General features: G+C 68.5%; 116 protein-coding genes and 2 tRNA genes (2 of these 118 running past the window's edge). 63 read left to right on the top strand and 55 right to left on the bottom strand.

All coding sequences use genetic code 11. The features are described 5' to 3' along the window. Nucleotides 1-49: the start of a fasciclin domain-containing protein gene (locus tag OH146_RS09995; protein ID WP_265159998.1), read on the bottom strand. It extends 602 nt beyond the left edge of the window; only the first 49 of its 651 coding nucleotides appear in the window; it begins with the start codon at nt 47-49; the stop codon falls past the left edge of the window. A 161-nt stretch (nt 50-210) separates the two neighbouring features. On the opposite strand from OH146_RS09995, the gene OH146_RS10000 reads away from it, so the two are divergent. The 4 genes from OH146_RS10000 to OH146_RS10015 all read left to right on the top strand — a co-directional run bounded on the left by OH146_RS10000 (nt 211) and on the right by OH146_RS10015 (nt 4,492). Further along, on the top strand, nt 211-1,899 hold the full coding sequence (locus tag OH146_RS10000) for a cytochrome c biogenesis protein DipZ (protein ID WP_265160000.1): 1,689 nt from the start codon (nt 211-213) through the stop codon (nt 1,897-1,899). Between the two features lie 117 nt (nt 1,900-2,016). Beyond that, nucleotides 2,017-2,646 (top strand): DNA-directed RNA polymerase subunit beta, encoded by a 630-nt coding sequence (locus OH146_RS10005; RefSeq protein WP_265160002.1) that lies wholly within the window; start codon nt 2,017-2,019, stop codon nt 2,644-2,646. A 386-nt stretch (nt 2,647-3,032) separates the two neighbouring features. Further along, a complete protein-coding gene (gene sigK / locus OH146_RS10010) occupies nt 3,033-3,626 on the top strand; it encodes an ECF RNA polymerase sigma factor SigK (protein ID WP_372508480.1) in 594 nt (197 codons plus the stop codon). Continuing rightward, complete coding sequence (locus tag OH146_RS10015) at nt 3,623-4,492, top strand: anti-sigma factor (RefSeq protein ID WP_265160007.1); 870 nt, start codon at nt 3,623-3,625, stop codon at nt 4,490-4,492. Before sigK ends, OH146_RS10015 begins: the two co-directional genes overlap by 4 nt. Before the next feature lie 107 nt (nt 4,493-4,599). On the opposite strand, the gene pstB is transcribed toward OH146_RS10015, so the two are convergent. From pstB to OH146_RS10075, 12 genes are all read right to left on the bottom strand, one after another. Next, nucleotides 4,600-5,379 (bottom strand): phosphate ABC transporter ATP-binding protein PstB, encoded by a 780-nt coding sequence (gene pstB / locus OH146_RS10020; protein WP_265160010.1) that lies wholly within the window; start codon nt 5,377-5,379, stop codon nt 4,600-4,602. 8 nt (nt 5,380-5,387) lie between these two features. Beyond that, nucleotides 5,388-6,473, bottom strand: coding sequence for a phosphate ABC transporter permease PstA (pstA, locus tag OH146_RS10025; protein ID WP_265160013.1), 1,086 nt, complete (start codon nt 6,471-6,473; stop codon nt 5,388-5,390). Then, nucleotides 6,473-7,420, bottom strand: a complete 948-nt coding sequence (gene pstC, locus OH146_RS10030) for a phosphate ABC transporter permease subunit PstC (protein WP_265160016.1) — start codon at nt 7,418-7,420, stop codon at nt 6,473-6,475. Before pstC ends, pstA begins: the two co-directional genes overlap by 1 nt. Nucleotides 7,421-7,556: 136 nt before the next feature. Then, nucleotides 7,557-8,660 carry a phosphate ABC transporter substrate-binding protein PstS gene (gene pstS, locus OH146_RS10035; RefSeq protein WP_265160018.1) on the bottom strand — a complete coding sequence of 368 codons (1,104 nt, stop codon included), beginning with the start codon at nt 8,658-8,660 and terminating at the stop codon, nt 7,557-7,559. A gap of 174 nt (nt 8,661-8,834) precedes the next feature. Continuing rightward, nucleotides 8,835-9,881 carry a phosphate ABC transporter substrate-binding protein PstS gene (locus OH146_RS10040; protein ID WP_265160020.1) on the bottom strand — a complete coding sequence of 349 codons (1,047 nt, stop codon included), beginning with the start codon at nt 9,879-9,881 and terminating at the stop codon, nt 8,835-8,837. A gap of 78 nt (nt 9,882-9,959) precedes the next feature. Continuing rightward, a complete protein-coding gene (locus OH146_RS10045; RefSeq protein WP_265160022.1) occupies nt 9,960-10,916 on the bottom strand; it encodes an NUDIX hydrolase in 957 nt (318 codons plus the stop codon). Further along, nucleotides 10,913-13,090, bottom strand: coding sequence for an RNA degradosome polyphosphate kinase (locus tag OH146_RS10050; RefSeq protein WP_265160025.1), 2,178 nt, complete (start codon nt 13,088-13,090; stop codon nt 10,913-10,915). The genes OH146_RS10045 and OH146_RS10050 overlap by 4 nt, the downstream gene beginning before the upstream one ends. A 38-nt stretch (nt 13,091-13,128) precedes the next feature. Further along, nucleotides 13,129-14,877 (bottom strand): glycoside hydrolase family 3 protein, encoded by a 1,749-nt coding sequence (locus tag OH146_RS10055; RefSeq protein WP_265160027.1) that lies wholly within the window; start codon nt 14,875-14,877, stop codon nt 13,129-13,131. Further along, a complete protein-coding gene (locus OH146_RS10060; RefSeq protein ID WP_265160029.1) occupies nt 14,874-15,791 on the bottom strand; it encodes an ATP-binding cassette domain-containing protein in 918 nt (305 codons plus the stop codon). The genes OH146_RS10055 and OH146_RS10060 overlap by 4 nt, the downstream gene beginning before the upstream one ends. Beyond that, nucleotides 15,788-17,578, bottom strand: coding sequence for a dipeptide/oligopeptide/nickel ABC transporter permease/ATP-binding protein (locus OH146_RS10065; protein WP_265160031.1), 1,791 nt, complete (start codon nt 17,576-17,578; stop codon nt 15,788-15,790). The genes OH146_RS10060 and OH146_RS10065 overlap by 4 nt, the downstream gene beginning before the upstream one ends. Then, complete coding sequence (locus tag OH146_RS10070; RefSeq protein WP_265160032.1) at nt 17,575-18,516, bottom strand: ABC transporter permease; 942 nt, start codon at nt 18,514-18,516, stop codon at nt 17,575-17,577. The genes OH146_RS10065 and OH146_RS10070 overlap by 4 nt, the downstream gene beginning before the upstream one ends. 82 nt (nt 18,517-18,598) lie before the next feature. Further along, entirely contained in the window at nt 18,599-20,131 is a 1,533-nt protein-coding gene (locus OH146_RS10075) for an ABC transporter substrate-binding protein (RefSeq protein WP_265160034.1), read from the bottom strand. A 133-nt stretch (nt 20,132-20,264) separates the two neighbouring features. On the opposite strand from OH146_RS10075, the gene OH146_RS13980 reads away from it, so the two are divergent. Beyond that, entirely contained in the window at nt 20,265-20,858 is a 594-nt protein-coding gene (locus OH146_RS13980; RefSeq protein WP_265160037.1) for a TetR/AcrR family transcriptional regulator, read from the top strand. A gap of 7 nt (nt 20,859-20,865) precedes the next feature. On the opposite strand, the gene mshD is transcribed toward OH146_RS13980, so the two are convergent. Together mshD and OH146_RS10090 are read right to left on the bottom strand one after the other, a co-directional pair. Then, the gene (gene mshD, locus OH146_RS10085; RefSeq protein WP_265160040.1) at nt 20,866-21,693 is read right to left on the bottom strand and encodes a mycothiol synthase; all 828 of its coding nucleotides are present in this window, start codon (nt 21,691-21,693) and stop codon (nt 20,866-20,868) included. After that, nucleotides 21,686-22,357, bottom strand: a complete 672-nt coding sequence (locus OH146_RS10090; protein ID WP_265160042.1) for a winged helix-turn-helix transcriptional regulator — start codon at nt 22,355-22,357, stop codon at nt 21,686-21,688. Before OH146_RS10090 ends, mshD begins: the two co-directional genes overlap by 8 nt. 104 nt (nt 22,358-22,461) lie before the next feature. Between OH146_RS10090 and OH146_RS10095 the strand changes: the two genes are divergently transcribed. The 5 genes from OH146_RS10095 (at nt 22,462) to OH146_RS10115 (ending at nt 26,527) form a co-directional block, all read left to right on the top strand. Next, nucleotides 22,462-22,761, top strand: coding sequence for a hypothetical protein (locus OH146_RS10095; RefSeq protein WP_265160045.1), 300 nt, complete (start codon nt 22,462-22,464; stop codon nt 22,759-22,761). Nucleotides 22,762-22,921: 160 nt separating this feature from the next. Next, the gene (locus OH146_RS10100; RefSeq protein WP_265160047.1) at nt 22,922-23,527 is read left to right on the top strand and encodes a heme-binding beta-barrel domain-containing protein; all 606 of its coding nucleotides are present in this window, start codon (nt 22,922-22,924) and stop codon (nt 23,525-23,527) included. Next, entirely contained in the window at nt 23,517-24,647 is a 1,131-nt protein-coding gene (gene ygfZ, locus OH146_RS10105; RefSeq protein ID WP_265160050.1) for a CAF17-like 4Fe-4S cluster assembly/insertion protein YgfZ, read from the top strand. The genes OH146_RS10100 and ygfZ overlap by 11 nt, the downstream gene beginning before the upstream one ends. 5 nt (nt 24,648-24,652) lie before the next feature. After that, a complete protein-coding gene (locus tag OH146_RS10110) occupies nt 24,653-25,753 on the top strand; it encodes an FUSC family protein (protein WP_265160052.1) in 1,101 nt (366 codons plus the stop codon). A 27-nt stretch (nt 25,754-25,780) separates the two neighbouring features. Further along, a complete protein-coding gene (locus OH146_RS10115; RefSeq protein ID WP_265160054.1) occupies nt 25,781-26,527 on the top strand; it encodes a phosphoglyceromutase in 747 nt (248 codons plus the stop codon). A gap of 91 nt (nt 26,528-26,618) precedes the next feature. Here OH146_RS10115 and phoU read toward each other — a convergent pair whose 3' ends face one another. Further along, the gene (phoU, locus tag OH146_RS10120) at nt 26,619-27,272 is read right to left on the bottom strand and encodes a phosphate signaling complex protein PhoU (protein WP_265160057.1); all 654 of its coding nucleotides are present in this window, start codon (nt 27,270-27,272) and stop codon (nt 26,619-26,621) included. Between the two features lie 175 nt (nt 27,273-27,447). On the opposite strand from phoU, the gene OH146_RS10125 reads away from it, so the two are divergent. Beyond that, entirely contained in the window at nt 27,448-28,665 is a 1,218-nt protein-coding gene (locus OH146_RS10125; protein ID WP_265160060.1) for a sensor histidine kinase, read from the top strand. Next, a complete protein-coding gene (locus tag OH146_RS10130; RefSeq protein ID WP_265160063.1) occupies nt 28,662-29,354 on the top strand; it encodes a response regulator transcription factor in 693 nt (230 codons plus the stop codon). The genes OH146_RS10125 and OH146_RS10130 overlap by 4 nt, the downstream gene beginning before the upstream one ends. 57 nt (nt 29,355-29,411) lie before the next feature. On the opposite strand, the gene OH146_RS10135 is transcribed toward OH146_RS10130, so the two are convergent. After that, nucleotides 29,412-29,873 carry a hypothetical protein gene (locus OH146_RS10135; RefSeq protein WP_265160066.1) on the bottom strand — a complete coding sequence of 154 codons (462 nt, stop codon included), beginning with the start codon at nt 29,871-29,873 and terminating at the stop codon, nt 29,412-29,414. Nucleotides 29,874-30,039: 166 nt separating this feature from the next. On the opposite strand from OH146_RS10135, the gene OH146_RS10140 reads away from it, so the two are divergent. From OH146_RS10140 to rlmB, 4 genes are all read left to right on the top strand, one after another. Next, nucleotides 30,040-30,522 carry a CarD family transcriptional regulator gene (locus OH146_RS10140; RefSeq protein ID WP_265160068.1) on the top strand — a complete coding sequence of 161 codons (483 nt, stop codon included), beginning with the start codon at nt 30,040-30,042 and terminating at the stop codon, nt 30,520-30,522. Nucleotides 30,523-30,605: 83 nt separating this feature from the next. Further along, nucleotides 30,606-31,781 carry a 2-C-methyl-D-erythritol 4-phosphate cytidylyltransferase gene (gene ispD, locus OH146_RS10145; RefSeq protein ID WP_265160070.1) on the top strand — a complete coding sequence of 392 codons (1,176 nt, stop codon included), beginning with the start codon at nt 30,606-30,608 and terminating at the stop codon, nt 31,779-31,781. Nucleotides 31,782-31,828: 47 nt separating this feature from the next. Then, nucleotides 31,829-33,262, top strand: coding sequence for a cysteine--tRNA ligase (gene cysS / locus OH146_RS10150; protein ID WP_265160072.1), 1,434 nt, complete (start codon nt 31,829-31,831; stop codon nt 33,260-33,262). A gap of 8 nt (nt 33,263-33,270) precedes the next feature. Then, complete coding sequence (rlmB, locus tag OH146_RS10155) at nt 33,271-34,278, top strand: 23S rRNA (guanosine(2251)-2'-O)-methyltransferase RlmB (RefSeq protein WP_265160074.1); 1,008 nt, start codon at nt 33,271-33,273, stop codon at nt 34,276-34,278. A gap of 18 nt (nt 34,279-34,296) precedes the next feature. Here the strand turns inward: rlmB and OH146_RS10160 are convergent, their stop codons facing one another. After that, nucleotides 34,297-35,601: a DUF4032 domain-containing protein gene (locus tag OH146_RS10160; protein ID WP_265160076.1), complete on the bottom strand. Its 1,305-nt coding sequence runs from the start codon at nt 35,599-35,601 to the stop codon at nt 34,297-34,299. Between the two features lie 111 nt (nt 35,602-35,712). Further along, nucleotides 35,713-36,807: an ABC transporter ATP-binding protein gene (locus OH146_RS10165; RefSeq protein ID WP_265160078.1), complete on the bottom strand. Its 1,095-nt coding sequence runs from the start codon at nt 36,805-36,807 to the stop codon at nt 35,713-35,715. Between the two features lie 275 nt (nt 36,808-37,082). On the opposite strand from OH146_RS10165, the gene OH146_RS10170 reads away from it, so the two are divergent. Then, nucleotides 37,083-38,015, top strand: a complete 933-nt coding sequence (locus OH146_RS10170; RefSeq protein WP_265160080.1) for a DsbA family protein — start codon at nt 37,083-37,085, stop codon at nt 38,013-38,015. A 120-nt stretch (nt 38,016-38,135) separates the two neighbouring features. Here OH146_RS10170 and OH146_RS10175 read toward each other — a convergent pair. Further along, a tRNA-Thr gene (locus tag OH146_RS10175) sits at nt 38,136-38,212 on the bottom strand. Between the two features lie 51 nt (nt 38,213-38,263). After that, entirely contained in the window at nt 38,264-38,668 is a 405-nt protein-coding gene (gene msrB, locus OH146_RS10180; protein WP_265160082.1) for a peptide-methionine (R)-S-oxide reductase MsrB, read from the bottom strand. A 159-nt stretch (nt 38,669-38,827) separates the two neighbouring features. Between msrB and OH146_RS10185 the strand changes: the two genes are divergently transcribed. Both OH146_RS10185 and OH146_RS10190 read left to right on the top strand, forming a co-directional pair. Continuing rightward, nucleotides 38,828-39,751, top strand: a complete 924-nt coding sequence (locus tag OH146_RS10185) for an HtaA domain-containing protein (RefSeq protein WP_265160084.1) — start codon at nt 38,828-38,830, stop codon at nt 39,749-39,751. A 149-nt stretch (nt 39,752-39,900) separates the two neighbouring features. Further along, nucleotides 39,901-40,884 (top strand): DUF2332 domain-containing protein, encoded by a 984-nt coding sequence (locus OH146_RS10190; protein ID WP_265160086.1) that lies wholly within the window; start codon nt 39,901-39,903, stop codon nt 40,882-40,884. Here OH146_RS10190 and OH146_RS10195 read toward each other — a convergent pair. Then, a complete protein-coding gene (locus OH146_RS10195; protein WP_265160088.1) occupies nt 40,839-41,972 on the bottom strand; it encodes a heme/hemin ABC transporter substrate-binding protein in 1,134 nt (377 codons plus the stop codon). The two genes, OH146_RS10190 and OH146_RS10195, sit on opposite strands and share 46 nt — an antisense overlap. A 119-nt stretch (nt 41,973-42,091) precedes the next feature. Between OH146_RS10195 and OH146_RS10200 the strand changes: the two genes are divergently transcribed. The 5 genes from OH146_RS10200 to groL all read left to right on the top strand — a co-directional run bounded on the left by OH146_RS10200 (nt 42,092) and on the right by groL (nt 46,386). After that, complete coding sequence (locus OH146_RS10200; RefSeq protein ID WP_265160091.1) at nt 42,092-42,400, top strand: DUF3263 domain-containing protein; 309 nt, start codon at nt 42,092-42,094, stop codon at nt 42,398-42,400. A 37-nt stretch (nt 42,401-42,437) separates the two neighbouring features. After that, nucleotides 42,438-43,010, top strand: a complete 573-nt coding sequence (locus OH146_RS10205; RefSeq protein ID WP_265160094.1) for a LytR C-terminal domain-containing protein — start codon at nt 42,438-42,440, stop codon at nt 43,008-43,010. A 275-nt stretch (nt 43,011-43,285) separates the two neighbouring features. After that, nucleotides 43,286-43,489, top strand: a complete 204-nt coding sequence (locus tag OH146_RS10210; RefSeq protein WP_265160096.1) for a cold-shock protein — start codon at nt 43,286-43,288, stop codon at nt 43,487-43,489. 112 nt (nt 43,490-43,601) lie between these two features. Beyond that, nucleotides 43,602-44,609 (top strand): DUF3048 domain-containing protein, encoded by a 1,008-nt coding sequence (locus tag OH146_RS10215; RefSeq protein WP_265160099.1) that lies wholly within the window; start codon nt 43,602-43,604, stop codon nt 44,607-44,609. Between the two features lie 142 nt (nt 44,610-44,751). Further along, nucleotides 44,752-46,386 carry a chaperonin GroEL gene (gene groL, locus OH146_RS10220; RefSeq protein WP_265160101.1) on the top strand — a complete coding sequence of 545 codons (1,635 nt, stop codon included), beginning with the start codon at nt 44,752-44,754 and terminating at the stop codon, nt 46,384-46,386. Between the two features lie 67 nt (nt 46,387-46,453). On the opposite strand, the gene OH146_RS10225 is transcribed toward groL, so the two are convergent. Then, nucleotides 46,454-46,744 (bottom strand): WXG100 family type VII secretion target, encoded by a 291-nt coding sequence (locus OH146_RS10225; protein ID WP_265160103.1) that lies wholly within the window; start codon nt 46,742-46,744, stop codon nt 46,454-46,456. Nucleotides 46,745-47,061: 317 nt separating this feature from the next. Here OH146_RS10225 and OH146_RS10230 point away from each other — a divergent pair, with 317 nt between their 5' ends. After that, nucleotides 47,062-47,586, top strand: coding sequence for an OB-like fold-containing membrane protein (locus tag OH146_RS10230; protein WP_265160104.1), 525 nt, complete (start codon nt 47,062-47,064; stop codon nt 47,584-47,586). Between the two features lie 231 nt (nt 47,587-47,817). Next, a complete protein-coding gene (locus OH146_RS10235; RefSeq protein WP_265160107.1) occupies nt 47,818-48,348 on the top strand; it encodes a hypothetical protein in 531 nt (176 codons plus the stop codon). Between the two features lie 60 nt (nt 48,349-48,408). Here the strand turns inward: OH146_RS10235 and OH146_RS10240 are convergent, their stop codons facing one another. Both OH146_RS10240 and OH146_RS10245 read right to left on the bottom strand, forming a co-directional pair. After that, nucleotides 48,409-50,127, bottom strand: coding sequence for a sensor histidine kinase (locus OH146_RS10240; protein WP_265160749.1), 1,719 nt, complete (start codon nt 50,125-50,127; stop codon nt 48,409-48,411). Between the two features lie 76 nt (nt 50,128-50,203). Next, complete coding sequence (locus OH146_RS10245; protein WP_265160110.1) at nt 50,204-50,896, bottom strand: response regulator transcription factor; 693 nt, start codon at nt 50,894-50,896, stop codon at nt 50,204-50,206. A 76-nt stretch (nt 50,897-50,972) separates the two neighbouring features. On the opposite strand from OH146_RS10245, the gene folP reads away from it, so the two are divergent. Next, nucleotides 50,973-51,875, top strand: coding sequence for a dihydropteroate synthase (gene folP / locus OH146_RS10250; RefSeq protein WP_265160112.1), 903 nt, complete (start codon nt 50,973-50,975; stop codon nt 51,873-51,875). Next, on the top strand, nt 51,868-52,617 hold the full coding sequence (locus OH146_RS10255; protein WP_265160115.1) for a pyrimidine reductase family protein: 750 nt from the start codon (nt 51,868-51,870) through the stop codon (nt 52,615-52,617). Before folP ends, OH146_RS10255 begins: the two co-directional genes overlap by 8 nt. 4 nt (nt 52,618-52,621) lie before the next feature. Here the strand turns inward: OH146_RS10255 and OH146_RS10260 are convergent, their stop codons facing one another. The 3 genes from OH146_RS10260 to OH146_RS10270 all read right to left on the bottom strand — a co-directional run bounded on the left by OH146_RS10260 (nt 52,622) and on the right by OH146_RS10270 (nt 56,779). Beyond that, on the bottom strand, nt 52,622-54,274 hold the full coding sequence (locus OH146_RS10260) for a DNA repair helicase XPB (RefSeq protein ID WP_265160117.1): 1,653 nt from the start codon (nt 54,272-54,274) through the stop codon (nt 52,622-52,624). Between the two features lie 284 nt (nt 54,275-54,558). Then, nucleotides 54,559-56,460 (bottom strand): helicase-associated domain-containing protein, encoded by a 1,902-nt coding sequence (locus tag OH146_RS10265; protein ID WP_265160120.1) that lies wholly within the window; start codon nt 56,458-56,460, stop codon nt 54,559-54,561. Nucleotides 56,461-56,515: 55 nt separating this feature from the next. Then, nucleotides 56,516-56,779: a hypothetical protein gene (locus tag OH146_RS10270; protein WP_265160122.1), complete on the bottom strand. Its 264-nt coding sequence runs from the start codon at nt 56,777-56,779 to the stop codon at nt 56,516-56,518. 83 nt (nt 56,780-56,862) lie between these two features. Here OH146_RS10270 and OH146_RS10275 point away from each other — a divergent pair, with 83 nt between their 5' ends. Further along, a complete protein-coding gene (locus OH146_RS10275; protein ID WP_265160124.1) occupies nt 56,863-57,243 on the top strand; it encodes a cold-shock protein in 381 nt (126 codons plus the stop codon). Then, on the top strand, nt 57,236-57,817 hold the full coding sequence (locus OH146_RS10280; RefSeq protein WP_265160126.1) for a DUF3027 domain-containing protein: 582 nt from the start codon (nt 57,236-57,238) through the stop codon (nt 57,815-57,817). Before OH146_RS10275 ends, OH146_RS10280 begins: the two co-directional genes overlap by 8 nt. 44 nt (nt 57,818-57,861) lie before the next feature. On the opposite strand, the gene OH146_RS10285 is transcribed toward OH146_RS10280, so the two are convergent. Both OH146_RS10285 and serC read right to left on the bottom strand, forming a co-directional pair. After that, on the bottom strand, nt 57,862-58,098 hold the full coding sequence (locus OH146_RS10285; protein WP_265160128.1) for a DUF2530 domain-containing protein: 237 nt from the start codon (nt 58,096-58,098) through the stop codon (nt 57,862-57,864). A 7-nt stretch (nt 58,099-58,105) separates the two neighbouring features. Beyond that, entirely contained in the window at nt 58,106-59,224 is a 1,119-nt protein-coding gene (gene serC, locus OH146_RS10290) for a phosphoserine transaminase (RefSeq protein ID WP_265160131.1), read from the bottom strand. A 101-nt stretch (nt 59,225-59,325) separates the two neighbouring features. Between serC and OH146_RS10295 the strand changes: the two genes are divergently transcribed. Further along, entirely contained in the window at nt 59,326-60,021 is a 696-nt protein-coding gene (locus tag OH146_RS10295) for an iron-dependent transcriptional repressor DtxR (protein WP_265160132.1), read from the top strand. Nucleotides 60,022-60,385: 364 nt separating this feature from the next. Then, on the top strand, nt 60,386-60,883 hold the full coding sequence (locus tag OH146_RS10300; RefSeq protein ID WP_265160135.1) for an HNH endonuclease: 498 nt from the start codon (nt 60,386-60,388) through the stop codon (nt 60,881-60,883). A gap of 34 nt (nt 60,884-60,917) precedes the next feature. Here the strand turns inward: OH146_RS10300 and OH146_RS10305 are convergent, their stop codons facing one another. Then, a complete protein-coding gene (locus tag OH146_RS10305; protein ID WP_265160138.1) occupies nt 60,918-61,574 on the bottom strand; it encodes a winged helix-turn-helix transcriptional regulator in 657 nt (218 codons plus the stop codon). Nucleotides 61,575-61,634: 60 nt separating this feature from the next. On the opposite strand from OH146_RS10305, the gene OH146_RS10310 reads away from it, so the two are divergent. Beyond that, nucleotides 61,635-62,429 carry an alpha/beta fold hydrolase gene (locus OH146_RS10310; RefSeq protein ID WP_265160140.1) on the top strand — a complete coding sequence of 265 codons (795 nt, stop codon included), beginning with the start codon at nt 61,635-61,637 and terminating at the stop codon, nt 62,427-62,429. A gap of 21 nt (nt 62,430-62,450) precedes the next feature. Here the strand turns inward: OH146_RS10310 and OH146_RS10315 are convergent, their stop codons facing one another. Further along, nucleotides 62,451-62,963, bottom strand: a complete 513-nt coding sequence (locus OH146_RS10315; RefSeq protein ID WP_265160143.1) for a mycothiol transferase — start codon at nt 62,961-62,963, stop codon at nt 62,451-62,453. A 199-nt stretch (nt 62,964-63,162) separates the two neighbouring features. On the opposite strand from OH146_RS10315, the gene OH146_RS10320 reads away from it, so the two are divergent. The 3 genes from OH146_RS10320 (at nt 63,163) to OH146_RS10330 (ending at nt 64,749) form a co-directional block, all read left to right on the top strand. Further along, a complete protein-coding gene (locus tag OH146_RS10320) occupies nt 63,163-64,296 on the top strand; it encodes a glycerate kinase (RefSeq protein ID WP_265160146.1) in 1,134 nt (377 codons plus the stop codon). Further along, a tRNA-Arg gene (locus OH146_RS10325) sits at nt 64,287-64,358 on the top strand. The genes OH146_RS10320 and OH146_RS10325 overlap by 10 nt, the downstream gene beginning before the upstream one ends. Before the next feature lie 187 nt (nt 64,359-64,545). Beyond that, on the top strand, nt 64,546-64,749 hold the full coding sequence (locus OH146_RS10330) for a hypothetical protein (RefSeq protein ID WP_265160148.1): 204 nt from the start codon (nt 64,546-64,548) through the stop codon (nt 64,747-64,749). A gap of 771 nt (nt 64,750-65,520) precedes the next feature. Here the strand turns inward: OH146_RS10330 and OH146_RS10335 are convergent. Next, a complete protein-coding gene (locus OH146_RS10335; RefSeq protein ID WP_265160150.1) occupies nt 65,521-65,751 on the bottom strand; it encodes a DUF1232 domain-containing protein in 231 nt (76 codons plus the stop codon). Nucleotides 65,752-65,804: 53 nt separating this feature from the next. On the opposite strand from OH146_RS10335, the gene OH146_RS10340 reads away from it, so the two are divergent. The 5 genes from OH146_RS10340 to OH146_RS10360 all read left to right on the top strand — a co-directional run bounded on the left by OH146_RS10340 (nt 65,805) and on the right by OH146_RS10360 (nt 68,938). Next, on the top strand, nt 65,805-66,266 hold the full coding sequence (locus OH146_RS10340) for an XRE family transcriptional regulator (RefSeq protein ID WP_265160153.1): 462 nt from the start codon (nt 65,805-65,807) through the stop codon (nt 66,264-66,266). Further along, the gene (locus tag OH146_RS13985; RefSeq protein ID WP_265160156.1) at nt 66,263-66,598 is read left to right on the top strand and encodes a HepT-like ribonuclease domain-containing protein; all 336 of its coding nucleotides are present in this window, start codon (nt 66,263-66,265) and stop codon (nt 66,596-66,598) included. Before OH146_RS10340 ends, OH146_RS13985 begins: the two co-directional genes overlap by 4 nt. Before the next feature lie 79 nt (nt 66,599-66,677). Beyond that, nucleotides 66,678-66,914, top strand: a complete 237-nt coding sequence (locus OH146_RS10350) for a hypothetical protein (RefSeq protein WP_265160158.1) — start codon at nt 66,678-66,680, stop codon at nt 66,912-66,914. A 5-nt stretch (nt 66,915-66,919) separates the two neighbouring features. Then, a complete protein-coding gene (locus OH146_RS10355) occupies nt 66,920-68,050 on the top strand; it encodes an FAD-dependent oxidoreductase (protein WP_265160160.1) in 1,131 nt (376 codons plus the stop codon). Nucleotides 68,051-68,089: 39 nt separating this feature from the next. Further along, nucleotides 68,090-68,938, top strand: a complete 849-nt coding sequence (locus tag OH146_RS10360; protein ID WP_265160162.1) for a hypothetical protein — start codon at nt 68,090-68,092, stop codon at nt 68,936-68,938. A 68-nt stretch (nt 68,939-69,006) separates the two neighbouring features. On the opposite strand, the gene OH146_RS10365 is transcribed toward OH146_RS10360, so the two are convergent. Further along, on the bottom strand, nt 69,007-69,663 hold the full coding sequence (locus OH146_RS10365; RefSeq protein WP_265160164.1) for an Ltp family lipoprotein: 657 nt from the start codon (nt 69,661-69,663) through the stop codon (nt 69,007-69,009). A 422-nt stretch (nt 69,664-70,085) separates the two neighbouring features. Here OH146_RS10365 and OH146_RS10370 point away from each other — a divergent pair, with 422 nt between their 5' ends. From OH146_RS10370 to OH146_RS10380, 3 genes are all read left to right on the top strand, one after another. Continuing rightward, nucleotides 70,086-70,874, top strand: a complete 789-nt coding sequence (locus OH146_RS10370; RefSeq protein WP_265160167.1) for a cytochrome c oxidase assembly protein — start codon at nt 70,086-70,088, stop codon at nt 70,872-70,874. Continuing rightward, entirely contained in the window at nt 70,871-71,317 is a 447-nt protein-coding gene (locus tag OH146_RS10375; protein WP_265160170.1) for a DUF2243 domain-containing protein, read from the top strand. Before OH146_RS10370 ends, OH146_RS10375 begins: the two co-directional genes overlap by 4 nt. A 187-nt stretch (nt 71,318-71,504) precedes the next feature. Beyond that, complete coding sequence (locus tag OH146_RS10380; protein WP_265160172.1) at nt 71,505-72,335, top strand: PDDEXK family nuclease; 831 nt, start codon at nt 71,505-71,507, stop codon at nt 72,333-72,335. A 34-nt stretch (nt 72,336-72,369) separates the two neighbouring features. Here OH146_RS10380 and OH146_RS10385 read toward each other — a convergent pair whose 3' ends face one another. Further along, a complete protein-coding gene (locus OH146_RS10385) occupies nt 72,370-72,792 on the bottom strand; it encodes a VOC family protein (RefSeq protein ID WP_265160174.1) in 423 nt (140 codons plus the stop codon). 97 nt (nt 72,793-72,889) lie between these two features. On the opposite strand from OH146_RS10385, the gene OH146_RS10390 reads away from it, so the two are divergent. The 5 genes from OH146_RS10390 (at nt 72,890) to OH146_RS10415 (ending at nt 79,753) form a co-directional block, all read left to right on the top strand. After that, nucleotides 72,890-74,158 carry a helix-turn-helix transcriptional regulator gene (locus tag OH146_RS10390; RefSeq protein WP_308214954.1) on the top strand — a complete coding sequence of 423 codons (1,269 nt, stop codon included), beginning with the start codon at nt 72,890-72,892 and terminating at the stop codon, nt 74,156-74,158. A 23-nt stretch (nt 74,159-74,181) separates the two neighbouring features. Then, nucleotides 74,182-74,694: a GNAT family N-acetyltransferase gene (locus OH146_RS10395; RefSeq protein ID WP_265160176.1), complete on the top strand. Its 513-nt coding sequence runs from the start codon at nt 74,182-74,184 to the stop codon at nt 74,692-74,694. A gap of 43 nt (nt 74,695-74,737) precedes the next feature. Further along, the gene (locus OH146_RS13990; protein WP_308214955.1) at nt 74,738-76,918 is read left to right on the top strand and encodes an SDR family NAD(P)-dependent oxidoreductase; all 2,181 of its coding nucleotides are present in this window, start codon (nt 74,738-74,740) and stop codon (nt 76,916-76,918) included. Continuing rightward, a complete protein-coding gene (locus OH146_RS10410) occupies nt 76,915-77,847 on the top strand; it encodes a Ppx/GppA phosphatase family protein (protein ID WP_265160178.1) in 933 nt (310 codons plus the stop codon). The genes OH146_RS13990 and OH146_RS10410 overlap by 4 nt, the downstream gene beginning before the upstream one ends. Nucleotides 77,848-77,974: 127 nt before the next feature. Beyond that, the gene (locus OH146_RS10415; RefSeq protein WP_265160181.1) at nt 77,975-79,753 is read left to right on the top strand and encodes an acyl-CoA dehydrogenase family protein; all 1,779 of its coding nucleotides are present in this window, start codon (nt 77,975-77,977) and stop codon (nt 79,751-79,753) included. A 101-nt stretch (nt 79,754-79,854) separates the two neighbouring features. On the opposite strand, the gene OH146_RS10420 is transcribed toward OH146_RS10415, so the two are convergent. After that, nucleotides 79,855-81,726, bottom strand: coding sequence for a putative bifunctional diguanylate cyclase/phosphodiesterase (locus OH146_RS10420; protein WP_265160182.1), 1,872 nt, complete (start codon nt 81,724-81,726; stop codon nt 79,855-79,857). 129 nt (nt 81,727-81,855) lie between these two features. On the opposite strand from OH146_RS10420, the gene OH146_RS10425 reads away from it, so the two are divergent. Together OH146_RS10425 and OH146_RS10430 are read left to right on the top strand one after the other, a co-directional pair. Next, nucleotides 81,856-83,133 carry an APC family permease gene (locus OH146_RS10425; RefSeq protein ID WP_265160185.1) on the top strand — a complete coding sequence of 426 codons (1,278 nt, stop codon included), beginning with the start codon at nt 81,856-81,858 and terminating at the stop codon, nt 83,131-83,133. A gap of 57 nt (nt 83,134-83,190) precedes the next feature. Next, complete coding sequence (locus OH146_RS10430) at nt 83,191-83,391, top strand: multidrug transporter (protein WP_265160188.1); 201 nt, start codon at nt 83,191-83,193, stop codon at nt 83,389-83,391. 24 nt (nt 83,392-83,415) lie between these two features. Here the strand turns inward: OH146_RS10430 and OH146_RS10435 are convergent, their stop codons facing one another. Further along, nucleotides 83,416-83,982: a GNAT family N-acetyltransferase gene (locus OH146_RS10435; protein ID WP_265160191.1), complete on the bottom strand. Its 567-nt coding sequence runs from the start codon at nt 83,980-83,982 to the stop codon at nt 83,416-83,418. A gap of 200 nt (nt 83,983-84,182) precedes the next feature. On the opposite strand from OH146_RS10435, the gene OH146_RS10440 reads away from it, so the two are divergent. After that, the gene (locus OH146_RS10440) at nt 84,183-84,470 is read left to right on the top strand and encodes an iron-sulfur cluster assembly accessory protein (protein WP_265160193.1); all 288 of its coding nucleotides are present in this window, start codon (nt 84,183-84,185) and stop codon (nt 84,468-84,470) included. Between the two features lie 3 nt (nt 84,471-84,473). Here OH146_RS10440 and OH146_RS10445 read toward each other — a convergent pair whose 3' ends face one another. The 6 genes from OH146_RS10445 to OH146_RS10470 all read right to left on the bottom strand — a co-directional run bounded on the left by OH146_RS10445 (nt 84,474) and on the right by OH146_RS10470 (nt 90,405). Next, nucleotides 84,474-84,875: an acyl-CoA thioesterase gene (locus tag OH146_RS10445; RefSeq protein ID WP_265160195.1), complete on the bottom strand. Its 402-nt coding sequence runs from the start codon at nt 84,873-84,875 to the stop codon at nt 84,474-84,476. Nucleotides 84,876-84,896: 21 nt separating this feature from the next. Then, on the bottom strand, nt 84,897-86,936 hold the full coding sequence (locus tag OH146_RS10450) for an NADPH-dependent 2,4-dienoyl-CoA reductase (protein ID WP_265160197.1): 2,040 nt from the start codon (nt 86,934-86,936) through the stop codon (nt 84,897-84,899). A 204-nt stretch (nt 86,937-87,140) separates the two neighbouring features. After that, the gene (locus OH146_RS10455) at nt 87,141-88,331 is read right to left on the bottom strand and encodes a 4-hydroxybenzoate 3-monooxygenase (RefSeq protein ID WP_265160199.1); all 1,191 of its coding nucleotides are present in this window, start codon (nt 88,329-88,331) and stop codon (nt 87,141-87,143) included. 110 nt (nt 88,332-88,441) lie between these two features. Next, nucleotides 88,442-89,209, bottom strand: a complete 768-nt coding sequence (locus OH146_RS10460; RefSeq protein ID WP_265160202.1) for an IclR family transcriptional regulator — start codon at nt 89,207-89,209, stop codon at nt 88,442-88,444. Nucleotides 89,210-89,221: 12 nt separating this feature from the next. Further along, nucleotides 89,222-89,878, bottom strand: a complete 657-nt coding sequence (locus OH146_RS10465; RefSeq protein WP_265160204.1) for a hypothetical protein — start codon at nt 89,876-89,878, stop codon at nt 89,222-89,224. Nucleotides 89,879-89,973: 95 nt separating this feature from the next. Next, a complete protein-coding gene (locus OH146_RS10470; RefSeq protein ID WP_265160208.1) occupies nt 89,974-90,405 on the bottom strand; it encodes a DUF2510 domain-containing protein in 432 nt (143 codons plus the stop codon). A gap of 159 nt (nt 90,406-90,564) precedes the next feature. Between OH146_RS10470 and OH146_RS10475 the strand changes: the two genes are divergently transcribed. Continuing rightward, a complete protein-coding gene (locus OH146_RS10475) occupies nt 90,565-90,786 on the top strand; it encodes a hypothetical protein (RefSeq protein ID WP_265160210.1) in 222 nt (73 codons plus the stop codon). A gap of 81 nt (nt 90,787-90,867) precedes the next feature. Then, complete coding sequence (locus OH146_RS10480; protein ID WP_265160213.1) at nt 90,868-92,637, top strand: stealth family protein; 1,770 nt, start codon at nt 90,868-90,870, stop codon at nt 92,635-92,637. Here the strand turns inward: OH146_RS10480 and OH146_RS10485 are convergent. Continuing rightward, nucleotides 92,634-93,578 carry a phosphodiesterase gene (locus OH146_RS10485; RefSeq protein ID WP_265160215.1) on the bottom strand — a complete coding sequence of 315 codons (945 nt, stop codon included), beginning with the start codon at nt 93,576-93,578 and terminating at the stop codon, nt 92,634-92,636. The two genes, OH146_RS10480 and OH146_RS10485, sit on opposite strands and share 4 nt — an antisense overlap. 206 nt (nt 93,579-93,784) lie before the next feature. Between OH146_RS10485 and OH146_RS10490 the strand changes: the two genes are divergently transcribed. The 3 genes from OH146_RS10490 to OH146_RS10500 all read left to right on the top strand — a co-directional run bounded on the left by OH146_RS10490 (nt 93,785) and on the right by OH146_RS10500 (nt 97,106). Beyond that, complete coding sequence (locus OH146_RS10490) at nt 93,785-94,315, top strand: hypothetical protein (RefSeq protein WP_265160218.1); 531 nt, start codon at nt 93,785-93,787, stop codon at nt 94,313-94,315. Nucleotides 94,316-94,386: 71 nt separating this feature from the next. Further along, nucleotides 94,387-96,150 (top strand): DUF2207 family protein, encoded by a 1,764-nt coding sequence (locus tag OH146_RS10495; RefSeq protein WP_265160221.1) that lies wholly within the window; start codon nt 94,387-94,389, stop codon nt 96,148-96,150. Between the two features lie 26 nt (nt 96,151-96,176). Continuing rightward, complete coding sequence (locus OH146_RS10500; protein WP_265160224.1) at nt 96,177-97,106, top strand: J domain-containing protein; 930 nt, start codon at nt 96,177-96,179, stop codon at nt 97,104-97,106. A 1-nt stretch (nt 97,107) separates the two neighbouring features. Here the strand turns inward: OH146_RS10500 and OH146_RS10505 are convergent, their stop codons facing one another. Continuing rightward, nucleotides 97,108-97,536, bottom strand: a complete 429-nt coding sequence (locus OH146_RS10505) for a MarR family winged helix-turn-helix transcriptional regulator (protein ID WP_265160226.1) — start codon at nt 97,534-97,536, stop codon at nt 97,108-97,110. Between the two features lie 95 nt (nt 97,537-97,631). Further along, a complete protein-coding gene (locus tag OH146_RS10510) occupies nt 97,632-98,015 on the bottom strand; it encodes a MarR family winged helix-turn-helix transcriptional regulator (RefSeq protein WP_265160228.1) in 384 nt (127 codons plus the stop codon). 223 nt (nt 98,016-98,238) lie between these two features. Here OH146_RS10510 and OH146_RS10515 point away from each other — a divergent pair, with 223 nt between their 5' ends. From OH146_RS10515 to OH146_RS10530, 4 genes are all read left to right on the top strand, one after another. Beyond that, entirely contained in the window at nt 98,239-98,568 is a 330-nt protein-coding gene (locus OH146_RS10515) for a hypothetical protein (RefSeq protein ID WP_265160231.1), read from the top strand. Beyond that, nucleotides 98,568-99,377, top strand: coding sequence for a nitroreductase family protein (locus OH146_RS10520; RefSeq protein WP_265160234.1), 810 nt, complete (start codon nt 98,568-98,570; stop codon nt 99,375-99,377). The genes OH146_RS10515 and OH146_RS10520 overlap by 1 nt, the downstream gene beginning before the upstream one ends. 36 nt (nt 99,378-99,413) lie before the next feature. Beyond that, nucleotides 99,414-100,106: an endonuclease/exonuclease/phosphatase family protein gene (locus OH146_RS10525; protein WP_265160235.1), complete on the top strand. Its 693-nt coding sequence runs from the start codon at nt 99,414-99,416 to the stop codon at nt 100,104-100,106. A 289-nt stretch (nt 100,107-100,395) separates the two neighbouring features. Next, complete coding sequence (locus OH146_RS10530) at nt 100,396-101,115, top strand: DUF4433 domain-containing protein (protein ID WP_265160237.1); 720 nt, start codon at nt 100,396-100,398, stop codon at nt 101,113-101,115. Between the two features lie 187 nt (nt 101,116-101,302). Here OH146_RS10530 and OH146_RS10535 read toward each other — a convergent pair whose 3' ends face one another. The 3 genes from OH146_RS10535 to OH146_RS10545 all read right to left on the bottom strand — a co-directional run bounded on the left by OH146_RS10535 (nt 101,303) and on the right by OH146_RS10545 (nt 105,690). Further along, nucleotides 101,303-102,241 (bottom strand): 3-methyladenine DNA glycosylase, encoded by a 939-nt coding sequence (locus tag OH146_RS10535; protein WP_372508492.1) that lies wholly within the window; start codon nt 102,239-102,241, stop codon nt 101,303-101,305. Between the two features lie 93 nt (nt 102,242-102,334). Beyond that, nucleotides 102,335-104,524 (bottom strand): S9 family peptidase, encoded by a 2,190-nt coding sequence (locus OH146_RS10540; RefSeq protein ID WP_265160757.1) that lies wholly within the window; start codon nt 104,522-104,524, stop codon nt 102,335-102,337. Nucleotides 104,525-104,676: 152 nt separating this feature from the next. Beyond that, nucleotides 104,677-105,690: a glutathione S-transferase family protein gene (locus OH146_RS10545; RefSeq protein WP_265160239.1), complete on the bottom strand. Its 1,014-nt coding sequence runs from the start codon at nt 105,688-105,690 to the stop codon at nt 104,677-104,679. An 85-nt stretch (nt 105,691-105,775) separates the two neighbouring features. On the opposite strand from OH146_RS10545, the gene OH146_RS10550 reads away from it, so the two are divergent. Continuing rightward, complete coding sequence (locus OH146_RS10550) at nt 105,776-106,363, top strand: nitroreductase family protein (protein ID WP_265160242.1); 588 nt, start codon at nt 105,776-105,778, stop codon at nt 106,361-106,363. Between the two features lie 71 nt (nt 106,364-106,434). Here OH146_RS10550 and OH146_RS10555 read toward each other — a convergent pair whose 3' ends face one another. Next, nucleotides 106,435-106,698, bottom strand: a complete 264-nt coding sequence (locus OH146_RS10555; protein WP_265160244.1) for a mycoredoxin — start codon at nt 106,696-106,698, stop codon at nt 106,435-106,437. A 68-nt stretch (nt 106,699-106,766) separates the two neighbouring features. Here OH146_RS10555 and OH146_RS10560 point away from each other — a divergent pair, with 68 nt between their 5' ends. Beyond that, entirely contained in the window at nt 106,767-107,114 is a 348-nt protein-coding gene (locus OH146_RS10560) for a VOC family protein (RefSeq protein ID WP_265160246.1), read from the top strand. A gap of 93 nt (nt 107,115-107,207) precedes the next feature. On the opposite strand, the gene OH146_RS10565 is transcribed toward OH146_RS10560, so the two are convergent. The 5 genes from OH146_RS10565 to OH146_RS10585 all read right to left on the bottom strand — a co-directional run. Beyond that, on the bottom strand, nt 107,208-107,567 hold the full coding sequence (locus OH146_RS10565; protein ID WP_265160248.1) for a hypothetical protein: 360 nt from the start codon (nt 107,565-107,567) through the stop codon (nt 107,208-107,210). A gap of 36 nt (nt 107,568-107,603) precedes the next feature. Then, complete coding sequence (locus tag OH146_RS10570) at nt 107,604-108,011, bottom strand: roadblock/LC7 domain-containing protein (protein WP_265160251.1); 408 nt, start codon at nt 108,009-108,011, stop codon at nt 107,604-107,606. Next, the gene (locus OH146_RS10575) at nt 108,008-108,568 is read right to left on the bottom strand and encodes a GTP-binding protein (protein ID WP_265160254.1); all 561 of its coding nucleotides are present in this window, start codon (nt 108,566-108,568) and stop codon (nt 108,008-108,010) included. The genes OH146_RS10570 and OH146_RS10575 overlap by 4 nt, the downstream gene beginning before the upstream one ends. A 1-nt stretch (nt 108,569) precedes the next feature. Next, on the bottom strand, nt 108,570-109,451 hold the full coding sequence (locus tag OH146_RS10580) for a DUF2510 domain-containing protein (protein ID WP_265160257.1): 882 nt from the start codon (nt 109,449-109,451) through the stop codon (nt 108,570-108,572). Nucleotides 109,452-109,554: 103 nt separating this feature from the next. Then, nucleotides 109,555-109,858: the 3' end of a histidine phosphatase family protein gene (locus OH146_RS10585; RefSeq protein WP_265160259.1), read on the bottom strand. The gene runs 371 nt beyond the window's last position; only the last 304 of its 675 coding nucleotides appear in the window; the start codon falls outside the window, past its right edge; the stop codon is at nt 109,555-109,557.

A 109,858-nucleotide genomic window follows, 5' to 3' on the forward strand; every position in this document is an offset into this window, starting at 1 on the left:
CGACGGCCGCGATCGCGAGGCCCGCCATAGTGCGGTTCTTGGTGCGCATGATCTCTCCTTCATTGGGGATGCCCGGTCACTGCGGCGGGCGTGTACTCGGGGTTCGGCGCGGCTCGCGAGTCGGATTGGTCGAGATTCCGGACCAATCCCGATCGCCCCTCCGCGCCGAAGGAGGGGCAGGCGATCGTCGCCGCCCTAGGAGGACTTCGGATGCTCTCACTCGCCCTGATCGGATTCGTCGGCGGCCTCATCACGGGCATCTCGCCGTGCATCCTCCCGGTGCTGCCGGTCATCTTCCTGAGCGGCGGCGTGCAGGGCGCGGACGGCGCGAACCGCCGCGCCTCCCGCTGGCGCCCCTACCTGGTGATCGGCGGCCTCGTCACGAGCTTCGCGACCTTCACCCTGCTCGGCTCGCTCCTGCTTTCGCTGCTGGGCCTGCCGCAGGACCTCCTCCGCTGGGCCGGTCTTGTGGTCCTGGTGCTGATCGGCATCGGGCTCATCGTGCCCAGGTTCGAGGCGATCCTCGAGAAGCCCTTCTCCTGGATCCCCAAGAAGGATGTCGGCACCGAGCGCGGCGGCTTCGTGCTGGGCCTTGCGCTGGGTGCCGTCTACGTGCCGTGTGCCGGCCCGGTGCTCGCGGCCATCACGGTCGCCGGCTCGACGGGGGAGATCGGCCTCGACACGGTCGTGCTCACGGCGACCTTCGCGGTCGGCGCCGCCCTGCCGCTGCTCTTCTTCGCGCTCGCGGGCCGTGGGGTCGCGCAGCGGGTCAAGTCCTTCCGCAGGCACCAGCGCGGCATCCGCATCACGGGCGGCGTCGTCATGATCGCCCTCGCGATCGGACTCGTCTTCAACGTGCCACAGACGCTGCAGCGCATCATCCCCGACTACACGAGCGCGTTGCAGGATGCTGTCGATACGAGTGAGGCGGGTCAGGCCCTCAACCTCGGCGGGCTCGTGAACGAGCAGAACAAAGACCTCGACAAGTGCACGAACGGCGCCGAGGAGCTGGAGAGCTGCGGCACCGCTCCCGACATTCGCGGCATCCAGGAGTGGATCAACAGCGACCCCATCGCCCTCCAAGACCTGCGCGGCCAGGTTGTGCTGATCGACTTCTGGGCCTACTCGTGCATCAACTGCCAGCGCAGCATTCCCCACACGGTCGCCTGGTACGAGGCGTACCGCGACGCCGGCTTCGAGGTCATCGGTGTGCACTCGCCCGAGTACGCCTTCGAGAAGGAGCCGCGCAACGTGCACGCCGGGGTTGAGAACTTCGGCATCGACTACCCCGTCGCGCTCGACAACTCCCTCTCCACCTGGACCAATTACCGCAACCGCTACTGGCCCGCCCACTACCTCATCGACGCCGAGGGCACGGTGCGGCACATCACCTTCGGCGAGGGTGGCTACGCCACGACCGAGAAGCACATCCGCGAGCTGCTGCGCCAGGCGGACCCGGATGTCACGCTCCCGAGCCCCACGGATGTCACCGACGAGACCCCCACCGAGAAGACCACCCCCGAGACGTACCTGAGCCCCAACAAGGCGGTCAACTTCGGCGGGGAGGAGCGCTACTCGGCGCAGACGACGACGTTCCGGTACCCAGACTCGCAGGCGCGGGACACCTTCGCGCTCGAAGGGGACTGGATGCTCGACACACAGGCCATCGAGCCGGTGGGGAGTGGCAGCATCCGCCTGGAGTACACGGCCAGCGAGGTGCGGATGGTGCTGGCAGGGGACGGCGCGGTCACGCTCACGGTCGATGGCGAGCAGCGCGAGTTCGAGGTGAGCGGCACACCGAACTCATACCCGCTCGCCGAATTCGACGGGCTGGAGACCGGCACGATCGAGGTCAAGTTCGGCGAGGGCGTGCAGGCCTACTCCTTCACCTTCGGGTAGCGTTGCCCGCCCCCGCATCGAGTTGCCCACTTCTGCTGCTTCCAGGCCGTCAGGAGCAGCAGAAGTGGGCAACTCGCCGCCAAGGTGCCTCGGATGCCGCGGGCGTACGCTTGAACGATGGCCGACGACTTCCACAAGCCCACCCTCTTCGCCGGGTCGCGCTTCGAGGCGTTCCTGGGCGGTGACGACCCCGCCCAGATCAGCCGCGTCGCGCACGACACCGCGGCCGCCCTGCTGAGCCGGGTGCGCGACGCCCCCGAGACCGACATCGTCGACCGCCTCGTCACCTACACCGATGACCACGGCATCGACGCGATCGCCGAACTCTGGTCGCGGGCGAGCCCGCGCAGTCTCCCCGGCGCGCTGTGGGCGATCTACCTGCTGCGCTCCCTCACCCGGCAGGACGCGGAGGAGTCGTCGTTCCTGTACCGCCGCGGCAGCGAGGTGGCGGTCACGATCGACCCGGTCGTGGCGGGGGCGACCGTGCCGACGGGTCCCGAAGAGATCACGGCGCTCGCCGATCAGATCCTCCGCGGCCTCTTCGAGGGCGACTTCGCGGTCGCGCTCGACCGCGCGGCCGCCTTCTGCCGCATCACCGCGCTGGGAGCCACGGATGTCGCCGACGATGTCGAGGTGCCCTCGCCGGACCGAGCCTCGGCCCTCACCCGCAAGGCCTCCCGTCTCAGCCACATGGCCGCCGAGCTCGTCACCTGCGCGACCCTCTGGCGCTCGGGCTCGCTCGACTGAGGATCCCGGCGCGACACCGGCCGCAGGTGGTGCCTTCCGCGTTCGCCACAACGTTCGCCGAGAGCGTGCGGTCTCAGCTTGGGGCGGCCGGAGGCGGAAGGTAAACTCGATCCGGTCGGGCCGCAGTAACCCCGGGCTCCAATATTCGCCGCTTCGAGCGGCCTCGCGCCGAGAGGCGTTTCTGCGGTCTGGCACTCACTCTTGACGGGCGTTGAGCGAAGCATCCGCCTTCTTGATGACTCGAAGCATCCGGATGCTTGTGAGATCGCCTGGCCGAAGCATCCGCCCAGCAATCCGAATGCACGCTCGCTCCGAACCAATGATGTGACCACCTTTCGACCCGCCGTAGCAGGACGGGGTGGCCGTGGGGATGGCAGAAGTACTGCATGCTGGATGCTGTGACCGCAGACGCAGAACCTGATGCCGCCGTGCAGACCGAGGTGATCTCGACGCTGCTCGCACGCGTGGCGGGGGGCGATCAGGCCGCGTTCGCGGAACTCTACGACCTGATCGCGCCACGCGTGCTCGGCCTCATCCGCCGGGTGCTCATCGACACCGCGCAGTCGGAGGAGGTGGCGCAGGAGGTCTTTCTTGAGATCTGGCAGACGGCACCGAGATACGACAAGACGAAGGGAGCAGCGATGACGTGGATCATGACGATGTCGCACCGGCGCGCGATCGACCGCATCCGCTCCTCCCAGTCGGGCCGCGACCGCGATGTTGCGGCCGGAATCCGCGAGTTGGCGACCCCCTACGACGATGTCGCCGAGACGATTGAGACGACCGTCGAGCACGAGCGGGTCAAGGTGGCCATGTCGAGTCTGAGCGAGCTGCAGCGCGAGGCTGTCGCCCTCGCCTATTACGGTGGCCTCACACAGAGCGAAATCGCCGAGAGGCTTCAGGTGCCGTTGGGCACCGTCAAGACTCGCATCCGGGACGGGATGCTCCGACTTCGCACAGAACTGGGGGTGGCGTCATGAGTGAGCGCAGGTCTCCTGAGGAACTCGCAGCGGCCTACGCGCTTGGAGCCCTCAGCCCCGAGGAGCGTGCCGAGTATGAGACGTGGCGCGCCCAGCAGGCGGATGCTTCGGCCAACCCCGACTCCTTCGATGATGTCGCGGCGGCTCTCGGCCTCGCCGCCGAGCCCGTGCAGCCGAGCGAGGACCTGCGGTCCCGCCTGCTCGCACAGGTCGCCGTGACGCCGCAGCTTCCGGCCGAGCCGGACGCGCCAGCCGCAGTGGTCGAGTCGCCGGCGCCGGTTGAGCCCGTCGAAACCAAGCCCGCCGCACCAGCCAAGCCGGTCGAGTCGCCTGCGCCGGTTAAGCCCGTCGAAACCAAGCCCGCCACGCCGACCCCCGGCCCTGCCGAGCGCCGGGCCCGGTCGCGCTGGACCCGCCCGGCGACGCTCCTCACCGCGGCGGCTGCCGCTGTGCTCCTTTTCGTGGGCGGAGGGGTGGCCGGCTCGCTGATCGCCCAGAACTCGTTCCGCGTGGAGCAGGCAACGGCACTCGCGGAGTTGCAGACGGCATCCGATGCACAGCAGGCGGTCGCGCCCGTCGCGGGCGGCGGAACCGCCACCCTCGTCTGGTCGGCCGAGCAGCAGCGTTCGGCGATCCTGATCGACGAACTGCCCGAACTCCCCGAGGGCTCCACCTACCAGCTCTGGTACATCAATGCTGAGGGTGCGATTCCGGATGCCACGTTTGAGGCTTCCGAGGATGGCAAGACCTGGCGCGTGCTCGAGGGCACGATGTCTGCGGGCGATGCCGTCGGTGTGACGGTGGAGCCGGAGGGCGGCTCGGAGGAGCCGACATCGGAGCCGATCGTGGTGCTCGCGAGCGCCTGAGCCGAACTCGCCCTCCCACGTGAAGTAGTTCCGCCGCTCCAAAAACGTGCTCGCCGCCCCCGAAACTTCGGGGGCGGCGAGACTGTTTCGGCAGCGGCGAGCGCGGTTTACCCGAACTTGCCCGAGACGTAGTCCTCGGTCGCCTGCACGGCGGGCTTGGAGAAGATCGTGTTGGTGTCGTCGAACTCGATGAGCTTGCCCGGCTGGCCGGTGCCCGCGATGTTGAAGAAGGCGGTGCGGTCGGAGACGCGCGAGGCCTGCTGCATGTTGTGGGTCACAATGACGATCGTGTACTCGGTCTTGAGTTCCTCGATGAGGTCCTCGATCGCGAGGGTTGAGATGGGGTCGAGGGCCGAGCAGGGCTCGTCCATGAGGAGCACGTCGGGGGAGACGGCGATCGCGCGGGCGATGCAGAGTCGCTGCTGCTGGCCGCCCGAGAGACCGGATCCGGGCCGGTCGAGGCGGTCCTTGACCTCATTCCACAGGTTTGCGCCGCGGAGGGAGCGCTCGACGAGGTCGTCGGCATCCGACTTCGAGATGCTGCGATTGTTGAGCTTGACGCCGGCGAGCACGTTCTCCCGGATCGACATGGTGGGGAAGGGGTTGGGGCGTTGGAACACCATGCCCACCTGGCGCCGCACGAGCACGGGGTCGACGCCCGGCCCGTAGAGGTTGCTGCCGTCGATGAGCACCTCGCCGTCGACGTAGGCACCGGGGATGACCTCGTGCATGCGGTTGAGCGTGCGCAGGAAGGTGGACTTGCCACAGCCCGAGGGGCCGATGAATGCGGTCACACTGCGCGGCTCGATGTTGAGCGTGATCCCCTCTACGGCTTTGAACTTGCCGTAGTAGACGTCGAGGTCACGAACTTCGATTCTCTTTGACACTGGAATCCTTACCTGCCCGTCTTGGGCGCGAAGTACTTGGCGATGAGTCGGGCGACGAGGTTGAGCGCCATGACGATGAGGATGAGGGTGAGTGCTCCGGCCCAGGCGCGGTCGATGTAGGCCTGCGGGTCGGTGCCCTGACTCACATACTGGCTGTAAACCATGACGGGGAGGCTCTGCATGCGCCCGTCGAAGAGGTTGTAGTTGAGGTTGTTGGTGAAGCCGGCCGCGATGAGGAGCGGGGCGGTCTCGCCGACGACTCGGGCGATGGCGAGGGTGACGCCCGTCATGATGCCCGCGATGGATGTCGGCAGCACAACCTTGGTGATGGTGAGCCACTTGGGCACTCCGAGTGCGTAGGAGGCTTCGCGCAACTCGTTGGGCACGAGCTTGAGCATGTCTTCGCAGGAGCGGACGACGATGGGGATCATGATGACGGAGAGGGCGATGGCGCCCGCGATGCCGAGCTTGATACCGGGCCCGAAGAAGATCGCGAAGACCGAGTAGGCAAAGAGGCCGGCCACGATCGAGGGGATGCCGGTCATGACGTCGACGAAGAAGGTGATGGCGCGGGCGATGTTGCCGCGACCGTACTCGACGAGGTAGATGGCGGCGAGGAGTCCGACCGGCACGGAGATGATGGCGGCCGTGAGGGTCATCAGGAGGGTGCCCACGAGGGCGTGCACGATGCCGCCGCCCGCGCCGACGATGCTCCGCATCGAGTAGGTGAAGAACTCGAGGTCGAAGCGGGCGGTGCCGTTGGTGAGCACCGTGAAGATGAGGGAGATGAGCGGCAGCAGGGCGATCGTGAAGGCGGTGCCCACGAGGGCGGTGACGAGCCGGTCGGTGGCCTTGCGCCGCCCCTCGATGAGGAGGGAGGTCACGAAGATTCCCGCCATGTAGAGCACGGCGGTGAGGAGTACGACCCCGACGATGTTGAAGCTGGCCTCATCGCCCGCCTGGCCGATGAGCAGGAAGCTGACGGCCGAGATGACGAGTGCTGCACCGAGCACGTACCAGGGGACGCGCTTGCCGAGCAGCCCGGAGGCGTAGGTGTTGGGCACGGAGCGGTCCGTCGTTGTCGCCTGACTCATCAGTTGGCTCCCGAGAATTCCTTGCGGCGGCCGATGATCCAGCGCGCGATCATGTTCACCACGAGGGTGATCGCGAAGAGGATGAGGCCGGTGGCGATGAGCAGGTTGGTGTTGAGCCCGAATGCCTCGGGGAAGCGCAGGGCGATGTTCGCGGCGATCGTGCCCGGGTTCGACGAGGTGAGCAGGGCGAAGGTGATGCCGCCCGAGGCGGAGAGCACCATCGCGACGGCCATGGTCTCGCCGAGCGCGCGCCCGAGGCCCAGCATGGACGCGCTGATGATGCCGGGGCGGCCGAAGGGCAGCACGGCCGTGCGGATCATCTCCCAGCGGGTCGCCCCGAGCGCGAGCGCCGCCTCTTCGTGCAGCACGGGTGTCTGCAGGAAGACCTCGCGCGTGAGCGCCGTGATGATCGGCAGCACCATGACGGCGAGCACGATGGCGGCGGTGAGGATGGTGCGTCCGGTTCCGGATGCGGGGGGCGCGAAGAGGGGAATCCAGCCCAGGTTCTCCGTCAGCCAGCTGTAGAAGGGCTGCACGGCGGGGGCGAGCACGTTGGCACCCCAGAGCCCGAAGACGACGGAGGGCACGGCCGCGAGCAGGTCGATGATGTAGCCGAGCCCGGCGGCGAGCTTGCGCGGGGCGTAGTGGGAGATGAAGAGCGCGATGCCGATCGAGACGGGAACGGCCATGAGCAGCGCGAGTGCGGCGGACCAGATGGTGCCGAAGACGAGGGGGGCGACATACGCCCAGAACGGCTGACCCGCGAGGATGTCGATCTCTTCGGGGTCCTCCGTGAGTGCGGGGACGCTCTCGACGAGGAGGAAGGCGGCAACCGCCGCGAGGACGGCGAGGATGAGGGTGCCGGCCGTGAGGGCTGTCGAGGAGAAGATCCGGTCGCCGAGGCGTTGCTTCGCCTTGATTCGAGGCGTCGTGGCCGGCGTTGTCATCGGGTCGTGGTCCCCTGCTGTGTGGTTGCGGTGTTCGGGCGGTGCGGGGAGGCGAACTCGGTCACATCCCCAGTCTGCCCGGTGCCCCCTGCTCGCACAACACGAGGGGACACCGGGCAGCTGTGGTGGGTGTTACTTAGCTGATCTGCTCGACGGCGGCCTGCGCGCGCTCGTAGAGGTCGACCGAGATGGGCGCGATGCCTGCGGCCTCGGCGGCGACGGCCTGGCCCTCGTCGCTGATCACGTACTCGAGGTAGGGCTTCACGAGCTCGGCGCGCTCAGCGTCCTCGTACTCGGAGCACGCGATGAGGTAGCTGACGAGCACGATCGGGTACACGCCCTCGGCGGTGCTGGTCCGGTCGAGCTCGATCGCGAGGTCGACGTCCTCGCGGCCCTCGACCATGGGGGATGCGTCGACGATGGCAGCGGCGGCCTCGGCGGAGTAGTCGACGTATTCCTCGCCGACCTTCACCGCGACCGTGCCGAGGTCACCGGCGCGGGAGGCGTCGGCGTAGCCGATCGTGCCCTCGCCACCGGAGACGGTGTCAACGACGCCCGAGGTGCCCTGAGCGGCCTCGCCGCCCTCCCAGGCCCAGTCGCCGCTGACCTCAGCGGTCCAGACCTCGGGAGCAGCGGCCGCGAGGTAGTCGGCGAAGTTCTCGGTCGTGCCCGACTCGTCGCTGCGGTGCACAGCGGTGATGGGCGTGGCGGGAAGCTCGACGTCGGGGTTCTGCGACGCGATGGCCTCGTCGTTCCACTGGGTGATCTCACCCTTGAAGATTCTGGCGATCGTGGCCGCGTCGAGGTTGAGCGTGTCGACGCCCTCGAGGTTGAAGATGATCGCGATCGGCGAGATGTAGGCGGGGATCTCAATGATCGGCGTGCCGGGAACGCAGCCGGCGAAGTTGTCCTCGGCGAGCTCCTCGTTGTCGAACGCGCGGTCGGAACCGGTGAACCAGTTGGCGCCGGCGATGAAGTTGTCACGGCCCGTGCCCGAACCGGTCGGGTCGTACTCGACCGTCACCTCGGGGTGCATGTCCTGGAACGCGGCGACCCAGGCCTCCTGGGCGGTCTGCTGCGACGAGGCGCCGCCGCCGACGAGCGTGCCGGAGAGGGTGCTCTCGGAATCGGTGTTGTCGGCGTTGGGCTCGTTGGCTGCGCACGAGGACAGGACGACAGAGCCGGCGATGGCGATGGCAGCGAGGCTGCCCCAGCGCTTGGCGTTGCGCGTGATGTTCACGGATTTCCTTTCGGGAATGTGAGGTGTCAGGCCCGGTGCAGGCCCGCGAGCGACGCTACGAACGCGTGTTGACCAGCGTTGCCATAGATGGTGAACGCGCGGTGAACGAGTCGCGAACAGCGTGTGGCGCGGGCTGTCCGACGATCGCGCGTGCGATTAGGAGCGGGGCGACCCTCAGTCGATGAGCGCGACGGCGCTCGCAGCACGCTCGGCGAGGGTGGGGGAGATGGGGGCTGAGCCCGCGGCATCCGCGGCCTGCTGCTGTCCCTCGTCGCTGATGGCGTGTGCGAAGTAGGCGCGCACGAGTTCGGCGTCGCTCTCGTCGAGGTAGTCGTCGCAGGCGATGAGGTAGCTCACGAGCACGATGGGGTAGACGCCGGGTGCGGTCGAGGTGCGGTCGATCTCGACCGCGAGGTCGCCCTCGGTGCGGTGCTCGCCGACGGGGGAGGCGTCGATGATGGCGGCGGCCGCCTCAGAGGAGTAGGGCACGAACTGGCCGCCGACGCCCACCGACACGACGCCGAGGTCGCCCGCGCGTGAGGCGTCGATGTAGCCGATCGCGCCCGAGCTGTTGGTGAGGGCGCTCACGACGCCGGAGGTTCCCTGCGCGGCCTCGCCCTCGAGCGGCCACTCGCCGCTCGGCTCGTAGGGCCATGCCTCGGATGCCGCGGCCGCAAGGTACTCGGTGAAGTTCTCGGTCACGCCGGAGTCGTCAGAGCGGTGGATGGGGGTGATGACCTGGTCGGGCAGGCTGACGCCCGGGTTGTCCGCGACGATCGCCGGATCGTTCCACCTGGTGATCTCGCCCGTGAAGATGCGCGCGATCGTGTCGGGACGCAGCTGGAGCGTGTCGATGCCTTCGAGGGTGAAGGCGATCGCGATGGGCGAGATGTAGGCGGGCAGTTCGATGATGTTGGAGCCCTCCGTGCACGCGGCGAAGCTTTCGCTCTCGAGCTCCTCGACCGTGAAGGCCCGATCTGAGCCTGCGAACGAACTGCCGCCCGCGATGAAGATGTCGCGCCCCGCGCCCGAACCCGTGGGGTCATACTCGACTGTCGCCCGCGGGTTCTCGTTCTGGAAGCCGACCGTCCACGCCTCCTGTGCCGCCTGCTGCGCGCTCGACCCGGCCCCTACGACGATCCCCTCGAAGCCGCCGACGTCGTCCCCGGGGCGGGGCTCATTGACGGCGCAGGAGGTGAGGAGCGTGCTCGCCGCAGCCATGGAGAGTAGTGCCGTGCTTAGCCGTCGCCGCCGTGTCGCCTCAAGAGTCACCTGAACAGGTTAACGAATGCTGCTCCATCAGTGCTCCGAGGTTCCCCGTCCCGGCGAGTGCACCTCGAGGGCGATGATGCCGGCGTCCGGCCGCTCCGACGAGAGATGCATGACCGCGAAGGCGCCCGTGTCGAGCATGGCGGATGCTCGCAGCGAGCGATCGAGGGCGGTGTTGCTCTGCCGTGCCACCTGTTCCACGATCTCGGGGAGCACTGGTCCGTGGCTGCACAGCACGCTCGTGCGGCGCTTCGCGAGTCGCTTCGCGACGACCGCCGCGACATCCGCCCCGCCGTTCTCCCAGGCGTCCTGGCTGATCTTGTGCGTTTCCGTCACCGGCAGGCGGGTGAGTTTCGCGAGTGGCTTGATCGTCTTGACGCAGCGGGTGGCGTCGCTCGTCACGAGCTTGCGCGGCCGGTAGGCGGCGATCGCGCGGGCCGCGGCATCCGCCTGCTGCTTGCCCTGGGGGAGCAGGCCGCGCTCCGCGTCGACGCCGTCGAAGGAGTGGCCGGAGACGGCCTTGCCGTGACGGAGGGCGATGACGGCGAAGGTGCGCAGGGTGTCGTTCTCCATACGGGCAACGAAGCGGTCGAGTACGTCGCGGTCGTGCGAGTAGCTGAGCGCCTTACGTGCCTTCTTGACGGAGACCCATTCGAGCTTTGCGATCTCGTCGTTGGGAGAGAAAGTCGAGGCGGCGAGGGTTGCCTCGTCGACCTCGGCCGTCCAGTAGTGCACGATCTTGTCGCGCCCGCCGGGCAGGGTGTACTCGGTCGTGCCGAGGGGGGCGCCGAGCGCGATCGCGAGACCCGTCTCCTCCTCGATCTCGCGGGCGGCCGTCTCGGGGAGGCTCTCGCCCGGGTCGACCTTGCCCTTGGGCAGGGAGATGTCGTCGTGGTGCTCGCGGTGCACGAGCAGCACCCGGATCTTGCCGTCGACGACGCGCCAGCAGAGCGCTCCCGCGGCGAGGACGGGCGGCTGAGGGCTCATCGGGTGGCACCCGGGCGGCGGCGTGACGCGACATACTTCATGACGACATTCTGCATGTCGGCGAGGGCCTCCCCGTCGTCGCCACGGTTCTGCCGGTGCCAAGACCCATCCGCTTCGAGGCGCCAGGAGGCCGTGGCATCCGACATCGCGGTGTCGAAGATCATGGTCACCCGCTCGAGGTGCTCGGAGTCCTCGAGGCGCACGAGGGCTTCGACGCGACGGTCGAGGTTGCGGTGCATCATGTCGGCGCTGCCGATGTAGGCCTGGGGATCTCCGTCGTTCTCGAACCAGAAGATGCGTGAGTGCTCGAGATAGCGGCCCAGGATCGAACGCACGCGGATGCTCTCACTCAGGCCGGGGACGCCCGGCTTAATGCCGCAGATGCCGCGGATGACGAGATCGACGGGCACGCCCGCCTGGCTCGCCCGGTAGAGGGCGTCGATGATCTCCTCGTCGACGATCGAGTTGAGCTTGATGCGGATGCCGCTGGCCTTGCCCGCGAGCGCGTTGGCTCGTTCCGCGTCGATGCGCTTGATGAGCCCCTTGCGCAGGTGCAGGGGGGCGACGAGGAGCCGTTTGAACTTCTTCTCGATCGCGTAGCCCGAGAGCTCGTTGAAGAGGCGCGTGAGGTCGCGGCCCACGATGGGGTCGGCCGTGAAGAGCCCGAGGTCCTCGTAGACGCGGCTCGTCTTGGGGTTGTAGTTGCCGGTGCCGATGTGGCTGTAGTTGGTGAGGCTGCCGTCCTTCTCCTGGCGCACGACGAGGGCGAGCTTGCAGTGGGTCTTGAGCCCGACGAGGCCGTAGACGACGTGCACGCCCGCCTTCTCGAGCTTGCGGGCCCACGTGATGTTGGCCTGCTCGTCGAAGCGCGCCTTGATCTCGACGAGCGCGAGCACGGCCTTGCCCGCCTCCGCGGCGTCGATGAGGGCTTCGACGATGGGGCTGTCACCGCTCGTGCGGTAGAGCGTCTGCTTGATGGCGAGCACGGCGGGGTCGGCGGCGGCCTGCTCAATGAAGGCCTGCACACTTGTCGCGAACGACTCATAGGGGTGATGCACGAGCACGTCGCCACGCTTGATGGAGGCGAAGATGTCCGGCTGCGCGCCGGGCTCGGCGGGCATGAGCGCCGAGCTGGTCGTCGGCACATGCTTGCGGAACTTGAGGGAGGGCCGGTCGATCTTGAAGACCTCGAAGAGGCCGCCGAGGTCGAGAGGCGCGGGCAGCCGGTAGACCTCCTGCTGCGTCACCCCGAGCTCCCGCACGAGTAGGTCGAGCGTGCGGTCATCCATGTCGTCGGTGATCTCCAGCCGGATGGGCGGACCGAAGCGTCGTCGCAGCAGTTCGCGCTCGAGGCTCTGGATGAGGTTCTCCGACTCGTCTTCGTCGATCTCGACATCTTCATTGCGGGTGACGCGGAACTCGTGGTGGTCGAGAATCTCCATCCCCGGGAACAACTCCTCCAGGTGGTTGGAGATGAGGTCCTCAATGGGGATGAAGCGCAGCAGGCCGCGCTCGTCGTCGGGGAGCTGCACGAAGCGGGGCAGGATGGTCGGCACCTTGATGCGGGCAAACTGCTCCTTGCCCGTCTTGGGGTTGCGCACGCGCACAGCGAGGTTGAGCGAGAGCCCCGAGATGTAGGGGAACGGATGTGCCGGGTCGACCGCGAGCGGCATGAGCACGGGGAAGATCTTGCTGGCAAAGATGTCGTCGACCCGGTCCCGGTCCTCCTCGTTCAGGTCGGCCCACGCTTCGATGTGGATGCCGGCGTCGTCGAGGGCGGGCTTGAGGATGTCGCGGAACGCGAGCGCGTGCCGCTCCTGCAGTTCGTGCGCCTTCTCGCTGATGCTCGCGAGCACGTCGGCGGGGGCGCGCCCGATGTTGGTGGGCACGGCGATGCCGGTCGCGATGCGGCGCTTGAGGCCCGCGACCCGCACCATGAAGAACTCGTCGAGGTTGCTCGCGAAGATGGCGAGGAAGTTGACGCGTTCCAGCAGGGGCAGGTGCGGGTCTTCGGCGAGCTCGAGCACGCGCGTGTTGAACGCGAGCCAGCTCAGTTCGCGGTCGAGATAGCGGTCGGCGGGCAGGTCGCCTCCGTCGGCGACGGGTCCGTCGTAGTCGTCGTCGAGGCTTTCGGTCGCGAGACCGGTGTCGTCGAGGATCTGTTCGCCATCCATTGGGTCATCTTGGCACCGGCAGGTTGCCATTTGGTGAATCAGCGGCGGATGAGTCTGAGCCCCCAGCCGCGGCGGAACAGCGGATCGATGTCGCCCGCGACATCCGGGCTGCTCGCCTCGACAGCCCTGCTGCTGCGCGGGAGGTCGAACGGCAGGCGCCCGTCGGGAGAGATGGAACCGGTGAGCGCTTCGAGGAGGGCGGCATCCGTCGCACCGAATTCTCCCACGATCGCGGCCGTGTGCTCGAGGAGCGGCGTGAGGATCGCCGGCCTGCTCAGCGTCACGCTGAGCACGACGGGAACGAGTCGGGCGAGGTCGGCAATCTGGGCGATCAACGCGTCGTCGAACTCGAGCGAACCGTGCTCCATGTCGCCCTCAAGGGCGTAGTCGTCGCGGCGTTCGAATGGTGCCCGGACGCGCATGATGGCAAGGTCGGCATCCTCGGCGATCGAGGCGGTCAGGTGCTCGGGGAGTGCATCCGAGGAGATGCCGACCAAGTGCACCCGGGCGTTCCGGCTGAGAGGAAGGAGCGGATGTCCATCCACCTCGTCGTTGCTGAGGACGGTCACCGCTCGCGCCTGCGTCGCGGCTCCCAGAAGGATATGGTCACGCGGAGCCGACTCCGTCGGGGCAGCAGGGAGCGACGGCACCTTCCACGCGCCGAGCTTCTCATGCAGCGCGAGGACGCGACGAGCGGACTGATCGATGCGCTCCTCGCTGAGACGGCCCTCCCGCACCAGGTCGAGCACGGTATCGGTGCAGAAAACGCCGCCTAGCTGGTCGATTCCGGCGTCGAAGAGACGCAGCACCCGGTCGGCAGGCGACAGATGTTCGACACCCCAGGCGCGCGCGGGGAGAGGCTTGCCGAAGATCTCCTGGTCCTCGACGAGCCCGAAATCGCTCAGCACGACGCCGTCATAGCCGAGCTTCTCGCGCAGGAGGCCCGTGATGATCTGACGATTGAAGGCGAAGCCGACTTCCTCGACCGCGGTGCCGTCGAGCTGCAGTCCGACAGGCATGCCGTAGTAGGGCATGATCGCCGCGGCACCAGCCTCGATGGCAGCACGGAAGGGAGCGAGGTGGTCGTCGAAGCGGCCCCCCGGGTAGACCTGCTCTCGACCGTAGGGGAAGTGCGGATCGTCGCCTCGGAGCTGCGGGCCTCCGCCGGGAAAATGCTTCGTCGTCGTGGCGACCGCGTAGCTGCCCGGATCGGTGCCCTGCAGCCCCGCGAGGTAGGCCGTAAGCAGCCGGGAGGTGAGGGCGGGGTCGGAGCCGAAGCTCTGCGCTTGGCGTGGCCACCGCGGTTCCGTCGTGAGGTCCACTTGGGGGTGGAGGGCCATCCGGATGCCCATAGCGAGGTAGTCGTCGCGCACGATCTCGGCATAGCGGCGCACGAGCTCCGGGTCGCCGATCGCTCCGAGGCCGAGCGCCTCAGGCCACTGCGACACGCCGCTCGCCGAGTGCGCGGCGCCGCCTACATCGAGGAAGGAGTGCCGAGGGTCCGTCGAGAAGACCACAGGAAGCCCGCTCGGGCTGCCTGATGCGAGTTCCTGCACGCGCCCCGCAATCTCGGCAGTCTGCTCGGGTGTTGTCGGAGCGCCAAGGCACATGTAGCGCACGTGCCGCTCCTGCACGAGCTCGCGGATGCTCGGCCCGACGATCGAGGGCGCGTCGAAGTCAGCGCCCGGGAAGATGATGGCCATGGGGTGCACGAGCAACCCGACCTTCTCCTCGAGGGTGAGTTGGCCAAGAACCGAGGAGACGCTCGGCGCGACGGTGTCGGTCATCGGGTGGTTCCTTTCGCGGGGGCCTGGTTGCCGCTGGTCTCCGTGGCGCGAGCGCGGGCAAGCGCTTCTCGTCGCTGCGCCTGAACGGCGGGATCGGCGACGGGAGCGGCGAGCAGAAGCCGCTGGGTGTATGGGTGCTCGGGAGCCGAAGTCACGGAAGCACCGTCGCCCGACTCCACGATCTCGCCGCGGTACAGGACTGAGACGCGGTGGCTCATGTGGCGAACGACGCTGAGGTCGTGCGAGATGAAGAGGTAGGCGACATCCGTTCGGTTCTGCACTTCGAGGAAGAGCTCCAGCACCCTCGCCTGGGTTGTGAGGTCGAGCGCCGAGACCGGCTCGTCGCACACGATGAGACGCGGCTCGAGTGCGAGGGCGCGCGCGATGGCGACCCGCTGGCGCTGACCGCCGCTGAACTCGCGCGGGAGACGCCGCACGGCATCCTTTGGAAGGTGCACGAGGTCCAGAAGCTCGGCGATGCGCGCTTCGGCATCCCGACGCGTCACCCCCCGCGCCCGCAGCGGCTCAGAGAGGGTGTCGCCAATCGACAGCGTTGGGCTGAGGGACGAGTAAGGATCCTGGAACACGACCTGGATGTCGGCGGCCAACTCACGTCGTCGCGCGGCAGATGCATGCGCGATGTCTTCGCCGTCGAACTCGATGCCGCCGCCCGTGACGGGCGCGAGGCCAAGCACGGCGCGGCCGAGTGTTGACTTCCCTGATCCAGATTCGCCGACGAGGCCCACCGTCTCGCCGGGCCGGATGTCGAGGCTGACCCCGTGTAGCACGGGGATGCGGCGTCGAGCTAGGCCTCGTCCCTGATAGGCAACGGAAAGGTCACGGATCTCGAGCAGAGGCGTGGACGAGCCGCTCGGAGTCCCATCCGTGTCCACGTTCGCCAGCGTGGTGCTCACGCGCGTACCTCCCGAGGGGTCCAGGCGCCGCGGGCGGGCGCGTCATCAAGGAGCGCGTCAAACAGGCTCTTGGTGTAGTCATGCCGCGGTGAGTCGAAGAGTTCTGCTGTCGGGCCGGTCTCGACGATGGAACCGTTGCGCATGACCGAGATCCGATCGGCGAGGTCGGCGACGACGCCGAAGTTATGGGTGACGAGCAGCATGGCGACGCCCGCCTCGCTTTGCAGTTCGCGCAGAAGATCCAGAATCTCTGCCTGAACCGTGACGTCGAGAGCGGTTGTCGGCTCGTCGGCGATGATGAGGTCGGGCTCGCACGCAACAGCACCGGCGATGAGTACGCGCTGCGCCATACCGCCCGAAATTAGGTGTGGATAGGAGTCGTAGGTGCGCTGGGGGTCGACAATCCCCACCCGCTCAAGCAATTGCAAGGCACGATCGCGCGCTGCCGCGCGATTCATGCCGAGCACGACACGAAGGGGCTCGGTGAGTTGCTGACCGATGGTGAACGACGGGTCGAGATTGGAGAGCGGCTCCTGCGGGACATAGCCGATGTGCCGTCCCCGAAGTTGCGAGAGCCGGTGCGGGTCGAGTCCACGCAGCTCATCACCGTGAAACTTGATGGAGCCTGCGACAACGCTGCCGCCCTGGGGCAGAAGACCCAGAATCGACCACGCGGTCTGGGTCTTACCCGACCCCGATTCGCCGATGAGCGCGTGGATTTCGCCCTTCGCGATGTTAAGGGAGACGCCGTCGACCACGGTCGTCCATCCGCTCTCTCCATCATCGTAGGCGACCGAGAGTTCGGAGACGGTGAGCACCGGATCGGTCTCCGCGTGCCCGCTGTCGTGGCGCTCGGGCGCGGCAGGGCGGGTGGCGGGAGCCGCCCATGGTGCGGCTGAGCGTGCCCGCCCTCGGTCACCGGTGCGCTCCAGTTCGTCCCGAATGCTTGTTCCGAAGAGCGTGAACGCGACGCAGGTCAAGGCGATCGCGATGCTCGGCCAGAGCAGGAGTGTCGGGTCGCGGTAGATGTTGCGGAACCCCTCAGACAACATCGAGCCCCACGTCGGCATGGTCGGGTCGCCGAGGCCGAGGAAGTCGAGGCTGGCCTGGATGGCGATGCCGACCGCGAAGATTCCCGAGGTCATGAGGATCGCGGGTGCTCTCACGACAGACAGGATGTGCCGCCCGATGATGCGTGCGTCGCCGAGGCCGGCGACCTTTGCCGCATCGATGTAGAGTTCGGCCCGTACAGCCTGGACCGCGCTGGAGACCACTCGGAAGTACGAGGGCGAGACGAGAACACCGAAGATTCCCATGACGAGCCAGAGCGAGGGGCCCACGACGGCGCGTGCCGCCAAAAGAACCACGATGGCCGGCAGCGACAGCAGCAGGCCCGCGATCCAGGTGGAAAGACTGTCGAACCAGCCGCCACGATATCCCGCGATGAGGCCGGCGGGAATGCCTACCCCGGCAGCGACGACGACGGTGATGAGAGCCCCTAGCAAACTGAAGGATGTCGCGACCACGAGTCGTGAGAGAACGTCGCGCCCTGCGCTGTCCGCGCCGAGAAGATGCTCAGGGCTGGGTGGCGCGAAGACATCCTGCAGCGAGGCCGTCATGGGGTCGTAGGGCACGAGGACGGGGCCGACGATCGCGATCAGAGTGACCGCCGCGAGATAGATGAGCGATGCGGCGCCGAGAGGGCTCCGCAAGATGCGATGAGCCAGTGAGCGTTGCTGCCGTCCCCGCCGAACGCGGACGGCAAGGGTGTCAGGGGCGGTGGTCATGAGAGGCGCACCTTCGGGTTGAGCCATCCCTGCAAGAGGTCGACGGCGAGATTGACGATGACGACGAGGATGGCGGTGACGATGACGATTCCCATAACGAACGGCACATCGCCTACGACGGTCGCGGCGACGGCGCTCTGGCCTATTCCCGGCAGCGAGAACACCTGCTCGACGATTACGGCCCCGCCGAACATCACGATGAACTGGAGACCGAGCGTGCTGAGCGCGGGGCCGGCTGCATTGCGCAGCACATGGCGATAGACCACGCGGTGGTGGGGAAGACCGCGTGCGCGAAGTGTGCGCACGTAGTCATGACGCAAGGCGTCGATCATTGAGCCTCGAACCTGCTGCGCGACACTCCCGATCGCTCCGATCGAGAGAGCGATCACGGGCAGCGCGATCGTGGCGAGCCATCCACCGAGCGAATCCTCGGGGCGTACGTAGCCCGTGGCAGGGAACCACCGCAGGGAGATCGCGAAGACGAGCACGAGGATGAGGGCGATGAGAAAGCCGGGGATCGCGCCGCCGATGACGGAGAGCACTTGAACGACGCGGTCGGTCCAGCCGCGGCGGCCGGCTGCGAGGGCGCCGAGGGCGATGGCAAGCGCGGCCGAGACGATCACAGCGCCAATCGTGAGTGAGAGCGTAACGGGAAGCCGGGTCGCAATCGCGTCGACGACGGACTGCCCAGACTGCCAGGAGCGTCCGAGGTCTCCCGTCAGGGCCGCTGTGATCCACTCGAAGAAGCGTTCTCCGAGTGGACGGTCGAGCCCGAGTTCCGCCGCCTTGCGAGCCACGATCTCGGCTGAGGCGGTCTGACCGACGAGTCGGCGGGCCGTGTCTGTCGCTCCGAGGTTAAGGAGCACGAAAGCCGTGATGCTTATCGTCACGAGCATGGCGACCCCGGTGGCGAGGCGGCGGAGGATGAATGTGATCATGTGCGAGTTGTGAATGCGGGGGACCACGACGTTTCGTGGTCCCCCGCACCCCGGGTCAGCGGGACCCGAGGTCCCGAGGCGGTCAGTTGGCGGGCTTGATGTTCCAGAGGTAGGGGACAGCGTTGTCCGCCTGGCGAGCAATCCGCGTGCTGTCATTCGTCACGTATGCGGACTGGATGCGGAACGCCGGGGCATACCATGCCTGCTCGACGATGTATGCGTTGAGTTCCTGCGCGGCCGCTGCCTGCTCCTCGGCGCCCTCCTCACCCATGCGGATCGTCTGAGCGAGCTCGACGACCGTCGCGTCCTCCGTCTTGAAGGGGTTCCACGTCGAGTGCGGGAGCATCGAGAACTGGATGCCCTGCCATGCGGTGGCGTCGGCCTGCAGCTGCATTGGGAATGCGGCCCATGAGCCACCGAGCATCCGACCGAAGAGGTCGTCACCCGTCATCTCCCACTCCACGGTGATGCCGATTGCTCCAAGCTGCTCAGCGTAGATCGCATACTCTGCCTCGGGTACGAAGTCGCTCTTGGGCATCGCGAGGGTGAAGCCGTCCGGGTAGCCAGCCTCGGCAAGGAGCTCACGTGCCTTCTCGACGTCGTAGGGGTACCGGTCATCGAGGCTCGGATCGTACGCCGCCGACGTCTGGCGGAAGATCTGGGTTGTCGGGGTGCCCCAGCCAGCAGCGAGCGCCTCGGCGAGGCCGTCGCGGTCAAGTGCGTGATTGATGGCCTGACGCACGCGCACGTCGCCCAGAGCAGGATTTACAGCTCCATCACGGTCGGCGAGCACGAACCCAGTCCAGTCGAATTCCGAGATCTCAGCGCGGTATCCCGCGGCTTCTGCCTCAGCGAGCTGCGTGCCGCTCTGAAGCGGAGTCGCATCGACCTGGCCACCCTTCACAGCGTTCATCAACGCGGTGCCGTCGCCGTAGAGAGTCATCTCGATCTCGTCGTAGGGGTAGCTCTCGGCGTCCCAATAGTCGTCCCTGCGCTCGAAGACCCAGGTCGAACCCGCTACGGTGGCCTCCTCGTCGAGGAGGTAGGGGCCAGATCCGATCGGTTCGGTCTGGGCGGCAGGGTCATCCCACATGGCAGGCGAGCCCTGGAGGCCCGCGTTCTGCGTCATATAGATGAGGAATGCCGGGTCGGGCTCTACGAGAGTCACCACGAGGGTGTGCGTATCGGTCGCCACGGCCGACTGGACCCCCGTCAGGAAGGCAGCGTTCTCGGAGGTTCCATCGCGGAAGCGAAGGATGTTCTCGGCGGCCACCTCCGCAGTGAACTCCGTGCCGTCGCTGAACGTCACGTCATCGCGCAGCGTGAACGTGACGACCGTGCGGCTGTCGTCATACGACCACTCGGTGGCGAGGGCGGGCATGATCGAGCCGTCGGTGTCGGCGTGGAGCAGGGTGTCATACACAGCCTGAAGGTACGGCGACTGGTTCGCCCAGGAGGCCTCCCACGGCGCGAAGGACGCGAGCGGAGTAACTACTCCCAGGCGGAGCGTGGGGTTCTCGTCGCTGGCGTTTCCCTGTGTTGCGCAGCCGGTGAGGGCCAGAGCGGCGACGGCTCCGAGGGCAGACATGCGCCATGCTGTGTTGCTGTGCTTCATTGCACTTCCTTCCAATGGAAATGAGGACGTCACCGGTGCGGATGAGAAGGTGACAGCGGCACGCTAGCACGAAAACCTTCATCGACAAAGGTTTCTGTTTTAGGGATGCCGCTGCTAGCGTCATCCCGTGCCAGTGAAGTCAGCCCGCCGCGGCGAATATGCCAAGACCGCGCGACGCCGCGAAGAGATTCTTGACGCCGCGTTCGATGTTTTCTCCAAGGCCGGCTTCGCGAGCGCATCCATGAGCGAGATCGCCAAGCGGGTGGGTCTGACCCTGCCGGGGCTGACCCACCACTTTTCAACCAAGGAAGCCCTGCTCAGCGCCGTGCTCGAGCGCCGCGACCTCGACGCGAACACTCACCTCGAAGGGCGCGAGGGCCTGGACCTTTTCAGGGGCCTTATCGAGGTCGCGCAACGCGACGAGGAGTCACCGGCTCTCACCCAACTCTTTGCGATCCTTGCGGCGGAGGCCACTGACCGCGATCATCCCGCCCATGCCTACTTTCGCGATCGTTACAAGTTCGTGCTCTCCAACGTCGAGCGCAGCTTCGAAATCGCGCGGGAGCAGGGCCACCTTCGCGACGCTGTGGATCCCTCGGATGCCGCGCGTGCCTACGTCGCGCTGTCCGACGGGTTCCAGCTGCAGAAGCTCTATTCGGACGGTGCCGTATCGCAGGCCGGGCTCATTCGGCGCACACTCTCTGCCTTCATCACCGTAGAGTTGTAATCGAGGTTCAGCGCTCGCGTCGATACTGCACGTCGACCGTGTGGTCGGCGAAACCGTAGGAGCGGTAGAGGCGCACGGCGGCGGCGTTGTCGGCGTCGACGTAGAGCGAGGCAGTGCGGATGCCGCGGCTCGCGAGCCGCGCGAGCCCGGCGCTCACCAACCGCCGTCCCAGGCCTGCGCTCTGGCGGCTCGGGTCGACCCCCACGACGTAGAACTCGCCCACCTCGCCCTCGACCTTGAGCCAGCAGAAGGCGGCGAGCCCGTCGCGGTCGCGCAGCAGCAACAGGTCTTCGGGGTCGAACCACGGTTCGGCCATCCGCGCGTCGAGGTCCGCCTGCGTAAGGGAGCCCTGTTCGGGGTGCCCGGCGAAGGCGGCGGCGTTGAGGGTGAGCCAGTCGGCGTCGTCGACCCCGGGGCGGAAGGGCTCGAAGTCTGCGAGGGCGTCGCTCGCGGCATCCGTGTCGGTGACGGCGGCGACGGGAGCTCGCAGTTGGAGGAGCGTGCGGATGGGGGTGAAGCCGGTGCTGCGGGCGAGGGCGCGGGCGCCGGGGTGATCGCCGTGTGCCCAGGCGAGCAGGCTCGGGTTCGCCTCGATCGCGCGGGTGAGCAGCTCGCGCCCGAGGCCGCGTCGGCGTGCGGCGGGGTCGACGACGAGTTCGAGTTCGCCGGGGTTTCCGCGCTGCAGGATTGCGGCGGCATCCTCGTCGATGGCGAGCAGTTCGCGGCGGCCGTCGCGCAGTTCCACCCGGGACTGGTCCGAGAAGGGGGGTTGCCCGTCGACGCGCGTCGCGCGGGTCACGAGCCCGTCGAGCCAGACCGGCGTGCTGTCACGCATCGCTGGTGTCTTCGTGCCCCGTGAAGCGGTATCCGACGTTGCGCACCGTGCCGATGAGCGATTCGAGGTCGCCCAGCTTTGCCCGCAGGCGCCGCACATGCACGTCGACCGTGCGGGTGCCGCCGAAGTAGTCGTAGCCCCACACCTCACTCAGCAGCTGTTCACGGGTGAACACGCGCGAGGGGTGGCTGGCGAGAAAGCGCAGCAGCTCGAACTCCTTGAAGGTGAGGTCGAGCGGCTTGCCCTGCACCTTGGCCGAGTAGCTCGCCTCATCGATGACGACACCGGATGCCTGGATCTTCTGGTTCCCGCCGTCTCCTGCCGCACGTCCGATCGCGAGACGGATGCGCGCATCGATCTCGGCGGGGCCCGCGTCCACGAGCACGACGTCGTCGACATTCCACTCCGGCGTGACCGCTGTGAGGCCGCCCTCGGTCACGATCGCGATGAGGGGAACGCTTGCGCCCGTGTTGCTGAGAATCTTGCACAGGGCCTTGGCTGCGGCGAGATCCTTGCGCGCGTCGATCATCATGAGATCGCAGCTCGGGGCGTTGACGAGTTGGGACGGGGTCGCCGGAGCCTGCCGCACCCGGTGGCTGAGAAGCGCCAGGGATGGCAGTACCTCGCTGTCGACCGCCGGTGTCAGTATCAACAGCTGCGCCAACGGTGCCTCCAAAATTCTGTCGCAAGTCTATCCAGACGCTGCAGCGTCGCGCGCACGCGGCGCCACAGGCCCTTTTTCGGAGGCGATGAGGCAGGATTGGGGGCATGACGCTTGACGAAAGCCAGGCCCCCAGCCGAGCGACCGCGTGGATGAGCGTCGTCGTCGTGTGGGTCGTCGTCGTCGCGGGCGCCGTGCTCACCGTGATCTTCGCGAAGGAGGATGCTCGGCTGCAGTGGTTCCCCATCGTGCTCGCCATCTCGACCATCCTCTCCTTCTGTCTTCAGCTGGCCCTCGACAGCAAGGTGGGCTTCGTCAATCGGCTCTCGGCGAGTGTCACTGGGTCGGTCGTGATCCTCGCGGCGTCGACAGGTCTGCTCGCGCTCGCCGCTATGGCGGGAGGGTAGAATCGGAGCATGCTGCTCGCACTCGAACTCTTCTACGTCGGACTCCTGGTCCTTGCCGTCCTGGCGATCGGCGGGGTCTCCGCCGTCGTTCTGTACAACCTGTTCCGCGGCCAGCGCTAGACGCCGCATCCGCTTCACACTTCTCGGGGGGGTGCCCCGCATGATCGAGATCGACGCATCGCTGCCGTCGGAGCTCGTGCCGCTCTCGTGGTTACTCGGTGTCTGGGAGGGCACCGGTGTCGTCTCCTATCCCGTCGCGGGTGAGTCGCGGGAGTTCGAATTCGGCCAGCGTGTGAGCTTCAGCCACGACGGCAGCAACTACCTCAACTACAGCTCGTCGACGTGGATCGTCGACCCCACGGCGGAGGGCGCAGCGCCCCTCACGGCAGAGAGCGGCTATTGGCGACTCGCACGGCCCATGACGGAGGGTGACCCCGGCCCTGGCATGCTTCCGGCGGTCGGCGCGAAGCCCTACTCGACGGCAGAGGATGTCGAGACCCTGCGCAACGCGGCGGAGGGCTTCGATCTCGAGGTCTCCATCATCCATCCAGGCGGGGTCAGTGAGCTCTACCTTGGCCAGGTGAAGGGCCCGCGCATCGACCTGGCGACGGATGCCATCATGCGGTCGGCGGACGCCAAGGAGCATTCGGCCTCGACGCGCCTCTATGGTCTCGTCGATAACCACCTGCTGTGGGCGTGGGACATCGCGGCCCTCGGCCAGCAGCTCACCTCGCACGCCTCGGCGAGGCTCGCCCGTGTCGACTGACGCCCCCGCCTACCGTTCGCCGTGGCTCAAGCGCCCCGGCGCGGTCGAGGCGGAGGGTGCGGATGCCGGCGTTGCCGCCCACTACGGCGATCCGGCACGGGAGCAGCGCGAGCTCGAGGCGGGCCGCGCGCTCGTCGACCTCTCGCACCGCGGGGTCGTGACCCTCTCGGGCCCCGACCGCCTCACCTGGCTCGACTCCATCAGCAGCCAAGCGATCGCGGCGCTGCAGCCAGGCGACTCGGCCGAGACCCTCATCCTCGACCCCCACGGACACATCGAGCACGCGGCGCGCCTCATCGATGACGGCGAGTCCACCTGGCTCCTCCTCGATGCCGCGCAGGTCGAACCGCTCATGGCGTGGCTTCTTCGCATGCGCTTCATGATGCGGGTCGAGATCGACGACCGGTCGGCGGATGTCGCGACCCTCGGCCTCCTCGCGGAGCCCGGCACCCTCGGGGTCGAGCCCGCCATGGGCGCGGGGCTGCCGCTCGTGTGGCGCGACCCGTGGCCGAGCGTTGTCTCGGGCGGATGGCAGTACGCGGGGGACGAGCATCCGGCGGGCTCCTTCGACTACCGCGAGGTGCTCGTGCCGCGTTCCGCTCTCGCGGCGACGGATGCCCCGGCCGCGGGCGTGCTCGCACTCGAGGCGCTGCGCATCGCCGCGTGGCGGCCGCGTTTCGCGAACGAGGTCGACGAGCGCAGCATCCCCCACGAGCTCGACTGGTTGCGCACCGCGGTGCACCTCAGCAAGGGGTGCTACCGCGGCCAGGAGACGGTCGCCAAGGTGCACAATCTCGGCCACCCGCCGAGGCGGCTCGTGATGCTGCACCTCGATGGTTCCGACGCGATCCTTCCCCGGCGCGGCGACGCCGTCATGCTCGACGATCGCGCGATCGGGGAGGTGACCTCGGTCGGGCGCCATCACGAGCTGGGCCCGGTGGCGCTCGCGGTCGTCAAGCGTTCCGCCGATCCGGCGGCGACCCTCACGGTCGTCACGGAGGAGGGAAGCGTCGCGGCGGGGCAGGAGGTCATCGTTCCTCCCGGGGCGGGAGCGACGGCGCAGGTGCAACGGGTTCCCCGGCTCGGCGCCGCCACGCGTCCCAGCAGGCCCACGGCGTAATCGCAATGCCCGACCCCGGTGGCCGCCTCGAGCGCCGACTCAACCGACGTCTCGACACGCGCGCCGCCCTCGCCCGCGCCGGCGAGTCCCTGCCCGCCGTCCTGCAGATCGTCATCGCGGCGACCCTCGCCTACGTGATCACCCACGACCTGCTGGACCACAGCACTCCGGCAGTCGCCCTCATCTCCACCATCACGATCCTCGGCTTCTCCCGCGACGCGAGACCCAAGCGCGTCCTCGAGTCGGCCATCGGCATCCTCACGGGCATCGTGTTGAGCGAAGTCGCCTTCCTCATCGTGGGAAGCGGGTGGTGGCAGATCGCGCTCGTGCTGGCCCTCACCCTGCTGGTGGCGCGGCTGCTGTCGCCGAGCGCGCCCTTCGCGATCGCTGCGGGCGTTCAGGCGACCCTGGTCATGGTCATGCCGGCCCCCGACGGGGGCGTCTTCACGCGAAGCGTCGACGGTCTCGTCGGCGGGGTCGTGGCGCTCGCCGTCACGGCGCTGTTTCCGCGCGACCCGCGGCGCATTGCGCGACGGGATGCCCGGCGCATGGTCGCGACGCTGCGCGAGTCCCTCGACTCCCTCATCGAGGCCCTGCGTGACGCCCACGAGCCGGCGGCGAGCCTGGCACTTACGCGCCTTCGGCGCACCCAGGGCTTCCTCGACGCGTGGTCGCAGTCGCAGGAATCCGCCATCGCGATCGCCCGCATCTCGCCCTTCCTGCGCAGGCACCTGCCCACGCTGCGATACCAGTCAGACGTACTGACGGGCCTCGACCTCGCGGCGCGCCACCTGCGGGTCATCACGCGCCGCGTCGCGTTCCTCGTGCGCGACGGGGAGCGCAGGCCGGCGCTCGCCGCCCTGTTCGAGCCGATCGCGGAGGCGGTGGCCCTGCTCGGTGAGAGCGTGCAGGACCCCGCTCTCGCCCTTCAGGCCCGCGATGTGCTGCTGGAGATCATGCCCACGCTCGACCCCGCAGCGACGCTCCCGGGTGCACGGATGCCCACCTCGATCATCGTCCACCTCATACGTCCCCTCGCGGTCGACCTGCTGGTGGCGACGGGCATGCAGGCGGATGAGGCGCGTGCCCTACTTCCCGAGGTTTGATCGGCCACGGCTCAGTACACTTGCCGCATGACCTACACGCTCATCCTCCTTCGTCATGGCCGCAGCGACTGGAACGAGAAGAACCTCTTCACCGGGTGGGTGGACGTGCCACTCACGGAGGAGGGCCGCGCCGAGGGTCGCCGCGCGGGCGAGCTCATGGCGGAGGCGGGTCTGCTGCCCGACATCCTGCACACCTCGCTCCTCAAGCGTGCGATTCACACGGCTAACCTCGCCCTCGAGGCGTGCGACCGCGACTGGATCGACGTGACTCGTCACTGGCGGCTCAACGAGCGCCACTACGGCGCCCTCCAGGGGCTCAACAAGGCCGACACGCTGGAGAAGTACGGCGAGGAGCTCTTCATGACGTGGCGCCGCAGCTTCGACACGCCCCCGCCGCCCCTCGACGACGACAGCGAGTTCTCGCAGGCCCACGACGTGCGCTACGCGGGCCTGGGCGACGACCTTCCTCGCACGGAATGCCTCAAGGACGTCATCGAGCGGATGCTGCCCTACTGGGAGTCCGACATCACGCCCGACCTTGCGGCGGGCAAGAACGTGCTCGTGACGGCGCACGGCAACTCGCTGCGCGCCCTCGTCAAGCACCTGGACGGCATCTCGGACGACGACATCGCGGCCCTCAACATCCCCACGGGCATCCCGCTCGTCTATGAACTCGGCGAGGACTTCATGCCGGTCGCGCCCTCGCGCTACCTCGACCCGGAGGCGGCCGCCGCTGGTGCCGCGGCCGTCGCGGCGCAGGGTTCGAAGCACTAGCCGCCCGGCAGGCAACTGAGAACCGAGAAGGGGCCCTTCCCGCGTGGTGGGAAGGGCCCCTTCTCGTCATTCAGGCGCGAGGGGAGCCGCGTCAGTCCTCGACGGGGATCCAGTCGCCCGTCGCGAGGTACTGCACCTTCTTCGCGATCGAGACGGCGTGGTCGGCGAAGCGCTCGTGGTAGCGCGAGGCGAGGGTTGCGTCGACCGTGTCCTCCGCGCCGCCCTTCCACTTCTCGCCCAGCACGGTGTCGAAGACGCTGAGGTGCAGCGCGTCGACCTTGTCGTCGTCGTTGCGAATCTCCTCCGCGAGACGCACGTCCTCCGTGCGCAGGAGCTCGGCGAGCTTGCGGGCCATCGCCACATCGAGCTGGCCCATCTCCGCGAAGGTGGGCCGGAGCGTCTTGGGCACGACCTTCTCGGGGAAGCGGTAACGGGCGAGCTGCGCGATGTGCTCGGCCATGTCCCCCATCCGCTCGAGGGAGGCGGAGATGCGTAGCGCGCTGACGACGATGCGAAGGTCGCGGGCGACGGGCTGCTGGCGGGCGAGGATGTTGATGGCCAGTTCGTCGAGGCTGATGGCGAGTTCGTCGATCTTGTCGTCGTCGGCGATGACCGCCTCCGCGAGGGAGACGTTGGACTCGCTGAAGGCGCGCGTCGCATTCTCGATGGATATCGCCACGAGGCTCGCGATCTCGACGAGGCGCTCCTGAACTTCCTGGAGCTCCTGCTGGAAAACTTCGCGCATCGGCGGTTCCTCATTCCTCGCGGTTCGGTGCGGCGGGGGCGTCCCCGCACAATCCCGGCCATCCTGTCTCCGCGAGGTTAACGCGCGGTGAGCATCCGTTGAACACCTCGGCGTCTGCGGCCGAACCTGCTTGGACCCGGACGGACGGGCTCGACTTATAACTAATCTAGTCGCTATGGAACCCAGCGTGCTGGTTGCCCTGTCGTTGGTCTTCGGCGTAGCCGTGGGCGCTGCGCTGGTCAGCTTGATCCACTATGCGGCGCGCCGCGGAGAGCGCGCGGCCGCGGTTGTGCGCGGCGGCGTGCCCGACGGGGTCGATCAGGTTCTCGACGCTCTCGAGTCCGCCGGGGTCGTGCTCGACCCCTCCAACAACGTCGTCAAGGCTTCACCCGGCGCGCTCGCCTTCGGGCTCGTGTGGAACCAGTCGCTCGTGCATCCGGAGCTCGTCGCCCTCGTCGATCGGGTGCGCCGCGAGGGTGAGGCGCTCTCGGAGGAGGTGCAACTCGCGCGCGGTCCTTTCGGCGACGCCAACGTTCACCTCTTCGTGCGCGTCGCGCGCATCGGCTCGCGCTTTGTGCTCCTGCTCGCGGAGGATCGCACGGAGGCGTATCGGCTCGACGAGGTGCGGCGGGACTTCGTCGCCAACATCAGTCACGAGCTCAAGACGCCGATCGGCGCGGTGGGCCTTCTCGCCGAGGCTCTGCAGTCCGCCTCGAACGACCCCGAGCAGGTCAAGCGTTTCGCGAAGCGGCTCACGAAGGAGTCCGACCGGCTCGCCCGCATCACGAAGGAGATCATCGAGCTCTCCCGGCTGCAGGCCGCGGATGCTCTCGCCAAACCGGAACTGCTCGAGGTCGACGACATCGTCGCGGCGGCGGTCGACGCGAGCCGTGTCGCGGCCGATGAGCACCGCATCCTGCTGGTGACGGGTGGGGACACGGGCGCCCAGGTCTACGGCGACGAGCCGGTGCTGATCGCGGCGGTGCACAACCTTGTCGCGAACGCAGTGCAGTACTCGCCGGACAACTCCCGGGTGGGCGTGGGCGTCACGCATGCGAACGGCGTCGTTGAGATCGCCGTCACCGACCAGGGCATGGGCATTCCCGAGGAGGACCTCGAGCGCGTCTTCGAGCGCTTCTACCGCATCGACCCGGCACGCGCCCGCAACACGGGAGGCACGGGTCTCGGCCTCGCGATCGTCAAACATGCCGTGCAGAACCATGGCGGCGACGTGCGCGTCTGGTCCCAGGTGGGCCGCGGCTCGACGTTCACGATCCGCCTTCCCGAGGCGTCCCACGAGTCGCTCTCCGCCATGACGGATGCCTCGCCCCCCGCTTCTCTCTCACCAACGCCAGCCCCGGCCCCTGCCATCACTCTCAAGGGAGTCTCGTGACCCGCATCCTGATCGTCGAAGACGAACGTTCACTGAGCGAGCCGCTCGAATACCTGCTCACGAAGGAGGGCTACGAGGTCACGATCGCCGACGACGGTAACGCCGCCATGGACGTGTTCGAGCGCGGCGGTATCGACCTCGTGCTGCTCGACCTCATGATCCCGGGCATCTCCGGCACCGAAGTGTGCCGGCGCATTCGTGCCGTGTCGACGCTGCCGATCATCATGCTCACGGCCAAGGACAGCGAGGTCGATATCGTCGTCGGCCTGGAACTGGGAGCCGATGACTACGTCACCAAGCCGTATTCCTCGCGCGAGCTGCTCGCTCGCGTGCGCGCAGTGCTCCGGCGTCGCGTGGAACCGGTCGAGGACTTCGATCCCGCTGTGGTCGAGGTGGGCGGCGTGCGGATGGACACCGACCGTCACACGGTCGAGGTTGATGGCGCCGAGGTCCCCATGCCGCTCAAGGAGTTCGAGCTGCTCGAGGTGCTCCTGCGCAATGCCGGTCGCGTGCTCACCCGCGGCCAGCTGATCGATCGTGTGTGGGGCTCCGACTACTTCGGAGACACTAAGACGCTCGACGTACACATCAAGCGCATCCGTTCGAAGATCGAGAAGTCGCCTTCGGAGCCGGCGCTCCTGGTGACGGTGCGCGGCCTCGGTTATCGATTCGAGGATGCGACGCAGTAGTCGCTCACGCGGATAGAGCAGTTTTTCCGCGGATAGAGCAGTGCCTCCCGGGGAGGGCTACGGCAGCAGCTCTTCGTACTCGCGAAGTGAGCTGTCGAGCACGGGCACGAGCAGCTGCTTGCCGGTCTCGTCGCCGTGCTGGACGAAGACGGGGAAGAGCGAGCCGGGCTCGGCGTCGATGTCCTCGAGTTCGAAGGGTTCCTCGGTGCCGATGCTCGTGTAGTCACCGGGGGCGACGGTGACGGTGCGGTCGACCGTGCCGCCCGCGCCCTCGTACTGCACCGTGACGCGGGCACGCTCGGTGCCCGTGTTGGCGAAGTTGGCGACGAGGTTGCCGCTTGCGCCGTCCTCACTGATGACGAGCGCGTTGAGCACGCGGACGGTGCCGAGGGTCGCGCCGACGCCGTCGCTTGCGTCGTAGTCGTCAGTCGTGGCCTGGGGGGTGATGAACGCGCAACCGCTGGCGGCGAGGGCGATGCTCGCCGAGAGGGCGATGGTGGCGGCGATTCGTGCTCTCACGGGGAACCCTCCAGGTGAGTGGTACTGGTGCGATGGGTGGCGAGAGTTCTCCCGCCGAAGTCGATCAGAGTTTATCCTACGGGTGACGGGCCGCTGGGCCCCCGCGGGCAGGCAAAAGGGGGACACCCCTGTGCTAAACTGGGGGCCACGGAACGGAGCTTAACCCATGCTTTTCGAGGTCGGCGAAACCGTCGTTTACCCGCACCACGGTGCTGCAACCATCATTGAGGTCAAGAAGCGCGTCATCAAGGGCGAGGAGAAGGTTTACCTCAAGCTCAATGTGACGCAGGGCGACCTCACGATCGAGGTGCCCGCAGACAATGTGGATCTCGTCGGAGTTCGCGATGTGATCGGCCAGGACGGCCTCGACAAGGTCTTCGAGGTGCTTCGCGCCCCCTTCACCGAGGAGCCGACCAACTGGTCGCGCCGTTACAAGGCGAATCTCGAGAAGCTCGCCTCGGGTGACGTCATCAAGGTGTCGGAGGTCGTGCGCGACCTGTGGCGCCGCGATCAGGACCGCGGCCTTTCGGCCGGTGAGAAGCGGATGCTCGCAAAGGCCCGCCAGATTCTCGTCTCCGAGCTCGCCCTCGCTGAGAAGACCGACGAGGAGAAGGCTTCGGGAATGCTCGACGAGGTCCTCGCCTCCTAAGCGTTTCATCACGACTTCAGGCCCCGCACACCATCGCCGGTGTCGGGGCCTTCGTCGTTCCCGGCCCCGCTACGCTCGTAGGCATGCATGAGTCTCGCACCGCCGTCGTGATCGTGGCCGCGGGCAGCGGCAGCAGGCTGGGGCTCGGTGAGCCCAAGGCTTTCGTGCGGGTGGCGGGGCGGTCGCTCCTGGAGCGGGCCGTGGCATCCGTCATCGGCATGAGGGAGGCGACGCAGATCGTGGTCGTGGCTCCCGCCGATCGCCGCGCGCAGGCCGAAGCGCTTGCGCGCGACGCTGCGGGGCGCGCGTCGGGCTTCGTCACGGTCGTCGCGGGAGGGCCGTCGCGTCAGGGTTCTGTCGCGGCGGGACTGGCTGCCGTGGGCGCCTCCGTCGAGATCGTGCTGGTGCATGATGCCGCGAGGGCCCTGACGCCCTCGGCGCTCTTTGACGAGGTCGCGGATGCCGTACGGGCGTCGGGAAATGGTGTGGTGCCGGTGCTGCCCGTCTCTGACACCATCAAGCGGCTCGGCCGCGAGGGGCAGGTCGTGGGCACTCCCGATCGTTCAGAACTCGCGGCGGCGCAGACCCCGCAGGGCTTCCCGCGCGAGCCCCTGGTGGCGGCGTATGCTGCCACCGACGTCGAGCACACGGATGACGCAGCACTCTTCGCGGCCGCCGGCCAGGCCGTCACGGCGGTCGCGGGGGATGCGCTCGCCTTCAAGATCACGACGCCCTGGGATCTGGCGCGCGCCGAGAGCCTGCTGCAATCGAACGGCGAAGCGGCAATAGCGCTCCGCACGGGCGTGGGCGTCGATGTGCATGCATTCGATGCCGAGAGCCCCCTCTGGCTCGGCGGCCTCTATTGGCCGGACGAGGAGGGGCTCAAGGGGCACAGCGATGGGGATGCGCTCTGCCACGCCGTGTGTGACGCGTTGCTCTCGGCGGCGGGCCTCGGCGATATCGGCGGCCGCTTCGGGACCTCGGATGACCGCTTCGCGGGCGCACACGGGGACGTCTTCATCGGCGAGACGGTGCGTCTCGTGGCGGGGGCGGGCTTCGAGGTCGTCAACGTGGCGGTGCAGCTCATCGCCAACCGGCCTCGCCTCGCGGGACGCCGCTTTGAGCTCGAGCAGAACCTGAGTGGTCTCGTCGGCGCACCCGTGAGCGTCTCCGCGACGACGACCGACGGCTTGGGCTTCGCCGGGCGGGGGGAGGGCCTGACGGCGATCGCGACGGCGCTCATCCGCTCAGGAGGGTAGGGCATCCGCCCAGCCGACGGCATCCGCACCTCGAATAAGCTGGCTGTATGACCGTGCGCCTCTACGACTCCCGCGCCCAGGAGTTGCTCGACTTCGAACCCCTCGAGCCGGGGCGGGTGGGCATCTACGTGTGCGGACCGACGGTGCAGTCCTCGCCCCACATCGGGCACCTTCGCTCGGCGCTTGTCTACGACCTCTGGCGGCGCTGGCTCACCTGGCGCGGTTTCGACGTGACCCTCGTGCGCAACGTGACCGACATCGACGACAAGATCCTCGACAACGCGACGGCGGGGGAGGAGTGGTGGGCGCTCGCCTACCGCTATGAGCTTGAGTTCACGGCCGGGTATCGGGCTATCGGCGTGCTGCCGCCCACCTACGAGCCGCGCGCGACGGCCAGCGTGGGGCAGATGCAGGAGATCATCCAGCGCCTCATCGACCGCGGCCACGCCTACCCGGCGGAGGACGGCTCGGGCGACGTCTACTTCGACGTGCGCTCCTGGCCGAGCTACGGTGAGCTCACGCGGCAGTCTCTCGACGATATGGCCCCCGCGACCGATGCAGACCCCAGGGGCAAGCGGGATGCGCGCGACTTCGCACTCTGGAAGGGGCACAAGGCAGAGGAGCCGGAGTCGGCGAGCTGGCCGTCGCCGTGGGGCGCGGGGCGCCCCGGCTGGCACATCGAATGCTCGGCGATGTCGTCGCGCTACCTCGGCACGAGCTTTGACATCCATGGCGGGGGGCTCGATCTGCGCTTCCCCCACCACGAGAACGAGCTCGCTCAGTCCTCGGCAGCCGGTGATGGCTTCGCCCGCTACTGGGTGCACAACGGGCTCGTCAACGTGAACGGGCAGAAGATGTCGAAATCGCTCGGCAACTCCCTCTTCGCGAGTGACATGCTGGGGATGGCGCGGCCCCTCGTCGTGCGTTACTACCTCGGCTCGGCGCACTATCGCTCCACGATCGACTATCACGACGGCGTGCTGATCGAGGCGGAGGCCGCACTCGAGCGTATCGAGGGGTTCCTGCGCCGCGCGGAGCGGCGCATCTCCGGCACCCGCTTCACCTCCGAGGTCGTCCTCGACGTGCCGGACGCCTTCGCCGAGGCGATGGACGACGACCTCTCGGTGCCGCAGGCCCTCGCAGTGGTGCACGACACGGTGCGTGCGGGTAACGCCGCGCTCGACGGCGAGGATCTCGCATCCGCGGCGCGGGCCAACGGGGCGGTGCTCGCCATGACCGACATCCTCGGCATCAACCCGCTTGCGGCCGAGTGGCAGGGCCAGGCGAACGAGCCCGCCGTGAACGCCCTCGGGGCGCTCGTGACGCGCCTGCTCGATGACCGGCGGATCGCGCGCGAGTCCAAGGACTTTGCCGCGGCCGACCGCATTCGCGACGAACTCACGGCCGCGGGCATCCAGATTGAAGACACCCCGGAGGGCTCGCACTGGAGCCTTGCCGGGTCGCCCACAGAACAGCAGTAGGGGAAGCCATGAAGAACAGCGGAAACAAGCCCAGGGCGGGCGCCGTCCGCAAGTCGCGCAAGGGCCCCCAGGTCGGCTCGGGCGGGCAGGGACGTCAGGCGCTCGAGGGGCGCGGTCCCACCCCGAAGGCGGAGGACCGCCCCTACCACCCGGCGGGCAAGCGCAAGATCGCCCAGGAGCGGCTCGCCGAGAAGCGTGGCGGCCGCGGGGCGCCTGCCGGCCAGGGGCGCCCGCCCCAGCAGAAGCGCAGGTCGGAGCAGGGCGGTAGCCAGGTCGAGGTTGTGACGGGCCGCAACTCCGTGCTGGAGGGGCTCCGCGCAAAGATCCCCGCGAGTGCCCTCTATATCGCGGCCCGTATCGAATACGACGACCGGGTTAAGGAGATCATGTCGCTCGCGACGAAGCGGGGGCTGCCGATTCTCGAGGTCATGCGGCCGGAACTCGACCGCATGGGTGGTGTCGACTCCGTGCATCAGGGTGTCGCGCTCAAGGTGCCGCCCTATGACTATGCACACCCCGTCGACATCTACGACCGCGCGGTGGAACGGGGTCAGGTGCCGCTGCTCGTGGCACTCGACGGCATCACCGATCCGCGCAACCTGGGTGCGATCATCCGCTCGACCGCCGCCTTTGGTGGGCAGGGAGTGATCGTGCCGCAGCGTCGCTCGGTCGGCATGACCGCTGCCGCGTGGAAGACTTCGGCGGGGGCGGCCGCGCGCACGCCAGTCGCGATGGCGGCGAATCTGACCCAGACGCTCAAGTCGCTCAAGGAGCGCGGCGCGTTCGTGCTGGGACTCGACGGAGATGGGGACATCGACCTGCCCTCGCTCGAGCTGGCGAAGGAACCACTCGTGATCGTCGTCGGCAGCGAGGGTAAGGGCCTCTCGCGGCTCGTGACCGAGACCTGCGATGCGATCGTCTCGATCCCGATCAGTGCCTCGACCGAGTCGCTCAACGCCGGAATCGCGGCAAGCGTCACGCTATACGAGGTGTCACGCCAGCGTTCCGCGAAGTAGCACGGGCGCGGCGGGTGCTCAGACGAGCGTGCGCCAGTCGACCTCGTCGTCGCTGCCGTTCCCGGGCCCCTGCCCGACCGTGGGCAGGGGCAGGGTGACGGCGCCCGTGACGGGGTCGATGACGGTCGCCTCGTCGCGGCGGTGGCGCAGCACGTTGTCGATGTAGGAGGTCACCGCCTCCGCGAGGGGCACGTCGCGCGCCGCGTTCTGCGAGAGGAACCAGCGGTGGTCGAGCAGCTGATGGAAGACCTCTGCTGGTTCGAGCTTGCCCTTGAGTTCCCGGGGGATGGCGCGGACGACGGGTTCGAAGACGCTGGCGAGCCACTCGTGGGCGACCATCTCCTCGTCGTCCTCCTTATTGCCGAAGGTGGCAGCGTAGGAGTCGAGGTCGTTGAGGAGGCGTCGCGCCTGGTTCTCGCCCGCGTCGAGCCCCGTGAGTCGCAGTAGCCGGCGCTGGTGGTGGCCCGCGTCGACGACCTTGGGCTGGATGCGCACCTCGGTGCCCGTGTCATCCGTCTTGATCGCGAGCTCCTCGATGTCGAAGCCGAGCTGGTTGAGCCGCTCGACTCGCTCGGTGATCCGCCAGCGCTCCGAAGCCTTGAAGGACTCGGCGCCCGTGAGCTCCTTCCACAGGTTGCGATACGCGGCGACGATGCCGTTGCTCACCTCGACGGGGTCGAGGTTCTCGTCGAGCCGGTTGCCCGCCGCGAGGTCGAGAAGTTCGCCGGCGATGTTGACGCGCGCGATCTCGAGGTCGTTCTCGCGCTGCCCATTGGAGAGACCGTTGTAGAGCTTGCCGGTCTCCGCGTCGACGAGGTAGGCGGCGAAGGAGCCGGCATCCCGGCGGAAGAGCGTGTTGGAGAGGGAGACGTCGCCCCAGAAGAAGCCGATGATGTGCAGGCGCACGAGCAGCACGGCGAGGGCGTCGACGAGCCGGGTGGCCGTGTCGGGGCGCAGCGTCTGCGAGTAGAGGGCGCGGTAGGGGAGCGAGAACTTGAGGTGCCGGGTCACGAGCACCGCCGAGAGTGGCTCGCCCGCAGCATCCGCGCGGTTCGTGATGACCGCGACGGGGTCGACGCAGGGGATGTCGAGCCGCTGCAGTGTGCGGAGCATCTCGTACTCCCGCTTGGCGAGGTCTTCGGATGTCTCCTTGATGGCGATCACGTAGCCGCTGAGGTGCACAAAGCGCACGAGGTGGCGGGAGATGCCCTTGGGAAGGGCGGCGATGACAGAGTCGGGCCATTCCTCGAGCGGCAGGGACCAGGGCAGGTCGAGCAGTGCGGAGTCCGCCGTGGCCGAGGTGATGCTGAGCGAGCCTGACATGGGTGGGGCCTCGGATTCGTCGTGAGGGAAAGACGGGAGGTCGGCGGTTCGGCCGGAGGTAACTCCGACCGAACCGCCGACCTCTCAGTGATTCGTGGGGGCCGGCACCTGTCAGACCTCGATGGGCTTGCTGATGCGCAGTCCCGACTCCTGGTCGAAGACGTGCAGGTGCTCCTCGGTCGGAAGCACGAACACCTTGTCGCCGGCGTTGGGGTGCTGGCGGCCGTCGACGCGGGCGACGAGGTCGACGCGGTTGCCGTCGATCTCCGTGTGGCCGTAGAGGTAGCCGTCGGCACCGAGTTCCTCGACGATGTCGACCTCGACGGGCAGGCCCTCGCCGCTCGTCGACACCTTGACGTCCTCCGGGCGCATTCCGATCGTGACCTTGCTGGCGTTCGTGCCGGCGAGGGTGTCGCGGGGGACGGGCACGACGGCGGAACCGAACTTGACTCCACCCTCCGTGACATCCGCGGGGAAGAGGTTCATGGCGGGCGAGCCGATGAACCCGGCGACGAAGATGTTGGTGGGCTCCGCGTAGAGTTCGCGCGGGGTGCCGACCTGCTGGAGCACGCCGTCCTTGAGCACGGCGATGCGGTCACCCATCGTGAGGGCCTCGGTCTGGTCGTGCGTGACGTAGACGGTCGTGACGCCGAGCCGCCGTGTGAGTGAGGCGATCTGGGTGCGGGTCTGCACGCGGAGCTTGGCATCGAGGTTGGAGAGCGGCTCGTCCATGAGGAACACCTGGGGGCTGCGCACGATCGCGCGGCCCATCGCGACGCGCTGGCGCTGACCACCCGAGAGGGCCTTGGGCTTGCGGCTCAGGTAGGGCTCCAGGTCGAGCAGCTTGGCGGCTTCGAGCACGCGGTTCGCCCGCTCCTCCTTCGGCACGCCGGCGATCTTGAGGGCGAAGCCCATGTTCTCAGCGACAGTCATGTGCGGGTAGAGCGCGTAGTTCTGGAAGACCATGGCGATGTCACGGTCCTTGGGCGGAACGTCGGTGACGTCGCGGTCACCGATGCGGATCTGGCCGCTGTTGACCTCTTCGAGGCCCGCGAGCATTCGCAGGGTCGTGGACTTTCCGCAACCGGAGGGGCCGACGAGCACGAGAAACTCGCCATCGGCGACCTCGAGGTTCATCTTGTCGACCGCGGGACGGGTGGACCCGGGGTAGAGGCGGGTCGCATTGTCGAACGTGACTGATGCCATGACTGTATTTCTCCTTCACCGGCAGGTACGTGCCGGACGATCCGTAGTGAATGGATGTTGTGCCGGGCCGCGAACGGCTCGGTGCTGTCATTATGTCACCGCATCAGGGAAGGGCAAGGGAAGACAAGTGTCTGGGCAACTCCCAGTCACACTGTCTACGATCGGATGCGCGTCTCGTGAGACGCTGCCCGGGACTTGCGCGTGGGGGGCGAGCGCTGCCGACAGAGCACTTCGGCGGCTCCCGGAGCCTGCATCAGAGAATTTAGTGAGGATTCATGTCGAACGGTCTGTCGCGGCCAGAGCCGACGAGGAACGAGAAGCGGCGCGCAGCGCGGGAAAAGGCGCAGAGCGCGCGGCTTGAGCAGAAGAAGAAGGAGCGCCGCAACCGTCTGCTCATCCAGGGCGGTGTTGCCGTCGGTGTCGTCGCGATCGCGGCGGCGACCGTGATCGGCATCGTGTCCGCGATCCCGAAGACGAGTCCCGGGCCGCTCAATATGCTGAGCGACGGCATCCGCATCGGTGCTGGGGCGCAGGCGGAGATCACGCCCGCACTGCAGCCGGGCGCTTCGCCCGTGGCATCCGAGCTGACCGAGGACCCGGATGTCGTCGACATCGTCATGTACGTCGACTACCTGTGCTCAGGCTGCGGTGAGTTTGAAGACGCCAACGCCGAGCAGATCGAGACCTGGGTCTCCTCGGGTGCGGCGACGCTCGAGGTGCACCCCGTCGCTTTCCTCGACCGGCTCTCGCTCGGGTCGCAGTACTCGACCCGCGCCGCGAACGCCGCGGCCTGCGTCGCCAACTATTCGCCCAACAACTTCCTTGAGTTCCACGGACTGCTCTTCGACAAGCAGCCCGAGGAGGGCACCACGGGTCTCGACGATGAGGAACTCGTCGACCTTGCCGAGCGTGCGGGGGTGACGACGATCTCGTCCGTTGAGCAGTGCATCGACGAGGTGCGCTTCAAGAAGTGGGTGAATGCCGCGACCGCGCGCGCCTTCGAGGGCCCGCTTCCCAACGCCGACATCGACGCCGTGACCCGCACGCCCACCGTCATTGTGAACGGCTTCGCCTATCCCGCCGAGGACCTGGGAGACGCCAGCGATTTCGCCAAGTTCGTGAGCACGGCGAGCGGCAACGCCTTCAGCGACACGCTCAAGGCCACCCCCTCGCCCAGCCCCAGCCCGAGCGCCGCGCCGGCGAGCTAGCGCGGTCGAGGGCTAGGCTGCGAGTTCCCGCCGTCGTGCGAGCAGTTCGATCGCCTCGCCGCCCGTGAGGCCCGACGCCCAGATCGAGGCCGTCGAGAGCGGATGCGCGCCCGAAGCGTGTGGAGCCCCCTGTCGGATTCGAACCGACGACCCTCGCTTTACAAGAGCGATGCTCTGGCCAACTGAGCTAAGGAGGCGGATGCGCGAAAGCGCCCGAGCCATGATAGCCCGGGCGCTTGGCGCTTGTGTTATTCGCTCGTCTCTTCGAAGTTGAGCGAGAGCGAGTTCATGCAGTAACGGTCGCCCGTGGGGGTGCCGAAACCGTCGGGGAACACGTGGCCCAGGTGCGAGCCGCAGTTGGCGCAGCGCACCTCCGTGCGCACCATGCCGAGGCTCGTGTCCTCCAGCAGCTCGACCGCCTCGGGGCGGACCGATTCGTAGAAGCTGGGCCAGCCGCATCCGGAGTCGAACTTGGTGCCGCTCTTGAAGAGTTCCGCGTTGCAGGCGGCGCAGGTGTAGATGCCCGCGCGGCTCTCGTCGAGAAGCTCGCCCGACCAGGCGCGCTCCGTGCCCGCCTTGCGCAGGATCGCGTAACGCTCGGGGCCGAGTTCCTCGAGCCATTCCTGCTCGCTCTTGTTGACGTCGTAGTTCATCGCGTGCCTTCCGCTGGGGTTCACCAAGCCTAAACGCGGCGGGAGCGCGATTGTTCCCTGTTACTTCGCGGCAGCTTTGACTGGGAAGGCTTACCTACTAGGTTCAGATTGAACTTAGGCATACCTAAGCGCGTCACAGCCCTGGAGAGTCTTCCGACCGTGAACCCACCACCGTGCGCCGCCATGCGGTGCGTCCTTCTCGCCCTGCTTGCCGCGCTCGCCGTCGCCTTCGGCAGCCCCGTCGCTGCCGCGCCTGCCACCGCGGCTCCCGGCGCCAGCATCGCTGTCTCGGAGACCGAGGGTCTCGCCCCCGCAGGGGAATCGATCACGATCACCGGATCCGGCTTCTACGTGCACCTCGGCCAACCCGTCGTCACGGCGCTCTCCGCAGACGCCTGCGAGGTTACGGATGCCACGTTCACGTGGGGCTTCAAGGAGGCGTTCCGCAGCTACATCAGCGGCACGATCGCCAACGGCGAATGGACGGTGTCCGACGGTGCCGCCTATGAGACCCCCCACTTCAGCTGGAGCGGTGGTGCGGGCGGCTACGACGCGGAGGCCGAAGAGGGTGAGCTCGCCTTCACGGGAACCGTCACCTTCACCGGTCATGGCGGCATCCTCAACACCTCCGTCGCGAACCCGCGCATCGAGATCGTCGACGCCGAGACGGCGCGTCTCTACCTCGACGTCGCGGGCACGACGCAGGACGGCACCGCGGTCGACCAGCGGGGAGTGCACTTCGCCGACGTCGACCTGGGTGGGGTGATGGCAGAGACCGCTGAGGGCGAGCTCACCATCACAGGGGCGCCCGCCGAGCTCAGCACGGAAGGCTCCGAAGCGTTCGGCACCTACGAGCCCGGCACCGAGCTTGACCCCGTCACGGTCACCTTCACGATCGAGGAGGGCTGCGGCGTCGACGTGGCGGAGGCTGCTGAGGCTGACGCCGATGCGGATGTCGTGCCCCCCGTGGCATCCGGCACGCCTGTCTGGCTCCCCTGGGTCATCGTGGCGCTCCTGGTGCTCCTCGTGACTGCTCTCGTCGTGGTGCTGTTGCGCCGCCGCACGGCGTCCGCAGCGGAGTAGCACTCTGCCGGCAGCGCCGCGCTGACAGCGCCGGCCAACACAATCGAGTTGCCCACTTCGGTGCTCTTCCCACCCAGTTTGAGGACCGAAGTGGGCAACTCGGCGTGAAGCCCCGGGCAACTCGACGTGAAAGGCGGCAGGATCAGGGCATGCCCCGCGACACCGCCCAGTGGTTCCGCGCCTTCGCGGCGCAGACGCTCGGAACCTCCGCCCTCTACGGAGAGTGGGCGGCCGCGGTGGCGGCGGATGCTGCAACCCTCGCGCTGCTCGAGAGGCTCCCCGAGCAGCAGCGCCAGCCGCCGCTCGTCTTCGCGGTCGCCAGCCTGCTGGGTGCGCGGCAGCACCCCGACGACCTGCTCGGCTTTCTGCGTGAACATGAGGCCGAGCTCGCGCGGGAGCTCGCCGAGCGCCCCATGCAGACGAATGAGCCCAACCGCTGCGCCGCCCTGTTGCCCGCTCTGGAGCGCATCGAGGGGCCCATCGCGCTGCTCGAGCTCGGGGCATCCGCGGGTCTCTGCCTCTACCCCGACCGCTACTCCTACGACTATTCGGGGCGCCTGCTGCACCCGGCCGACGGCCCCAGCCCGGTTCGCCTCACCTGCGCGCTCGGCCCGGGCGTACCCGCTCCCACGCGCTTGCCAGAGGTCGTGTGGCGCGGCGGTATCGACCTTCGGCCGCTCGATGTCGCCGACGACGCGGATGCCGCGTGGCTCGATGTGCTCGCCTGGCCGGGGCAGCACGACCGCCGTGACCGGGTGCGCGCCGCGAGTGACGTGGTGCGCGAGCATCCGCCCGTCCTTCTGGCGGGAGACGCCGAGGCCCGACTTGAGGAGCTGCTCGCCCTCGCGCCTGCTTCCGCGACGCCCGTGATCGTCACGGCCGGCATGCTCGTCTACGTGCCGGCGGCGCAGCGCGCGCGGCTCATCGAGCGAGTCCGGCGCTCGGGGGCACGCTGGGTGTCGCTCGAGGGCGCGGGGGTCGTGCCGGCGATCGCGCAGCAGCTGGTCGACGCGGGGGAGACGCGGGAGGGGCTGCGAGGGCGGTTCGTGGTGGCTCTCGACGAGCATCCGCTCGCCTGGTGCGGCCCCTACGGGGAGTCGCTTGAGGCCTGCCCTAGCGGTTCGGGCGCGTAGACGGCGCGGGCGAGCGCGTCGAGCACATCGGCCGTGCGGGGGCCGAAACCGAGGATCTGACCCGAGGCCATGTCGACGAAGCGCCGATTCTGCCCCGCCGGAGTCTGAGCGAGGGCAGGCTTCTCGGCGAGGAGGCCGTCGATGCCGCCCGCACTCTCGAGCCCCGAGGTCATCACGAGGATGAGGTCGGGTCGCGCCGCGATGACCGCCTCGTCGGTCATGGGTTGCATGCCGGTCCAGCCGATCTCGCTCGCGACATCGATGCCCCCGATGCCCCTGATGACATCGTCGACGCCCGACTCGCTGCCGAAGAGGTAGTAGATGCCGGAGCCGCCGCGCAGGTAGAGGAACATCATCCGCAGTCGCTCCTCGCCCTGCGGCGCGATCGCCGCGATCTCGGCGATCTTCTCGTCGATCTCGGCGTCGAGGCTCGCGGCGAGCTCCTCGCCCGCCTCGGCGGCGCCGAATGCCGCGGCGACCTGCCGTGCGAGAAGCCCGACCCCCTCGATACCCGGCTCCGCCTCGACGAAGACGACGGGGATGCCGGCGTCGCGCAGCTGCAACACGACATCGACGGGGCCGATGCTGCCATCCGTCACGACGAGGGTGGGCCGCAGCGCGATGACGGACTCCGAGTTGATGCTGTGACCGCTCGAGGTGACGACGGGAAGGTCCTGCACCTGCTGGAAGGTCGAGGAGACATCACGCCCGACGAGGCTGTCGCCGAAGCCCAGACCGACGATCGTCGCGGCGATCGAGCCAGACATGTCGAGCCCCAGCACGCGACTGGTCTCCGTCACCTCGACCTCGGTGTCGCCGTCGAGGTCGCGCGAGGTGACAGTGGTGGGGAGTTGCTGCTGAGGTGTCTCGGGGAGGGTTTTGACGGCGGCACTCGCGAGCACCGCGGTGGAACCGCCCACCCACGAGCGCGGGTCGTCGAGCAGGTCGAGCTCCGCGAGCGGCACCTGCTGGGCTCCCGCCTCGACGTATTCGCCCTCCGTCGCGGCAGGGCCGGCCATGCACCCCGTGAGGCCGAGGAGCAGGGCGCCGGCGGCGGCAAGGGTCGCAAGGGGGCGGAACGTGCGCACGGGCGACCTTTCACGAATCGGGAGGGGCGGTGTTGGTGAGGCTATCCTAACTCCGCGGATGCTGCGACCCTCCGTCATCCTCCCGGCTCCGTCGCATCCGCTCGCGTAGCATCGCCCCGATGCCCACGACCCGCGCCCACAGCACGACCCGCGCCCGCAGCACGAACCCGGCGCGCAGCACCGCCGACGCCGAGCGCGCGGCGCTGCCCGAGTTCCCCGAGCGGGATGCTCGCATCCTCGACTTCGAACGGCGGGAGTGGAACCATTCGGGTGCCAAGGAGGAGGCGATCCGCGTTGAGCTTGGCCTCACCGCGGCCCGCTACTATCAGAGGCTGAACGCCGTGATCGATTCACCGGCGGCCCTCGCGCATGACCCGATGCTTGTGCGACGCCTGCGCCGCCTCCGCGACAGCCGGCGTCGCGCCTGACGCATCTGCCGCGTCGACGAACGACCGAGAGAAGAGCATGGCCACCCGCATCAGAGACCGTTTCGACGAGACGCCAGACGAGATGCTGCGCATCGGCGCCCACCGCGCCCCCGCCCAGCCGGGTCGCGGCTGGATCGGCTTCGCCTGGGCCGCGCTCGCGACGGTTGCGCTCGTCGCCATCGGCCTCTTCGCCCTCACGCTCCTGAACCCCGACATCCAGATCCGGGTGCCCGGGGTCGACACGGCCGCACCGACGACCGCCCCCACAGAGGCGCCGACGGATGAACCGCAGGCGGAGCCGTCCCTCAACCCCGAGCTGCCGATCACGGTGCTCAACGGTACGCCGACCGCGGGGCTCGCCACCCAGGTGGGCGATGCGCTCGAGGCGCAGGGCTGGGCGGGAGCCGCACTCGGCGTCGGCAGCCGGGCGAATGCCGCGGCCGACGACGTCGAGACCACCCAGATCTTCTACAGCGATCCCGCCAACGAGGGAGCAGCCCGGATGCTCGCAGAGCACCTCGGCGTCGGCGAACTCCGTCTCTCCAACGACTACCCCGCGTCGCCACTGACGGTGTTGATCGGTGCCGACTACGAGCCACCCGCAGCCTGAGACATCCGCTCGATTCGCCCGGAATTGCGGGGCGAGGTCACCGCACGGTTACGCGCCGGTTTAATCTCCTGCCGCTGCGCGTGAGATGTTGAAGTAACTCTCCCCTTTTGACCGCAAGATCGTTACTATCTGGAACTGGTCGCCCATCCGGCTCTATGAGGCACTCGACGCGCGCTTCGTCTCGAACCTGGTGACACGGGTATTACCCACCCGCGTTCGGTGACTCGGCGCCGCACCGCGAGCGCCGTAGAACGGTACACAGCAGGGAGTAACACATGGCGAACGGATCCGTTAAGTGGTTCAACGCTGAAAAGGGCTACGGATTCATCACCGTCGAGGGTGGGGGGCAGGACGTCTTCGTCCACTACTCCGCTATCGACATGAGCGGATACAAGGTTCTCGAGGAGGGCCAGCAGGTGACCTTCGAGGTCGGCACCGGCGCGAAGGGCCCCCAGGCGGAGTCGGTCCGCCCGGCCTGATCCTCGTCTACAGCAAAACCGAGGCACGCCTCGACCTGACGCCGCTCCCGCCGGGGGCGGCGTTAGTGTGTCGCCTGTGATCTCGCGCCCGCCCTCCCGCAGTCTTGGCGCTGTGGCTGCACTCGCGGCCGTCGCCCTCCTTGCCGGATGCTCGGCCGAGGCTCCCCCGTCGCCTCAAGCCTCCCCGTCTCCCGACTACACCTCCACCTACGAGGCGACGCCCCCCACCGAGCTCGCGCCTCTGCGGGGGACGAGCGTGCCGGAGGGGTCCCTCCCGCATGCGGCGCTCGTCGCGAAGATCGACAACCACTGGGATGCCCGCCCCCAGGTGGGCCTCGAGCGCACCGACATCGTCTATGAGGAGCTCGTCGAGGGAGGCATCACCCGCTATGTCGCGGTGTGGCACAGTGACATTCCCGAGCTGTTGGGGCCGATCCGGTCCATCCGTCCGATGGACCCCGAGATCGCGGGGTCACTCGGCGGCATCATCTTCTACGCAGGTGGTCAGCCACGCTTCGTGTCGATGATGCGACAGACCTCGCTGTACAACGCGATCCATGGTCAGCAGGACACCTCGGCGTACATGTATCGCTCGGGCGACCGCAGCGCTCCCCACAACGTGATCGTTCGGGCGAAGGAGTTCCTCGCCGCTCACTCCGACATCGCGGCTCCGCCCCAGCAGTTCGCCTACTCGCTTGACGCCGCCTCATCGACCGCGGCGAAGGAGGGCAGCCCGACCGCAACACTGCGGCTCGCCTTCTCCACGCAGTTCGTTCCCACCTGGACATGGGATGCCGCATCCGCCCGCTATCTCCGGTGGCAGGACGGCGCCCCCGATGTCGACAGCGCGGGGGATCAGCTCTCGGCGGTCAATGTCGTCACGCTGCGCGTGCCGGTGACGAACGGTTACGGGGTGCCGAAGACGGAGCTGCTCGGCAGCGGCGAGGCGTGGATCACGACGGGCGGCGCGACCGTGCACGGCTCGTGGCACAAGGATTCGATCGCGGCCCCCATCACGCTGCTCGACGATCGCGGCATCACGGTGCGCCTGGGTGCGGGCAACACGTGGGTCGAACTCGTGCCCCTCGACGGCTCCGTGGCGATCGAGCCGCCCGCCTGATCGGTCACCGCGCGTTCATCTCGCGGCATCCGCGTCGGCTTGCACTCGCTGTGGCAGAGTGCCAGAATCATTTAGCACTCTCTCTGCGAGAGTGCCAAAGAGCTGATGCATTTCCGACGTCCGGGAGGGACGAAGAACACACATGGCAAAGATGATTGCTTTCAACGAAGAGGCCCGTCGCGGTCTTGAGCGCGGTCTCAACACGCTCGCCGACGCCGTCAAGGTGACGCTCGGCCCGCGCGGTCGCAACGTCGTCCTTGAGAAGAAGTGGGGCGCCCCCACCATCACGAACGACGGTGTCTCCATCGCCAAGGAGATCGAGCTCGACGACCCGTACGAGAAGATCGGTGCCGAGCTCGTCAAGGAGGTCGCCAAGAAGACGGATGACGTCGCTGGCGACGGAACCACCACCGCGACCGTGCTCGCCCAGGCGCTCGTGCGCGAGGGTCTGCGCAACGTCGCGGCCGGTGCCGACCCCATCAGCCTCAAGCGCGGCATCGAGAAGGCCGTTGCGGCCGTCACCGCCTCGCTCGTCGAGCAGGCGAAGCCCATCGAGACCAAGGAGCAGATCGCGGCGACCGCCTCGATCTCGGCCGGCGACCAGGAGATCGGCGCGCTCATCGCCGAGGCCATCGACAAGGTCGGCAAGGAGGGCGTCGTCACCGTCGAGGAGTCGAACACCTTCGGCACCGAGCTTGAGCTCACGGAGGGCATGCGCTTCGACAAGGGCTACCTGTCGGCGTACTTCGTGACCGACCCCGAGCGCCAGGAGACGGTCTTCGAGGACCCCTACATCCTCATCGTCAACTCGAAGATCTCGAACATCAAGGACCTGCTCCCCGTCGTCGACAAGGTCATCCAGGCCGGCAAGCAGCTCCTCATCATCGCCGAGGACGTCGACGGCGAGGCTCTCGCGACGCTCGTCGTCAACAAGATCCGCGGCATCTTCAAGTCGGTCGCCGTCAAGGCTCCCGGCTTCGGTGACCGCCGCAAGGCCCAGCTGCAGGACATCGCGATCCTCACGGGCGGCCAGGTCATCAGCGAGGAGGTCGGTCTCAAGCTCGAGAACACGACGCTCGACATGCTCGGCCGTGCGCGCAAGGTCGTCATCACCAAGGACGAGACCACGATCGTCGAGGGTGCCGGCGACGCCGCGCAGCTCGAGGGCCGCGTCAAGCAGATCCGCGCCGAGATCGAGAACACCGACAGCGACTACGACCGCGAGAAGCTGCAGGAGCGCCTCGCGAAGCTCGCCGGCGGCGTTGCCGTCATCAAGGCGGGTGCCGCGACCGAGGTCGAGCTCAAGGAGCGCAAGCACCGCATCGAGGACGCCGTCCGCAACGCGAAGGCCGCCGTCGACGAGGGCATCGTCGCCGGTGGTGGTGTCGCTCTCATCCAGGCCGGCGCGCTTGCCTTCGCTGGTGAGGCCATGACCGGCCTCAGTGGTGACGAGGCGACCGGTGCGAGCATCGTCAAGTGGGCGATCGACGCTCCGCTCAAGCAGATCGCGATCAACGCGGGCCTCGAGCCCGGCGTCGTCGCCGAGAAGGTGCGCAACCTTGAGCCCGGCCACGGCCTCAACGCTGCCACGGGCGAGTACGTCGACATGCTCCAGGCGGGCATCAACGACCCCGTCAAGGTGACCCGTTCGGCGCTGCAGAACGCCGCGTCGATCGCCGGCCTCTTCCTCACGACGGAGGCCGTCGTCGCCGACAAGCCCGAGAAGAACGCGGCTCCGGCCGACCCGACGGGCGGCATGGGCGGCATGGACTTCTAAGTCCTCGCAGCACCACGAAGGGCGGCTCCCCACGGGGAGCCGCCCTTTGGCGTTTCTGCCTGCCTTGTCAGCGCAGGAACATGCTTGCGTTCGCCCGCTCAGCCTCCGCGTACTGCTGGCCAGCGCGACCGAGCGCCTGTGTGATGCCCGCGAGGCTCTGCTCGACCTGCTGCTGCGTCGCCCGCCAGTCGGCGATGACAGCCTGGAAGGCCATCGATGCCTGCCCCGTCCACGCGGACTGCAGGTTCACGAGATGCGACATCATGCCCGCGACCTCGCCCTCGATGCGGGTGGCGGATGCCCGCAGTGCACTCTCGGCGCCGAGAACGGCGTCGCTGTCGACCTGGTATTGCGTCATGGGTGATCTCCTCGCTCCGCGGGCCCGGTTGGCCCGACTCGCCGTCACGCTAGGGGCACGCTGACGGAGCGGCAGCGTCCGACGTTGTCGCTGTGGACGCACCCCCGACGCGCCCTGAGGGGAGGAGTCGATAGCGCTTTCTCAAAGCTTGCTCGGTCTTCCGTGGGCGCCTCGTGTGCGTCTGATCACGAAGAAATCACGTCGGTTCCGTCCTCGTGTCCGCGTGCCTAACGTGGCTGCCACGAACGACGGAAAGCAACGGACAGGTTCTCGGATCCATCCTGTCGTTCGCATCGGGAACCCGAATAGGAGGAACCATGATCAAGCGCGAAAACAGGAACTGGCTGACGACGCTGGCGATCGCTGGGGTGCTCCCACTCACGGCTGCCGGCCTCGCAGGATGCTCGACCGACCCAGAGGAGGCGACCGACGAGAACGTCGTCGAGGAGAGCGAGGGCAATCTCGATGAGACCCAGGACGACCTCGACGTGGGCGGGCCCTACAACGGGCCGTACGACGATGACTTCACCGAGGACTATGAGACGTACGTCGGCGAAGAGGTGACACTCACCGCCAACGTCGATACGGTGATCTCCCCCGAGTCGTTCACCATCAGCGGCGTGGAGTCGACGACCGTCGAGCCGCTTCTCGTTGTCCACGACGGTGAGGTCACCCTCGAGCAGGGGGAGTCCGTCGAGGTCAGTGGCACAGTCGAGGAAGCTTTCGACCTTCCCACGGTTGAGGAAGACATGGAGCTCGATCTCGATGACGAGGACTATGCCGACTACGACGCCGACAATTACATCGAGGCGACGAGTGTCGAGATGACCGACGAGAGTTGACGGGACGTGCAGCAGAAGGGCGGGCGTCGCGATGCGACGCTCGCCCTTTTCGCGGTACACGGATCCACGTTCTTCACCGTCGCCTGTGCGTCAGGTCACGAACGCGTCACACACAGGGAATCCCCCGAAAGGGCGGGCCTAACGTGGCGAACGTCTGGCGGCGACATCCAGTACGCACACGGCTCCGGGAAACCGAGTCGCCCCAGCCCCGGAGTAGGAGACGGAGGAACCATGATCACGCGCAGGAGCAAGAACCGGCTGACAATGCTCGCCATCATCGGCATCTTCCCCCTTGCAGCCGCAAGCCTCAGCGGTTGCACGACAGGGGTGGACGAGACGGAAGACCCGGTGGACGTGGAAGACGTCACCGAGGGCATGGAGAACACCGATGGCGCCGACGCCGAGGACGACCTGCCCGGCGCAGAGTATGACGGCAGATACGACGTGGACTTCGACGACAGCTACGAGACCTACCTCGGTCAGCAGGTGACGGTCTCAGCCGAGGTCGGCGAAGTGATCTCGGAGGAGGCATTCACTCTTGGCGACGGGATGACCGTGGCACCCCTGCTCATCGTGCACGAAGGCGCGACGACCGTGGAAGAGGGCGACGAGGTCGCGGTGACAGGCTTCGCTCGCGACAACTTCGAACTGATTGAGGCGGAGGAGGAGACCGATCTCGACCTGGAGGACGGGCTCTTCGAGGAGTACGAGGGCGACAACTACATCGAAGCGCGCGAGATCAGCATGGCGGCCGAGGAGTAGCAGACGCGGAGTGGCGGGCGACGCGGAGCGGTGGGCGACGCGGAGTAGCGGCGCCGGCGCCTACTCCGCGGTGCGCTCCTGCCGGTCGGTGCGCTCCTGCTGCTCGATATGTTCCTGCTGCTCCGGCTTCTTCGGCGGTGACGAGACGTAACTGTCGGGCAGGAGCGGAAGCGTGAGGCGGAAGGTGGCGCCGCCGCCCTCCGTGTCGTGCACGCGCACGTCGCCCTTGTGCGCGTCGACGATCGCGGCGACGATCGCGAGGCCGAGCCCGCTGCCGCCCGTCTCACGGGTGCGGGAGGTGTCGGCCCGCCAGAAGCGCTGGAAGATCTTCTCGCGGATCTGCGGCGGCACCCCCTCGCCGTGGTCGACGATGTCGAGCTGCGCGATGCGTCGCTGAGCGTCCACCCGCACGACGAGCTCGATGGGGCTCCCGTCGGGGGTGAAGCGGAGGGCGTTGCCGAGCAGGTTCGTGATGACCTGGCGCAGCTTGTTCTCCTCGCCCAGCACGACGGCCGGCACGACAAGCTTGATGTCCTCCCGCTTGGAGAGCGGCGTCATGTCAGGCGAGTCCGGGGCGCCGCTGCGGAGGCCGCGCTGGCGTAGCGAACGCAGTCGTGCGAGCTGGGCGCCCGCGAAGGCGATCGGGCCCGTCGCCGTCGTGGCGGGCCTCTCGGAGGGCTCGGGCGGAGCCTCGATGTTGTCGCCCGGGGGCAGTTCGGGCTCCTCGACCTTGACCGTCACCGCGCGGTCCGGTGCCTGCGCCATGGCGTCGAGGGCGGCGTCGTGCGCGAGCGGAAGCAGATCGACAGGGGCGAGGCGCAGGGGCTTCTTCTCGTCGGCACGGGCCAGCTCGAGGAGGTCCTCGACGAGCTCGCCCATCCGGATCGCCTCCTTCTCGATGCGCTCCATCGCCTGGCCGACATCCTCGGGCTTCTGGATCGCCCCCATGCGGTAGAGCTCGGCGTAGCCGCGCACCGAGACGAGCGGCGTGCGCAACTCATGGCTGGCGTCGCCCACAAAGCGACGCATCTGCTCGATCGTGCGGGCGCGGTCGGCGAAGGCGCGATCGATGCGGCCGAGCATGACGTTGAGCGAGCGGTTGAGGCGCCCGACCTCGGTGTTGGGGGTCGCGCCCGGGAGGCGCTGGCTGAAGTCGCCGCCCGCGATCGCCGCCGCCGTCGCCTCCACCTCGCGCAGGGGGCGGAAGGTGGATGTCACGAGCACACGGGTGAGCGCGGCGCTCAGCACCACGACCGAGAGGGCGAAACCGAGGAAGATTGCCGTGTAACGGGCCATCGTCGCATTGACGTCGTCGAGCCGCTGACCGATCACCAGGGTCGCGAAGTTGCCCGTATCGGCATTCTCGGCGACAAGGGCCACGACCCGCGTCTGGCTTGTGTGAGTCTCGTTCTGTAGCGTCACCGCCTGACCCTGGAACTCGAAGACAGTGGATGCCGTCAGCTCACCCAGCTGGGGACGCAAGTGCTCGTCATCCTCGTCCAGGTTGTCGGCGATGAGTTCACCCGAGCGGTTCACGAGCGCGACGTAGAAGGAGGTGGGCAGGAAGTTGCCGGTGTCGACCGTGTCCTCATCGAGGTCGATCGCCCACGTGGGAATCTCGGCGGCGGCAGCGCGGATGTTCTCGTCGACGCGGTTCAGCAGGTAGTCACGCAGCACCGTCATGGTGCCGACGCCGGCCACGAGCAATCCCGCCGTCACGATGAAGACGGTGACCCCGGTGATCTTGGTGCGCAGGGACACCGAGTTCCACCACTCCATCGGCTGGTCTCGTGTCACGACTTCAGGGTACGCGGCGGGGCTGGGCGAAGCATCCGCCCGGTCTGGGCCAGCGTGATCAGGACTTCTCGACCTTGAGCATGTAGCCGAAACCGCGCTTGGTCTGGATCATCGGCTCCTCCGTGTACTGGTCGAGCTTGCGACGCAGGTAGGAGACGTAGGACTCGACGATGCCGGCGTCACCGTTGAAGTCGTACTCCCAGACGTGGTCGAGGATCTGCGCCTTCGAGAGCACGCGGTTCGGGTTGAGCATGAGGTAGCGCAGGAGCTTGAACTCGGTGGGGGAGAGCTCGACCTGGTCCTGGCCGACGGTGACCTCGTGGGTGTCCTGGTCCATCGTGAGTTCGCCCGCGCGGATGATCGCGTCCTCCTCGTCCTGCATTGTGCGGCGCAGGATCGCCTTGATGCGGGCGACGATCTCGTCGAGGCTGAAGGGCTTCGTGACGTAGTCGTCGCCGCCGACCGTGAGGCCCGTGATCTTGTCCTCCGTGTCGTCCTTCGCCGTGAGGAAGAGGATGGGCGAGGTGTAGCCGCTCGAACGCAGGCGCTTGGTCACGCCGAAGCCGTTCATGTCGGGCAGCATGACGTCGAGGATGATGAGGTCGGGCTCCTCCTCCAGCACCGCCGAGATGGCCTGCGCGCCATTGCCCACCGCGCGTACGGCGAAGCCGGCGAAGCGGAGGCTCGTGGTGAGAAGGTCGCGGATGTTGGGCTCGTCGTCGACGATGAGAATCTTGGGTCCGTCACTCATGGGTTCAGTCTCTGCGAGTTTTCTGTGTGCCGCCTGAATGCCCGCGGGACGCAGGCGAGAGTGGGAACATGGGGGCATGCGCCACGTCCTCCCGACCCTCACGTCGCCCCTGCGCACCATCGGCGCGCGGGACTTCGACTTCTCGCAGAGGGTCGCCGTCATGGCCATCGTCAACCGCACGCCCGACTCGTTCTACGACCGCGGGCGCACCTTTGCGCTGGATGCCGCCGTCGACGCGGCGCTCGCCGCCGTCGAGGCGGGGGCCGACATGGTCGACATCGGAGGGGTCCCCTTCGCGCCCGGCGAGCCGCTCAGCGCGGAGGAGGAGGCCGAGCGGGTCGTCCCCGTCATCGAGGCCGTGCGCGCGGCATCCGATGTCGTCGTGTCGGTCGACACGTTCCATGCCGAGGTCGCTCGCCGCAGCATCCTTGCCGGAGCCGACGTCATCAACGACACCACCGGGCTCAGCGATCCCGACATGGTGCCCGTCGTTGCGGAGGCCGGCGCCCACCTCGTCATCACGCACAGCCTCGCCGCGCCCCGCACACAGTACGCGCGGCCCAGCTACAGCGATGTCGTGCGCGAGGTCGCCGGGTTCCTGCACGAACGGGTCGCCGCCGCCGTGGAGGGTGGGGTGCCCGAGGAGCGACTCATCATCGACCCGGGGCCCGACCTCAACAAGAACACGCTGCACACGCTTGAGCTGGTGCGCCGCTTCGACGAGATCGCGGCCCTCGGCCTGCCGGTGCTCGCTGCCCTCTCCAACAAGGACTTCATCGGCGAGACGCTCGACGCGCCCAAGTCGGAGCGGCTCGAGGGGTCGCTCGCCGCAGCCGTCACCTGCGTGCTGCAGGGCGCGCGCATCGTGCGCGTGCACGAGGTCGCCCCGACCGTCGCGGCCGTGCGGATGGCCGAGGCTATCCTCGGCCTGCGTGAGCCCGCCTACCTCAAGCACAACATGGGCGACGCCAATGACTGACGCGATGACAGGCGCGATCCGGATGCTGCAGCTCTACACGGGCCTCGATGACGACGGTCTCGCCTCCGTGTACTCCGTGCGGGACCGCTCGGTGCCCTGGCTGCGGGTCAACATGGTCTCGACCGCCGACGGTGCTGCGACGCGGGACGGTCTCTCGGGGGGCCTCGGCACAGCGGCCGACCGTCGCGTCTTCTCCGTGCTGCGCCGGCTCTGCGACGTCATCGTCGTCGCGGCGGGGACGGTGCGAGCAGAGGGCTACTCGGGCCCGCTCGTCGACGAGGCGGGCAGGGCGTGGCGTCGTGCGGAGGGCCTCTCCGAGCATCCGAGGTTCGCGGTCGTCTCGCGCAGCCTCGACCTCGACCCGGCCGTCCTCGCCGCATCGCCCGAGAGGCCGCTCGTCCTGACCTGCGAGGACGCGCCGGCCGATCGGCGCGAGGCGCTCGCGGCCGTCGCCGACGTGATCGACTGCGGCGGCGCATCCGTCGACACGCGGCTCATCAAGGAGCGGCTCGCCGACCGCGGCATGCCGCAACAGCACTGCGAAGGCGGTCCGTCGCTCCTGGGCGCACTCGCGGCTGACGGGACTCTCGACGAGCTGTGCCTGACCGTGTCACCCACCCTCGAGGGCGGCGCGGCGTCTCGCATCGCGGTGGGGGCGGGTGCGGCATCCGTGCCCCTGCGGCTGGCGCATGTGCTGGCGGCCGACGACGGCACACTCCTGCTGCGCTACACGCGCGCCTGAACTGTTAGGCCGCGACCTCGAGGCTGTGCGCGTCGAGGATCTCGTAGCTGTAGCCCTGCTCCGCGAGGAAGCGCTGGCGGTTCTGTGCGTAGTCCTGGTCGACGGTGTCGCGGGCGACGAGCGTGTAGAAGTTCGCGGGCAGTCCCGACTCCTTGGGGCGCAGCAGCCGCCCGAGGCGCTGGGCCTCCTCCTGCCGTGAACCGAATGAGCCCGAGACCTGAATCGCAACGGTCGCCTCGGGCAGGTCGACCGAGAAGTTCGCGACTTTCGAGACGACGAGCACCGTGAGCCGCCCATCCCGGAACTCCTGGAACAGCCGCTCCCGCTCCGCGACCGGCGTCGAGCCCGTCAGCTGCGGGGCATCGAGAGCCTCCGCGAGTTCCTCGATCTGGTCGAGGTATTGCCCGATCACGAGGATGCGCTCGCCCGCGTGCTTGAGCACGAGCTGCTTCACCACATCGAGCTTGGCGGGCGCCGTCGAGGCCAGGCGGTAGCGCTCGTCATCGGCGGATGCCGCATACTCGAGCCGAGCATCCTGGGGCAGGTCGATGCGCACCTCGTAGCAGGAGGCCGGCGAGATGTAGCCCTGCGCCTCGATCTCCTTCCACGGGGCGTCGAAACGCTTGGGGCCGATGAGGCTGAAGACGTCGCCCTCGCGGCCGTCCTCCCGCACGAGCGTCGCGGTCAGGCCGAGGCGGCGGCGGGCCTGCAGTTCGGCCGTGAGCTTGAAGACGGGGGCGGGGAGGAGGTGCACCTCGTCGTAGACGACGAGACCCCAGTCGAGCGCGTCGAGAAGCTCGAGGTGGGCGTACTGGCCCTTCCGCTTGGCGGTGAGGATCTGGTAGGTCGCGATCGTGACCGGCTTGACCTCCTTCGACTGGCCGGAGTACTCGCCGATCTCCTCCTCCGTCAGGGAGGTGCGCTTGAGGAGTTCCGCGCGCCACTGGCGGGCCGACACGGTGTTGGTCACGAGGATCAGGGTGTTGGCCCGCACCTCGGCCATGGCACCCGCCCCCACGAGGGTCTTGCCCGCCCCACAGGGCAGCACGACGACACCGGAACCGTGCTCGGCGAAATTGCGCACCGCATCCTGCTGGTAGGGGCGCAGGTGCCAGCCGCTCTCGTCGAGGTCGAGGTCGATGTCGTGGGGAGTGCCCGGCGTGTAGCCGGCAAGGTCCTCGGCGGGCCAGCCGAGCTTGAGCAGTTCCTGCTTGACCTGCCCGCGCGCCCACTGCTGCAGCACGACCGTGGTCGGGTCGCGGCGCTCGAAGAGCAGCTCGGCCACCTTCTTGGCGCGGCCGATCTCGGCGAGCACCGCCGTGTCGGTCGCCCGCAGCAGCAGCGTGCCCTCCTCGTCGCGCTCGATGCGCAGGCGACCGTAGCGCTCGACCGTCTCGCGGATGTCGACGGCGACACTCTGCGGCGTCGGGAACTTGCTGTAGCGGTCGAGCGTCGCCAGCATGTCCTCCGCCGTGTGGCCGGCCGCCCGCGCGTTCCACAGGCCCAGCCGTGTGATGCGGTAGGTGTGCACATGCTCGGGGGCACGCTCGAGCTCGGCGAAGATCGAAAGCTCGTGGCGGGCATCGGCGGCGAGCGGATGCGCGACCTCGAGCAGCACGGTGCGGTCGCTCTGCACAATCAAGGGGCCGTCAGTCATAACGGGCCAGTCTACGCAAGTTGGCTGGGCGGCCTCCTGCCCGGAACCGCACCCGCTTCCGCACCCGCACCAACAGCGCGGTGTTTTCTGCTCAGAGCGCGCGCAAGAAGGGCAGCGTTGAGCAGAAAACACCGCGTTGTTGTGACGGGGCCGGCGCGCGGCTGGGGCACGGTGCGAACATGGGGTGCGCGTGCTGCGCAGCACGGCGCGAACACGGGGTGCAGATGCTGCGCAGCACGGCGCGAACACGAGGTGCGGATGCCGCTGGGCACCGCCTGCGGGGGCTAGTCCGCCGCCCGCACCGCCGTCACGCTCGAGAGCGGCAGGGTGCGCTCAATCTCGCTGCGCCGGTCCCTCGCCCGCATCCGACCCCCCGAGACGCTCGTCGGTTCGAGCTCGTAGTCGACGACGTCGCCACCCGGCATGCGGATGCTCACCACGAGAGCTGTCTTGGCGCGCGCCGCCGACTCGATCTGCTTGCCGAGCCACGCGGTGTTCGTGGCATCCGCGTCGTCGTCGCCTGCCTCATCGGCGAGGCGAGTGACGAGTTCGGCGAGGGGGTCGGCAAAGCTGTGCCGGCCCGTGCGGGCGATGCGGTGCCGGCGCAGGGCGAGCACCTGCCCGCCGTCGTCCTCCGCCGCGACGGGGTAGCGGGCGTCGCTCAACGACCAGAAGACCAGGTCGCGGTCGAAGCGGCTCACGAGCCGGTGCTCGCTGATGCGGGCGAGGCCGAGGGAGGCGAGCGACTGGTCGACCGCGACGGTTCCCAACAGGTCGGCGTCGTCGGAACGCAGGTAGCTGCGGGCCCCGTGCGCGGGGTCGTCCGGATCGAGGGTGTCGCCGTCGAGCTCGCCGACGCGCAGCAGGCCGTAGCGTGCGGCGCCCTCCGTGATGAGGTAGTCGAGGGGCTGCGGGATGCCCGTGCTCGAGATTCCGCTGAGGAACTCGCGCAGACTCTCCGCCGTCTCCCCGGCCGTGAGGGCGCGGTTGACGCTCGCGGCAGAGATCCGGTAGGTCGTGGCGAGGCCGCGGCCCTCGACGTCGGCGACCACGCGCATCCGCTCGTCGATCGCGGGCTGCAGGGGCCCCGGCGCGACGACGGAGAGGTCATGCTGCAGGTACACGGTGTCGACCTCGTGCGGCAGGAGGGGGCGGATGACATCCTCGGCCTCGTCGGCCCGGCCGGCGAGAAGGAGGGCACCCGGGCCGCTGGGGGCCTGCGCCGCCGTGATGCCGAGCAGTTCCGCGTCGCGGGTGTAGGCGGTGACGCGCTCATCCATCCACTCGCCACCGACGGGGTAGAGCCAGTCGATGTAGGAGCGCAGCCCATCACCCCAGATGGCGTGCGAGCGCTCGCCGAGGAGGTTGCGGATGTCGTCGGGCAGTCGCGAGAACCAGGCCGCGGTCAGGGCGCGCCAGCGCGTGCTGGTGGGTTGCCCGAGCCACCTGTTGCCCTGCTCGGTCGTCATCCAGCTGCCGCCTTCGCGGCAGACGAGCTCCCCGCGTTCCGCGAGCGATAGGTAGGCGGAGACAGTGTCGAGGTCGACGAGCATGGTGGCGGCGAGCCGTTTGGCGTCGGGGAGGGCGACCCCACCCTTGGCGAGTTCCCGTGCGGGCTGCCGCTCGAGTTCGAGCAGCAGTTCCGTCATGGCGCTTGTGGCGGTGAAGGCCCGTTCGGCGGCGAGCTTGTCGATGAAGCGTCGCTCCACGTCGGGCACCCGCTCGAGCGCCGCACCCGCGTCGTCGCCCGCGAGCTGCTCGAGACTGGGCAGCCCGAAGACCGGCCAGGAGCGAAGCTGGTCGCACACGGCGTCGAAGCATTCGAATGCGTCGCCGACGCGCCGCGCGAGCAGCAGGCCGGCAGCAGCGTCGAGGTTGTCGCCGACGGCACCCGCATGGGGAGGCCGCGAGGAGAGGGGGGCGAGGGCATCCGCGATCTCGGTGGGTGTCATGGGGCGCTGTTCGCGCGCGAGGAGCGCGAGGGCGGTGAGCGTGTGGCGGTCGAGGCGGGTGAGCGCCTGCTGCACGGCGTCGTGGGCGAGTAGGGCGTCGGCGAGGTCGAAGTGGTCACGGATGCTCGCGGTCGCCGCCGGGCTCAGCCCCAGGTCGCGCGCCCGCAGCCCCGCGAGCAGTTCGTCGTGGGGCATGGCGCGCAGGGTTGCCGCGAGCGTCAGTGTGTTCCCCATGCTTGCCTGCGTTCCGTCCCCGCGCCGTTGCAAGGACCGTTGGTGTTCGGGCGGTCTAACTGCTGCGGTTGGCGCGGGAGCGGCGCACGGCCGTCACGACGAGCAACACGATCGTGAGCACGAGCGCCACCGGGAGCGCGATGCCGGGCAGCATGATGACGGTCACCCAGAAGGGCCCGACCTCGCCCGCGATCGCGCCCGTCGCGTAGCCGATCATGGAGATGGCGAAGCAGACGAGAGCGACGATGACGAGGCCCGCCACCATGAACGCGAGGATGCGCTGGATGCGGTTGGCGGGCTCGGCTGCTGAATTGCTCACGGGTCAAGGATAAGGCCATGCGACCCCGTTAGGCTTAGGTTCTCGGCGCTCAGCGCACGGCACCACGATCGAGAGGTAGGACCATGCCCACCGGCAAGGTGAAGTTTTACGATGACGACAAGGGCTTCGGCTTCATCAGTTCCGATGACGGCCAGGAGGTCTTCCTGCATGCCTCAGCCCTTCCCGCGGGAGCGACCGTGCGGTCGGGCACGCGACTCGAGTTCGGCGTCGCGGAGGGTAAGCGGGGAGCGCAGGCGCTGTCGGTTCGCGTGCTGGACGCTCCCCCGAGCATGACGCGGATGAGCCGCAAGCCTGCCGACGACATGGCGGTCATCGTCGAGGACCTCGTGAAGCTCCTCGACGGCATCGGGGGCAACCTCAAGCGCGGCCGCTACCCCGACAAGTCGCACGGCGCCAAGATCGCGGCGATGCTGCGCAAGGTCGCGGACGAGTTGGATGCCTGAGTCGGCCGAGAACCTCGCCGGCCCCGCCGACTTCGAGCTTGCGCGGGAAGCTCTGCTCGAGATGACGAGCGCCGAGACCATCGGGGAGCCCGCAGGTTCGATCGATGAGGGCCAGGGCACCGTCACGCTGTACTTCGACGCGAAGAAGCCCGGCTACCCGGGGTGGCGGTGGACGGTCAGCGTCGCCCATGTCGAGGGCTCGGAACCGACCGTGCTCGAGACCGAACTGACCCCGGGCGATGATGCTCTCCTCTCGCCCGACTGGGTGCCGTGGGCCGACCGGCTCGCCGACTACCAGGCGGCCCAGGAGGCCGAGCGCGCGGCGGCCGAGGCGGATGCTGCAGCGGACGAGGACGACGACTCCGACGACGACAGCGATGACGACTACTACGACGACGATCCCGATGATGACGACGCCGCGCTGCTGCACGGTGGCGACCTCGACGGGGTCGACATCGACGAGATCGCGCCTGATGCAGACGACGAGTCGGACGACGACGAAGACGAAGACGACGACGCGGACGACGACGAAGACGACGACGACAGCGAGTCGGACGACGACGAGGAAGAGTAGCCCTCGGCCCTGTCGTTAGTGCCTTATCGTCAGTGCCTTTGTCGTTAGCGGCCGTGGCGGCGCTGCGTGTAGGCGAGGCCGAGGCTGCCGAGCACGATGCCGGCGATGCACGACCATAGCCACATGGTGGGGATCTCGGTTCCGAAGAGTGGCTTCGCCACGAGCACGGCGCCGAGGGCCACGAGCCACGCGAGCAGCCCGACGATCATGGGCTTGCGGTCATCCGTGTCGACCGGCTCCGGGTCGGGCCGGCGCTCGGATTCCTTCAGCCAGAGGCGCATGAGCCTGTCAGCTCTCCAGCGCGCCCACGACGTACTCGATGCTCTTGATGAGCTGGCGGATGTCGTCGGGCTCGATCGCCGTGAACGTCGCGATACGCAGCTGGTTGCGGCCCAGCTTGCGGTAGGGCTCGGTGTCGACGATGCCGTTGGCTCGCAGCGTCTTGGCGATGGCCGCAGCATCCACGTCGTCGTTGAAGTCGATCGTGACGACGACCTGTGAGCGGTCGGCGGGGTTCGTGACGAAGGGGCGCGCGTAGTCGAGGCCCTCAGCCCAGTCGTACAGGGCCGAGGAGGATTCCTTGGTGCGAGCATCCGCCCAGCTGAGCCCGCCGCTCTCGTTGATCCAGCGCACCTGGCTGTCGAGCATCAGGAGGGTCGAGAGCGCGGGGGTGTTGAGGGTCTGGTTGAGGCGCGAATTGTCGACCGCCTGCTTCAGGCTGAGGAAGTCGGGGATGTAGCGGTCGCTCGCGGCGATGCGCTCGACACGCTCGAGGGCGGCGGGGGAGAAGAGCGCGAACCAGATGCCGCCGTCGGAGGCAAAGTTCTTCTGCGGGGCGAAGTAGTACACGTCGGCCTGCGAGGCGTCGAAGTCGATGCCGCCCGCGGCGCTCGTCGCGTCGATCACGGTGAGGGCGCCCGCATCGCCGTTCACGCGCGTGATGGGGGCCATGACACCCGTGGAGGTCTCGTTGTGGGTCCAGCCGTAGAGGTCGATGCCCTCCCGGGCGACCGGCTCGGCGCGCGTGCCCGGCTCGGCCTTGATGACGTCGGGCGCCTCGAGCCACGGGGCGGCGGCGGCCTTGGCGAACTTGCCGCCGAATTCACCGAAGGTCAGGTTCTGGCTGCGCTTCTCGATGAGACCGAATGCCGCGGCATCCCAGAACGCGGTCGAGCCGCCGTTGCCCAGCACGACCTCGTAGCCCTCGGGGATGCGGAAGAGCTCGCCGAGCCCCTCCTGCACGCGCTTGACGAGGTTCTTGACGGGCGCCTGCCGGTGCGAGGTGCCGAGGAGCGACGCCCCCTCGGTCGCGAGGAACTCGATCTGCTGCGGGCGGACCTTGGAGGGGCCGCATCCGAAGCGTCCATCGGTGGGCAGGAGGTCGGAGGGGATCGTCACGTCGGCCATGCCACGATTCTAAGGGCGACCGCCGACGCTCCCGGCATACCGGGGATGTCGCCGCCACAGGTTAGGCTAGCCTGAACGCTTGCGGCATCTGGAGGGCGACGTTGACCGATCTCATTGACACCACTGAGATGTACCTGCGCACCATCTATGAGCTTGAAGAAGAGGCCATCATCCCGCTGCGCGCGCGCATCAGTGAGCGTCTCGGTCACTCGGGCCCGACCGTGTCGCAGACGGTCGCCCGCATGGAGCGCGACGGGCTTGTCGTCGTCGAGAACGACCGCCACCTCAAGCTGACGCAGGCCGGCCGCGCGAAGGCCGTCTCGGTCATGCGCAAGCACCGGCTAGCCGAGCGTCTGCTCGCCGACGTGATCGGGCTCGAGTGGTCGCTCGTGCACGAGGAGGCGTGCCGCTGGGAGCACGTCATGAGCGAGCAGGTGGAGCGGCGCATCCTCGAGATCCTCGGCCACCCCACTCACTCGCCCTACGGCAACCCCATCCCCGGCCTCGACGAGCTGGGGGAGACCCCCACCACGCCGTTCGGCACGGGCGTCGTCAACATCGTCAATTACACGCTCGGCGCGGTCGGGCCGGTCAGCGGCGAGATCAAGCGCCTCGGTGAGCCCGTGCAGTACGAGGCCGAGCTGCTCGAGCAGCTGCGCACGGCCGGTGTGGTGCCGGGCGTGAAGGCCAAGTTCTCCGCATCGGGCTCCTACGTGCTGGTCGAGGTCGAGGGCAGCGACGAGGGCATCGAGCTGCCCAACGAGGTCGCGCAGCACGTGTACGTCGGCATCAAGTAGGCGTTTACCTTCTCGAAACCCGCTGCTCTGCGGTTTTCGGGCATCCGCGCGTTACTCTGGTGTTCTTGCAATTTCGAACCAGATTTCGGGAGAGCGTTATGACTAGGGGTGACTCCATCCGAACCGCGGATGCGCGTCGCCCTGCGCGGGTCATAGGCGCCGGCGGCCGCCGGTTGTCGATGGCGCAGCACGAGCTCATACGCCCGAGCGGTCGGCGAGGCGCCCTCTTCTGCGCGCCACACCTACAAGGCACTGCCATTTCGGCGGTGCCTTTTCTCGTTAACGAGGGCGCTCATTCCTGTGGATCGAGGTCGCACGGTTAAGCCCCTGCAAGCCGTGCAGGGCGCAATCGCGAAGGACAGCAATGCGCACGCTCGTATTGAACGCCGGATATGAACCCCTCGCCATCGTCAGTTTCACCCGAGCCATCGTGCTCGTGCTCAACCAGAAGGCGACCGTGCTCGCGCATGATGCCGAGCATCCGGTCTATTCGCAGTCGGATGTCTTCGAGAGACCGTCGGTCATCCTGCTCAACCGCTACGTGCGCATCCCGAGCAGCCGCGCCATCCCCGTGAGTCGGCGCGGGGTGCTGCGCCGCGACGACCAGAAGTGCGCGTACTGCGGCCACCACGCGACCACGATCGACCACGTGCTGCCGCGCTCCCGCGGCGGGCGTGACACGTGGGAGAACCTGGTGGCGTGCTGCCTCAAGTGCAACAACCTCAAGGGCGACAAGACCCCGCGCGAGATGGGGTGGACGCTGCTCTCGCGGCCACAGGCGCCGCACGGCACCTCGTGGATGGTGCGCGGGGTGGAGCGGGCGCAGCCGCAGTGGGAGGAGTTCTTGGCGCCTGCGGCGTAGGACGATTTGCGTACCGCGGCTCGCGGGCACATTCTCAGCTGGCGAAGGCTGACACGACTCGTTCGACGGCGGCCGCATCGCCGCTGATCTGCATCTGCTCGAGTGGGACCCCCTCGTACAGCACGCCCACCCAGGTCGATGAGTCGCCGCTGACGAGGGCCTGAGCATCCGGGGCGGGCCCCCGCACGATGGCGAGTTCCGTGGCCCACTGCAGCCGGTAGTCGTAGGGGCGGGCTGTGTCGTGGCGCTCGTCGTGGAGGCGAAGCTCCAGCACCGCTGGCGTCGTGAGGCCGGATCGGGGGGCCATCGTGAGCATCGACTGCACCGCGGCATCGGGGGTCAGGCCGGACTCGGCCGGATGCCACGTAGGCGAGGCCTGTGCCCAGCGCCCAAGCGATTCGAACACGGGTCGAAGTTGCTGGCCCCATGCGCTGACCTGGTAGGCCGTTGCGCGTGCCGGGGCGGGCAGCGTGGCCCGGTCGATGAGGCCCGCCGTCTCGAGTTCGCGAAGCCGCGAGGTGAGCACGGCCGGCGTCACGCCTCGCACTCCTTCCGCGAGCTCGTTGAAGCGTTTGGGGGCGAGCATCAGTTCACGCAGGATCGGGTAGGTCCAGCGGTCGCCGATGAGTTCCATCGCGTGGGCGGTGGCGCAGCCGTCGCCGTGGTCGGTGTACGAGCGTTTTGTCGGCATCCGTCCATTCTGCCACTTCTGCTATGGACAGCATAGCGAACACTATGTTAGACATAGCACATGACTACCGCCGCTGCAAGAACTCAAGACTCCGGACTGATCACCTCGGCCGATGGCGCCGAGATCGCGTGGAGCCGGACCGGGTCGGGCCCTGACCTCGTGATGGTGCACTGCGTCGCGGTGTCTCGCGCGACGACTCCCCAGCCGACGCTGCCGGCCGCGCTCGCCGAGCACTTCACGGTGTGGACCTATGATCGCCGGGGCACCGGGCAGAGTGGGAGCGTCGCTCCGTATGCCGTCGAGAGGGAGTTTGACGACCTCGCGGCCGTCATCGGCCTCGCCGAGGGTCGGCCCGTCACCGTGTATGGCTTCTCGTCGGGGGCGACGCTGGCGATGCTCGCCGCAGAGGCAGGATTGCCGATCGAGCGGTTGACGCTGCTGGAGCCGCCCCTGATGCCCGACGCCGACCCCGGGTTCGGGATGCGCACCGAGGCGCAGCGTCTCATCGAGGCCGACCTCGCGGCGGCCCGTCGCTGGTTCGATGTTGAGGTTGTCGGAGTGCCCGCGGAGGTGCTGGAGCAGCTGCCGCCGCACTCTCACGAGAGCCTGGAGAACACCCGCACGATCGTGCACGAGCTGACCTTCTTGCCTGGCACGCCCCCGGAGCGGTTCGCCGAGTTGGCCACCCCCACGCTGGTGCTGGCGTCGGATGCCACGGACCCGGGCATGCTCGAGGGCGTGCAGCGCCTGGCTGCCGTGAGCCCGGCGGTCACGTTGGTAGTTCTTCCCGGCGAGTGGCATGGCCTCGATGACACGACCCTCACCGACGCCATTCGGAGCTTCGTCATCGGCTGACGCTTTTGGCGTCAGCCCGAGTCACCGGCGCTCGACGATGCCCCGGATGAACCCGGCCTGCCCCACGTGCTGCAGGTCGTCGCCGATGACGCTGACGAGGCGCACGGCGAGGGTGACGGGCGGGACCCAGTTCTCGTCGACGATGCGTGCGAGGTCGTCGTCGCTGAGACCGCGCACGTAGTCGAGCGTCCTGGCCGCGACATCCTCGTGGTAGCCGATGAGCTCCTCGGCCGTGACGCCCTGCACCGCGGCGACCTCGTCGGGCGTCTGCCCGTAGCCGGTGGCGGATGCGTCGAAGGGGAGGCCGAAAGCATCCGCCCAGCCTTTGGTGGCCCAGATCTGCTCGGCGCCCATGACGTCGGCGATGTGGTCGTCTTGCACGCGGGTGAGGTGCCAGATGAGCCAGGCGATCGTGTTGGACTCGGCGTCGACTCGGTGGGTGAGTTGCTCGGGGGTGAGGCCGCCGGTGGTCTGGCGCACGGTCTCGCGGATGCGCTCGAAGTGGTCGGCGAGGAGGTCGGTGGCGGTAGACATGGGTCCACTCTGCGTCTGTTGGTGGCGGCGTGACACCCCTCGGCCACCCGCCGTTGAGAAGACACATATTCGTCTTCCGCCGCGCCGTTTCGGCTCCTGAAGACGAATATGCGTCCATTCATCAACGCCGCGACCGGATGCTTCACCCTCGCGAAACTCGGCCGGAACGAGCATCCGCGGCTCTGCGTAGGCTGGCGCCATGCGCGTGGTCTTCGCTCCGGACTCCTTCAAGGGCACGGCCACGGCCGCCCAGGCTGCCGCGTGGCTGGCGGAGGGGTGGCGCTCGGTGCGGCCGGGCGACGAGCTGGTGCTGCTGCCGATGGCCGACGGCGGTGAGGGCACGCTGGACGCGGTGCGCGGCGCGGTTCCGGATGCTCGGCGCATGCCGGTCACGGCGACGGGCCCCGACGACCGCCCCGTCGACACGGAGTGGCTGCTGCTGCCGGACGGCTCGGGCGTGGTCGAGCTGGCGGGGGCGAGCGGCATCCTGCTGCTCGATGAGCTCCGGCCGACGTCCGCCCACACGGTGGGGCTCGGCGAGGCGCTCGCGGCAGCGCTCGACTTCGGGGTGACGCGGCTGTTCGTGGCGATCGGTGGGAGCGCGTCGAGCGACGGTGGGGCCGGTCTTCTGTCGGCGCTCGGTGCCGTGCTCGTGGATGCGTCGGGCATGCCGGTGCGGCGGGGCAACGAGGGGCTCGGGGGTGTGGCATCCGTGGACCTGTCGGGGCTGCGCCCGCCGCCGTCGGGCGGGGTGGTCGTCTGGAGTGACGTCAGCAACCCGCTGCTCGGTTCGGAGGGGGCTGTGGCGGTGTTCGGCGCGCAGAAGGGTGTGACGCCTGAGCTGGCGCCGGCGATGGAGGGCAACCTCGCGCGGTTCGCCGATCTTGTCGAGCCGGCCGTCGGAACACGGCTGCGGGATGCTGCGGGCGCGGGCGCTGCGGGAGGCACCGGGTTCGGGCTGCTCGCGTGGGGCGCAACCCTCGTCAGCGGAAGCCGCTCCATCGCGCACCTGATCGGGCTGCCGTCTGCGGTCGCGTCGGCCGACCTCGTGGTGACGGGCGAGGGGCGGTTCGACGCGCAGTCGGCGCGGGGGAAGGTTGTCACGGCGGTGGCGGAGATCGCGAGGGAGGTGCCGGTGGCGCTTGTGGCTGGGTCAATCTCTGGCTCGGTCGGCGGCTTTGCTCACCAGGTCTCGTTGTCGGCGCTCGCCGGATCGTCGGCTGGCCCTATGGCGGACTCCGAGCGGTGGCTCCGTTCCGCGGGCGCGGAGTTGGCGCAAGACTGGCGACGCGGTCAGGCGCGTTCGCTAGACTCGATGCGTTCGCCTCTGTAGCTCAATGGAAGAGCACCTCCGTCCTAAGGAGTTGGTTGGGAGTTCGAGTCTCTCCAGGGGCACCGTTCGGAATATCGGGTTCGCGTGAGGTCCAGCGTGGGGATGCTGTCGAAGTGCTCTCCGTCGCCCCGATCTCCGGCGTGTACGACAAGGTCACCAAGGCGCAGGCCAACGACGTCGCGGCCGAGATGACCTACCGCCTGGGTGTGCTTCTCGGCGAAGCCGCCGACTAGCGGCATACTCGGTGCCGTGACGGGAGCGCCGAGCGGATTCGAGTACTCCATCGTCGGCGGGTCTGTGGAGATACGTCACCACGGTCGCCGCGCGGTGGTGCTCCGCGGTGCCGCGGCCGAGAAGTTCCTCGCGGATGTCGAGCGCCGCGATCCCCAGCAGGTCATGGCGCGCGCGACAGGCAACTACAAGCGGGGCAACGAGCGCAGGGCGGGGCGGTAGCGTCGTTTGCCACGCGCGCCGGAGCATCTGAACGGGCCCCTCGACCCGCGCGGGATGGCAAACGCCTAGAAGGCGCGTTCGATCGACAGAACGGTCTCTGTGCACATCGTTCGTAGGGCACTCGGGACTGGATCGGAGTGATCCGGGTATCTGGCTCCTGCGCTGTTGATGCGAACGGGGTTGAGGCCTCCGCTTCGGGTGACCGCCCTATAGGTTTCCGGCAGGTTGGGGTCTACATGTGCCCCGCCGTCGAAGTTTGCGGCGTGCAGAACGAACCAAGAGCGGTCGATCGGGGCGTTGTCGAAGTCGAACAGCGGGCTGCGCCACCACTGGGCGAATGTACATTCAGACGTCGGAACCCCCGAAACGTGCTTGTACCCGGGCTCGCTTGCGCTGTCCACCCACGGGGGCCCGGCGAATCGCCCCTGCTCTAAGGGCACTGCAGAGAGCCATGTCATGCGATCTCGCAATCCAAGCTGCGTGAGCAAACTCCTGGACACGGCTGTGTCGTGCACGAGCGTACGGATGCCCACCGCTATGCGCTTCGACTCCGAAACGACCCCAGAGTCGAAACTGATTGCAGAGGCTCTCATCCACTCGATTTGCTCGCTGAGGCGCTCCATGAGCTCGCGTTTGGGCCGCATCTGCGCAGACTAGCGGTCATCCGAATGGATGCACGCAAGGGAGAACATTGGCGGCAAACGGAGCGTGTGTTGATTCGCCGGCCGCTCGTGTTGCAGCCACGAGCCGCGAAATCCAGCTTCTCGCTGGCTAGCGCCTGCTCAGGCTCGCCTGCCACCGCCGATACTCACGTGTGAAGAGAGCGCCGGCGACAGCCACGACGCCGAAGTCGTCGACAAATCCCAGCGGGCCGAGGATGAGTTCCGGGATCGCGTCAATCGGCGAGATGGCGTAAATGACGGCGGCAGCAGCGGCGAACCACGTAGTGGGAGCGATGCGGTGTTCGCCGCTCTTGACCGCGCCGAGAAACCTCCAGAACATGCACTAAGTGTGACGCATCGCCGAAGGTGATAGCGCCGCGCTATCATTCCGACATGGCTGCAACGGAGGTTGGCAGGGTGCTGCGCCAGCGTCGGCACGAGGCTGGGCTGTCCCAGCGGCAGCTTGCCGTGCGGTCCGGCGTGCCCCAGCCCAACATCGCCGCGTATGAGAGCGGTCGACGCACGCCTTCGGCCGAGACTCTCACGCGGCTTGAAGAGGCACTGAGCGTCCCCACCCTCGCGCGGCTCCATGCGGCCCGGGATTCCATCATCGAAGCGGCTGCGCAACGTCGGTTGAGCGAGGTCCGAGTCTTCGGATCGGTCGCGCGCGGGGCGGCGGGCGCGGGGTCGGACGTGGACCTGCTCGTGCACCCCGAGCCTGAAGCATCCGTCTTCGACCTCGCCGGTTTCATGGCCGAGGTCGAAGAGCTGCTGGGCGTGGCTGTTGATGTGGTCTCCGATAGGGGAACCGGCCCGACCATGGATCGCATCCGCGGTGAGGCTGTGCCCCTGTGAGCCACGAGGTGGATCGCACGCGGGCGATCCTCGCGGATATTGCGCGGTTCGCTGTGACTGCGAGGCGCGTCGTCGCCCGGGGGCACGAGCGCTTCATCGACCCGGAGGATGACGACCAGCGCCGAATCGCGCGATCACTCGTGGTTGACCTGTCGGCTGCCGCCGATCGGCTGCCCGAGTCTTTTCGTGCCGCACACCCGGAGATCGACTGGCGTGGCATCCGGGCCGTTCGCAACTTCATCGCCCATGACTATGACGGCACCGACGAGGAGATCCTGTGGCAGGCGATCGCGGTGCAGTTCCCGGTGATCGTGGCTGCGCTCATCGAGTGAGCGAACCAGCCCGCCGAATGGACAGCTGCCCTGCGAGCTCGTGGTGGCACATCCCGCTGTGCCCGGGCATACTGCCCGCATGGACTGGTTGGTCGCTGCTGCCATCATCGGTGGCATGGGCGCGGTCATGTGGGCGCTCGCCATGCTGGGCCGGTGGTTGCGTCGGCGCGGCACGGCAGGCGCGGCAATCGCGTCAGCGATGGCGACCTACAACGAACTCCATCTTTCGAGCGACCACCGCTCATTCGCGGAGATGAAGGCCGAAGACGAGCGGCGAACTCCGGATGTCGCGCCCGACCCCCTGCGCAGGCGATGACGTCCATGCGCGTCCTGATCGCCGGCGCCGGCATTGCCGGCCTCACCGCCGCCGCTCTGCTCGGTAGGCAGGGCCACGAGGTGCTCGTGGTCGAGCGAGGGGCGGATGCCGCAGCATCCGACGCCGGCTACGCGCTTGCCCTCTGGCCGCACGGCACCCGCGTGCTGCACTCGGTGGGCGTCTACGAGCAGCTGGTGGCTCGCAGCGCGGCGATGGAGCGGTACACGGCGGGTCGGAGCGACGGCCGGGTGCTCTCGTCGTCGACGATTCCGCCCGAGGTGACGGAGTTCGGGCACCTGGGGCTCATCCCGCGCGGGGAACTCATCGCGCTGTTGCGGGACGCCGCGTCGGCAGCAGACATCCGGTACGGCCGCCGTGTGGTCGCAGCGCAGCAGGCCGCCGACCACGTCGAGGTGCAGCTCGATGACGGCAGGGTCGAGAAGGGGGATGTGCTGATCGGCGCTGACGGAATCGGCTCGGCAGTGCGGTTTGCGGTCGCCGGGCAGGCCCCCCGTTTCGACACGGGCTGGGCGTGCCTGGTGTGGTGGGCGGATGCCGCGCTCGTCGACCAGGGCGAGGTCACCGAGCGTTGGGCGCCCGGCAGCTTTCTCGGCACCTACCCGTGCCGCGACCGGCTCTGCGTCATTGCGGGCGCACCCAAGGAGCGCTTCCGCCACCGGGAACGGAACGCGGATGCCGCGGCCGAACTTCTTCGCGCGTACGGGCTCACCGACCCCCGCTGGTCGCCACAGCTCGATGACGCTCCCACGCTCTGGCCGATGTCTGACGTGCGCGCGCCGCGGTGGGTGTCGGGTCGAATCGCCCTCGTGGGGGACGCCGCCGCCGGGTTCCTCCCCACGGCGGGAGTCGGGGCATCCATGGCGCTCGAATCGGCGGCAGCGCTCGCCGATGAGCTGTCGCGGACCGACGCCGCATCGGCTCCCAAGTCGCTCGCCCTGTATGAGCGCCGCCGGCGCGACCGCACCGAGAGTGCGCAGACGCTCTCCCGACGCCTCGCCCGTGTGACGTTCGTGCGGTCGCGCCCCGTCGCGGCCGTGCGAGACCTGATTCTCGCCCGCAGCAGCATCCAGAGCCTCGTCGGGCCGCTGTTGCGCGACCTCGAGCGCCCGATCTGAGCCTTGTCGCGCCCCGGGTTCGGCTGCCATGGTGGGCCCATGGATGACGACGTCGAGCTGCTGCTCTCCGGGCCTCGCGGGCGTCGGCTCTGCCTCCGACTGGCGGGCAGCGATCCGGATGTCGCGAGCACTCTGTTCTCGCTCGCGCAGGAGATGGATCCGAGCAGGGGATCGTCGCGTCGCTATGTCGCCTTCGTCTCGTCCGGCCCGGCCTCTCCGCCGGAGCCGCCCCCGACCCTCGCTGTGCTGGTCGAGCAGATCCGCTCCCTTCACCGGCCGACGATCACCCGCGCCACCCTGAAGGAGGCGCTCGAGGAGGCCGTCTGGTCGGCCATGTACTGGCAGCCGCCCTACGGCGAGGATGTTGTCGCCGAGCAGCCGGAGGTGCGCGACGCCCTGCGACCCATCGCCCGCGCGGTCATGTCGTCGCGGGAGGTGCAGTGGTGGCGGCATCCGGTGCAGAGCGAGCAGTGGGTGATCGACTGGAGCTCGCCCGAGTTCCCCTGGTCCTTGCCGCAGGATGCCGCGCAGGAGCTTGCCCGCTGGGGTGAGGCCGTGCGGGCCGAGGAGGCCCGAATCGCGGTGGAGGACCCGCACGCCCGCGTCTCGGGGGCGTGGTGGTCGACCACGACGGTCACCCCGACGACGGTGGGATGGATTCCAGACGCGCTCGACCTGGTCGAGGATGCGCTCAACTGGGAACAGGCGCGCGTCATACCGGTGCGCGCCGAGGGTCGGGTGCTCGAGGTGGATGCCGACACGGCCACCATCATCGCGGGCTGGTCGCCCGACACGACCATCTGGTTGCGGGATGTTGCCTACGACCTCGATGACGCGGAAGAGTGGATGCTCGAACCGCAGCCCCGCGTCTGGTCACGCCGAACGTAGGGATACGCGCCAGCGCCTTAAACGGTGAGGGCCTCACCGAATGACGAGGCCCTCACAGAAACTGGGTATCAGTCGTTCAGGTGGTCGATCGCGTAGGCGGCTTCCTCGACGGTGAACTTCTCGCCATACTCGCTAACGAGTTGGTCACGGATGCCCTCGGGCGACATAGCCATCGTCTCCTGGTATGACTTCGCCTTGGCCAGCGCGTTCGCGTTCCAGTCTGCGTCGACGTTGTCAACGCCGTACTGGGCCGCCTCCGGCGAGAACTTCTCGCCGTACTCCGACGTGAGCTGGTCGTAGATTCCGGCCTTGCTCATGTGCATGATGTCTGAGTAGCTCTGTGCCTTGATAAGGGCAGACACATATTCAGCGGGGACAGCTGGCGTCTCGGGCTCAGCAGGCTCCGTCTCTTCAGGTTCCGCGATCGGTTCAGCAGGTACCTCCTCAACCTCTGGTTCGGCGGGCTCTGAGATTGACGTTGACGGCTTGTCCAAGGACGCGCTGTTCACCACGGCTCCGATGCCAGCCGTCATACCGATCGAGGCGAGCGCGGCCACCCCGCCGAGGACGATTCCCGTCACCGCCAACCCCTTTGACTGCTTCTTCCGCAACGCGAAGATGCCGAGCACGACAGCGGCGACACCTACTAGGGCGCCAAACACCGGAATCAGGCCGGTGAGGAATGCCACGATGCCGACGATCAGTGCGGCGAGTGCGAGGCCCATGGCCTTCGACGGGGTCGCTGCGGGCGGGGTCGCTGTTGCTGTGGATGCTGCAGTCTCGGGTGTGTGCTCCGTGGGAGGGGTCTGAGGCGTGGGCTCAGGCGCCGCCCCCGACGGCTCTGATGTAGTCATGCCCGAAGTATGTCAGCCCTGAAGGAAGCCTCACTCTTGCCCGCAGGGGAAGCGCTGGAGCGAGGGAACGCTCTCTCCTTGCGGAAACGAAACGTTCGCTTGCCCCCGGATCCCCGCTAGCACAGGCATCGGCGCACGCACCATCTCCCAGACCCGGCCGCACTCGGCGGCGGGTCGCGGTCTTCTCTGTCCCCTGAATTGGGACGCCTTCTGTTCCTCCGACCTACCGAGGTAACCCGACCGGATATAGCGTCCTCCGAAGAGCCAGAGAAGGGCGATGGAAGGGCGGCAGGATGCACCACCACGGTGAGATTGCGCTCAGCGGCGAGTCGCTGCTGCTCATCCCCTTCGTTTTCGCGGCGGCCATGTACCTCGCCGGCGTCGTGCTCCAGATGCGGCGTGGGCGGCCCTGGCCGCAGGAACGGACGGCCCTGTGGATGCTCGGGCTCGTGGTCGCGGCATCCGGAGCCCTCGGCCAGCTGGGGCACAGCAGCTTCGCGGGGCACATGGCGGCGCACCTCGCCGTCGGGATGGTCGCGCCGCTGTTGCTCGTGCTCGGCGCGCCCGTGACCCTCGCCCTGCGCTCGCTGCACATCGTGCCGGCGCGGCGGCTGAGCCGGCTGCTGCGGAGCATCCCCGCGCGGATGCTGATGAATCCGGTCGTGGCCGCCACACTCAACGTCGGTGGAATGTGGGTCTTCTATCTGACGCCGCTGTATTCGCTGGCGCAGGGGGCGTGGCTGTTCCACGTGCTTGTCATGGTGCACTTGCTGATCGTCGGCTTCCTCTTCACGGCGGCGATCGTCACCCCCGATCCCTCGCCGCACCGCTCTTCGTTCGCGCTGCGTGCGGTCGTGCTGCTGCTCGCGCTCGCCGCGCATGCCGTGCTCGCGAAGTACCTCTACGCCAACCCGCCCGCGGGCGTCGCGCTCGCGGAAGCGCAGGAGGGTGCACAGCTCATGTTCTACGGCGGCGACCTGGTCGACCTCGTGCTGCTCGCGCTGCTGGGCGCGCAGTGGTACCGCGTCTCCGGGCGGCGGCTGGCCCGAGCATCCGTCGCCCTGGAGAGGAGAGCGGCGTGAACACCCGCACCTACTGGGGCGCGCTCCTGCTCGGCGTCGCGGCGATGGCGGCGGTCGACGAGATCGTGTTTCACCAGATCCTCGCCTGGCACCACTTCTACGACGGCTCGACGACCGCGGTCGCCCTGCTCTCCGACGGGCTACTGCACGCGGGGAAGCTCTTCGCCTTCGTCGCCGGGTTCTTCCTAATGCTCGACGCGCGTCGCCGCGAGACCTTCCGGGCGGATGCCGCGTGGGCGGGCTTCCTCGTCGGCGCGGGCGCCTTCCAACTCTTCGACGGGCTCATCAACCACAAGGTGCTCGGCCTGCACCAGGTGCGCTACGACGTGGAGCTGCTGCCCTACGACCTCGCGTGGAACGCGGCCGGGCTCGCACTCCTTGCGGCGGGCATCCTGCTGACCGTGCGGGCTCGACGCGGGTCCCGGTGCTCCCGCACTCCGTAGGGGCCTCGCTGACCCCGGCTCCCGGCGCTCCCGCACGCCGCAGCCTCCTCCCGCACCCCGAAACGCGTGGGGGCGGGAGACGGTTTCGGGGTGCGGGAGCATGCGGAGGGTCGGCGGTGCGGGTGCGGGAGCGTACGGAGCGTAGGGATCAGCTGCAATGTCGGTGGCGGCCACTACCGTATCGCGCATGCCGGAGAGGATTCAGGACTGGTGGGCGCGCCGCCAGTTCTCGCGCGGAACGGAGGTGCCCTACCCGGTCGGCACCTACCGGGAGGCGTGGGCGCACTACCCCGTGCTCGTCAAGCAGTACCGCCCCGAGTTCAACGACGGCATCACCCTGACGCAGATCCCGCCGGCGGCCGACGTGCTGCTGCTGTGGCAGTGCGAGGTCGGGCACTACTTCGTGGCGACGCCGACGGAGCAGCGGGAGCGGCCCGGCCGCGAGCGCCGCCGATCCTCGTGGTGCCCCGAATGCCTCGCGATGGCGAAACCCAAACCCGTGCAGGCGGGCGTGCCCGTCGCGAGCAAGGCGAAGCCGCGCAAACCCGCCCCGGCGATCTGTCACAAGACACCACAGCTCCCGGCCGGGGAGGCATTCGTGAGTGAATGCGCCCCAAAGCCTGCCTCTGCCGTCGAGGAGCAGTTGCGAGCGGACCTGTTCGAGCGGCTCGCCCTCACACAGGGCTACACCGCGGTGAAAGTCTCGCGCCCCTTCTTTCAACATCTGGAGGTGTGGCCGGACATCCTGCTACCCGAGCTGCGGGTGGCGATCGAGTACGACAGCACCGGCCGTCACGGGCTCGAGCACGTCGGCAAGCGGGAGGAGACCGACCGCCGCAAGGACCGCGCCCTGCGTGCGGCCGGCTGGGAGGTCGTGCGCATTCGCACCGGCAAGCTGCAGCCCATCGGGCCCTACGACCTGCAGATGTCGTCCGTCACGGAGCGCGGACTCACCCGACTGGTCGACGTGCTGCGTGACATCCGTGGGCCGTTGATGGTGGACGCCTATCTACGCTGAGGAGGCGGAGGCAGACGCCCCCGCCCCGCGCGGCTCAGCCCTCCCAGGCGACCGCGACGTCGAGCACCCAGACGACGCCGAAGGGGTCCTTGAGCATGCCGTAAGCGGGGGAGAAGGGCGACGGCGCCAGGCCCTCAATGACGGTGGAGCCCTCCGCGAGCCTGCCCCACAGCGACGCGATTTCCTCAATGGCGTCGCCGCGTATCGAGACGAAGAGCGACTTGTCGCCCTGCTCATACGACATGCTCGCGGGCACGTCATAGGCCATGATCTGGAAGCCGTTCTCGCCGACGACCTGGCCGAACTTGACCTGCTGTGCCTCCTCCGGCCGCTCAGCACTGTGGGCCTGCTCGTTCGTGACGATCACGAGCTGGCCACCGAAGACCGAGTGGTAGAACTCGAGCGCCTGGCGAGCGGTGCCGCGGAAGTTGAGGTGAGGGGTGGTGATGACAGACATGGCTGCTCCTTCGAGATGAGGCCGGAGGTGACCGGCGAGAGCACTCTCGCAGCGGTAGAGGACGATTTCTGTCCTGCACTTCGCCTAGCCTCTGGTCATGGCCTCCACCGCCCGACTCCTCCGCCTCCTGTCCCTGCTGCAGAGCCGCCGCGACTGGCCGGGTGACGTGCTCGCGGAGCGGCTCGAGGTCAGCCCCCGCACCGTGCGGCGCGACGTGGACCGTCTGCGCGAAATGGGCTACCGCATCCAGGCCGTCATGGGGCCCGACGGCGGCTACCGCCTCGACTCCGGCAGCGAGCTCCCACCCCTCCTCTTCGACGACGAGCAGGTGCTTGCCCTCTCGGTTGCGCTCCAAGCTGCAACCGCCTCCGCGACCGTGGGCGAGGCCGCCGTGCGCGCCCTCACCACCGTGCGGCAGGTCATGCCCTCGCGACTCCGTCACCGCCTCGATGCGGTCCAATTCACGCCCATCCCCGGGCGAGCGGATGCCGCGTCCCCCGCGGTCCTCGTCGCACTCTCGGGTGCCATCCGCGCGCGGGAGGTGCTCCGTTTCGACTACACGGGGGAGCGCGGCGAGCAACGGCGCCGTGTCGAGCCGCATCACCTCGTGACATCCGGGGGCCGCTGGTACCTCGTGGCATGGGACCTCGAGCGCGGCGACTGGCGCACCTTCCGCGTCGATCGCGTGATGCCCGTCGTGCCGTCGGGGCCGAGGTTCACGCCGCGGGAGGTGCCTGGCGGTGACGTGCAGGAGTTCATCGCTGCCCATTTCAAGGGCGCTGACGCCACCAACACGTGGCCGCGCATCGGCAGTGCCATCCTGCACTTACCGGCCTCCACCGTGCGCCCCTTCGCGGGGAATGACACGGTCGAAGACCTCGGCGACGAGCGAAGCCGCCTGCGGGCTGGCTCCTGGTCGTGGGCGGCGCTCGCCGCCTCCTTCGGGCGCTTCGACGCGGAGATCGAGGATGCTCAGCCTCGCGAACTCACGGAAGCGTTCGCGGCGCTTGCGGAGCGCTACGCGCGAGCCGGCGTGCCGCCTCCGAAACCGCCTAGAGCCGCGACCTCTGGGGTGGACGCCGCGGCCACCCGGGGTGACCCTGAGCGCATGTCCATGGAAGAGCCTCTCCTCCCGCACCCCGGCAACCGCGACCCCGACGAGGTCGAGACGGGTGCCGCCGACCCCGGTCGCGGCGCTCCCGAGGCTCCCGTCGATGACGAGCCAGACCTGCTGCCCGAGTCGGCGGCAGCCACGACGGGGGCTACCGCCTCCGAGCTCCCGGACGACGTCTCCGAGCAGGAGACGCCCTTCCGCACGCCCGAGCCGGGCGAGTCCGTCGGCACCAACGACCTCGACGACGCCTGAGCGTGGTGGGCGGGGAAGGGAACGTGTCGGCGGTCGCGCTCGTTCCCTGGCATGAGGAGGACCGTCCGCTCCTCGACGCCGCCAACACCCCGGAGATGACCCGGTACCTCGCGGGCCCTGAGACGGAGGAGCAGCTCGACACGCGGCACGCCCGCTACCTTCGGCTCAGCAGGGCGGGGCTTGCGGGGATGTTCCGCATCGAGGTCGCGGGGGAGTCGGTCGGTTCGATCGGTTGGTGGCACACCGATTGGCAGAACCAGGAGGTGTGCGAGACCGGCTGGTTCATCGTCCCCTCCGCGCAGGGACGAGGATACGCGTCGCGCGCCGTCGACCTCATCGTGGAGGAGGCGCGGGCGCACTCGGGGCGCGCACTGCTGCTCGCCTTCCCGAGCGTTGAGAATGCGGCATCCAATGCGCTGTGCAGCAGGAAAGGCTTCCGGTTCCGGGGCGAGGAGAAGTTCCCGTTCCGCGGGGCTGTGCTGACGGTGAATGCGTGGTCGCTCAGTCTGGACGCGGTGACAGGCGAACGGGGGTAGCCTGACCCCCGGACGAGGCCCGACTGACTGTGAGGGGAGACCTGTGGCAGGCAAGACGATCGTCATCACGGGAGCGAGCGACGGCATCGGCGCGGCGGCGGCACGGGAGCTCGCTCAGCGCGAGCACGAGGTTGTCGTGGTCGGCCGCTCTGAGCAGAAGACTCGGCGCATCGCCGAAGAACTCGGCGCCTCCTTCTACCTCGCCGACTTCGCAAGGCTCACCGAGGTGCGCGAACTGGCGGATGCCCTCGCCCGCGATTTCCCTCGCATCGACGTCTTGGCCAACAACGCCGGCGGCATCTTCGGCACGAAGCAGCGCACGGAGGACGGCTTCGAGAAGACCTTCCAGGTCAACCACTTGGCGCCGTTCCTGCTGACGAACCTGCTGATGGACACCCTGGTCGCAAGCGACGCGACCATCATCAACACCTCGAGCGCGGCAGCCCGCCTCTTCGCGCACCTCGACCTCGACGACCTCAACAACGACCGCGGCGTTTCGGCCAACCGCGCCTACGGCAATGCGAAGCTCGCAAACATCCTCTTCACCCGCGAGCTCGACCGGCGTTTCAGCGACCGGGGCGTGTCGAGTGCGGCCTTCCACCCGGGGGTCGTCGCAACCGAGTTCGCCAACGACACGACAAGCCCCATGCGGATGCTCTACCGCACGCCCCTGCGCTCCCTCCTCCGCCTTCGCACCCCCGCCGAGGGAGCCCGCGGGCTCGTCGCGCTCGCCGAGGGCGAGCCTGGTAGGGACTGGATCTCGGGCGAGTATTACGAAGACCAGCAGCTTGCGAAGACCAACCGGCAGGCGTACGACGATGAGGCGTCCCGGCGGCTGTGGGAGGAGAGCGCCGCGATGGTGGGGCTCGCGTCGGAAGCCGAGAAGGGGGGCCCGGAGCGGGACACGCTCTTCGAGCCGCCGTGCGGACCCGTGCGGGGCCGGGTCGAGGGCCGTGTCATCCGAGTCTCCAACATCCCCTACGCGCGGGCCGCCCGCTTCGCGCCACCCGCCCCCGTCGCCGACTGGAGTGAACCGCTCGACGCGACCAGCCCCTCGCCCGCCTGCCCGCAGCTGCCGTCGCCGGCCCTCGCCGACGCGATGGGCACGGGCCAGTCCTTTGTGGGCGACAGCGAGGACTGCCAGAACCTCACCGTCACCCTGCCCGCCGACCTGCGCCCCGACGAGACGCTGCCGGTCATGGTCTTCATCCACGGCGGTTCCTACGTGATCGGCGCGGCCGACATCCCCATGCACGATCCCGCCGCGCTCGTCGCGGAGCAGCGCGTCATCGTCGTGGGCGTCACCTACCGCCTCGGCATCTTCGGCTTCCTTGCGACGCCTGACGGGCATCCGGCCAATCTCGGGCTTCTCGACCAGATCGAGGCCTTCCGCTGGGTGCAGCGCAACATCGCTGCCTTCGGGGGCGACCCGTCGCGCGTGACGGCGTTCGGCCAGTCGGCGGGCGCCGACGCGATCGCGAACATCATGGCGACCCCGGATGCCCCGCGCCTCTTCTCGAGGGCCATCATCCAGAGTGCGCCGCTCGGCATCGCCCGCGGGCGACGCGAAATGAACGAGGCGATGGGGCAGGCCGCTGCGGGCCTCGACACGGAGTCGACCGTCGGCGACGTGCTCTCCCGCCAAGCTCTCGTCACCGTCATCGGCGGGCGCTACGGCCTCCCCGGGGGCATGCCCTTCGGGCCGCAGGCGGGCCACGCGCCGCTGCCCGAGGAGGACCGGCTCGATGAAGCGCTGGATGCTGCGGCTCCCCACATCGACGTGCTCATCGGCCACACGGCTCACGAGTCCCGCCTCTTCGCGCCGCAGGTGCAGCGGGTGCAGCGTCTGAACCAGGTGCCGCTCGTGGGGCGCCGCGCCATCGAGGCGCTCGACGCCGTGCTCACTCGGCTCATCTACGGGCAGGCGTCGCGACGTTTCGCGAGGCGGCACGTGGCCGCGGGCGGGCACGCCCACCACTACGTCTTCACATGGACGGCGCCCGACAACGAGTTCGGCGCCGCCCACACGGTCGACCTGCCGTTCCTCTTCGGCGATGAGCAGACGTGGCGGCGCTCGAAGATCCTCGCGGGGGCGCCGTGGGCGGAGGTCGAGCGTCACGGGAGGCGCATCCGTCAGCTCTGGGCCGACTTCGCACGCGGAGAGGAGCTGCCCGCCCGCGGGGAGATCCCCGGGGTGCTCACGCACGAGCGGGTGGAGGCGTGACTCGGGTCGCCGCGTTCGACTGCGGCACCAACTCCCTGCGGCTCCTGATCGCCGACGTCGACGGCGGCGTGCTGCGCGACATCGTCCGCACCCTCGAGATCGTGCGGCTGGGGCAGGGCGTCGACCGCACGGGGCGATTCGACGATGGCGCCCTCCGGCGCACCCTCGAGGTGACGCGGCGCTACGGCGAGCTGTGCCGGGAGCACGGGGTGGAGCGGATGCGCTTCGTCGCGACATCCGCCACTCGTGACGCCGCGAACCGTGACGAGTTCTTGAGCGGCGTGCGTGACATCCTCGGGATCGAGCCGGAGGTGATCGCGGGCTCGGAGGAGGCGGAGCTGTCGTTCTTGGGCACGCTCAGTGCGGTGCGAGGGGCGGATGTCGCCTCCCCCGCCAGCCGTCTCGTCGTCGATATCGGGGGAGGGTCGACGGAGCTCGTCCTGGGCACGGTGACGCCCGAGGCGGCGCACTCGATGGACGTGGGCAGCGTGCGGCTGACGGAGCGGCACCTCCGCAACGACCCGCCGACGGCAGACGAGCTGGCGGGTGTGCGCCGGGATGTCGAGGCGGCCCTCAATGCGGCGCCCGTCGACCTGAGCGCGGCCGAGGAGGTCGTCGGGGTCGCGGGCACGATCACGACGGTCACGGCCCACGCCCTCGACCTTCCGCGCTACGACCCCGACGCCATCAGCGGCTCGCGTCTTCCCCTGCAGCAGGTGCTCGCCGCCTGCGACTCCCTCGCGAGCATGCCGCGCGAGCAGCGTGCCGCCCTGCCCTACCTGCACCCGGGCAGGGTCGACGTGATCGCGGCCGGCGCCGTCATCTGGTCCACCGTGCTGGAGAGGGCGGTCGCGGCGGGCAGCCCGCTCGAGTGGGTTGTCACGAGCGAGCACGACATCCTCGATGGGGTCGCGCTCTCCCTGGCGTAGCGCGAGACCGGATGCCGCGGCATCCGCTTGGCGCATTCCCCAGCCCGATCGTGCGATTCGCGCGCCCGACAGTGTGCCAGCCACGAAGATTGGCGCCGCCGAGGGTGGCCCACGCTAGCCTCTCGCCATGAGTGACTACCGACCTCCCACGCAAGACGCCGCCTTCGTTCTCCGCCACGTCGTGGGCTACGACGACATCGCCCAGTACCCCGAGTATGAGCACGCCGATCTCGACACCGTCGTCGAGCTGCTCGAGCAGAGCGGGGAGTTCATGACCGAGGTCATCGCGCCGACGAACCGCGCGGGTGACGTCGAGGGTTCGAAGCTGCAGGCGGATGGCACCGTCAAGACGCCGACCGGCTTCAAGGGTGCCTACGACAAGCTCGTCGAGTCGGGCTGGGCTTCGCTGCAGTTCCCGGAGGAGTTCGGGGGCGGCGGCTTCCCGTGGCTCATCGGCCTCACCATCCAGGAGCAGCTGCTGGCCGCCAACATGGGCTTCGGCATGTGCCCGCTGCTCACGCAGGGTGCGATCGACGCCCTCCTGCACTACGGTTCGCCGGAGCAGAAGCAGCGCTTCCTGCCCAAGATGATCAGCGGTGAATGGTCGGGCACCATGAACCTGACCGAGCCGCACGCCGGATCGGATGTCGGCGCCCTCACGACCAAGGCCGTGCCCAATGACGACGGCACCTACTCGATCACAGGCCAGAAGATCTTCATCAGCTGGGGCGACCAGGACCTCACCGACAACATCATCCACCTCGTGCTCGCCCGCACGCCCGGCGCCCCCGCCGGCACGAAGGGCATCTCGCTCTTCATCGTGCCCAAGTACACCCTCAACGATGACGACTCGATCGGCGAACGCAACGGGGTGCACACGGTCTCGCTCGAGGAGAAGATGGGCATCCACGCCTCCCCGACCTGCGTGCTCTCCTACGAGAACGCCAAGGGCTACCTCGTGGGCGAGGAGAACCAGGGCATGCGGGTCATGTTCGTCATGATGAACAGCGCCCGCATCTCGGTCGGCATGCAGGGCCTCGCGGTGGGGGAGCGCGCCTACCAGGCGGGACTCGAATACGCGAAGGGTCGCATCCAGGGTCGCCTTGTCGGGGCGACGCAGGATTCGCCCATCATCGACTACCCCGATGTGCGCCGCATGCTCATGACGCAGAAGGCCTACCTTTCGGCGCTGCGCCGCATCATCTACCTCAACGGCGTCTACATGGACAAGGCGCTCTATGCGCCGGATGCTGCGGAGCGGGCGCGTGCGGAAGAGCGCGCCGCCCTCCTCACCCCCATCAGCAAGGCGTTCGGCACCGACCTCGGCAACGAGATCACGTCGCTGACGGTGCAGATCCACGGCGGCATGGGCTTCATCGAGGAGACGGGAGTCTCGCAGTACATGCGCGACATCCGCATCGCCTCGATCTACGAGGGCACCAACGGCATCCAGGCCGCCGACTTCGTCGGCCGCAAGATGGGCACGCGCAACGGCGCATCGTTCCTCGAGTTCATCGCCCACATGCGCGAGGTGGAGGGCAAGCTCGAGGCGGCGGGGGAGAGGTTCGCGAGCATCCGTGCCGAACTCGGTCGCCAGTTCGAGGCACTCGAGGGCACGACCGGCTACCTGCTGAAGACGGGCGCCGCGAGCGACTTCACCTCGGTGCTGGCGGCGTCGACGCCGTTCCTGCGGCAGTGGTCACTCGTGGTCGGCGGCTGGCTCATGGCCGAGTCGGCGCTCGCCGCGGCCGCGCTCGACGACGCCAAGCAGGCGGAGAGCCAGTTCGTGCTCGCGCGCTTCTACATCGAGCAACTCATGCCGGCGGCGAGCGGTCTCGTGGGTGCCATCACGGCCGGAGCCGACGACCTCTTCGCGCTCGACGCCGGGGCTCTGCTCAACGGCTGACGTCACGCGGGTTGAGTAGCGAAGCGTATCGAAACCGCGGGACCCAGATTTCCGGGTTTCGCTGCGCTCGCTACTCAACCCGCGGTGGGGGAGCCCGCTACTCAACCCGTGGGAACGGCGGTGGGATCGCCGAGGAGCGACAACAGCTCCTGTGAGGTGATCGGCTTCGCGATCAGGTAGCCCTGGGCGCGGTCGCAGCCGAGTCGAGCGAGCGCCTCGAACTGCTCCTGCGTCTCGACCCCCTCCGCGATGACGCGCACATCCAGGCCGCGACTGAGGCCGATGATGGCGGCGACCAGTTTCTCGCCGCCATCGTCGATCTTGGCGACGAAGGAGCGGTCGACCTTGAGTTCGGTGACGGGGAGGTTGCTGATCTGGGTCAGTGACGAATAGCCGGTGCCGAAGTCGTCGATCGATACGGCGGCACCCAGGCTAGAGATGGCGTTCAGCTCGGCCTGCGCGATGCTCTGATCTGTCACGACCTTTGACTCGGTCACCTCGATCGTGAGCATGTGCGCCGGGAAGTCGAGGGTGCAAAGCGCCGCGGCGACGGATGTCGCGAACCCGGGCTTCTCCAGCTGCACGACGGAGGCGTTGACGGAGACCTCGATGCTTCGGCCGAGTTGGTTCCACGTGAGCGCGTCGCGGCAGGCCGAGAGCAGGATGTGCTCCCCGATCTGCGTGATAGTGCCGTTCTCCTCCGCGAGTGCGATGAAGCGATCGGGTCGCACGAGGCCCAGCGTCGGGTGCCGCCATCGGGCGAGCGCCTCGACCGCGACGATCCGCCCCGAGGCGATGTCGACCTGCGGTTGGTAGACGGCGAAGATCTCGCCCCGCTCGACGGCGCCGTGCAGGTCGGTGTCGAGGGTGAGCTCGTCGTGCGAGCCGCTGCTGCCGCGTGTGGACCGCCGCGACTCCTTCGTATCCATCAGGTCGGTCTCGGCCACTGCTGTGAGGCGTTGCGCGCGCTCGGCGGGCGAACCTTCCGTCTCAAGCCTGCCGAGGGCGGCCCAGCCGATCGAGAGCGAGAGCACAACGTCGTGGTCGTCGATCGCGAAAGGCTGACTGAACGAACGCTGGATGCGGGCGACTGCGGGCGCGATCTCGTCATAGCTGTTGGACTTGGCGAAGGCGATGGCGAACTCGTCCCCGCCGTACCGCGCCACAACGTCCCCCGCCCGCACGGCGGCGCGGAGCCGGTCCGCCGCCTCGATCAGAACTGCGTCGCCCGCTGCCTGCCCCATGCGGTCGTTGAGCCGCTTGAAACGGTCGATGTCGCAGACCATGACGACGGTACCCGCGCCTGTGGCATCCGCCTGTTCGATCATGCGTGCGAGCGAACGCTCGAAAGCCACCCGGTTGGGCAGTCGGGTGACGCGGTCGTGCTGTACGTTCCACTCGATCTCGCCCGCGAGCCGGTTGTTGTCGAGGGCGACACCCGCCAGGCCGGCGAGGCCGGTGAACCGGCTACTCACGGTGTCATCGAGACGGGCGGGCGGGTCTGACTCGGCCCAGTGCGCTGCGACGAAGCCCATGGAGCGGCCCGCGACCGTGATGGGAACCAACGCGAGGGCGCGGATGTCGAAACCGACCACGATCTCGTGTGTCCAGCTGTTCGTGCTCTCGTCGAGCAGGACGGGCGCTCCGATTTCCATCAGTTCGCGCAACTCGGGGGCAGGGAACGGAGTGCCCGCCCACAGTTCGAGGCGCCGCCGCGTGTCACCGGTCCACCCCGCTATCGCGGAGACGACGAACATGTTGGTGGTCTCGTCCCAGAGGATGACGGCGCCACGGTCGGCCTGACAGACGGTCGGCACAGCATCGGCGATGATGCGGGAGACGGCAGGCAGGTCGGTCGGTTCGCATAGCGCCCGCGCCACCGAGAGCAGCATCTCGCTCGTGTCGCGCTGCCGCTCCAACTCCGCGGCGGCAGCGGCGTCGAACACTCGCACTTCGTCGTCGTCCGTGGTCACAGTGCCTTCCGTCGCTCCACCGCCGGGGTGGGATCGCGGGCCTCGGGTATGCCCATGACAAGTGTCGCACGGACGGGCGGGAGATGACCCGTTCACCCCAAGACACCGGCGGGCAATACGTTCGGTGCTATGACCCAGCCACTTCACGGCACCCAGCTGGCCCGCAGCCTCGGGCTCGGCGCGGCAGTAGCCATCGGCATGGGCTCGATGATGGGCGCCGGCGTCTTCGCCGCATGGACTCCCGCGGCGCAGGCGGCAGGCGACGGGCTGCTGCTGGGACTTGCGATCGCCGCGGCGGTCGCCCTCGCGAACGCGACCTCCTCGGCCCAGCTCGCCGCCGTCTACCCCTCCTCCGGTGGCACCTACGTCTACGGTCGCGCTCGACTCGGCGAGTGGTGGGGCTTCGCGGCGGGCTGGTGCTTCGTGATCGGCAAGACCGCGAGCATCACGGCGATCGCCCTCATCTTCGGGTCCTATGCCGCGCCGGAGGGGTGGCAACACATTGCGGGCGCCGCTGCCGTGCTCGCGCTCGCGGTCGTCAACTGGTTCGGCATCACCCGCACGGCAACGGCGGCTCGGATGCTCGTGCTCGCGACCCTGCTCGCGCTCACGGTCGCGACCGCCGTCGGGGCATCCGGCGGCATCACCGCGCCGCAGCCGGGCGCTGCGCTCGAGCCCTACGGGGTGCTGCAGTCCGCCGGCATCCTCTTCTTCGCGTTCGCCGGCTATGCCCGCATCGCCACGCTCGGCGAGGAGGTCGTCGACCCCGCGAAGACGATCCCGCGGGCGATCGTGCTCGCCCTCGTGGCGACGGCGGCGGTCTACGCGGTCGTCGGCGTCGTGCTTCTCGGGTCCCTCGGCGCCGACGGGGTCGCCGCCTCCGATGCGCCCGTCGCGGAACTCGTCACGCGAGCGGGAGCCGGGTGGGGCGTCGTCGTTCGAGTGGGGGCGGCAGCAGCATCCCTCGGCGCCCTGCTGGCGCTCATGACGGGGGTCGGCCGCACGGCACTCGCGATGGCACGCGAGGGAGACCTGCCGCGCTGGCTTGCAGCGGTGCATCCGCGGCACGGGGTGCCCCACCGCGCGGACCTGCTGTTGACCGCCGTCGCGATCGTCATCGTGCTCGCGGTCGACCTGCGGGGAGCGATCGCCTTCTCCTCCTTCGGGGTGCTGCTCTACTACTTCATCGCGAACGTCGCGGCGTTCGCGCAGGGGAGCGGGCAGCGCCGTTACCCGCGCGCCCTGCAGGTCTTCGGCGCGGCCGCGTGCCTCGTGCTGGTCGTCACGCTGCCGCCCGAGGGCATCGTGGCGGGCGCGGTCGTGCTTGCCGCCGGTCTGCTGGGTCGGCTCGTCCGTCGCCGTCGCCGTCGCCGTCGCCGTCGCCGCCGCTCCGCGCCGGGAGCCTGAGCTGCGAAGCCGCCGCGAGGCCTCCCTCGCGGGCGAGATCGGGAGCACCATGGAGCCATGAATGACATGACGCGCGACGCCGCCGAGGAGCCCAGCTTCGAGGAGAAGCGGCACGACCAGCTCACCTCGGCGCCCGACGCAGATGAATCCGATGCTGCGCCCCGCATCGACGTGACGGAGAAGGCCGACGGTGTGAAGCGCATCGATTGGCGCGATGACGCCGAGGTGCGGCCCGGCGAGGCACACGACGAGGAGTAGGCCCGGCGCGGAGTGGGCCCGAGGCTAGGCGGGAAGCAGGGCGCAGGCCCGTCGTGACGCCATCGCCCGCAGCTCGGGCGCGAAGTCGATGAACGACGAGCGGATGCGCGGGTCGGCCGCGTGCGCGTCGAGGCCCGAGAGGTCGAAGACGAGCCGTGCCGTGCCATCCGGCGCGATCGCGGGTGAGCCGGGATAGCTGCAGAGGCGGCGCATCGCCGCGAGGGAACGGTGATTGCGCGCCCGCACGACGGCGACGAGCGGTAGCCCCAGGGTCTGGAATGCGGCCGCAAGTGAATGCTTCAGCACACGGTTGAGGCCGGTTCCGCGCCGCTCGGGGGCGAGGTAGGTGCTCGTCTCAAAGCGGCGCTCCGAGTCGTTGCGTACGACCCCGAGGAACCCGACGGGCTCATCGCCCTGGAGTACCCAGACGAAGCGGCGGCGGGAGGAGGTCAGGGCGAGGTCCACATAGGAGTCGAGGGTGTCGCATCCGGCGATGGGCCAGTCCCAGCCGCCCGCGAGCACGGCCGTGTGCTCGCGCGTGGCGACCTCGGCGGGCAGAACCCGCAGTCGCGATACGCGATCAGCAGTCACGTCCCGAGGGTAGGTCGCGGCGCGGCCGCGCGACGAGGAACAGCGGATGAATGCTGCGCTAACGGCTCATAGCAGGATGCGGGCTGGGCGCCCGGTGAGTCCCGGGTGGGAAAGCCCGCACAAAGGCTACCCCTCGGTTGAGATCGTGCGGCGAGTGCGAGAGCGTGGAAGCCCCCGCCCACGAAACGGAAGGATCAGCAATGCTTACCCTCACCGAGACCGCAAGCAACGTCGTCAAGGCCATCATCGACCAGAACCCCGAGGTGGAGAACGCCGGGCTCCGCATCAACTCGCAGGGTGCCGACGCTGCCGAGTTGGGCGTCGCCGTCGTTGAGGCCCCCGAGGCGAGCGACCAGGTGCTCGAGCAGGACGGCGCCCGCGTCTTCCTCGACGAGGGTGCGACGGTCGCTCTCGCCGACAAGGTGCTCGACGCTCAGGTCGGCAGCGATGGCAGCGTGAGCTTCGCGATCGGCCAGCAGGCCCAGTAGCGACTATTCCAGGTAGCGGGCGAGGTACTCGCGTTCGGGCTTCGTCAGCGCGCGTGAGGCCCCGCCCGCATCCATCGCCACCATGACGGTCGTCGCCTCGACGACGACCTCACCCTCCTGCACACCCACATACGACATCGTGTAGGACTTCGTGCCGATCGCGGCGATCCCCACGCGGATGCTCAGCTCCGGCCCGTACTCGATCGGGCGCCGGTAGTGCGTGGTGGCCGAGGCGACGAGCGGCCCCGGCTCGAAGCTCGTGATGCCGTGCTCCCTGATGGCCCTGCGTCGCCACACGACTCTCGCCTCTTCCAACAGCGTGCCGACTCGCACGTTGTTGACGTGACCGTTCAGGTCTTGGTCCGCCCAGCGGAGCGGCACGACGATCTCGAAGACTTCGGGCATGCCCTCGATGCTAGGCCCCGGTCAGAGTGCGGCCGCGAGACGTGTGCCCTGCTCGATCGCGCGCTTTGCGTCGAGCTCGGCTGCGACGTCGGCGCCGCCGATGACGTGCGCCGTGACATCCGCCGCCGCCAGCTCGTCGACGAGGTCGCGCACGCTCTCCTGGCCCGCGCAGATCACGACCGTGTCGACTGCGATGACCTGGGCATCCTTGCGCTCCTCGCCGAAGCTGATGTGCAGGCCCTCGTCGTCGATGCGCTCGTAGTTCACACCGCTGAGCTCCCGCACCCGCTTGTGCTTCAGAGCGGCGCGGTGCACCCAGCCCGTCGTCTTGCCGAGGCCGAGGCCGATGCGGCCCGGCTTGCGCTGCAGGAGCGTCACCTCACGGGCGGGTGGCGAGGGCTGCGGCGCCACGACGAATCCGGGCACGCTGCCGTCCTCCGTCACGCCCCACTCGCTCCGCCACTCGGCGAGCTCCTCCGCCGTCGGATTGACGTCGCGCATCGTGTGCTCCGTGAGGAACTCGCTCACGTCGACGCCGATGCCGCCCGCCCCGATGACGGCGACCCGGTCGCCCACGGGTTTGCGGCCGAGCACGGCCTCCGCGTAGGTCACGACGCTCGGGTGGTCGATGCCGGGGATTGACGGGATGCGCGGGGTCACCCCGGTCGCCACCACGACGTCGTCGAAGCCCGTGAGATCGGATGCGGCGGCCCTCGTGTTCAGCCGCACGTCCACGTTCAGCAGCTCCAACTGGCGGGTGAAGTAGCGGATCGTCTCGGCGAACTCCTCCTTGCCAGGGATGCGTCGCGCGATCGCGAACTGGCCGCCGATCCCGTCGTTCGCCTCGAACAGGGTGACGGCGTGCCCGCGCCGGGCGGCGTTGACGGCCGCCGAGAGACCTGCGGGCCCGGCGCCGACGACCGCGACCCTCTTGCTGCGCTTGGTCGGCAGCAGCACGAGCTCCGTCTCGCGCCCCGCCCGCGGGTTCACGAGGCAGGTGACCTCTTTGCGCTGGAAGGTGTGGTCGAGGCACGCCTGGTTGCAGGCGATGCACGTGTTGATCTCGTCGGATGCTCCCGCCTCCGCCTTGCGCACCCAGTCCGGGTCGGCGAGCATCGGCCGGGCCAAGGCCACGAGTGCCGTGGCACCGCGGCTCAGGATGCCTTCCGCGACCTCCGGCATGTTGATGCGATTGGCCGCCGCGACCGGCACGGTCACCTCGCGCGCGAGTCGCTCTGTGATGTCGGCGAAGGCGGCGCGCGGCACGCTTGTCACGATCGTGGGAACCCGGGCCTCGTGCCATCCGATGTCCGTAGAGATGATGGTCGCCCCCGCCTCCTCGACCTCGCGGGCGAGCGCCACGATCTCGTCCCAGGTCTGGCCGCCCTCCACGAAGTCCGCCATCGAAAGGCGGAAGAGGATGATGAAGTCCGGGCCGACCGCAGCACGCGTGCGGCGCACGATCTCGACGGCGAAACGGCGACGTTTTTCGGGGGAGCCGCCCCAGGCATCCGTGCGCTTGTTGGTGCGCTCCGCAAGGAACTGATTGATGAGGTAACCCTCGCCGCCCATGATCTCGACCCCGTCGTAGCCGGCCTCCCTTGCGAGGCGGGCGGTGCGCGCGAAGTCGTCGATGGTGCGTGCGACGCCCCGCGAGCTGAGGGCGCGCGGGCGGAACGGAGTGATGGGCGACTTGAGGGCGGATGCCGACACGCTCAGCGGGTGGTAGCCGTAGCGGCCGGCGTGCAGGATCTGCAGCGCGATCTTGCCCCCCTCCGCGTGCACCGCGTCGGTCACAACGCGGTGCCGGGGAAGCTCGCGGCGGCTCGTCAGCTTGGAGGCGAAGGGCGTGAGCCAGCCCCGGATGCTCGGGGCGTAGCCGCCCGTCACGATGAGCCCAACACCCCCGCGTGCGCGCTCGGCGAAGTAGGCGGCAAGACGGGGCGCATCCTTGGCCTTGTCCTCGAGGCCCGTGTGCATCGAGCCCATGATGACGCGGTTCCGCAGTGTCGTGAAGCCGAGGTCGAGGGGCGCGAGCAGGCGGGGGAACGACGTCGTCATGCGGTCAGGCTAGCGGGCGAGGCATCCGCCCCCACTTCGGTTATTCAGGAACGACAGGCACGGATGCCCGCTGATGGGGGCGTTTTGGCAGACCACCACATCGGGTTTCCTGAATTTCCGCGAGCCCCAAAGGCGAGTTGCCCACTTCGGGGCTTCCCGACGACGGGGAAAGGCCAAAAGTGGGCAACTCGGGAAGAGGCCGGGCTAGTTGTAGCTCACGTCGAAGGGCCAGCCGGTGTACGCCTCCGCCAGGTACGTGCGCCCCGCCTCGGAGCTGGTCACCATCTCGAGCTCGCCGTAGCGGCGCTGCTGGTCGAAGGGGTGCTCGTCGGGGGTCGCGTGCAGCATCGACGTCATCCAGTAGGAGAACTGCTGCCCGCGCCAGATGCGCTTGAGGGCGGTGGGGGCGTAGTTGTCGAGCTTCTCGGTGCTGCCGTTGTCGTAGTAGGCGGCCATGGCGTCGGCGAGCACGAGCACGTCGGCGACGGCCAGGTTCATGCCCTTGGCGCCGGTGGGCGGCACGGTGTGGGCGGCGTCACCCGCGAGGAACATGCGGCCGTACTGCATCGTCTCGCAGACGTAGCTGCGGAACTGCAACACGTCCTTCTGGAAGATGGGCCCCTGCTTGAGCTCGGTGCCGGCGACGCGGCTCTGCAGTTCCTCCCAGATCTGCTCGTCGCTCCAATCCTCCGTGCTGGTCTCGTTGGGCACCTGGAAGTACATGCGCTGCACCGTGTCGCTGCGCTGGCTGATGAGGGCGAAGCCGCGGTCGCCAGCCGAGTAGATGAGCTCGTCGGCGCTGGGCGGCGCCTCGCAGAGGATGCCGAACCAGGCGAAGGGATAGGGGCGGAAGAAGTCGCGGCGTTCCGTCTCGGGGATCGACCACTTGGCGATGCCCTGCGAGCCGTCGGTGCCGCCGATGAAGTCACATTCGAGAAGGAAGTCGCGCCCCTCGGAGTCGGTGAAGCTGATGCTGGGGCTGTCGCTGAGCTGTCCGTGCAGGTCGGCGTTGCTCACGCCGAACCGGATGTCGGCTCCCGCGTCGAGGCGCGAGGCGATGAGGTCGATCAGCACCTCGTGCTGCGGGTAGAGGTACACGGAGCGGCCGACAAGCCCGGGGAAGTCGATGCGGTGACCCTCGCCCTGGAAGCGCAGCTCGATGCCGTCGTGCTTATGGCCGTCGCGCAGCACACGGTCGGAGACACCCGTGTTCACGAGCACGTCGACGGTGCCCTGCTCGAGGATGCCCGCGCGGATGGTCTTCTCGATCTCCTCGCGGCTGCGCTTGTCGATGACAACCGACGAGATTCCGGCGCGGTCGAGCAGGTGGGAGAGCAGCAGGCCTGCGGGGCCCGCCCCGATGATGCCAACCTGGGTGCGGATCGTCTCGCTCATGGCGACTCCTTCGTCTGTGCGGCGGTGCCGCGGATGTCACGGGCGCCGGTTACTCGCAACCCACGAGTAATTCTGGGTTTCGGTCCCCTGTCGGCAAAGCGGCTTCCCGCTCAATGGGAAAGATTCTGCGAGGCCCGCATGGCCTTGGTGATGCCGGCGGCGGCGGATTTCAGGTAGACGACCGCGGCATCCGGGTCACCGTAGTCGCGCGGAAGCACGACCGAGAGCGCCGCAATCGTGACGCCGCCCGGGCCCTTGACGGGAACTGCGACGCCGAGACTTTCGGGCGCGATGTAGCCGGGGGCGATCACGTGGCCGACGCGACGGATCTCGGCAATCATGGCGCGCAGCCGCACGGGGTCGACGACCGTCTCGGCGGAGCGGCGCATGAGACGGCCGGAGAGCACGCGGTCCTGGAGGTCCGCATCGGCGAAGGCGAGCAGGATGAGGCCCGAGGAGGAGGCGTGGAGGGGAAGCCGCCCCGCGATGCGGGTGATGTTGGCGCCGGAGTCACGGCTCGAGAGGCGCTCGATGAAGAGGGCCTCGTCGTCTTCGAGCACGGCGAGCTGCGTGTGCTGGCGCACCTTGGCCTGCACGTCCTCCATGAAGGGGATCGCGATCTGTCGCAGGCGCAGCGCCTGGGAGCCGCGCATCGCCAACTCCCATAGGTGCATGCCGATGTGCACGTTGCCGCGCTCGTCGCGTTCGAGCAGCCCGTGCTCACTCAGTTCCGTCACGAGGCGGTGCGTCGTCGACGACGGGATGCCCGTGCGACGTGCAATATCGGAGACGCTGCGACTCGTGCGATCCGTGTCGAAGGTCTCGAGGATGCGCACGACCCTCGTGATGAGGGAGTCACCACTGGGCGAGTTTGCCATGCGCCTAGAGTCTCACGGCCCGAAGGTTGGCGGGCTGATGGTGAAGAGAAGGGCGGGCAACGCGATGGCAGCGATGACCCCGAGCACGACCGGTGCGACCTGGAGGCAGATGTAGACGACGAGCGGCGCGGCCCCGCGCCCGGTCTCGCCGTGAGCGTGCACCGTGCGGATGATCAGGTAGACGAGGGGGCTCAGGAGCAGCCACCACGGGGATGCAGCGCGGCCGTGACCTAGCTGGCGGAGGGCCGAGCGGTCGTTGAATGCGAACACGATGGTCAGGATGAGTGTCACGAGGGCGGCACCGACCAGGTAGCCCATGAAGCCCAGGATCCCCGCGTCCGTCGTGTATCCGGCGAGGTAGCCGAGGACTTGCTCGAAGCCGAAGATCGCGACCGCGCCCGGCCATATGAGGACGCCCAGGATGACAGGCAGGAAGATCATCCACCACACCCAGCGGGTGTTGCTCGTCGGCGGAGCAGCACGCCAAGTGCGCGGCTGCGTGCTGAAGGGAGCCACCGAGGGTGCGGGGGTTGCGGCGGACGTGCTGGGCTGCCCCAGGCCCGTGCCGAGCTGCTGGCCGAAGGAGGGCAGCGAGGCGCGCCACTCGTCTTCGGTCATCGCGCGCGGGTCCCGCGGCGCCGACGAGTAGTCGTGTCCAGTTGTGCTCACGCCGGGCCCCCTCCGGTCTGCGTCTGCGACGGTCGCTTCACGATAGCGAGGCGAGAAACCGTCACGGCATCCCCGTTTCGGGGGTGAGGACGGGTTCAGCCCCGGTGTCGCCCCTTCGCGGTCGTGGGGGTAGTGCGGGTAGTGGCGGGTGCGGCGGGCGGCGTGGGCGGAGGGCCGTCGACGGCGGGGGTCTGCTCCTCGGCCGCAGGGGGCAGGCCGAAGGGCAGTTTGTGGGCGAGGGCGGCGAGACCGCGCCCCAGCCGGGCGGCCGTGCGGATGCGACGGGGCGCGGGCACGGCGACCGCCTCGTCGCTCGTCTCAACCTTCTCCGGCAACGTCTTCTTCTCCGTCAGCGTCTTGGAACTCTTCGTCTCGATGAGGTCGTCGACGTCGTAGACGGGCGCGGGCCGTTGGAAGGGTGCCGTGTGCTGCGTCCACGTCTTGCCATCCCACCACCGTCGGTGGTCCGCCCCGCTCGGGTCGGGGTACCAGCCTGCGGGGAGGCGGATGTTGTGGAGGTCTGGCATCGCCGTGTGTCGTCCCTTCGCCGCGTGTGTCTCCAGTCTCTCGCGAGTGCGGTCGTCACGGACGGGTGAATCGCACAGTTTCGTGGGGAAAAACGTGGGCGAATCCTCATGGGCAGGCGCGTTCAGGCAACCGTGAGGTCGGGGCCGCACCATGACCGCATGACTGACACACAGGATGGCCCCATCGAAGACGGCAGCGGCGACGCGAGCAATGACGAGCAGCTGCGCGGCATCGTCGAGCAGGTGCGCCACGACGTCGCATCGGGCCGCAGTCACGACACGGTGCTCGAGGAGCTCCGCCAGCGCACGGGCGAGACAGGCATCGAGGTGAGTGACGAGCGGCTGCGGCAGATCGCCGCGGATATCGCCGAGGGCCGCTGACCCCCCCTGCCGGGATATGCTGGGGGAAGGCTGACGGGCCTGCCGGATCGCCGGTGCCCAGGCTCGAAGGATTGGGCCGACATGAACGTCTTCTCTTCTCTCTCTCGCGAAGGCAACGCCGCCCCCGCCGACCCCGCTGTCGTTGTGACGCGCTCCGGCATGCTCACGATCGTGGGCTCGGGCGTGACGCCGTGGCAGGCGTTCCGCGAGGACCTCGACTTCGTGCGGGCGGTGCTTGAGGGTGCCGGCATCGACTTCTTCCTTGTGCGCGACACGGACCCGCGCCCGACGGTCGTGGTCGATTGGGCCGACCGCGGGCGGCTCGCCGCCGCGCTCGCCGCGGCCTGCCGTCAGGAGCCCTTCTATTCGCGCACCGAGAAGATGGCGAAGGCGGCGAAGGCTGACATCGCCGCGAGGGCGCGTGGTGTGGTGAGCGGGACCGCAAGCGAGCACATCGAGCTCGCGGCATCCGATTCGGCGGGCGCCGACCCCGTGCTCTTCTCCGCCGAGAACGAGGCGGATGTCGCTGTCACCCCGATTCTCGATGCGGTGACGCCGTCCCTTCCCGAGCGTGTCGCCCTTCTCGCACACGGCAGGCTGTCGCGCGACCGTTCGGCCCGCGCCTTCACCCTCTTCCGCCCGCGCGAGGCGCAGACGGGGACCCTGCGTTACGGCGCCGAATGCGGCGTGCCCCTCGAGCTGTGGCAGCACGTCGAGAGCCGCCGGGTGCGACCTGTGGGCGACGGGGGCGCGACGCTCGTGGTCGATGATGTGATCGCCCCGCGCCCCAACGTGCTCCTGCGGCACAGCACGCCGAGCGCCGAGCTGGAGCGTGCCACGGTCGAGCTGTACGGCGAGGAGTGGCCGACCCTGAAGGGCATGTTCGACACGACGAGCGACGATGTGACCTTCGACATCGACATCGTCTTCTCGTGGGTGGATGGGTCGTCGGCCGAGTTCCAGCGTCAGCGGGCGAAGCGTATGGCGAGCTACGTGGTTGGTGAGGGCGACGACCACGAGGCCCGATTCCGTCAGCTCGACGAGCTGAAGTATGCGATGCGTTCCGTGCACCTCTTCGCGCCGTGGATCCGCAACATCTACATCGTGACGGACTCTCCGCGCCCCGAGTGGTTGGCCGAGCATCCGCGGGTCTCTGTGCTGCGCAGCGAGGAGTTCTTCAGGGACCCCTCGGTGCTGCCCACCCACAACTCGCACGCCGTCGAGAGTCAGCTGCACAACATCAAGGGGCTCAGCGAGCACTTCCTCTATTCCAACGACGACATGTTCTTCGGTCGCGCTGTGGGGCCCGAGATGTTCTTCTCGCCGGGCGGGGTGAGCAAGTTCATCCTCTCCAACACGCGCATCGGTGTCGGCGAGCGCAATCCGAACCGCAGCGGTTTCGAGAATGCGGCGCGCGTCAACCGCGAGGTGCTGCGCGAGCGTTTCGGGGTGACGATCACGCGTCACCTGGAACATGCGGCGGCTCCCTTGCGGCGCTCTGTGCTGCGCGAGCTCGAGGCGGAGTTCCCGGAGGAGTTCGCCCGCACGGCGGCCGCGCAGTTCCGCCAGGCGACGGATGTCTCGGTCACGAACTCGCTCTACCACTACTACGCACTCATGACCGGGCAGGCGGTGACGCAGCCCGAGGCGAAGGTGCGCTACGTCGACACGACAGCCCGCGAGGGGGTCAAGCGGATGCGGCAACTGCTGAAGCGCCGCAACCACGACTTCTTCTGCCTCAACGACGGTTCGTTCCCCGAGCTCGACGGCGAGGAGCGGGCGCAGGCGGTGCGCTGGTTCCTGGAGCGCTACTTCCCCATCCCGGCTCCGTGGGAGCGCCCCGCGGTCTAGGTCGTGACGAGCTCCAGCTGCTGAGTCGTGAGCGGCGGTTCGGGGCGCACGTGGCCGTTGGCGGCGGGCCGGATGCTCACGCCGTGCTCTGCGAGGATGCGCGCCGTCTGCGCTGCCGACGTGTAGGAGAGCGTCGGCGTCGCGGCGACGGGAACGACGGTGTGCAGCACGGTCTCGTCGTAGACGTGGATGAGGTTGTAGGACTGGGCGCCGTCACGCGGCATGGTGGACCCGACCTCGCCCGCAAGGTCCTGCGTGTAGCAGGTGGCCGAGGCGACCGAGACGGGAATGCCGGCGAAGGTCGCCGTCGTCGAGTAGTGCAGGTGACCGGCGATGATGCTGCGGATGTCGGACCCCCGCACGACCTCCGCGAGGGCGCTCTGGCTGCGCAACTCCACGAGCACCGCGAGGTCCTGCACGGTGGGCACGGGAGGGTGGTGCATGGCAAGGATGGTGCCGTGTGGCGCAGGGGAGGCGAGTTCCTCCGCGAGCCAGTCGAGTTGGCTCTCCGTGACTTCGCCGTGGTGATGGCCGGGGACGGTCGAGTCGAGCGTGATGATGCGCAGGCCGTTGATGTCGTGCACTCGGTCGATGGGGCGCATGGAGGGGAGCTGGTCGAGAAGTTCCCTCCGGAAGGCGCCGCGGTCATCGTGGTTGCCCATCACCCAGATGACCTGAGCGCCGAGGCGCTCGGCGGCGGGCTCGACGATCGAGCGGAGCCGTACGTAGGCCTCGGGCTCGCCGTGGTCGGCGAGGTCGCCCGTGAAAACGATGGCCTCGGGCCTGGCTCCGGAGGCTTCAAGGCGGGCGAAGAGCTCCACGAGACGAGCCTCGCTGTCGACGCTGTCATAGAGTCTGCGTCCCCCCGCGAGCAGGTGGGTGTCGCTGAGGTGAAGGATGAAGTGGTCTGGCCGCGGGTAGGCGGCCGTATAACCGGCCATGCGCCAAGTCCATCACCTCAGTTCGAACGGCGCCTTAACAATTTGCGGCGATTCGCACCCCAGTTCGGGGCGCAGCTCTGTGTTTCGCCACCCATTAAGGGGGCTGCCGCACCGATACATCGCCCTGTTTACTTAATGACTACCCGAAGAGGCCCACAGGCCTGACCCGAATCTTTCATCGACGAGAGATGCACTGGAGGCGCACAATGCCCGAGCTCGTGACGACCCGCCCGACCCGTCGCTTTGCAGCACGAGTGAGTCATGCTTCTGCGGCCGTCGTCGTGCTCGGGGTCGTCGCCACCCTCGTCGGATGCTCGGGGGGCACGGAGGAGCCGGCGGCACCGCCCGCCAACACCGATGTGGGCAAGGCGTTCACGAGCGAAGACGGGCTCGCGGTATCGGTGACCCGGCGCATCTGCGGCATCAGCGGCGTCGGTGAGCACAAGCCTGAGTTCACGCCCGTCGGCCAATACTGCACGGTCGGCGTGAACGTCGACAACGGGACGGGTGAGAGCGTGGACCTCACGCAGCTGAAGGTGAGCGGCTTCGCGGCCGACACGCAGTACTTTCCCGACTACTGGGCGGGTAACGCGGCCGATGGCGGCATGATCGCTCTGGAAGCGGGTGAGTCGATCGAGTCGACCCTCTTCTTCGATGTCCCCAAGGGGCAGCTGCTCGAGAGCGTCACCCTGACGAGCCCGTGGGAGGGCATCGAGTCCTTCGAGGTCTCCTTCTAGGCGGCATCCCCCGATCGGCGTCACCCCCGCGGGGGACGTCTTCGCGACGCATCCGGTTTATCGTGGGCGGCATGAATCGCGTCGCCGCCGCCCTCACGACCGCGGTGCTCGCCCTGCTGGGCGCAGCCGCACCCGTCACATCGGCTCACGCCGATGTGGAGGACTTCGAGTTCGCGAGCTTCCACGCCGACTACCACCTCGGCACCGACGAGGAGGGCCACTCGACCCTGCGGGTGGTCGAGACGATCGTGGCCGTGTTCCCCGACTTCGACCAGAACCGCGGCATCATTCGCACGATTCCTGACCGCTATGACGGGCATCCGATAAACCTGGAGATCGCGTCGGTCACCGACGAGACGGGGGAGCCGGTCGAGTACGAGGAGGACTCGGGCGACGACAGCGTAGAGCTCGCCCTCGGCGGCGACGACTACGTGCACGGCGAGCAGACCTACGTCATCGAGTACACGGCGGAGCATGTCACTCGGCACTACGCGGACACCGAGGCGGACGAGTTCTATTGGGACGTCAACGGCACGGAGTGGGCGCAGCCCTTCCGCGAGGTCAGCGCGACGGTGCATCTCGAGGAGGGACTGGAAGAACAGCTCACGGGCAACGTCACCGCCGTGTGGGGTTTCGAGAACGAGCAGAACCCCGCCGAGGTCGACGGCCTCACCTTCACGGCCACCGATCTCGAGCCCGGCCAGACCCTCAGCTTCGCGATCGGCTTCGAACCCGGAACCTTCGTGCCCCGCGAGAGCGGCTACTTCGCCTCGCCCTGGCCGACCCTCTCGCTGCTGGGTGCACTCGCAGCCCTGGCCGCCCTCGCCTGGGCGGCCACCGTGCGGCGGCGGCACCTGCGAGACGAGCCCGGCCGCCCCACGATCATCGCCGAGTATGCGCCCCCAAAAGACGCGAACCTGCTCACCTCGGCGCTCCTCGCTGGTGTCTCGGCCAAGACGGTGCCCGCCCAGGTGATCGACTTCGCGGTGCGCGGAAAGCTGCGGGTGCTGGAGGAAGGCGAGAAGCCGCTCCTCGGATCGCAGAAATACACGCTCGAGTTCGTCACAGCAGAGGGCACGGATGAGCAGGAGCGTGAGTTCCTGAACGCGCTCTTCGGCGACAGGCTCACCCGCGGGGAGCGTCGCACGCTCGGCACGACCGACTCCAAGGCCGCCAAGCGTCTCGGCGAGCTCACACAGCGGGTCACGAAGGATGCGACGGCGCGGGGGTACCGCAAGCCCTACCCCGCGGCATCCGCTGTGCCCGCCATGGTGCTCGCGGGCGCCGGCGCGCTCGCCGCGCTCGTCTTCGGCATCATCGCGCTCGAGGAGGCCTACGGATGGCCGTGGCCGCTCGTGCAGCTGATCGTGGGCGGTGCCGCCGCGGTCGTCGCCGTCATCCTGCTCGCGCGCGTGCCCCTCACGGCGCGCGGTGCGGAGGTGCGCGACCACATGAAGGGGCTCGACGAGTACATCACGCTGGCGGAGGCAGACCGCATCCGCTACCTGCAGTCGCCCGAGGGCGCCCTGCGTGAGCCGGTCGCGACGGATGACCCCGCCCAACTCGTGCGCCTGGGCGAGAGGCTGCTGCCCTACGCCATGCTCTTCGGCCACGAGAAGGAGTGGGCGGAGGAGCTCGGCCGACTCTACGAGCAGGCGGGGGAGCAGCCCGGCTGGTACGTCGGCATGGCGCCCTTCAATGCGGCGATCTTCGCGAACTCGATCGGCTCGGTGGGCACGAGCAGCGCCTCGACCTTCAGCTCGTCGTCGGGCGGCTCCACGGGCGGTGCCGTCGCGGGCGGCGGCGGTGGTGGCGGTGGCGGGGGAGGCCGCTAGCAGGGGGTGGCTAGTACCCTAGATCGGTGCCTCGCAGTCCCCTGAACCCCTCGCCCTACGAGGTGCTCGGCGTCGCCCCGACCGCGAGCCACGATGAGCTCCGCAGGGCATACCGGCGGATGCTGCGCGAGACCCACCCCGACACCGGCGGTGACGCGGCACGCTTCCACGCCGTGCAGCACGCCTGGGAGCTCGTCGGCACCCCCGAGGATCGCGCCGTCTACGACAGCGGCCGCCCCACGCGCGGCGAGCAGGCGCGAGCAACCTGGGCACCCGCGCCGCCGCGCCGCCCCTCCGAGAGTCGTCCGCAGGCACGCACCTACGGGCATCCGGGCGGCCTCAGTCGCGAGCACTACCTCGAGCTCATGCGGGAGTGGGTCGGCCGGGGCGCCGCGCTCCCCGACCCGTACGACCCCGCACTCGTGCGCTCGGCGCCCCGCGACATCCGCCACCTGCTGGCCAACGCCCTCGCGGAGGAGGCGACGGCGACGCAGGCGGCCTCGCTCGGAATCGCCTACACCGTGTGGCACGACGTCGCGACGGATGCCCCGGGCGACCCCTGGGCGTCGAAGCTCGACCACGTCGTGCTGGGGCCGAGCGGGCTCTTCGCCGTACAGTCGGAGGACTGGGGCGCTCCCGTCCGGGTGAAGCGCAACGAGATCGTGGGGGAGGCCATCGCCCCGGGCGAGCGGCCGATGCACTCACTGTCGCTGCGGGCGAAGTCGGTCGCGCGTGCGGCCCGCGTCAAGTTCACGACCCTCGTCGTGGTCGTTCCCGATGATGCCATCGATGAGGCGCTCACGGTCGGGCGGATGCGCGGGCTCACGAGTGTCGTCGTGCAGCGTTCCCGGCTTCCGGGCGTGCTCCGGGGCGACCTTGCGGATGCGCCCCTCCTCGGCGGGACCGAACTCTTCGAGGTGCGGACGCGCCTGCAGGCGAGCATCCGCTTCACCTGAGTCAGGCCCGCTCGACCTCCCGATCGGCGATCTTCGTGAGGAGAGTGTCGAGCAGCAGGATCTCCTGCGGGCTCAGGGCGCTCGTGAGCAGCTCGTTCACGCGGATCGAGGCAGGCCTCAACTCCTGGTGGATGCTCCGACCCTGCTCCGTGACAGTCACGGTCTTGCGTCGCCTGTCCTTCGTGTCCCGCTCCGTCGCGACAACCCCCTGGCGCTCCATGCGCCGTAGGAGTTCGGCGAGGGTGGACTTGTCGAGGTGCGCGAGCTGTGCGAGTTGGTTCTGGGGAAGCCCGCCATTCTCGCAGAGGGCGTGCAACACGCCGAACTGCACGGGGCTAATGTCTGCCGAGGCATATTCCTGCCAGAGCGCGTTGTATGCCTGATAGGCGCGTCGCAGCGCGTGATTGCGATATGCACCGTCCGTAGACATCGTTCCCCGCCGGTTCCTTCGTGGCTCGCGCATATCGCGCGTATGCTCCCCCGGGAACACTTTAGCTCAACACTGCTGCATACGTATGTATGTCGTTACTCGACGGCCTGCGCGACGTCCGACTCCAGAAGCTTCACCAACGTCTCGTCGAACTTCTCGACCTCGTCGTCGGCGAGGCCATCCACCATGATGTCGTTGACCCGCGTGGCGGCCTCGAGGAGATCGTCATGAATGCGACGCCCTTCCTCGCTGAGCGACACCACCTTGCGACGCCCGTCGTGTTCGTCGCGTCGCGTCGTGACGAGGCCCTGATCCTCCAGGCGCCTCAGGAGGTCCGCCAAGGAGGACTTGTCGATCTGGGCCCGGTGCAGCAGATCCCGCTGACCCATCTCCCCGTGCCGGTTGAGACACCACAGCACGCAGTAGGCGACAGAGGTGATCTCAGAGGAGACATGCTCATGCCAGAGGGAGCTGTGCACGTGAAGCATTCGCCGCATTCGGGTAGCGCGGTAGGGGGGATGACCGTCGTCCATGATCGGTGACCTTCGGGTGAGTGCGCGAACCGCGGGTATACGGAAGAGCGCTCGTAATGCGAACTATATTGCAGAGCAGGCACCATGTTCAGATGCATTTTGCGGATGCCTGAATGTGAGCCGAGAGTCTGCTCCACGCGGGCACGAGCGGGTCGATCATGAGGGGCACATGGACACGACACTCACCACCGCTGCTTGCCTCAGCTACACCGCGAACGCCGCCCTGGGGGCCGGGGTCGCAGGGGGAGTCATCGACACGGGGCATGCGCGCTGGGTGCACCACGCTCTCTATATCTCGACACTCGCCCTGACCTCCCTCGCCGTCGTCAGCGGCATCCGTCACCGCCGCATCGCGGCATGGCTGCTCATGCCCGCACTGCTGCCCCTCGCCGCACTCCCGCGGACGAGGGGACGCGGGCGCGAGCATCCGCTCATCGCCCTCACGGCGGCGCCGGCCTACGTGAGTGCCGTGATCGCCACGGTGAGGAGGGCCGCATAGTGGATCTCTTCGACGCCATCCGCCGCCGCAAGACCACCAATGGCCCCTTCCTGCCCGACCCCGTCTCGGAGGAACACCAGCGGCTGCTCATGGAACTCGCGGGGCGCGCCCCCTCCCAACTCAACAGCCAGCCCTGGCGCTTCGTGCTCATCGAGAACCGCGACACGATCGAGAAGGTCGCGGACATCAGCGGCTCGAGCATGACCGAGGCGATGTCGAACGGCACCTTCTTCGAGCGCTACAAGCCCTACTTCAGGTTCAGCAAGGAGGAGATGGCGCAGCGTCGCGACGGGATGCTCTTCGACAAGCTCCCTGCCCCGTTGCGGCCCTTCACCTCGCAGGCCTTCACGCCCGGCGGGCAGAAGCTCATGAACTCGCTGCGCGTGCCGCAGACCCTCGGCAAGGAGAACCGCAAACTTGTGGCCGGTTCTCCGCTGCTGCTCGGCGTCATGCTCGACCGCAGCGAGTACCGCCCGGGCGAGCTCTCGTCGTTCTACTCCATCTTCAGCATGGGGGCGGCGATGGAGAACATCTGGCTTGCGACAGGTGCGCTCGGCATGGGCATCCAGTTCGTCTCCTTCCCCATGGAAGTGCCCGGACGCTGGGCGGAGATCGAAACGCTGCTCCAGGTGCCCGACGAGCTCGAACTCATGGCGGTCTACCGCCTCGGCTACCTCCCCGAAGAGCAGCGCCGGCCCGCCATCGACTGGTCCAGCCACGAACGCAAGCTGCCCTCACAATATGTGTTCTCTGAGAACTGCCGTACACCCCGAACTGGGTGGGACGAGGCATCCACCTCCTCGCCGTAGGCTGGAGCACACTCTCGAGCGTGATTGAGGTACGCAGTGAAAGTCGTCAGCTACAACCTTCGGAAGCACCGCGCGATCGGCGAGATCAGCGCACTCGCAGAAGAGCACGACCTCGACCTCCTCTGTCTGCAGGAGGCCGACACGACCGTGCTGCCCGCCGAGGTTGGGGGGCTCCACCTCGCCGACGCGACCCGGCGCAACCGGCTCGGCCTCGCCGTCTACTACCGTCGAGACCGCTTCACGGCCCTCGACACGAAAGCCTTCGAGCTCAAGAAGTCACTGCACGACCACCTGCTCAAGCCCGCCCACGAGCGACTCCTCGGCAGCCACCTGATCGACCTCAAGCACGAGCGCGAACTCATCGTCGCCTCCTTCCATGCGGCGCCCCTCACGGCGCTCAACTCACTTCGGCGCGAGCAGATCCGCGTCGCCCATGAGCAACTGCACGAAATGGGGCCCGGCCTGCCCACCCTCATGGTCGGCGACTACAACTACCCCGTCTTCAAGAACCAACTCACCCGGCACATCGGCCAGTCCGGCTACGACCTCACCCTCAGCGACACCCGCACCTACACGCGCTACAAGTTCTTCCGCGGACACTTCGACCTCGCGACATCCATGGGGCTCGACATCGACAGTGTCGAAACGCTGCCGCGCGGCACCTCCGACCACATGCCGATCCTCGTCACCGCCACCTATCGCGAGCAAGCGCAAGCCAAGACCGCCTGAGTAGGGGCTTAGCACAGGTTAACGCGGGCGCCGACGCGCGTACCCTTGAGGGAGGCATCCGCAGCACCCGCGATGCCGACACGAAAGGCCCCACCGCGTGAGCGAATGCATCCACGGACTCGATGAACAATTGTGCGACGTCTGCTCGCCCAAGCCCGCACCCGTCGCACCGCCCGTGAAGCGCGCGCCGCGCGCGTCAACCCCATCGCTACGCAGTGGAGGGCCCGCTGTACGCTCCCCACGCGCCCCAGGGCGTGTCGCCGGCGCCCCCACCGCCGCAGGCAAACCCGTGGATGTCGCGGGGCACCGCATTTTCCACCTCACCCACGTGCGCAACTTCGCCGCCATCGCTGAAAGCGGTGCCCTCGCCCCCTCCACGGCCGGCGGAGAACCCGAGTTCGACCTCAGCGCCCCCCAGCACCGCGAACAGCGCCGCACGGCGACACTGCCCGAGACGGTTACCGCGGCCGACACTGCAGCGATCGGAGTCGCCGTCTCCGCCGAGACCGGTGCGGATGCTGCGGCCGCCTCCCACGAGCCCGCCGCCGCGCACACCGTCGCCGACTGCGTCCCCTTCTTCGCCACGCCCGAGTCGAGCCTGTGGAACGACCTGCGCACGGGCGCACCCGATCCCCGGCTGAGTGCCGCCGCCCGCAGCAGCTCCGCCTCCGACTACGTGCTGCTCGCCACGACCGTCGGCGAGGTCGAGAAAGCCGCCACCCTCGTGCTCGCGCTCGACGAGGCATCCGCGCCGACCACCCCCATGACGGCCGACCCGGTCGCCGTGCGGCGGGAACTGCGCCGGCTCATCTCCCTCGACGCGGGTGACGGCGAAGACTCGCCCCTGGCGGCCGTCGAGATCCTCGCCGCGGGACCCGTGCCCCTCGAGGTCGTCTCGCTCATCGGTGTCGCCAACTCCAAGGCGCGCGACGAGGTCAAAGCAGTGCTGCGCGATGCGGGGCTCGACATCCGCGTCGCCGTCTACCCGCCGTGGTTCGGCCGCGGCTGAGGTCTCGGCCCGTCTTACGAAGCATCACGTGCTTCGCGCCCGCGCCCTTTCGGAAATTCAGGAAATCTGCCTCTCCGAGGGCCGAAACCGGGCGGTGCTGCGCCGATCTGCCGCGGATTTCCTGAATTTCCGCGGCTGCATTTCCTGAATTTCCGTGAGGCTCGGGCTAGTTCTGTGGCGGCCCGGGCTAGAGCAGGGGGCCGACCGCCGCGACGACGCGCTCCCGCAGGGCGTTGCCCCGCTCGCTGAAGTCCCGTTGGCGACGCACATACTCGGCCTTGCCCTCCGGCGTCTCGATCGCGACCGGCTCGTAGCCCCACTCCCGCAGATCGTAGGGTGACGCCTGCATGTCGAGCTCGCGGATGTCACGGGCCAACTCGAACGCGTCCAAGAGCACCTCGCCCGGCACGAGCAGGCCAAGCTTGGTCACCCACTTGTAGACGTCCATGCCCGCGTGCAGGCAGCCGGGCTGCTCCAGCTCGGGTTGGTTCTGCCGCGTCGGGGCGAGCCGGTTGCGCGGCACCGCCTCGGGCGTGAAGAAGCGGAACGCGTCGAAGTGGCTGCACGAGATGCGGTGCCCCTCGACGACCTCGTCGGTGCCGGTCGCCCCGAGACGCAGCGGCACCGTGTGACGGGTCTCGTCGGAGCGGTACACCATCGCCCACTCGTGGAGCCCGAAGCATCCGAAGTTCGCCTGCCTCTCGGCCGTGCGCTGCAGCAGTGACGTGATGAAGCGGATGCTCGAACCGCGCGCCTGCAGCAGGCCCTCCGTGTCGACGCGCACGTCGTCGCCGTCGGCCCGGTACCACTTCCAGCCGGCGCGCTCCTCGCTCGCCGCGCCCTCGAGGGTGACGCCTGCGCCGGGGTGCCAGCGGCGCAGGGTGGTCGGCCGCACCGGGTAGTAGGTGAAGAGGAAGTCCTCCACGGGATGCTTCGCGCCCGTCTGCTGCCGCGCGCGCCAGCCCGCCGTCACGGCGTCGGCCCGTTCCTGGTGGGCCGCCTCCCGCGCCCGCCATGCTTCATCATTCAGGAACTCGCGCGCGTGAGCCTCTTCATCATTCAGGAATGTCGGGCGAGTTGAGGGGCGGATGGCTGCCTCCAGCGCGACATCCGTCACTTGAGCCACTCTGGTCACCGCGAACTCCTGAATGATGAAGGGGCACGGCCGCGGTGGGTAGCGCCGTCTGGGCGAAAGTTCCTGAATGATGAAAACGGCACGCTACGCAAGACCCCACACGTCGAGCATCCACGCGAGCTCCCACGCGCGCTCCTGCCAGGCCTTGTAGCGGCCGCTGACGCCGCCGTGCCCCGCCTCCATCTCGATCTTCAGCAGCACGGGCGCGCCGACCTCGCGCAGCCGCGCCACCCACTTGGCGGGCTCGACGTAGAGCACTCGGGTGTCGTTGAAGCTCGTGACGGCGAGGATGCGCGGGTACGCGGCATCCGTCACGTTCTCGTACGGCGCATACGACTTCATGTAGGCGTACACCTGCGGGTCGCCGAGGGGGTTGCCCCATTCGTCCCACTCGACGACCGTGAGCGGAAGCTCCGGATCGAGGATGCTCGTGAGCGGGTCGACGAAGGGCACCGCCGCGAGGATGCCCGCGAAGAGCGTCGGCGCGAGGTTCGCGACGGCTCCCATGAGCAGGCCGCCCGCGCTGCCGCCCTCCGCGATGAGCTTCTCGGGGCTCGTAACGCCCGTGTCGACAAGGTGCTGCGCGCACGCAACGAAGTCGGTGAAGGTGTTGCGCTTCGTGAGCGTCTTGCCGTGCTCGTACCAGTCGCGGCCCATCTCGCCACCGCCGCGCACGTGGGCGACGGCGAAGACGACGCCGCGGTCGAGCAGGCTCACCCGCGCGATCGAGAAGCCCGGGTCGATGCTGTGCTCGTAGGAGCCGTAACCGTAGAGGAGCGTCGGCGCGTTCTCGGGCGTCACGTCGCGGCGGTGCACGAGCGAGATCGGCACGCGCGTGCCATCCTCCGCCGTCGCCCACTCGCGGCGCTGCACATAGTCGGCGGGGTCGTAGCCGCCCTGCACGGGCTGCTGCTTGAGCACGCGCACGTCGCCCGTCGCGACCGTGTAGTCGCTCACGGTGCTCGGGGTCACGAAGCTCGTGTAGCCGATGCGCACGGTCGGCTGCTCCCACTCGGGATTGCCGGTGGCGCCGACCGCGAAGAGTTCCTCGTCGAACTCGAGCTCGGTGAAGGCGGGGTCGCCGTCGAGCCGGGCGACGGCGAGCCGCGGCAGCGCCTCCCGCCGGTACTCGAGCACGAGGTGCGAGGCGAAGGCGTCAACATCCTCGAGACGGATGCCCGGCCGGTGCGGCACGAGCACGCGGCGCTCACCGAGCGGGTCGGATGCCGCGACATCCGCCAACTCAAAGTCGAGGGCGCCGTCGTTGTGAAGCACCAGCAGGCGGTCCTCCCCGCCCAGCACGGCGTGCTCGATCGAGTACTCGACGCCCTCGCGCCGCGGCCACACGACGCGGAACTCGCCCGTGGGGTCGTCGGCGTCGAGGATGTGGGCCTCGCTCGTGATCTTGGATCCCAGCTCGATGACGATGTAGCGGCGGCTGCGGGTGAGCCCGGCGCCCACCCAGTAACGCTCGTCGGGCTCGTGGAAGACCTTGACGTCCTCGCTCGCCGGCGTGCCCACCTCGTGCCGCCAGACCGTGTCGGGTCGCCAGGCGTCATCCACCGTCGTGTAGAAGATGTAGCGGCCGGTCGCGTCGAAGAAGGCGCCGGGGGCGGTGCCCTCGATGGTCTCCTCGGGCGGGGGAGCGGGGGTGTCGATGGGGGCGTCGATCTCGGCCGGGTCCGGGTGACTGTCGCCCGAGTCATCGTTCGCGAGCGGCCGCACCCGCACGGCGTAGCGTTCATCGCCGACGCGGTCGACGCCCCACAGCATGAGCGTGCCGTCGGCGGAGACGTCGAAGCTGCCGAGCGCGAAGAACTCGCTGCCCTCCGCCTCCGCGTTGCTGTCGAGCAGCACTTGCTCGTCGGGCAGGCCGGAGCCGTCCTCCGGCAGCTGCGGCGTGGACCAGTCCTGCGGGTCGGCGATGGGCGCGCGGCAGTGGATCGCATACTGCTGCCCCTCGACCGTGCGGCTGTAGTACCACCAGTCGCCCTCGCGCACCGGCACCCCGAGGTCGGTCTCCTTGACGCGCCCCTTGATCTCCTGGAAGAGCTGCTCGCGCAACTCGGCAAGGTGGGCGGTCGCGGCATCCGTGTGGGCGTTCTCCGCCTCGAGGTGGGCGACGACCTCGGGGCTCTCCTTCTCGCGCAGCCACTCATACTGGTCGACGAAGGTGTCGCCGTGGTGGGTGCGCTCGATGGGCTTGCGAGCGGCGACCGGCGGCGTCTTCGAAAGCGGGGCGGATGCTTCGGCTCGGGTGTCTGCGGCGTTAATGTCTGTGTGCGGCACCCCTCCACTATTGCAAACCGGTCTCCGCCTCGTCCTGACTTGAGCGGACAAATATTCATCTAGAGACCGGGTCTCGGCCGCCCTAGGAGACGAATATGCGTCTACTCAACGCTCCGCGCGGGTCGTCGCGGCACTGCTCAGAACCCGGGCACGCGCTCGTTCGCGGGCGGCGGCCCCGGAGGAGTGCCGTCCCCGAAGGGGCGGCCCCCGAGCTGCTCCCGGTCGTGCGGGGTGCGCCACCACGTGGCATCCGGCCCCTTAGGTGTGATCTGGGTCGGGTTGATGTCGACGTGCGTCACGTAGTAGTGCGCCTTGATCTGCTCGAAGTCGATCGTGTCGCCGAAGCCGGGCGTCTGGAAGAGATCGCGCGCGTAGGCGCCCAGCACCGGCATCTCGGCGAGCTTGTTGCGGTTGCACTTGAAGTGCCCGTGGTAGACAGCGTCGAAGCGGGCGAGGGTCGTGAAGAGGCGGATGTCCGCCTCCGTGATCGTGTCGCCCACGAGGTAGCGCTGCCGCGACAGGCGCTCCTCGAGCCAGTCTAGGCGGGCGAAGAGGGTGTCGTAGGCGCGCTCGTAGGACTTCTGGCTGCCCGCGAAACCGCACTTGTAGACGCCGTTGTTGACGTCGTGGAACACCAGCTCAGCGACCTCGTCGATTTCGTCGCGCAACTCCGACGGGTACAGGTCGGGCGCGCCCTCGCGGTGGAACTCGCCCCACTCGAGCGAGAAGTCGAGCGTGATCTGCGGGTAGTTGTTGGTGACGACCATGCCGCTCGGCACATCCACGATCGCGGGCACCGTGATGCCGCGCGGGTAGTCGGCGAAGCGGCGGAAGTACGCCTCCTGCAGCCGCTCGATGCCCAGCACGGGGTCGCGCCCATCGGGGTCGAGGTCGAAGGTCCAGGAGCGCTTGTCGTGCGTCGGCCCTGGCAGGCCGAGGGAGATCACATCCTCGAGGCCGAGCAGGCGGCGCACAATCGTCGTGCGGTTCGCCCACGGGCAGGCGCGGGCGGCGACCAGGCGGTAGCGTCCCGCCTCGACGGGCCAGCCGTCGCGACCGTCGCGCGTGATCCTGTCCTCGATGTAGTTGGTGTCGCGGTCGAACTCCTGGCCGGGCGTCACATAACTAGGGGTGTGGTCGCTGTCGCTCATGCCTCGACGGTACCTCGCACCCGTGCATCCGCCCTGTGACGTCCCGTGACGGGGCTCACAGCGCCCGCTTCTAGGCTGGGCCGTGATGAGCTCCATACTTGCCGGCCGTCGCGCCGAGACATCCGTTCCCATCGACGACGTGCACGCCACCCGCTGGAGCCCGCGCGCCTTCGACCCGGAGGCGACGATCGACGAGGCGACTCTTGCGACCGTGCTCGAGGCGGCCCGCTGGGCCCCGTCCGCGCGCAACGCGCAGCCGTGGCGCTTCGTCGTGGGTCGTCGCGGCACGGCCACGCACGCCGCTCTCGCCGAAAACCTCATGGGCTTCAACCGCGAGTGGGCGCCCGCCGCGAGCGCGCTCATCCTGAACATCGCAGTGACGAAGGATGCCGCGGGCGACCGCCTGCGCTGGGCGGAATACGACCTCGGCCAGGCGGTGGCCCACCTCACGCTGCAGGCTCAGCGGCAGGGGCTGCACAGTCACCAGATGGGCGGCATCGAGGTCGAGGGCCTGCGGCAGGCGTTCGACCTCGGGGAACATCTGGTTCCCGTGTCGATCACGGCGCTCGGTGTGCTCGGGGACCCGCAACGCCTGCCAGAGAGGCTGCGCCTGCGCGAGCTCGCGCCCCGTGAGCGCCTGCCGCTCAACGAGTTGGTGCTCGCGCGCGACTGAGGTGCGCGACTGAGGGCCAGCTAGCACTGAGGGCCGGCTAGCACTGAGGGCCGGCTAGCACTGAGGGCCGGCTAGCTCAGGCGCGACTTGACGTCGGCGAGCGAGGGGTTGGTTGCGGTCGAGCCGTCGGGGAAGATGACGGTCGGCACGGTCTGGTTGCCGCCGTTGACGGATGCCACGAGCTCCGCGGTTCCCGGAACCTGCTCGATGTTCACCTCACGGTAGGGGATGCCCTCGCGGTCGAGCTGCCCCTTCAGGTTGCGGCAGTAACCGCACCAGGAGGTGCTGAACATGGTGATGCCGTCGGCGGGGATGTAGTCGGTCTTAGTGCTCATGACTTAACGCTAACGTCGGCGCCTGGCAAACCCTTCCCCCGGCGGCGCTGACGCTCTACTCTCGCTTCATGGCGCTCAGGTGGGAAGAACTGGTCATCGACTGTCGCGACTTTCAGACACTCGGCACGTGGTGGGCGAGTGCCCTCGGCTGGGAGGTCATCGACCAGGACGAGGAGGTGCTTGAGGTCCGCAACCCCGAGGGTGGTCCCACGCTTCTCTTCCTGAACACGCCCGACGACAAGGTGGTCAAGAACCGCCTGCACCTGGACTTCGTGCCCGACGACCAGGGGGCGGAAGTCGCCCGCCTTGAGGGCCTCGGAGCACGGCGCATCGACATCGGACAGGGCGAGCAGACCTGGGTCGTCATGGCCGACCCGGAGGGCAACGAGTTCTGCGTGCTGAGCGCGCGCTCGTAGGCAGTAGCATCCGACCCGGCTGGCGCACACGGAAAACGCCTCGCCCACCCGGAAACGGCCGGGTGCGCGAGGCGTCCTCTAGGGGCGTGGGCGTTAGAACTGGATCTTGCCCTCGGTCTCCTTGGCCTTCAGGCGCGCGAGGGCGAGGTTCGACTTGGCGCGGTTGAGCACGAGGTAGAGGAAGACCGCGGGGTTCGAGGCCAGCGGGCGGATGATGTGGTACTGGGTCGACAGGGTGACGAGGATGTCGTCGATGCTGTCGTCGAGGCCGAGCGACTTCATGGTGCGAAGCTTGGCGCGCACGACCTCGGTGTTTCCGGCCGAGGCGATCTCGAGGTCGAGGCCGCTGCCGGCGGCACCCAGGAGGAGGCCGGACTCGCTGTCGACGAGGGCCGCCGCCATACCGCCGTCGACGGTGATGAGCTCGTTGAGTGATTCGGTGATGTTTGACACGGGTTCTGCTTTCTATTGAGTGGGTAACACAGTGGGTCAGATGGCGGCGGAGAAGTCTTCCGCCACCTTGCGCGACACGGAGATCGCCTTGCCGACGGACTCGTCGGAGTCGAACACGGCCGCGAGCACCATCTGGCGGCCGGGCACCCGGCGCAGCAGCACGTGCCCCTCGGTCGCCTCGATGATGACGTAGCCGGGGGCGCCGAGTCGGAGCTCCCGCACGATCGCCTCACTGAGCGCCTGAAGCGAGCTCGCCATGCTGGCCAATCGCTGATCGGCGCTATCCCGTCGAGGATGCCGCGCTACCTCGAAGCCGTCGTCGGTGAGCACGACGGCGATCCCCAGCGAGGGCGAGAGCTCGCCGAGCACGGCGAGGGCTCTGTGGGCGATGTCGACCGTGTGAGGGTCGCGATGCGGAGGCATCAGTTCGGCGGTGTCGGTCACTCTGTGGCTCCAGCGGTGAGGGCGGTTCGGGTCTCGATGTTGGCGATGAGGGTCATGAGCGTCATGCGCATGTGCCCGGCGTCGCGCGGGTCGACGGTGAAGATCGGGATGAGCACGCCGGGGAGTTGCCCGGCTAGGGCCGCATGCACCTCGTTGACCGGCTGCGGCCCGGTGAGGTCGCTACGGGAGATGCCGACCACTACGCCGCCGCGGCGCGCCAGATGCTCGAACTCCCTGAGGTGCTCGACAACCAGGCTCCCCACGTCTGGCGCGTCAGCGTGCACGAGGAGGATGAGGCCCATGGCCCGCTCCTGCATGATCGTCCACATGAAGTCGAAGCGCCGCTGGCCGGGCACGCCGTAGAGCCGCACCTTGTCGTCGGGGCCGAGGCCGATCTCGCCATAGTCGAGCGCCACCGTCGTGGTCTCCTTGTCGGCGGTCTCGCGGTCGGTGTTGGCCGCCTCCGTCGAGACGACCTCGATCTCACTGAGGGTGCGGATGGCGGTCGTCTTGCCTGCCCCCATGGGGCCGGCGAAGAGGATGACGTGCTCGGCCATGTCAGAGTCCCAACTTGTCGCGGAGTCGGCGGAATAGGCCACGGTCCCTATCGGCCACGGCAGATGCTTGTCTCTGCTGGCGTGAAGGCGCCCCAGGTGCCGGAGCGGAGCCGACCTCCGAGGGCAGCGTGTCGAGGCATCCGATGAGGCTGTAGGCGTTGATGAGGTGGCGCGTGCTCAGCAGGTCGCTGCCGGTCGCGTGAGCGAGCTCCTCGAGCGAGAAGACGCTGTTGGCGAGCATCGCCGTCTGGCGCATCTGCTCCATGGTGGGCTGGAGGGTGCTGAGGTTCGGCCACCGGCTCAGGCGGTAGCGTTGGCCTGGCTGTAACCACGGAGCGATCCTGTCGGGAAAGGCGCAGAGCCCAATGCGCCACAGTAGCTCGTCAAGGCTTTGCCCGGGGAGCAGGAACACGGGCGGTGCGGCAACGTCGATCAGTTCGACTCCCACCCGCACACCGGCGGGCGCGGTGGGAAAGAGAGTGAGCGGCAGATCCCAGGTGAAGGCGCCGAAGCGGGTGTCGACGCGAACGGACGGATGCCCGGCGATCGCCAACTCGATGAGCATGGGTACCCGTGCGGCGAGCACGGAGTGCAGGGTGAGCGCGGCGCCGGCCCAGCCTACCTCGGGGGCGGCTGCCGCCGAGAGGTCGGGCGCCACGGACGAGTCGCGCGTGGCAAGGTGGCCGTCACCGTCGGCCTGGTGCTGCGGGGGCTCGGCATACTCGGGCGGTGCCGTTTCGGCCGCGGGGCGGGCGGGGCGGCTGGCGGAGACGTACTCGGTCCACTCGTGGTTGTTCCACCAGCGCAGCTGTGGGTGTCCGAGGGGGTCGGGGTACCAGCCAGCTTCCACGCGTTCCCCCGCGCGTGAAGTCTCGCTTTGCATGTCAGTCTCTCCGCGAAGCGAGGGGCGGATTAGTGCTCTCCATTTGTTGAAGGCTACAACTGATGCATATGCATGGGATTCCCCAGTCCGGGGGATATACCGACTATTCGGCGGCGACGTCGTCGAGCGTCGCGCCCGTCGGGTCGGGAGCGCTCGCATCCTCCAGTGCGGCGCCGCCCATCGGCAGCTCTGCCCACTGCACGAGCGTCCACCCTTTCGCGAACGACCCCTCCATCACGACGACGCCCGTGTTCTCCAACACGTGCTCCGTGGCGAAGTTCGACCCGACATTGCGGGCGTGGCGGGCCACCCACACCCGGATGGCGGAACCGTGGCTGACGATGGCGGCGGATGCGGCATCCGTCGCCAGCACCGACTCGACGTCGGCGTCGAAACGGCCGAAGAAG

The sequence above is a fragment of the Homoserinimonas sedimenticola genome, from assembly GCF_026094475.1.
GTDB classification, from domain to species: Bacteria; Actinomycetota; Actinomycetes; order Actinomycetales; family Microbacteriaceae; genus Homoserinimonas; species Homoserinimonas sedimenticola.

Bases quoted from the DNA above. Each gene is read 5' to 3' on its own strand.
- OH146_RS10370 (WP_265160167.1), top strand. From the start codon at position 70,086: ATGCACCACCACGGTGAGATTGCGCTCAGCGGCGAGTCGCTGCTGCTC.
- OH146_RS10240 (WP_265160749.1), bottom strand. From the start codon at position 50,127: ATGGAGTGGTGGAACTCGGTGTCCCTGCGCACCAAGATCACCGGGGTC.
- OH146_RS10040 (WP_265160020.1), bottom strand. From the start codon at position 9,881: ATGGCTGCGGCGAGCACGCTCCTCACCTCCTGCGCCGTCAATGAGCCC.
- OH146_RS10275 (WP_265160124.1), top strand. From the start codon at position 56,863: ATGCCCACCGGCAAGGTGAAGTTTTACGATGACGACAAGGGCTTCGGC.
- OH146_RS10255 (WP_265160115.1), top strand. From the start codon at position 51,868: ATGACTGACGCGATGACAGGCGCGATCCGGATGCTGCAGCTCTACACG.
- OH146_RS10320 (WP_265160146.1), top strand. From the start codon at position 63,163: ATGCGCGTGGTCTTCGCTCCGGACTCCTTCAAGGGCACGGCCACGGCC.
- mshD (WP_265160040.1), bottom strand. From the start codon at position 21,693: ATGCGTGACAGCACGCCGGTCTGGCTCGACGGGCTCGTGACCCGCGCG.
- OH146_RS10190 (WP_265160086.1), top strand. From the start codon at position 39,901: ATGCCCCGCGACACCGCCCAGTGGTTCCGCGCCTTCGCGGCGCAGACG.
- OH146_RS10550 (WP_265160242.1), top strand. From the start codon at position 105,776: ATGAGCTCCATACTTGCCGGCCGTCGCGCCGAGACATCCGTTCCCATC.
- OH146_RS10360 (WP_265160162.1), top strand. From the start codon at position 68,090: ATGGATGACGACGTCGAGCTGCTGCTCTCCGGGCCTCGCGGGCGTCGG.
- msrB (WP_265160082.1), bottom strand. From the start codon at position 38,668: ATGAACTACGACGTCAACAAGAGCGAGCAGGAATGGCTCGAGGAACTC.
- OH146_RS10350 (WP_265160158.1), top strand. From the start codon at position 66,678: ATGGACTGGTTGGTCGCTGCTGCCATCATCGGTGGCATGGGCGCGGTC.
- OH146_RS10430 (WP_265160188.1), top strand. From the start codon at position 83,191: ATGAATGACATGACGCGCGACGCCGCCGAGGAGCCCAGCTTCGAGGAG.
- sigK (WP_372508480.1), top strand. From the start codon at position 3,033: ATGCTGGATGCTGTGACCGCAGACGCAGAACCTGATGCCGCCGTGCAG.
- OH146_RS10280 (WP_265160126.1), top strand. From the start codon at position 57,236: ATGCCTGAGTCGGCCGAGAACCTCGCCGGCCCCGCCGACTTCGAGCTT.
- pstC (WP_265160016.1), bottom strand. From the start codon at position 7,420: ATGACAACGCCGGCCACGACGCCTCGAATCAAGGCGAAGCAACGCCTC.
- OH146_RS10125 (WP_265160060.1), top strand. From the start codon at position 27,448: ATGGAACCCAGCGTGCTGGTTGCCCTGTCGTTGGTCTTCGGCGTAGCC.
- OH146_RS10445 (WP_265160195.1), bottom strand. From the start codon at position 84,875: ATGCCCGAAGTCTTCGAGATCGTCGTGCCGCTCCGCTGGGCGGACCAA.
- OH146_RS10335 (WP_265160150.1), bottom strand. From the start codon at position 65,751: ATGTTCTGGAGGTTTCTCGGCGCGGTCAAGAGCGGCGAACACCGCATC.
- OH146_RS10475 (WP_265160210.1), top strand. From the start codon at position 90,565: ATGACTGACACACAGGATGGCCCCATCGAAGACGGCAGCGGCGACGCG.
- OH146_RS10505 (WP_265160226.1), bottom strand. From the start codon at position 97,536: ATGTCTACGGACGGTGCATATCGCAATCACGCGCTGCGACGCGCCTAT.
- serC (WP_265160131.1), bottom strand. From the start codon at position 59,224: ATGGCCGACGTGACGATCCCCTCCGACCTCCTGCCCACCGATGGACGC.
- OH146_RS10160 (WP_265160076.1), bottom strand. From the start codon at position 35,601: ATGTCAGGCTCGCTCAGCATCACCTCGGCCACGGCGGACTCCGCACTG.
- OH146_RS10580 (WP_265160257.1), bottom strand. From the start codon at position 109,451: ATGCAAAGCGAGACTTCACGCGCGGGGGAACGCGTGGAAGCTGGCTGG.
- OH146_RS10575 (WP_265160254.1), bottom strand. From the start codon at position 108,568: ATGGCCGAGCACGTCATCCTCTTCGCCGGCCCCATGGGGGCAGGCAAG.
- OH146_RS10115 (WP_265160054.1), top strand. From the start codon at position 25,781: ATGACCTACACGCTCATCCTCCTTCGTCATGGCCGCAGCGACTGGAAC.
- OH146_RS10000 (WP_265160000.1), top strand. From the start codon at position 211: ATGCTCTCACTCGCCCTGATCGGATTCGTCGGCGGCCTCATCACGGGC.
- OH146_RS10310 (WP_265160140.1), top strand. From the start codon at position 61,635: ATGACTACCGCCGCTGCAAGAACTCAAGACTCCGGACTGATCACCTCG.
- groL (WP_265160101.1), top strand. From the start codon at position 44,752: ATGGCAAAGATGATTGCTTTCAACGAAGAGGCCCGTCGCGGTCTTGAG.
- OH146_RS10425 (WP_265160185.1), top strand. From the start codon at position 81,856: ATGACCCAGCCACTTCACGGCACCCAGCTGGCCCGCAGCCTCGGGCTC.
- OH146_RS10385 (WP_265160174.1), bottom strand. From the start codon at position 72,792: ATGTCTGTCATCACCACCCCTCACCTCAACTTCCGCGGCACCGCTCGC.
- OH146_RS10490 (WP_265160218.1), top strand. From the start codon at position 93,785: ATGCCCGAGCTCGTGACGACCCGCCCGACCCGTCGCTTTGCAGCACGA.
- OH146_RS10110 (WP_265160052.1), top strand. From the start codon at position 24,653: ATGCCCGACCCCGGTGGCCGCCTCGAGCGCCGACTCAACCGACGTCTC.
- OH146_RS10070 (WP_265160032.1), bottom strand. From the start codon at position 18,516: ATGATCACATTCATCCTCCGCCGCCTCGCCACCGGGGTCGCCATGCTC.
- OH146_RS10390 (WP_308214954.1), top strand. From the start codon at position 72,890: ATGGCCTCCACCGCCCGACTCCTCCGCCTCCTGTCCCTGCTGCAGAGC.
- OH146_RS10100 (WP_265160047.1), top strand. From the start codon at position 22,922: ATGATCGAGATCGACGCATCGCTGCCGTCGGAGCTCGTGCCGCTCTCG.
- OH146_RS10065 (WP_265160031.1), bottom strand. From the start codon at position 17,578: ATGACCACCGCCCCTGACACCCTTGCCGTCCGCGTTCGGCGGGGACGG.
- OH146_RS10140 (WP_265160068.1), top strand. From the start codon at position 30,040: ATGCTTTTCGAGGTCGGCGAAACCGTCGTTTACCCGCACCACGGTGCT.
- OH146_RS10555 (WP_265160244.1), bottom strand. From the start codon at position 106,698: ATGAGCACTAAGACCGACTACATCCCCGCCGACGGCATCACCATGTTC.
- OH146_RS10560 (WP_265160246.1), top strand. From the start codon at position 106,767: ATGGCGCTCAGGTGGGAAGAACTGGTCATCGACTGTCGCGACTTTCAG.
- OH146_RS10305 (WP_265160138.1), bottom strand. From the start codon at position 61,574: ATGCCGACAAAACGCTCGTACACCGACCACGGCGACGGCTGCGCCACC.
- cysS (WP_265160072.1), top strand. From the start codon at position 31,829: ATGACCGTGCGCCTCTACGACTCCCGCGCCCAGGAGTTGCTCGACTTC.
- OH146_RS10210 (WP_265160096.1), top strand. From the start codon at position 43,286: ATGGCGAACGGATCCGTTAAGTGGTTCAACGCTGAAAAGGGCTACGGA.
- OH146_RS10355 (WP_265160160.1), top strand. From the start codon at position 66,920: ATGCGCGTCCTGATCGCCGGCGCCGGCATTGCCGGCCTCACCGCCGCC.
- OH146_RS10260 (WP_265160117.1), bottom strand. From the start codon at position 54,274: ATGACTGACGGCCCCTTGATTGTGCAGAGCGACCGCACCGTGCTGCTC.
- OH146_RS10015 (WP_265160007.1), top strand. From the start codon at position 3,623: ATGAGTGAGCGCAGGTCTCCTGAGGAACTCGCAGCGGCCTACGCGCTT.
- OH146_RS10265 (WP_265160120.1), bottom strand. From the start codon at position 56,460: ATGGGGAACACACTGACGCTCGCGGCAACCCTGCGCGCCATGCCCCAC.
- OH146_RS10365 (WP_265160164.1), bottom strand. From the start codon at position 69,663: ATGGGCCTCGCACTCGCCGCACTGATCGTCGGCATCGTGGCATTCCTC.
- rlmB (WP_265160074.1), top strand. From the start codon at position 33,271: ATGAAGAACAGCGGAAACAAGCCCAGGGCGGGCGCCGTCCGCAAGTCG.
- OH146_RS10045 (WP_265160022.1), bottom strand. From the start codon at position 10,916: ATGAGCCCTCAGCCGCCCGTCCTCGCCGCGGGAGCGCTCTGCTGGCGC.
- OH146_RS10165 (WP_265160078.1), bottom strand. From the start codon at position 36,807: ATGGCATCAGTCACGTTCGACAATGCGACCCGCCTCTACCCCGGGTCC.
- OH146_RS10075 (WP_265160034.1), bottom strand. From the start codon at position 20,131: ATGAAGCACAGCAACACAGCATGGCGCATGTCTGCCCTCGGAGCCGTC.
- pstA (WP_265160013.1), bottom strand. From the start codon at position 6,473: ATGAGTCAGGCGACAACGACGGACCGCTCCGTGCCCAACACCTACGCC.
- OH146_RS10055 (WP_265160027.1), bottom strand. From the start codon at position 14,877: ATGACCGACACCGTCGCGCCGAGCGTCTCCTCGGTTCTTGGCCAACTC.
- OH146_RS10095 (WP_265160045.1), top strand. From the start codon at position 22,462: ATGACGCTTGACGAAAGCCAGGCCCCCAGCCGAGCGACCGCGTGGATG.
- folP (WP_265160112.1), top strand. From the start codon at position 50,973: ATGCGCCACGTCCTCCCGACCCTCACGTCGCCCCTGCGCACCATCGGC.
- OH146_RS10495 (WP_265160221.1), top strand. From the start codon at position 94,387: ATGAATCGCGTCGCCGCCGCCCTCACGACCGCGGTGCTCGCCCTGCTG.
- OH146_RS10285 (WP_265160128.1), bottom strand. From the start codon at position 58,098: ATGCGCCTCTGGCTGAAGGAATCCGAGCGCCGGCCCGACCCGGAGCCG.
- OH146_RS10225 (WP_265160103.1), bottom strand. From the start codon at position 46,744: ATGACGCAATACCAGGTCGACAGCGACGCCGTTCTCGGCGCCGAGAGT.
- OH146_RS10455 (WP_265160199.1), bottom strand. From the start codon at position 88,331: ATGAGCGAGACGATCCGCACCCAGGTTGGCATCATCGGGGCGGGCCCC.
- OH146_RS10380 (WP_265160172.1), top strand. From the start codon at position 71,505: ATGCCGGAGAGGATTCAGGACTGGTGGGCGCGCCGCCAGTTCTCGCGC.
- OH146_RS10235 (WP_265160107.1), top strand. From the start codon at position 47,818: ATGATCACGCGCAGGAGCAAGAACCGGCTGACAATGCTCGCCATCATC.
- OH146_RS10245 (WP_265160110.1), bottom strand. From the start codon at position 50,896: ATGAGTGACGGACCCAAGATTCTCATCGTCGACGACGAGCCCAACATC.
- OH146_RS10545 (WP_265160239.1), bottom strand. From the start codon at position 105,690: ATGAGCGACAGCGACCACACCCCTAGTTATGTGACGCCCGGCCAGGAG.
- OH146_RS10005 (WP_265160002.1), top strand. From the start codon at position 2,017: ATGGCCGACGACTTCCACAAGCCCACCCTCTTCGCCGGGTCGCGCTTC.
- OH146_RS10230 (WP_265160104.1), top strand. From the start codon at position 47,062: ATGATCAAGCGCGAAAACAGGAACTGGCTGACGACGCTGGCGATCGCT.
- OH146_RS10450 (WP_265160197.1), bottom strand. From the start codon at position 86,936: ATGACGACGTCGTTCCCCCGCCTGCTCGCGCCCCTCGACCTCGGCTTC.
- OH146_RS10205 (WP_265160094.1), top strand. From the start codon at position 42,438: ATGGCCACCCGCATCAGAGACCGTTTCGACGAGACGCCAGACGAGATG.
- OH146_RS10440 (WP_265160193.1), top strand. From the start codon at position 84,183: ATGCTTACCCTCACCGAGACCGCAAGCAACGTCGTCAAGGCCATCATC.
- OH146_RS10460 (WP_265160202.1), bottom strand. From the start codon at position 89,209: ATGGCAAACTCGCCCAGTGGTGACTCCCTCATCACGAGGGTCGTGCGC.
- OH146_RS10200 (WP_265160091.1), top strand. From the start codon at position 42,092: ATGCCCACGACCCGCGCCCACAGCACGACCCGCGCCCGCAGCACGAAC.
- phoU (WP_265160057.1), bottom strand. From the start codon at position 27,272: ATGCGCGAAGTTTTCCAGCAGGAGCTCCAGGAAGTTCAGGAGCGCCTC.
- OH146_RS10480 (WP_265160213.1), top strand. From the start codon at position 90,868: ATGAACGTCTTCTCTTCTCTCTCTCGCGAAGGCAACGCCGCCCCCGCC.
- OH146_RS10340 (WP_265160153.1), top strand. From the start codon at position 65,805: ATGGCTGCAACGGAGGTTGGCAGGGTGCTGCGCCAGCGTCGGCACGAG.
- ispD (WP_265160070.1), top strand. From the start codon at position 30,606: ATGCATGAGTCTCGCACCGCCGTCGTGATCGTGGCCGCGGGCAGCGGC.
- OH146_RS10485 (WP_265160215.1), bottom strand. From the start codon at position 93,578: ATGGCCGGTTATACGGCCGCCTACCCGCGGCCAGACCACTTCATCCTT.
- OH146_RS10515 (WP_265160231.1), top strand. From the start codon at position 98,239: ATGGACACGACACTCACCACCGCTGCTTGCCTCAGCTACACCGCGAAC.
- OH146_RS10470 (WP_265160208.1), bottom strand. From the start codon at position 90,405: ATGCCAGACCTCCACAACATCCGCCTCCCCGCAGGCTGGTACCCCGAC.
- OH146_RS10315 (WP_265160143.1), bottom strand. From the start codon at position 62,963: ATGTCTACCGCCACCGACCTCCTCGCCGACCACTTCGAGCGCATCCGC.
- OH146_RS10415 (WP_265160181.1), top strand. From the start codon at position 77,975: ATGAGTGACTACCGACCTCCCACGCAAGACGCCGCCTTCGTTCTCCGC.
- OH146_RS10170 (WP_265160080.1), top strand. From the start codon at position 37,083: ATGTCGAACGGTCTGTCGCGGCCAGAGCCGACGAGGAACGAGAAGCGG.
- OH146_RS10050 (WP_265160025.1), bottom strand. From the start codon at position 13,090: ATGGATGGCGAACAGATCCTCGACGACACCGGTCTCGCGACCGAAAGC.
- OH146_RS10300 (WP_265160135.1), top strand. From the start codon at position 60,386: ATGCGCACGCTCGTATTGAACGCCGGATATGAACCCCTCGCCATCGTC.